At 60.7% G+C, this 110,981-nt stretch carries 97 protein-coding genes and 4 pseudogenes; 41 read left to right on the top strand and 60 right to left on the bottom strand.

Annotated elements, in window-relative coordinates; all coding sequences use genetic code 11:
• From tatC to ubiE, 8 genes are all read right to left on the bottom strand, one after another.
• The coding region (gene tatC, locus CFE47_RS22825) for a twin-arginine translocase subunit TatC (protein ID WP_286840666.1) at positions 1-593 on the bottom strand (593 nt) is incomplete at its 3' end.
• Positions 590-994 (bottom strand): Sec-independent protein translocase protein TatB, encoded by a 405-nt coding sequence (tatB, locus tag CFE47_RS22820; protein ID WP_185704801.1) that lies wholly within the window; start codon positions 992-994, stop codon positions 590-592. The genes tatB and tatC, both read right to left, overlap by 4 nt.
• Positions 995-1,004: 10 nt before the next feature.
• Positions 1,005-1,283, bottom strand: coding sequence for a twin-arginine translocase TatA/TatE family subunit (locus CFE47_RS22815; RefSeq protein WP_105695034.1), 279 nt, complete (start codon positions 1,281-1,283; stop codon positions 1,005-1,007).
• 25 nt (positions 1,284-1,308) lie between these two features.
• Complete coding sequence (locus CFE47_RS22810; protein ID WP_003209299.1) at positions 1,309-1,641, bottom strand: phosphoribosyl-ATP diphosphatase; 333 nt, start codon at positions 1,639-1,641, stop codon at positions 1,309-1,311.
• A gap of 2 nt (positions 1,642-1,643) precedes the next feature.
• The gene (hisI, locus tag CFE47_RS22805) at positions 1,644-2,036 is read right to left on the bottom strand and encodes a phosphoribosyl-AMP cyclohydrolase (protein ID WP_185704803.1); all 393 of its coding nucleotides are present in this window, start codon (positions 2,034-2,036) and stop codon (positions 1,644-1,646) included.
• Between the two features lie 41 nt (positions 2,037-2,077).
• Positions 2,078-3,682 carry a ubiquinone biosynthesis regulatory protein kinase UbiB gene (ubiB, locus tag CFE47_RS22800; protein ID WP_185704805.1) on the bottom strand — a complete coding sequence of 535 codons (1,605 nt, stop codon included), beginning with the start codon at positions 3,680-3,682 and terminating at the stop codon, positions 2,078-2,080.
• Entirely contained in the window at positions 3,679-4,302 is a 624-nt protein-coding gene (locus CFE47_RS22795; protein WP_286840665.1) for a ubiquinone biosynthesis accessory factor UbiJ, read from the bottom strand. The genes ubiB and CFE47_RS22795 overlap by 4 nt, the downstream gene beginning before the upstream one ends.
• Positions 4,302-5,072: a bifunctional demethylmenaquinone methyltransferase/2-methoxy-6-polyprenyl-1,4-benzoquinol methylase UbiE gene (ubiE, locus tag CFE47_RS22790; RefSeq protein WP_286840664.1), complete on the bottom strand. Its 771-nt coding sequence runs from the start codon at positions 5,070-5,072 to the stop codon at positions 4,302-4,304. The genes CFE47_RS22795 and ubiE overlap by 1 nt, the downstream gene beginning before the upstream one ends.
• A gap of 144 nt (positions 5,073-5,216) precedes the next feature.
• Here ubiE and CFE47_RS22785 point away from each other — a divergent pair, with 144 nt between their 5' ends.
• The 3 genes from CFE47_RS22785 to CFE47_RS22775 all read left to right on the top strand — a co-directional run bounded on the left by CFE47_RS22785 (position 5,217) and on the right by CFE47_RS22775 (position 6,977).
• Positions 5,217-5,492: a polyhydroxyalkanoic acid system family protein gene (locus CFE47_RS22785; RefSeq protein WP_286840662.1), complete on the top strand. Its 276-nt coding sequence runs from the start codon at positions 5,217-5,219 to the stop codon at positions 5,490-5,492.
• 105 nt (positions 5,493-5,597) lie between these two features.
• The gene (locus tag CFE47_RS22780; protein ID WP_286840660.1) at positions 5,598-6,020 is read left to right on the top strand and encodes a phasin family protein; all 423 of its coding nucleotides are present in this window, start codon (positions 5,598-5,600) and stop codon (positions 6,018-6,020) included.
• 12 nt (positions 6,021-6,032) lie between these two features.
• Complete coding sequence (locus CFE47_RS22775) at positions 6,033-6,977, top strand: phasin family protein (RefSeq protein WP_286840659.1); 945 nt, start codon at positions 6,033-6,035, stop codon at positions 6,975-6,977.
• A gap of 67 nt (positions 6,978-7,044) precedes the next feature.
• Here the strand turns inward: CFE47_RS22775 and CFE47_RS22770 are convergent, their stop codons facing one another.
• From CFE47_RS22770 to CFE47_RS22735, 8 genes are all read right to left on the bottom strand, one after another.
• Positions 7,045-7,566, bottom strand: coding sequence for a fimbrial protein (locus CFE47_RS22770; protein WP_286840657.1), 522 nt, complete (start codon positions 7,564-7,566; stop codon positions 7,045-7,047).
• 19 nt (positions 7,567-7,585) lie between these two features.
• A complete protein-coding gene (locus CFE47_RS22765; RefSeq protein WP_286840655.1) occupies positions 7,586-8,116 on the bottom strand; it encodes a fimbrial protein in 531 nt (176 codons plus the stop codon).
• Between the two features lie 18 nt (positions 8,117-8,134).
• Positions 8,135-9,064 carry a fimbrial protein gene (locus CFE47_RS22760; RefSeq protein WP_286840653.1) on the bottom strand — a complete coding sequence of 310 codons (930 nt, stop codon included), beginning with the start codon at positions 9,062-9,064 and terminating at the stop codon, positions 8,135-8,137.
• 73 nt (positions 9,065-9,137) lie between these two features.
• The gene (locus CFE47_RS22755; protein WP_286840651.1) at positions 9,138-10,088 is read right to left on the bottom strand and encodes a fimbrial protein; all 951 of its coding nucleotides are present in this window, start codon (positions 10,086-10,088) and stop codon (positions 9,138-9,140) included.
• Between the two features lie 2 nt (positions 10,089-10,090).
• Complete coding sequence (locus tag CFE47_RS22750; protein ID WP_286840648.1) at positions 10,091-12,661, bottom strand: fimbria/pilus outer membrane usher protein; 2,571 nt, start codon at positions 12,659-12,661, stop codon at positions 10,091-10,093.
• 103 nt (positions 12,662-12,764) lie between these two features.
• Positions 12,765-13,529, bottom strand: coding sequence for a fimbrial biogenesis chaperone (locus tag CFE47_RS22745; protein ID WP_376750074.1), 765 nt, complete (start codon positions 13,527-13,529; stop codon positions 12,765-12,767).
• A 7-nt stretch (positions 13,530-13,536) separates the two neighbouring features.
• Positions 13,537-14,313, bottom strand: coding sequence for a fimbrial biogenesis chaperone (locus CFE47_RS22740; protein ID WP_286840646.1), 777 nt, complete (start codon positions 14,311-14,313; stop codon positions 13,537-13,539).
• A gap of 92 nt (positions 14,314-14,405) precedes the next feature.
• Positions 14,406-14,987, bottom strand: a complete 582-nt coding sequence (locus tag CFE47_RS22735) for a fimbrial protein (protein WP_286840644.1) — start codon at positions 14,985-14,987, stop codon at positions 14,406-14,408.
• A gap of 320 nt (positions 14,988-15,307) precedes the next feature.
• On the opposite strand from CFE47_RS22735, the gene CFE47_RS22730 reads away from it, so the two are divergent.
• On the top strand, positions 15,308-16,003 hold the full coding sequence (locus CFE47_RS22730) for a response regulator transcription factor (protein ID WP_286840642.1): 696 nt from the start codon (positions 15,308-15,310) through the stop codon (positions 16,001-16,003).
• Between the two features lie 37 nt (positions 16,004-16,040).
• Here CFE47_RS22730 and CFE47_RS22725 read toward each other — a convergent pair whose 3' ends face one another.
• The 10 genes from CFE47_RS22725 to CFE47_RS22680 form a co-directional block, all read right to left on the bottom strand.
• A complete protein-coding gene (locus CFE47_RS22725; RefSeq protein WP_286840640.1) occupies positions 16,041-16,661 on the bottom strand; it encodes a TetR/AcrR family transcriptional regulator in 621 nt (206 codons plus the stop codon).
• A gap of 27 nt (positions 16,662-16,688) precedes the next feature.
• Positions 16,689-18,371 carry a class II poly(R)-hydroxyalkanoic acid synthase gene (gene phaC, locus CFE47_RS22720; protein WP_286840639.1) on the bottom strand — a complete coding sequence of 561 codons (1,683 nt, stop codon included), beginning with the start codon at positions 18,369-18,371 and terminating at the stop codon, positions 16,689-16,691.
• Positions 18,372-18,460: 89 nt separating this feature from the next.
• Positions 18,461-19,306 (bottom strand): poly(3-hydroxyalkanoate) depolymerase, encoded by an 846-nt coding sequence (phaZ, locus tag CFE47_RS22715; RefSeq protein ID WP_286840637.1) that lies wholly within the window; start codon positions 19,304-19,306, stop codon positions 18,461-18,463.
• Between the two features lie 174 nt (positions 19,307-19,480).
• The gene (phaC, locus tag CFE47_RS22710) at positions 19,481-21,160 is read right to left on the bottom strand and encodes a class II poly(R)-hydroxyalkanoic acid synthase (protein ID WP_286840635.1); all 1,680 of its coding nucleotides are present in this window, start codon (positions 21,158-21,160) and stop codon (positions 19,481-19,483) included.
• Positions 21,161-21,409: 249 nt separating this feature from the next.
• A complete protein-coding gene (locus CFE47_RS22705; protein WP_185704843.1) occupies positions 21,410-21,787 on the bottom strand; it encodes a gamma-butyrobetaine hydroxylase family protein in 378 nt (125 codons plus the stop codon).
• 131 nt (positions 21,788-21,918) lie between these two features.
• Positions 21,919-23,256: an ATP-dependent protease ATPase subunit HslU gene (gene hslU, locus CFE47_RS22700; RefSeq protein ID WP_185704845.1), complete on the bottom strand. Its 1,338-nt coding sequence runs from the start codon at positions 23,254-23,256 to the stop codon at positions 21,919-21,921.
• Between the two features lie 37 nt (positions 23,257-23,293).
• A complete protein-coding gene (hslV, locus tag CFE47_RS22695) occupies positions 23,294-23,824 on the bottom strand; it encodes an ATP-dependent protease subunit HslV (protein ID WP_017738857.1) in 531 nt (176 codons plus the stop codon).
• A 258-nt stretch (positions 23,825-24,082) separates the two neighbouring features.
• Positions 24,083-24,784 carry an SPOR domain-containing protein gene (locus tag CFE47_RS22690; protein WP_286840631.1) on the bottom strand — a complete coding sequence of 234 codons (702 nt, stop codon included), beginning with the start codon at positions 24,782-24,784 and terminating at the stop codon, positions 24,083-24,085.
• Position 24,785: 1 nt separating this feature from the next.
• On the bottom strand, positions 24,786-26,522 hold the full coding sequence (argS, locus tag CFE47_RS22685; protein WP_286840629.1) for an arginine--tRNA ligase: 1,737 nt from the start codon (positions 26,520-26,522) through the stop codon (positions 24,786-24,788).
• Between the two features lie 110 nt (positions 26,523-26,632).
• Complete coding sequence (locus CFE47_RS22680; RefSeq protein ID WP_286840627.1) at positions 26,633-28,852, bottom strand: primosomal protein N'; 2,220 nt, start codon at positions 28,850-28,852, stop codon at positions 26,633-26,635.
• A 214-nt stretch (positions 28,853-29,066) separates the two neighbouring features.
• Here CFE47_RS22680 and rpmE point away from each other — a divergent pair, with 214 nt between their 5' ends.
• The 3 genes from rpmE (at position 29,067) to CFE47_RS22665 (ending at position 31,571) form a co-directional block, all read left to right on the top strand.
• Positions 29,067-29,300 (top strand): 50S ribosomal protein L31, encoded by a 234-nt coding sequence (rpmE, locus tag CFE47_RS22675; protein ID WP_005784030.1) that lies wholly within the window; start codon positions 29,067-29,069, stop codon positions 29,298-29,300.
• A gap of 14 nt (positions 29,301-29,314) precedes the next feature.
• Positions 29,315-30,121: a thermonuclease family protein gene (locus CFE47_RS22670; protein WP_286840625.1), complete on the top strand. Its 807-nt coding sequence runs from the start codon at positions 29,315-29,317 to the stop codon at positions 30,119-30,121.
• A 181-nt stretch (positions 30,122-30,302) separates the two neighbouring features.
• Positions 30,303-31,571 carry a malic enzyme-like NAD(P)-binding protein gene (locus tag CFE47_RS22665; protein WP_185704855.1) on the top strand — a complete coding sequence of 423 codons (1,269 nt, stop codon included), beginning with the start codon at positions 30,303-30,305 and terminating at the stop codon, positions 31,569-31,571.
• Positions 31,572-31,781: 210 nt separating this feature from the next.
• On the opposite strand, the gene CFE47_RS22660 is transcribed toward CFE47_RS22665, so the two are convergent.
• Complete coding sequence (locus CFE47_RS22660; RefSeq protein ID WP_286840624.1) at positions 31,782-34,247, bottom strand: penicillin-binding protein 1A; 2,466 nt, start codon at positions 34,245-34,247, stop codon at positions 31,782-31,784.
• Positions 34,248-34,305: 58 nt separating this feature from the next.
• Here CFE47_RS22660 and CFE47_RS22655 point away from each other — a divergent pair, with 58 nt between their 5' ends.
• The 24 genes and pseudogenes from CFE47_RS22655 to CFE47_RS22540 form a co-directional block, all read left to right on the top strand.
• Positions 34,306-34,440 (top strand): hypothetical protein, encoded by a 135-nt coding sequence (locus tag CFE47_RS22655; RefSeq protein ID WP_269835743.1) that lies wholly within the window; start codon positions 34,306-34,308, stop codon positions 34,438-34,440.
• Positions 34,441-34,463: 23 nt separating this feature from the next.
• Positions 34,464-35,117, top strand: a complete 654-nt coding sequence (pilM, locus tag CFE47_RS22650) for a type IV pilus biogenesis protein PilM (protein WP_286840621.1) — start codon at positions 34,464-34,466, stop codon at positions 35,115-35,117.
• A complete protein-coding gene (locus tag CFE47_RS22645; protein WP_286840619.1) occupies positions 35,114-35,668 on the top strand; it encodes a PilN domain-containing protein in 555 nt (184 codons plus the stop codon). The genes pilM and CFE47_RS22645 overlap by 4 nt, the downstream gene beginning before the upstream one ends.
• Positions 35,665-36,636 (top strand): pilus assembly protein PilP, encoded by a 972-nt coding sequence (locus CFE47_RS22640; RefSeq protein WP_286840618.1) that lies wholly within the window; start codon positions 35,665-35,667, stop codon positions 36,634-36,636. The genes CFE47_RS22645 and CFE47_RS22640 overlap by 4 nt, the downstream gene beginning before the upstream one ends.
• 142 nt (positions 36,637-36,778) lie before the next feature.
• Positions 36,779-38,032 (top strand): annotated as a pseudogene (locus tag CFE47_RS22635) (type IV pilus secretin PilQ); the annotation flags it as partial.
• Positions 38,033-38,036: 4 nt separating this feature from the next.
• Positions 38,037-38,555 (top strand): shikimate kinase AroK, encoded by a 519-nt coding sequence (gene aroK / locus CFE47_RS22630; RefSeq protein WP_185704866.1) that lies wholly within the window; start codon positions 38,037-38,039, stop codon positions 38,553-38,555.
• Positions 38,556-38,680: 125 nt separating this feature from the next.
• Entirely contained in the window at positions 38,681-39,781 is a 1,101-nt protein-coding gene (aroB, locus tag CFE47_RS22625) for a 3-dehydroquinate synthase (protein ID WP_286840616.1), read from the top strand.
• A gap of 10 nt (positions 39,782-39,791) precedes the next feature.
• Positions 39,792-41,348 carry an SPOR domain-containing protein gene (locus CFE47_RS22620; RefSeq protein WP_286840614.1) on the top strand — a complete coding sequence of 519 codons (1,557 nt, stop codon included), beginning with the start codon at positions 39,792-39,794 and terminating at the stop codon, positions 41,346-41,348.
• A gap of 352 nt (positions 41,349-41,700) precedes the next feature.
• On the top strand, positions 41,701-46,146 hold the full coding sequence (gltB, locus tag CFE47_RS22615; protein ID WP_286840613.1) for a glutamate synthase large subunit: 4,446 nt from the start codon (positions 41,701-41,703) through the stop codon (positions 46,144-46,146).
• 32 nt (positions 46,147-46,178) lie between these two features.
• The gene (locus CFE47_RS22610; RefSeq protein ID WP_286840612.1) at positions 46,179-47,597 is read left to right on the top strand and encodes a glutamate synthase small subunit GltD family protein; all 1,419 of its coding nucleotides are present in this window, start codon (positions 46,179-46,181) and stop codon (positions 47,595-47,597) included.
• Between the two features lie 254 nt (positions 47,598-47,851).
• On the top strand, positions 47,852-48,919 hold the full coding sequence (gene hemE, locus CFE47_RS22605) for a uroporphyrinogen decarboxylase (protein ID WP_286840610.1): 1,068 nt from the start codon (positions 47,852-47,854) through the stop codon (positions 48,917-48,919).
• A gap of 265 nt (positions 48,920-49,184) precedes the next feature.
• Entirely contained in the window at positions 49,185-50,654 is a 1,470-nt protein-coding gene (gbpA, locus tag CFE47_RS22600; RefSeq protein ID WP_502695499.1) for an N-acetylglucosamine-binding protein GbpA, read from the top strand.
• A 274-nt stretch (positions 50,655-50,928) separates the two neighbouring features.
• Complete coding sequence (locus tag CFE47_RS22595; protein WP_286840606.1) at positions 50,929-51,432, top strand: type II secretion system protein N; 504 nt, start codon at positions 50,929-50,931, stop codon at positions 51,430-51,432.
• An 8-nt stretch (positions 51,433-51,440) separates the two neighbouring features.
• Complete coding sequence (gene gspD, locus CFE47_RS22590; RefSeq protein WP_502695498.1) at positions 51,441-53,342, top strand: type II secretion system secretin GspD; 1,902 nt, start codon at positions 51,441-51,443, stop codon at positions 53,340-53,342.
• On the top strand, positions 53,339-54,787 hold the full coding sequence (gene gspE, locus CFE47_RS22585; protein WP_286840605.1) for a type II secretion system ATPase GspE: 1,449 nt from the start codon (positions 53,339-53,341) through the stop codon (positions 54,785-54,787). The genes gspD and gspE overlap by 4 nt, the downstream gene beginning before the upstream one ends.
• 2 nt (positions 54,788-54,789) lie before the next feature.
• On the top strand, positions 54,790-55,989 hold the full coding sequence (gene gspF, locus CFE47_RS22580) for a type II secretion system inner membrane protein GspF (RefSeq protein WP_286840604.1): 1,200 nt from the start codon (positions 54,790-54,792) through the stop codon (positions 55,987-55,989).
• Positions 55,990-56,433: a type II secretion system major pseudopilin GspG gene (gspG, locus tag CFE47_RS22575; protein WP_185704886.1), complete on the top strand. Its 444-nt coding sequence runs from the start codon at positions 55,990-55,992 to the stop codon at positions 56,431-56,433. It abuts the gene before it with no gap.
• A 4-nt stretch (positions 56,434-56,437) separates the two neighbouring features.
• Positions 56,438-56,899 (top strand): type II secretion system minor pseudopilin GspH, encoded by a 462-nt coding sequence (gspH, locus tag CFE47_RS22570; RefSeq protein ID WP_286840602.1) that lies wholly within the window; start codon positions 56,438-56,440, stop codon positions 56,897-56,899.
• Positions 56,889-57,284 carry a type II secretion system minor pseudopilin GspI gene (gene gspI, locus CFE47_RS22565; protein ID WP_286840600.1) on the top strand — a complete coding sequence of 132 codons (396 nt, stop codon included), beginning with the start codon at positions 56,889-56,891 and terminating at the stop codon, positions 57,282-57,284. The genes gspH and gspI overlap by 11 nt, the downstream gene beginning before the upstream one ends.
• On the top strand, positions 57,277-57,825 hold the full coding sequence (locus tag CFE47_RS22560; RefSeq protein WP_286840598.1) for a type II secretion system protein GspJ: 549 nt from the start codon (positions 57,277-57,279) through the stop codon (positions 57,823-57,825). The genes gspI and CFE47_RS22560 overlap by 8 nt, the downstream gene beginning before the upstream one ends.
• Positions 57,822-58,670 (top strand): type II secretion system minor pseudopilin, encoded by an 849-nt coding sequence (locus tag CFE47_RS22555; protein ID WP_286840596.1) that lies wholly within the window; start codon positions 57,822-57,824, stop codon positions 58,668-58,670. The genes CFE47_RS22560 and CFE47_RS22555 overlap by 4 nt, the downstream gene beginning before the upstream one ends.
• Positions 58,667-59,767: a type II secretion system protein GspL gene (gene gspL / locus CFE47_RS22550; protein WP_286840594.1), complete on the top strand. Its 1,101-nt coding sequence runs from the start codon at positions 58,667-58,669 to the stop codon at positions 59,765-59,767. The genes CFE47_RS22555 and gspL overlap by 4 nt, the downstream gene beginning before the upstream one ends.
• Positions 59,768-59,775: 8 nt before the next feature.
• On the top strand, positions 59,776-60,210 hold the full coding sequence (locus tag CFE47_RS22545) for a type II secretion system protein M (RefSeq protein ID WP_286840592.1): 435 nt from the start codon (positions 59,776-59,778) through the stop codon (positions 60,208-60,210).
• 174 nt (positions 60,211-60,384) lie between these two features.
• Positions 60,385-60,825, top strand: a pseudogene (locus CFE47_RS22540) (cytochrome b/b6 domain-containing protein); the annotation flags it as partial.
• 95 nt (positions 60,826-60,920) lie between these two features.
• On the opposite strand, the gene CFE47_RS22535 reads toward CFE47_RS22540, so the two are convergent.
• Positions 60,921-62,141: an MFS transporter gene (locus CFE47_RS22535; protein ID WP_376750078.1), complete on the bottom strand. Its 1,221-nt coding sequence runs from the start codon at positions 62,139-62,141 to the stop codon at positions 60,921-60,923.
• A 172-nt stretch (positions 62,142-62,313) separates the two neighbouring features.
• Between CFE47_RS22535 and CFE47_RS22530 the strand changes: the two genes are divergently transcribed.
• Both CFE47_RS22530 and CFE47_RS22525 read left to right on the top strand, forming a co-directional pair.
• The gene (locus CFE47_RS22530; RefSeq protein ID WP_286840589.1) at positions 62,314-63,207 is read left to right on the top strand and encodes a LysR family transcriptional regulator; all 894 of its coding nucleotides are present in this window, start codon (positions 62,314-62,316) and stop codon (positions 63,205-63,207) included.
• An 87-nt stretch (positions 63,208-63,294) separates the two neighbouring features.
• On the top strand, positions 63,295-63,681 hold the full coding sequence (locus CFE47_RS22525) for a type II toxin-antitoxin system PemK/MazF family toxin (protein WP_312490549.1): 387 nt from the start codon (positions 63,295-63,297) through the stop codon (positions 63,679-63,681).
• 241 nt (positions 63,682-63,922) lie between these two features.
• On the opposite strand, the gene CFE47_RS22520 is transcribed toward CFE47_RS22525, so the two are convergent.
• The 20 genes from CFE47_RS22520 to CFE47_RS22425 are packed head-to-tail and all read right to left on the bottom strand — an operon-like array spanning position 63,923 to position 81,294.
• Entirely contained in the window at positions 63,923-64,366 is a 444-nt protein-coding gene (locus CFE47_RS22520) for a hypothetical protein (protein WP_185704908.1), read from the bottom strand.
• 26 nt (positions 64,367-64,392) lie between these two features.
• Complete coding sequence (locus tag CFE47_RS22515) at positions 64,393-65,619, bottom strand: beta-ketoacyl-ACP synthase (protein ID WP_185704910.1); 1,227 nt, start codon at positions 65,617-65,619, stop codon at positions 64,393-64,395.
• Positions 65,619-66,347, bottom strand: coding sequence for a 3-oxoacyl-ACP reductase FabG (fabG, locus tag CFE47_RS22510; RefSeq protein ID WP_286840585.1), 729 nt, complete (start codon positions 66,345-66,347; stop codon positions 65,619-65,621). Before fabG ends, CFE47_RS22515 begins: the two co-directional genes overlap by 1 nt.
• A complete protein-coding gene (locus CFE47_RS22505) occupies positions 66,344-66,805 on the bottom strand; it encodes a hotdog family protein (RefSeq protein WP_286840583.1) in 462 nt (153 codons plus the stop codon). Before CFE47_RS22505 ends, fabG begins: the two co-directional genes overlap by 4 nt.
• Positions 66,802-67,968 (bottom strand): beta-ketoacyl-[acyl-carrier-protein] synthase family protein, encoded by a 1,167-nt coding sequence (locus CFE47_RS22500; protein WP_286840581.1) that lies wholly within the window; start codon positions 67,966-67,968, stop codon positions 66,802-66,804. The genes CFE47_RS22505 and CFE47_RS22500 overlap by 4 nt, the downstream gene beginning before the upstream one ends.
• The gene (locus CFE47_RS22495) at positions 67,965-68,447 is read right to left on the bottom strand and encodes a hypothetical protein (RefSeq protein WP_286840579.1); all 483 of its coding nucleotides are present in this window, start codon (positions 68,445-68,447) and stop codon (positions 67,965-67,967) included. Before CFE47_RS22495 ends, CFE47_RS22500 begins: the two co-directional genes overlap by 4 nt.
• On the bottom strand, positions 68,444-69,178 hold the full coding sequence (locus CFE47_RS22490) for a class I SAM-dependent methyltransferase (protein ID WP_286840577.1): 735 nt from the start codon (positions 69,176-69,178) through the stop codon (positions 68,444-68,446). The genes CFE47_RS22495 and CFE47_RS22490 overlap by 4 nt, the downstream gene beginning before the upstream one ends.
• Complete coding sequence (locus tag CFE47_RS22485) at positions 69,175-70,422, bottom strand: NAD(P)/FAD-dependent oxidoreductase (protein ID WP_286840575.1); 1,248 nt, start codon at positions 70,420-70,422, stop codon at positions 69,175-69,177. The genes CFE47_RS22490 and CFE47_RS22485 overlap by 4 nt, the downstream gene beginning before the upstream one ends.
• Positions 70,423-70,455: 33 nt before the next feature.
• Positions 70,456-72,768 carry an MMPL family transporter gene (locus CFE47_RS22480; protein WP_286840573.1) on the bottom strand — a complete coding sequence of 771 codons (2,313 nt, stop codon included), beginning with the start codon at positions 72,766-72,768 and terminating at the stop codon, positions 70,456-70,458.
• On the bottom strand, positions 72,758-73,468 hold the full coding sequence (locus tag CFE47_RS22475) for an outer membrane lipoprotein carrier protein LolA (RefSeq protein WP_286840571.1): 711 nt from the start codon (positions 73,466-73,468) through the stop codon (positions 72,758-72,760). The genes CFE47_RS22480 and CFE47_RS22475 overlap by 11 nt, the downstream gene beginning before the upstream one ends.
• Complete coding sequence (locus CFE47_RS22470) at positions 73,465-73,890, bottom strand: acyl-CoA thioesterase (protein ID WP_286840570.1); 426 nt, start codon at positions 73,888-73,890, stop codon at positions 73,465-73,467. Before CFE47_RS22470 ends, CFE47_RS22475 begins: the two co-directional genes overlap by 4 nt.
• Complete coding sequence (locus tag CFE47_RS22465; protein ID WP_286840569.1) at positions 73,883-75,424, bottom strand: HAL/PAL/TAL family ammonia-lyase; 1,542 nt, start codon at positions 75,422-75,424, stop codon at positions 73,883-73,885. The genes CFE47_RS22470 and CFE47_RS22465 overlap by 8 nt, the downstream gene beginning before the upstream one ends.
• Positions 75,408-76,343, bottom strand: coding sequence for a lysophospholipid acyltransferase family protein (locus CFE47_RS22460; protein WP_286840567.1), 936 nt, complete (start codon positions 76,341-76,343; stop codon positions 75,408-75,410). Before CFE47_RS22460 ends, CFE47_RS22465 begins: the two co-directional genes overlap by 17 nt.
• Positions 76,340-77,074, bottom strand: coding sequence for a glycosyltransferase family 2 protein (locus CFE47_RS22455; protein WP_286840565.1), 735 nt, complete (start codon positions 77,072-77,074; stop codon positions 76,340-76,342). The genes CFE47_RS22460 and CFE47_RS22455 overlap by 4 nt, the downstream gene beginning before the upstream one ends.
• Positions 77,067-78,737 (bottom strand): acyl-CoA synthetase family protein, encoded by a 1,671-nt coding sequence (locus tag CFE47_RS22450; RefSeq protein ID WP_286840563.1) that lies wholly within the window; start codon positions 78,735-78,737, stop codon positions 77,067-77,069. The genes CFE47_RS22455 and CFE47_RS22450 overlap by 8 nt, the downstream gene beginning before the upstream one ends.
• Positions 78,734-79,279: a COG4648 family protein gene (locus tag CFE47_RS22445; protein WP_185704939.1), complete on the bottom strand. Its 546-nt coding sequence runs from the start codon at positions 79,277-79,279 to the stop codon at positions 78,734-78,736. Before CFE47_RS22445 ends, CFE47_RS22450 begins: the two co-directional genes overlap by 4 nt.
• A complete protein-coding gene (locus CFE47_RS22440) occupies positions 79,276-79,530 on the bottom strand; it encodes an acyl carrier protein (protein ID WP_016979215.1) in 255 nt (84 codons plus the stop codon). Before CFE47_RS22440 ends, CFE47_RS22445 begins: the two co-directional genes overlap by 4 nt.
• Positions 79,531-79,539: 9 nt before the next feature.
• Positions 79,540-79,809 (bottom strand): phosphopantetheine-binding protein, encoded by a 270-nt coding sequence (locus tag CFE47_RS22435; protein ID WP_286840560.1) that lies wholly within the window; start codon positions 79,807-79,809, stop codon positions 79,540-79,542.
• The gene (locus CFE47_RS22430; RefSeq protein ID WP_286840559.1) at positions 79,787-80,599 is read right to left on the bottom strand and encodes a lysophospholipid acyltransferase family protein; all 813 of its coding nucleotides are present in this window, start codon (positions 80,597-80,599) and stop codon (positions 79,787-79,789) included. Before CFE47_RS22430 ends, CFE47_RS22435 begins: the two co-directional genes overlap by 23 nt.
• The gene (locus tag CFE47_RS22425; protein WP_286840557.1) at positions 80,575-81,294 is read right to left on the bottom strand and encodes a beta-ketoacyl synthase chain length factor; all 720 of its coding nucleotides are present in this window, start codon (positions 81,292-81,294) and stop codon (positions 80,575-80,577) included. Before CFE47_RS22425 ends, CFE47_RS22430 begins: the two co-directional genes overlap by 25 nt.
• Before the next feature lie 348 nt (positions 81,295-81,642).
• On the opposite strand from CFE47_RS22425, the gene CFE47_RS22420 reads away from it, so the two are divergent.
• The gene (locus CFE47_RS22420; protein WP_286840555.1) at positions 81,643-82,413 is read left to right on the top strand and encodes a ParA family protein; all 771 of its coding nucleotides are present in this window, start codon (positions 81,643-81,645) and stop codon (positions 82,411-82,413) included.
• Positions 82,414-82,550: 137 nt separating this feature from the next.
• Here the strand turns inward: CFE47_RS22420 and trxC are convergent, their stop codons facing one another.
• The 6 genes and pseudogenes from trxC to CFE47_RS31840 form a co-directional block, all read right to left on the bottom strand.
• The gene (gene trxC / locus CFE47_RS22415; protein WP_286840553.1) at positions 82,551-82,985 is read right to left on the bottom strand and encodes a thioredoxin TrxC; all 435 of its coding nucleotides are present in this window, start codon (positions 82,983-82,985) and stop codon (positions 82,551-82,553) included.
• Positions 82,986-83,189: 204 nt separating this feature from the next.
• Complete coding sequence (gene selO, locus CFE47_RS22410) at positions 83,190-84,653, bottom strand: protein adenylyltransferase SelO (RefSeq protein WP_286840551.1); 1,464 nt, start codon at positions 84,651-84,653, stop codon at positions 83,190-83,192.
• A gap of 48 nt (positions 84,654-84,701) precedes the next feature.
• Positions 84,702-88,040 carry a mechanosensitive channel MscK gene (mscK, locus tag CFE47_RS22405; RefSeq protein WP_286840549.1) on the bottom strand — a complete coding sequence of 1,113 codons (3,339 nt, stop codon included), beginning with the start codon at positions 88,038-88,040 and terminating at the stop codon, positions 84,702-84,704.
• 49 nt (positions 88,041-88,089) lie between these two features.
• Positions 88,090-89,832, bottom strand: a complete 1,743-nt coding sequence (locus CFE47_RS22400) for a potassium/proton antiporter (RefSeq protein WP_058423526.1) — start codon at positions 89,830-89,832, stop codon at positions 88,090-88,092.
• Between the two features lie 229 nt (positions 89,833-90,061).
• A pseudogene (locus CFE47_RS31845) lies at positions 90,062-90,661 on the bottom strand (methyl-accepting chemotaxis protein); the annotation flags it as partial.
• A 303-nt stretch (positions 90,662-90,964) separates the two neighbouring features.
• Positions 90,965-91,621, bottom strand: a pseudogene (locus tag CFE47_RS31840) (MCP four helix bundle domain-containing protein); the annotation flags it as partial.
• A 343-nt stretch (positions 91,622-91,964) separates the two neighbouring features.
• On the opposite strand from CFE47_RS31840, the gene CFE47_RS22390 reads away from it, so the two are divergent.
• Together CFE47_RS22390 and CFE47_RS22385 are read left to right on the top strand one after the other, a co-directional pair.
• Complete coding sequence (locus tag CFE47_RS22390) at positions 91,965-92,195, top strand: hypothetical protein (protein ID WP_038844376.1); 231 nt, start codon at positions 91,965-91,967, stop codon at positions 92,193-92,195.
• On the top strand, positions 92,192-92,485 hold the full coding sequence (locus CFE47_RS22385; protein ID WP_185704963.1) for a cell division protein ZapA: 294 nt from the start codon (positions 92,192-92,194) through the stop codon (positions 92,483-92,485). The genes CFE47_RS22390 and CFE47_RS22385 overlap by 4 nt, the downstream gene beginning before the upstream one ends.
• Here the strand turns inward: CFE47_RS22385 and CFE47_RS22380 are convergent.
• Positions 92,482-94,284, bottom strand: a complete 1,803-nt coding sequence (locus CFE47_RS22380; RefSeq protein ID WP_286840542.1) for an acyl-CoA dehydrogenase — start codon at positions 94,282-94,284, stop codon at positions 92,482-92,484. The two genes, CFE47_RS22385 and CFE47_RS22380, sit on opposite strands and share 4 nt — an antisense overlap.
• Before the next feature lie 231 nt (positions 94,285-94,515).
• Positions 94,516-98,469 carry a trifunctional transcriptional regulator/proline dehydrogenase/L-glutamate gamma-semialdehyde dehydrogenase gene (putA, locus tag CFE47_RS22375; RefSeq protein ID WP_286840540.1) on the bottom strand — a complete coding sequence of 1,318 codons (3,954 nt, stop codon included), beginning with the start codon at positions 98,467-98,469 and terminating at the stop codon, positions 94,516-94,518.
• Between the two features lie 120 nt (positions 98,470-98,589).
• Here putA and CFE47_RS22370 point away from each other — a divergent pair, with 120 nt between their 5' ends.
• The 4 genes from CFE47_RS22370 (at position 98,590) to CFE47_RS22355 (ending at position 103,165) form a co-directional block, all read left to right on the top strand.
• A complete protein-coding gene (locus CFE47_RS22370) occupies positions 98,590-98,808 on the top strand; it encodes a hypothetical protein (RefSeq protein ID WP_286840539.1) in 219 nt (72 codons plus the stop codon).
• Positions 98,809-98,930: 122 nt separating this feature from the next.
• Positions 98,931-100,415: a sodium/proline symporter PutP gene (gene putP, locus CFE47_RS22365; protein ID WP_185704971.1), complete on the top strand. Its 1,485-nt coding sequence runs from the start codon at positions 98,931-98,933 to the stop codon at positions 100,413-100,415.
• A 204-nt stretch (positions 100,416-100,619) separates the two neighbouring features.
• On the top strand, positions 100,620-102,452 hold the full coding sequence (locus tag CFE47_RS22360) for a type VI secretion system Vgr family protein (protein WP_286840538.1): 1,833 nt from the start codon (positions 100,620-100,622) through the stop codon (positions 102,450-102,452).
• A gap of 29 nt (positions 102,453-102,481) precedes the next feature.
• Complete coding sequence (locus tag CFE47_RS22355) at positions 102,482-103,165, top strand: DUF4123 domain-containing protein (protein ID WP_286840537.1); 684 nt, start codon at positions 102,482-102,484, stop codon at positions 103,163-103,165.
• Here the strand turns inward: CFE47_RS22355 and CFE47_RS22350 are convergent.
• Entirely contained in the window at positions 103,151-104,428 is a 1,278-nt protein-coding gene (locus CFE47_RS22350; RefSeq protein ID WP_286840535.1) for an O-acetylhomoserine aminocarboxypropyltransferase/cysteine synthase family protein, read from the bottom strand. The two genes, CFE47_RS22355 and CFE47_RS22350, sit on opposite strands and share 15 nt — an antisense overlap.
• A gap of 174 nt (positions 104,429-104,602) precedes the next feature.
• On the opposite strand from CFE47_RS22350, the gene CFE47_RS22345 reads away from it, so the two are divergent.
• A complete protein-coding gene (locus CFE47_RS22345) occupies positions 104,603-105,439 on the top strand; it encodes a 23S rRNA (adenine(2030)-N(6))-methyltransferase RlmJ (RefSeq protein WP_071482710.1) in 837 nt (278 codons plus the stop codon).
• A gap of 159 nt (positions 105,440-105,598) precedes the next feature.
• Here CFE47_RS22345 and msrA read toward each other — a convergent pair whose 3' ends face one another.
• The 3 genes from msrA to aceF all read right to left on the bottom strand — a co-directional run bounded on the left by msrA (position 105,599) and on the right by aceF (position 110,967).
• Positions 105,599-106,246, bottom strand: a complete 648-nt coding sequence (msrA, locus tag CFE47_RS22340; protein WP_286840532.1) for a peptide-methionine (S)-S-oxide reductase MsrA — start codon at positions 106,244-106,246, stop codon at positions 105,599-105,601.
• A 73-nt stretch (positions 106,247-106,319) separates the two neighbouring features.
• A complete protein-coding gene (locus CFE47_RS22335) occupies positions 106,320-109,013 on the bottom strand; it encodes a putative bifunctional diguanylate cyclase/phosphodiesterase (RefSeq protein ID WP_286840530.1) in 2,694 nt (897 codons plus the stop codon).
• Between the two features lie 316 nt (positions 109,014-109,329).
• Complete coding sequence (aceF, locus tag CFE47_RS22330) at positions 109,330-110,967, bottom strand: dihydrolipoyllysine-residue acetyltransferase (RefSeq protein ID WP_286840528.1); 1,638 nt, start codon at positions 110,965-110,967, stop codon at positions 109,330-109,332.
• Between the last annotated feature and the right edge of the window lie 14 nt (positions 110,968-110,981).

The following is a 110,981-nucleotide window of genomic DNA, read 5'->3' as shown; positions in this document are numbered from 1 at the left end:
CGGATCTTCTTCAGGTACTTCACGTCGACCACGCCGATCCACACCAGCAGTACCACGGCCACCGGAATTTCGAAGGCCACGCCAAAGGCGAAGAACAGCGTCATCACGAAGTCGAGGTAGCTGGTGATGTCGGTCATCATTTCCACGCCGGCCGGGGTAGCAGCGGCGAAGAACTTGAAGATCAGCGGGAACACCAGGAAGTACGCGAACGCCATGCCGGTGTAGAACAGCAAGATGCTCGACACCAACAACGGCACCGCGATGCGCTTTTCATGCTTGTACAGGCCCGGTGCTATAAAGCCCCAGATCTGGTGCAGGATCACCGGGATCGCCAGGAACAGCGAGACCATCATGGTCAGCTTCAACGGCGTGAGGAACGGCGATGACACATCGGTGGCGATCATCGTGGCACCGGCCGGCAGGTACTGGCGCAGGGGTGTCGAGACGAAGGTGTAGATCTGCTGGGTAAAGGCGAACAGCCCGGCAAAGATGATGAAGATGGCCGCTACACAACGCAGCAGGCGGGTGCGCAACTCGGTGAGGTGCGAGACCAGCGGCATATGCTGGTCGTTTTCCGGTTTATCAGCGCTCATGGGGCTCGCGGCGGCAATGTAGGGTCATGGGGGGCGGGCGACGCAACGGGCGCCGGCGCAGGCTCGGTTGGAGCAGGCGGTGCCACGGGGGCGGTGTCAGACGCTGGCGCGATGCTGTTTTCGGGCACAGGTTCCACCGGTTTGGCGGGCTCCTGTACCGGCGACAGAATCTTGCGTGCCTCTTGCTCCAACGACAGGATATGTTCGTTGTGCAATTGCCGACGGATCTCGTCAGCGCCGATTTCCCGTTCAACTTCCTGTTTGATGGCGTTGAAACTGCGTTTCAAGCGCCCGATCCACAGGCCGGCCGTGCGTGCGGCACCGGGCAGGCGTTCCGGCCCCAGCACCAGCAGGGCCACGAGGCCGACGAGCAGCAGTTCAGAGAAGCTGATACCAAACATTAGTCAGTGCTCACGAGTCTTTGCGGGTCGGCTCTTCGACTTTTTCAGCCTGCACGTCGAAGGTGCGACGCTCGGTGATCGGCTGGGCGGCCTGCGGGTGCACCGGCTGCGCTGGCGGAACCGGGTTTGCGACAGGGTCAGCCGGCTTTTCGTCGTCGTTCATGGCCTTGCGAAAGCCCTTGATCGACTCGCCTACATCAGTGCCCAGGTTCTTGAGTTTCTTGGTGCCGAATACCAGTACCACCACCACCAGAATGACGATCCAGTGTTTCCAGTCAAAAATGCCCATGCTGCAATTCCTCTGTGAAAGTTAGTCAGGCGGACGGGCGCGAGGCCTTTTCGGCATGCCCGGACAAACCGAAGCGACGGTCCAGTTCATCCAGCACTGCCTGCGGATGCTGCCCCAGTTGGGCGAGCATGACCAGGCTGTGGAACCACAAATCGGCGGTTTCGTAGATCACGTCGCTGCAGTCGCCGCTGATTTGCGCGTCCTTGGCGGCGATGATCGTCTCGACGGATTCTTCGCCGAGTTTTTCCAAAATCTTGTTCAGGCCCTTGTGGTACAGGCTGGCGACATAGGAGCTGTCGGCGTCCGCGCCTTTGCGGTCTTCCAGCACCTGGGCCACGCGGTTCAGGGTATCGCTCATGTTCAGTGTCCTGCCGAATAGATGGCGTGCGGGTCTTTGAGCACCGGCTCGACGGTCTTCCATTCGCCATTTTCGAAGACGCGATAGAAGCAGCTGTGACGGCCGGTGTGGCAGGCGATGTTGCCGATCTGCTCAACCATCAGGATGACCACGTCGGCGTCGCAGTCGATGCGCATCTCGTGCAGGGTCTGCACGTGCCCGGATTCTTCGCCCTTGCGCCACAGTTTGCCACGCGAGCGTGACCAATAAATGGCGCGCTGCTCAGTGGCAGTGAGGCTCAGGGCCTCGCGGTTCATCCAGGCCATCATCAGCACGCGCCCGGTCTTGTAGTCCTGGGCAATGGCCGGCACCAGGCCGTCACTGTCCCACTTGATTTCGTCCAGCCAGTCTTTCATGTTCGGCTCCGGCAATTTGCGACAGTGTATAACCGGATTGGCTATCGACGCACGATCAGATAAACACCCACAGCGACCATGATGCCCGCCGGCCAGTGGCCCAACTCATTCAGCGGCCCGCCGATGGCGAGAACCACGCCACCGACCAGGTGCGCGGCGCCCAGCAGGCGCAAGAACCAGTCGTCCTTACGCTTTTGCCATGGTGGCGCGGGGTCCTTGGCGTGGGGCTGGGACATGCGCTCCAGCAGGTCACGGGTCATATTGGCCAGGTGCGGCAACTGTTCCATCTGGCTGTGCAGGTTGCCCAGCACGGTTTTCGGACTCATGCGCTCGCGCATCCAGCGCTCGAGGAATGGCTGCGCGGTGTTCCACAGGTCCAGGTCCGGGTACAGCTGACGGCCCAGGCCTTCAATGTTCAGCAGGGTTTTTTGCAGCAGGACCAGCTGCGGCTGCACTTCCATATTGAAGCGGCGCGCGGTCTGGAACAGGCGCATCAGTACCTGGCCGAAGGAAATATCCTTCAGTGGTTTTTCAAAGATCGGCTCGCACACGGTACGAATGGCCGCTTCGAATTCATTGAGCTTGGTTTCTGCTGGCACCCAGCCCGAATCGATGTGCAACTGCGCCACGCGGCGGTAGTCACGCTTGAAGAACGCAAACAGGTTGCGGGCCAGGTAGTCCTGGTCTTCCGGGGTCAGGCTGCCGACGATGCCGCAGTCGATCGCGATGTACTGCGGGCTCCACGGGTTGACGGTGCTGACGAAGATGTTGCCCGGGTGCATGTCGGCGTGGAAGAAGCTGTCGCGGAACACCTGGGTGAAGAAGATCTCTACACCGCGCTCGGCGAGCATCTTCATGTCGGTACGCTGGTCGGCCAGGGTGGCGAGGTCGGTGACCTGCACGCCGTAGATGCGCTCCATCACCAGCACTTTGGGGCGGCACCAGTCCCAATACACTTGCGGCACGTACAGCAGCGGCGAGCCTTCGAAGTTGCGCTTGAGCTGACTGGCGTTGGCCGCTTCACGCAGCAGGTCGAGTTCGTCGTAGATGGTTTTTTCGTAGTCGGCGACCACGTCCACCGGGTGCAGCAGGCGCGCATCGGCGCTGAAACGCTCGGCGGCGCGGGCGAGGATGAACAGCCACGCCAGGTCTTGGCCGATGATCGGCTTGAGGCCGGGGCGAATCACCTTCACCACCACTTCTTCGCCGGTTTTCAACTGTGCCGCGTGTACCTGTGCGACCGAGGCCGAGGCTAGCGGGTCAACGTCGAAACGGCTGAACACGTCGCTGATCTTTTGGCCCAACTGCTCTTCGATGAGCTTCATCGACTGCTGCGAGTCAAACGGCGGCACGCGGTCCTGCAACAGCATCAACTCGTCGGCGATGTCTTCGGGCAGCAGGTCGCGACGGGTCGAGAGGATCTGCCCGAACTTGATGAAGATCGGCCCCAAATCCTGCAACGCCAGGCGCAGGCGTGCGCCACGGCTCAGTTCCAGCTTCTTGCGCGGGAACCAGCGCCACGGCAGCACGTAGCGTACCGCGAGCAGGAACCACGGCAGGGGCAGGGCGAACAGCAGGTCATCGAGCTGGTAGCGGATTACGACGCGCTGGATACGAAACAAACGGCGGACGGCGAGCAGCTTCATGCGTTATCGCTTGGATCAAGGGAACGGCTCAGGCGCTCGAAGCGTGCCTCAAGGCGTTCCAGGTCGATTTTGGCCTTGTCGAGTTCACGAAAGCGCGCTTGCGCCTCCCGCTGCCCGACCAGGGTGCGCGATTCTTCGCTCAGGTATTCGGCGAGGTTCTGGTTGAGGCTGGCGAACCCTTGCTGGTACCAGCGTTTACGGCTGCGCAGGTGCCCGCTGATCAACTGGGTGGGCACCGGGCCGATCCAGCGTGACAGTTCGTATTCCCAATCCAGTTCCAGGTCTTGCAGCACCGCGGCCAGGTCCATCAGCACTGAACTGTCGCCTTCCAGCTCCACTTCGGCGCTGTGCAGGATCGCGGTCTTGTTGCGGCTCAGGGCCAGGTGCAGCAGGCTCGATGCCGGCGCACGCAGGGTACAGTCGGCCTCGGCGGCCCACTCGCTGGCGAGCAGCAGGCCTTCATCGCTGGGCAGGATAAACAGCTGCAGGGTGGGGCTCGTGCAATCCACGGCAATGATCTTGCCGTTCAGGTGAGCGAGCCGCGCCAGGGCGGTGCTGTCCAGGCGAAGTACACGGTTGAGGCCGTGTTCGACGCTTGCGAGAAGACCGGCGAGCAGCATCAGGGCTTGATACCACGGTGCAGGGCGACGATGCCGGACGTCATGTTGTGGTAGGTCACGCGGTCGAAACCGGCTTCCACCATCATCGACTTCAGGGTTTCCTGGTCGGGGTGCATGCGGATCGATTCGGCGAGGTAGCGATAGCTCTCGGCGTCATTGGTGATCAGCTTGCCCATCAATGGCATGAAGGCGAAGGAGTAGGTGTCGTAGACCTTGGACATGATGGCGTTGGTCGGCTTGGAAAATTCCAGCACCAACAGGCGGCCACCCGGCTTGAGTACGCGCAGCATCGAGCGGATCGCGTCTTCCTTGTGGGTGACGTTGCGCAGGCCGAAGGCGATGGTCACGCAGTCGAAATGGTTGTCGGGGAACGGCAGCTTTTCAGCGTCGGCCTGGACGAATTCGATATTGCCGGCCACGCCTTTATCCAGCAGGCGGTCTCGGCCGACCTTGAGCATCGAACCGTTGATGTCCGCCAGCACCACTTGGCCGGTCGGGCCAACGAGCTTGGAGAATTTGGCCGCCAGGTCGCCCGTGCCGCCGGCGATGTCCAGCACGCGGTTGCCGCTACGTACGCCCGACAGCTCGATGGTGAAACGCTTCCACAGGCGGTGCATGCCGCCGGAAAGCACGTCGTTCATCAGGTCGTACTTGGCCGCGACGGAGTGGAACACCTCAGCGACTTTTTCCGCCTTTTGGCTTTCCGGAACGTTCTTGAAGCCGAAGTGAGTGGTGGGTTCGGCATCGCTGCCTTTGCGCTGATCAGTCATATCGCTGTCACCAAAAGAGAATGCGGGACATGATAATCCCCAAGGCTTGCTTTGTCTTGGCAAGGCTGAAGGTAAGATGGGCGGCCACCGAGACCTTTTGCCGCATAGAAGGTATCCAAATAGCTATAAAGAGGAGTCATTGCAATGGCCCGTATAACCGTTGAGCGTGCACATTCCCTGGGTAAAGAAGGCGCGCGGGCGAAGGCCGACAAGTTGGCGCAAAAACTTCAGGAGCAATATGGCCTGGAGCCGTCGTGGTCTGGTGATACCTTGCATCTCAAGCGTTCGGGGGTTAAAGGCACCGTACTAGTGGCCGATGATTCGCTGCGTATTGATGTGGAACTGGGGCTGTTGATGTCAGCCATGAGCGGCACCATCAAGTCTGAAATCGAGAAGGCCCTGGATAAGGCGTTGGCCTGATTAACCTGCTCTTAGGGTGCCGATTCTAATTTTTCCTCCTACTTTGTGCCCAAGCCCTCAACTCCTGTGGGCCGTTCCTCCCCCCTTTTTTGCGTGAGGTGCACCATGGCCAAAGTTATCTTGAAGAAAAAAATCGACGCCCAAACCACTGCTTTGAGCGACGTTAAATCCTACGCCCGCAAGATTTGGCTGGCGGGCCTGGGTGCCTACGCCAAGGTCGGAAGCGAGGGCAGCGAGTACTTCAAAGAGCTGGTTAAAACTGGTCAACATATTGAAAGTAAAGGCAAAAAAGTTGCAGTTGAACAACTTGAGGCCGCCAACAGTCAGATTGACCAAGTCAAGAGTAATGTCTCCTCCGTCAAAGGTCTGGTAGAAGTTCAGCTGGATAAAGTTGAAAAAGCTTTTGATACTCGTGTAGCAAGTGCCTTGAATCGAATCGGCATTGCGTCTAAACATGACGTGGAGACACTCTCTGCTAAGCTCGAAGAGCTGACGGCATTGCTCGAACGTGTCGCGCGTAAACACTAAGGAGACATCGGGATGGCTGTTAAAAAGACTACTCAGAAAGAAGGCAGCTCGTGGGTCGGGGAAGTTGAAAAATATTCCCGTAAGATCTGGCTGGCTGGTTTAGGCGTGTACTCGAAGGTTAGCAGTGATGGCGGCAAGTACTTCGAGACTTTGGTCAAGGACGGCGAAAAGGCCGAGAAGTTGACCAAAAGCACCGTCGGTAAAAAAGTTGAAGCGGCCAAGGCAACTGCCGGCTCCGCCAAGTCGAGCGTTTCTGACGCTTGGGGCAAGTTGGAAGAAACTTTCGACAAGCGCCTGAACAGTGCCATTTCTCGACTGGGCGTACCGAGCAAGGCTGAGTTGAAGACGCTGCACAGCAAGGTCGATACCCTGACCAAGCAAATCGAAAAACTCACCGGCGCCAAAGTGGTTCCGGCGAAAACTGCAGCCGCCAAACCGGCAGCCAAGCCGGCTGCTAAAACTGCCGCTGCGAAACCTGCGGCTAAAGCAGCTGCCAAGCCTCTGGTAAAAGCAGCTGCCAAGCCGGTAGCCAAGGCCGCTGCAAAACCTGCCGCAAAACCAGCGGCCAAAACTGCAGCCGCTAAACCGGCCGCCAAGCCTGCCGTTAAAAAGCCGGTAGCGGCTAAAGCAGCTGCCAAACCAGCGGCTAAGCCTGCTGCCAAGGCTGCGGCAAAACCTGCTGCCAAGCCGGTTGCCAAGCCCGCGGCCAAAACCGCAGCGGCTAAACCGGCTGCTGCTAAACCTGCAGCTAAGCCTGCTGCCGCGAAACCGGCGGCAAAACCGGCCGCCGCCAAGAAACCTGCGGTAGCCAAAAAGCCAGTAGCACCGAAGCCAGCCGTTGCGGCCAAACCTGCGACTGCGCCGACAGCGTCTTCCACCAACTCGGTGTCCGCACCGACGCCCGCCGCTACTCCGTCTGCAACGCCGGTCACTTCGACGCCGTCCAGTCAGTCCTGAGATTAGCGAGATACAAAAATGCCCGGCCATTTAAGGTCGGGCATTTTTTTGTGAGCCAAATCTCTCCTCAGTTGTAAGTGATGGCGACCGTCACCACGCTGACCAAGGTGCCAGATTTGACCAATGTGCCATTTTTAAAATATGACGCGTTCATCGGCAGCACCGCTTTTTGGCCGCTGGTTGCGACCTGGCGCGTGCGCTGAGCAGCCGTGCCGTTGGCAGGAATGTAGGCAACGTTTCGATGGGAAAGCGAAAGTGCCGTCCCGGTAGAGGTGCCCGTATTCGCAAAGAGTGCACCGTTTCCAGTGGCCGGCGTACCCGTGAACAGGAAGGACACCGTACGAATGTCGGATTCGCAATCGGCGGTCAGGTCAAAAGACTGAACCCCCACCTCGTTGGCGGCGTCGAAGTTGGAGACTTTCACCGTTGGCAACGTGATCGTTCGGTTCACATCCCCTGCTGCCAGGTTGCACGTGCCGGCATTTACCTGCCCTCGGAAGGTCAAGGTTCCGGTAGTCGCCGCCTGCACTGAATGGGCCGCCAGGCTCGCGGTTATTGCCAACAATAAAGGCAGGGTTCGTAGGAACATTAGAGACTCCTTTCTGGCATTAGTTGTAGGTGATCGAAACAGTCACCGCGCTGACCAGCGTACCCTGAGTAATTGCTCCTCCAGATTTGTGGTAGGCCGCTGAAAGTGGCAGTACCGCTTTCTTATTGGAGGTTACGACGGTCTTGCTACGCTGTGCGAGAGTGCCGTTGGCAGGGATCACTGTGTTAGTCGTTGCCCGGTGCGACAGCACCAGTGCTGTGCCGCCAGAACTGCCGGTATTGGAAAATAGCGCCGGAGTTCCTGCAGAGGGGGTGCCGGCGAACAGGAAGATCACATTGCTAATGTCTGATTCGCAATCGGCGGAAACCTCGAAATCGAAGTTTCCGGCTGTCCATCCGTTCGAATCAAAATCGGAAATCTTGATAGTAGGCAGCGTGACCGTACGGTTCACATCCCCGGCCGCCAGGTTGCAAGTGCCGGCATTGACCTGCCCTCTGAAATTAAGGGCGCCGTTCGTGGTGGCTTGTGCCGTATTGATAGCCAGGCTTGTGGCGATTGTCAGCAGAAAGGGCAGCGTTCGTATGAACATGGGGTACTCCTCAGGGTTTTAGTTATAGGTGATGTTGACGGTGGCGGTACTGACCAGCGTGCCTTGGCTGACCGTACCGTTCCTGTGATAAGCGGCGCCGAGTGGCAGCACTGCCCGATTGCCTGAAACAGCCAACGTGCGAGTGCCGTTATTGGAGATGGTGGCGGGCGCGCCGTTGATGCGTGAATACATCCACAGTGCGACGCCGCCCGCTGAGCCGGTGTTGGAAAAAAGCAGGGAGTTTCCCGGTGCTGGAGTGCCGGTGATGCGAAAGGTTACGTTGGCGGCATTGCTGCAATTGGCGCTCAAGTCGAAGTTGTGAGCACCTGCAGTGAGCCCGTTGTTAAAATCGTTGACCTTGATCGAGGGAAGAAAGATGGTGCGGCTGACGTCTCCGACGGCCAAGTCACACGTGGCGACGGGTCGGATAAAACGGACCGGGCTGCCGAGTTGCAGGCGAAAAGTGTTTGAAGACTTAGTCCATTTCTGTTCGAAGAAGTAGCCGGCGGGCACTGTCCCGGTGGTGACCGGACCGATTTTGTAGAAGGTCGCCTCTGCCCAGGTGAAGCTCGGGACCGGTCCGGTCGCCGTCGCCGCAGGTATGCTATGAAGGGTAAAAAGTGAGTTGCCCCCACCGTTGAATGTCATCCTTACGGCCACGCCTACGCCTGGCACCTCGGTGGGGTGGACACCCTGGTTGTGGTTGTTCGGGTAGCGCCCGTTGATCCATCGGGTTGCCAGAAAACAGGTTGCCGTCCAGCCGGGAGCCGTCCCTGAAAATGCCTGGCGAGTGATCACACTTCCGATAGGAAGACTGTCAGGCACGGTGAAAGTCGCCGGTAGGTTCAGGGTGAATGTGTCATTTTGGTACCTGCTGCACGTCGCCTGAGCGGCCATTGGCATTCCGAGGGCCAGCAATGCCCACAAAAGTTTGATCCGGTCTTTCATCCCTCACTCCCAACAGTCAGTGTTTGTGTTTAATCCCGCTGTGCTGTACTCAACATCACTCGTCAGGCATTTTTCAGTTGTAAGTAATGTTGACTGTGGCGGAACTGATCAGCGTGCCTTGGCTGACTGTGCCGTTTTTGTGATAGGCGGCGCTGAGCGGCAGCACCGCTCGATTGCCGGAAACCGAGAGGGTGCGAGTGCCGCCATTACTGATAGTGGCGGGTACACCGTTGATACGTGAGTACACCCACAGCGCTACCCCGCTCGCCGAACCGCTGTTGGCAAAGAGCAAGGCGTTGCCGGGTGCGGGTGTGCCTGTCATACGGAAAGTCACGTTGGAGGCGTCGGTGCAATTTGCGGTTAGCTCAAAATTGCTCGTGCCTGCAGTGACGACGTCTTTGAGATCGCTTACTTGTATGGGGGGAAGTGCGATTGTGCGGTTGACATCGCCAGCTGCGAGGTCACAAGTGGCGGCGGGTGTAACAAAGCGTGCCGAATTGCTAAGCCCCAATGAGAAGTGTCCCTCTTGGAATCCCCATCGGTCGTAAAGAAGGTTTCCCGCATAGAGGGTTTCGTTCGTGACGGGGCCGATCTTGTAGAAAATCGCCTCGGCGCTGACATTGCTGTAGTGCGTTGTACCGCCTGGATCTACGCCAGACGTACTGATCAACGAATGAGGATAAACCAGTCCATTGGAGTTTCGGACCATCACCCGTATGCCAACGCCTGGCACGTTGGTGGGATGGGCCGATACTCCCGCTCCTGGCACTTGCACTGACGTCGTGTATCGTCCTGTGAAGGTTCGAGGGGTCGCCGTCGCACAGTAAATGGTGAACGCTGGCGCGGTTTCAGTGAATGCCCGGCGGATAATGATGCCTCCCACGGGAAGGCTCTGCGGCACGGTGATTGTCGCGGGCAATGCCAGGCCAAGCGCCGAGTTGGGGTATCTATCACAAGCTGCCTGTACCGTGATCGGCAAGCTGAGTACCAGCAGTGTCGAAACAAGTTTGATTGAATATTTCATCTTCAGTCCTGCAAACGTAAGTCACTGTCACAACGACCTGCATCCAGAAGGCGCAGGCGCTCGGCGGTTTCAGATGTAGGCTTCTCGCCCACGTCATAGCTCAGCCGGCATGTGGCGCTGGCACCGCCGCCCCACTTGACGGTCAACTCCCCCTGCGGGCGCGCGACGCGTACAAATGCCTTGCCGCCCTGTCCGACAATGCCCACGCTGTTGCCATCTTCATCGAACACATCCGAACCAAACGGCATTAAGTTGCCATCCTCACGCAGTGCTGTGATCAAAAGGGCCTGGCCGCTGACGGTGTCAAATTGCAGCTTCACCACCGAACCTGCGCGAGGTGCGACGTTTTGTGCGGCGGTCTTGAGTTCCACATCGACAGAGAGGTCTTTGGGGTCGAGTTCGACCACGTTCTGGCGATACGGCGAAAGGTAGGGCACGATCGCGTAACCGCTTTTGCCGACTTGGGAACCGTGATTGCCGTTGATCCGCGCACCCTGCGCGTCAGATGCCTGGACGATACCAATCGTGTCGCCGAGTTCGGGGGCGAAGGTCACGCCGCCAGCATGGGCGACGATGCCGCCCGTCATGCCGAGGGACATCGCGCGGTAATCACTGCTCTGCCCATAACCTGCGGACAGTACGCCTTGGCTCGCCTGGTACTTCACATCGGCACTGGCAGAGGTGCCACTGCCGTGCGTGCGACTACCGCCCACGCCATAAGTGAACTCGCTGCGTTCACCCAGGGTGCCACCGAGGTTCACGCGTTCGCCGCTGCTTTGACTGCCGTTATAGGCCGTGGTGGTCAAGGTGGGCGCGCGGGCGCCGCTGCCTAGGGGCAGGCTCACGCTCAGTTCTACCTGTTTATCGACCCGTTCGCTCAGCAAGTCCTTGGTGCGCTGGGCGCTGAGGGTGTAGTGCATGCCCCTCCAGTTGCTGGTGTATCCCGTGGTGAAGGTCAGGTTTCCGCTGTCGCGGTTCCAATAGTTCTGCATGGAGCCGGTGAGGTAAACGGAGCCGCTGCCCAGTGCCTGGTTGAGACTGATGTCCATCCTGTCGCGCAGACGTGAGACGTTATCCAGGCTGAGCCTGTCGATGGCCAGGTCGCGCACTCGCGCAGCGTCGCGCACACTCAGGAAGCCTTCGGTGGAGTAGCGGTAGGCGCCGAGGGCAAAGTGAGTGCCGGACTCGGTGAAGTTCTTGCTGTAGCGCATTTGCAGGCTTTGCCCATCGCGTGAGCCATGTCCCGGCAGGTGTGCGCTCGAACGGGTCAGGTCAAAGGACAGCGCGCCCATTGGCGTGTTGAAGGCCGCTCCCACCAGTTGCGAGTTGTAGTCCTCTCCAACGACCGCCCCTGTGTAGCCCGTTAGCAGGTTGCTCAGGCCGTGCTGGTAGGTGGCTTGCATCATGGTTGGCGGGTGGCGCAATCCAATCTCATCCAACTGGCCGGCACTTAATGAGTAGCGGCTGTAGCCCGGACGCAGCAGGTTGGCGTTGGTGGCAAACGGAACGATGAACTCGCGCTGTCGACCATCGGCCTCGGTGACCGTGACGGTCAGATCGCCGCCGTAGCCGGTGGCAAACAAGTCGTTGAGCACGAATGGCCCCGGGGCAACTGACACCTCATCAAGTAACACGCCGCGCTGGCGCACGGTGACCCGTGCGTTGGTCTCGGCAATGCCGCGTACCACAGGTGCAAAGCCGGTCAGGGAGTCGGGCAGCATACGGTCGTCGGTAAACAGGCTCGCGCCACGCAGGCGTACGCTGTCGAACAGTTCGCCGGAGGTGAAGATCTCGCCCACCATCACTTGGGACTTCAACGAGGTCCAGTCGCGCTGCACGTAAGTGCTGCTGCTTTGGTAGCCCGAGGCGTTATCGGTGACGCTGTAGCTGCCGTTATGACGAAAGTGCCAGTCGCCCAGGTTGAGGCCGGTGTTCAGGCCCAGGTAATTGGAGTTGAACGAACGACCATTTGCCTGGGTGGCAAAGGTATTGGCGTTGTAGCGTACAAAGGCGGCGTCTACACCGCTGTCCCAGTGCTGTGGGTCGACATAGCCGCGCGCTTTACGTGCCAGGTAAATCTGTGGGACCTGCAGGCTGAGGCGGTTTTCACCGGGGTCAAATTGGCTGCTGGCGCTGGGCAGGTAGATGCCGATATCGGCACAGCTTATGAACGGGGCCGGGGTGGTCTCTCTGGCTTCGGCAGACTGTCTTTGCGTTGCGTCCAGATCGATCCCGAGCCGAAGCAGCGCGTCACGCTCCAGGCACATCTGCGCGGAGTCTTGGCCTTCGACGGCAACGAACGATAACGTCTCGCGCCCAACCCACTGGCCATTGAGGTAGACATCGGTGCGGTAGCTGCCGGGCAGCACGATGTTGCCCTGGCTGAATTTTGAAATGTCGACATGCTGGCCACCCGTATCCGGAAAGAACGCCGGGTTGAATTGAACGTTTTCGTTTGCCTGGGCACCCATGGCATGGGCGCCGCTCAGCAGCAACAAGCAACGCGCCAAAAGCGTCAAACGATGACTTTCCAAGGGCCGAAATCTTACGCTGGCTGGCGTGTTCAAACTCATGTTTACCATTCCCAGAAAGAGGTGTTACCCGAATTTGGGCAAAGGAAATCCCTGCCTCGAAAAATGGGCATCAAACGAACGTTGTCATTGAGTCAGTAGGGGGTTAGGGCGAGACCTTAGCGCTGTGTAATATCGCCACTCCAAAATCATCCAGTGTCTGGAACTCGACGGTGGTCGCGCGGCTGTGCGGCGACTTGAGGCTGGGTAGCGAGAAAAGGTTACGTCCCCCAGGCACCACCATGTTCTCAGCGCCTGAAACACTCGCCTCGCGGGCGTGTCGCTGTTTTGCGTCAAGCAGTTCGATCTGATCGAAGGTGACGTGATAAGGGCTCGGGTTATAGACCTCCAGCGCTTGGCCCTGCTCGGTGGATACCCGACGCCATTGCAGTTTTGCAGGCGCGGCCTCGACGTCGTAAGGCAGGTTTGGCGGGCGGAAAAACAGTTTTATCCGGGAGCGAAAGGCAAGCTGCAGTTGGTTGCTTTGTTGGGCGTCCTGGGACTGTGCTGGGACTTCCAACAGGTTGAACCAGAACAGGCTTTCCTGGGTCGACGGCAGGTCTGCACCGGTATACGCCAGGCGTACCACTTGCTGCTTGCCGGGTTCCATGCGGAAGATCGGTGGCGTGGCGATAAACGGGATGGCGGTCGCCTCAGGTGTCGAGTGCTCGTCACCGCTATCCAGCCATGCCTGGATCAGTACAGGCGCCTCGTTTTTGCTTTCCAGCCGGACTGTTACCTCCTTGTCGTTCTGCGGGTAAATAATCCTGGTGTTGTTAATGACAACACTCGCGTGGGCGGTGATGCCGAACAGTGCCAACGTCAATGCCATGAACTTGGCAGAAAGATGTGAAATCGAAAGTAGGTTCATGGGGGGGTCATCTTACGGCTGAAGGAGTGAGGCCAGCCGAATGGCGCACCCGGGCACCGAGGTCGCTGACAGCTGTGAACTCGACTTTGGCTGAGCCGTTGGGGCGATTGCGTAGCGTGGGCAAGGCAAACACTTTTACGTCACCTGCCGGCATTAGCAGGCTGTCATTGGCGTCGACGTTCGGCGCTTTGCTGAACCTTTTCCCTTCGCTGAGCAAATCCACGGCTGTGAGCGAGATATGGTATGGCGTGGGGTTGGTCGCCTGCAGGGCGAAACCCTGGTGATGGGGAATCAGTTCCCAGCGCAGTTTTGAAGGGGCGCTGGCGACCGGATAGGGCAACGACTGTGGCCGCACGAATACACGCAAACGGGTCCGGAACGCCAATTCAATCTGGTTGTTCTGCTCGGATCCGGCGGTCACCGGAGGTACTTCCAATACGTTCAGCCAGTAAAGGCTTTCGCGGTCAGTGGCTGCAGGCTCTCCCAGGTGGCGCAGGCGCAGGGCCTGTTGCTGATTGGGTTCGATCCGGAAGATCGGCGGTGTCAACGTGAACGGTGTCTGCGCCGTTGCCGGTGTTGAACGCAGGTCGCCGGTGTCCAGCCAGGTTTGCACAAGCGCCGGCCGATCGCCCTTGTTCTCCAGACGCACCACGACCTCTTGCTGCTCGGCAGGATAGATCACACGGGTGCCGTAAATGATGACGCCTGCTTGGGCGGTAAGCGCATGCAGCGCCAAGCCACCGACAGCGCAGGTGGCAAGCGCGAGGCGGGCCAGGTTTTTCATTTGTTCGGGGTCTCTTCGAGTCAGGGAGGGGACCTGCGGGATCACCGCAGGTCCGTTGCATGCAAGGTCCGTTGGTACGGGTTGCGTGCCCCTTAGTCTGCGTACACGACCATAAAGCCCACACGAGTCTTGACGGTACCCTCGGTCGCCGCGCCGCTGGCATACATCTGCGCTGCAAGAGGGATGACGGCCTGGTTGTCAGCGATCACTACGCCTTCCGATTTTTCGGTATAAACGTTAATTGGCGAACCGTCGCGATTGGTGACTTCCACTTGGACGTTCTTGGCGTTGGCGGTATCGCTTGGGTCATCGTAGCCGTCGATGTTCAACCGACCGGTCGCCACGTCGATGGCTGGGCTGGTGGGGTCGAATGCAACCATGGCCGTACGGCCGTTGACGCAGGCACCTTCGCCTGGCGCGCCAATGCGAATAGTGAAACCGGTGAGGTTGGCACGATCGCCCGGTTTTGCCAGGCGTACGGCCGAAACACCACCCATGTTCACGTCCTTGACGACTGCACCAGTACCCGGCGCAGCGCCTTCGACAGTGCAGGTCACGTCGCTGACTTGGCCGGTGAAGTTGATGGTGCCGTCATTGGCTGCATACGCGTGCTGCGATACTGCCGCGGCCAGGGCAATAGCGGCTGCAAGGGCGGAGAGAGCGTTGGATTTCATAATGTTCCTATTTTTGAGTTTGTAAGGTCCCGCCGCAGGGCCGTCGGTGACAGGGCCTATTACGAATTGACGGGCAGGGGTAATGTGTCTCCGAACGGGAATAATGAATATAGAGAAGTAGCGAGTTTTATCTCGTGATTGTTCGAAAATTTCTATATTGATTGAAAATAGTTGTATTTACTTTTCCTTGTGCGATGTGGCTGTAAGACTCCGCTGAAAGAGTATTCCTTATTGTCTTATCTGATTGATCCCGGCGTGTGGCTGAGATATACCGCTAAAAGTTAAAAAAAAGAGTTGTAATCACCTATGCGGGTTTCTTGATGCCTACTTCAATTTCCAAGATGTATACGGTCATGCTTCTGGATAATCATGAGATGGTTCGGCAGGGGATCGAGTTGGGTCTGAGCAAGGAGGCAGATCTCGATGTGATCGGATCGTTCGGGACCGGGAGGGAGCTGCTTGATGCGCTTGCCCAACGGCCTGCGGATATCGTGGTCATGGACTTCATCTTGGGGCCGTCTGATCTTGATGGGCTCAGTTTGATCCGTACGCTTAACCGACGATTCAGGACGTGCAAGCCCGTGGTCGTGTCGTCTCACTACACCTCCGCAACGGTTTTGCTGGCCTTGAAAGCGGGAAGCTGGGGTGTTCTGGGTAAGACCCAAAAGCTCACTGAGCTGATCGCAGCGGTCCGGATGATCGCTCAGGGGCGTGTTTACCTGCAGCCTTGCATGTTGCCGGCACTGCAAGGTGTACATCCCATGTTTGATGTGGCCGCGATGAAGTCGAAGATGGACTTTTCTGACCCTGTGCGTTTGAACGCTTGCCTGACCCCCAAAGAACAGGAGGTGCTGCGCTGTTTTCTGGACGGTATGTCCGTGAATTCGATTGCGGCAAAGTTTTCGCGTAGTGCGAGTACGATCAGCACCCAGAAACAATCGGCCTATCGAAAGTTGGGTATAAAATCTGACAGTGAGCTGTTCAAATTCACACAGCAGTTTGGAAATCCGGGGTAGTGCCTTAGTTGTAAGAAATGTTTCTCGTTGGTGTAAGTTAAATGGGGTTATCTAAGTAGCGAGTTGCTAATCGTTCTGTTGCCTGTCGCGCTGGAGGCAAAAGGTGTGGGGCGACCAACATCATAATTTGATAGACCACCACTTGAACTTCGCCTTCGCGGTCGAGTATCCGTTGGTAATCCAGAGAAAACAGCACCGTCATGGTGATTTGCTCCACCAGTTGGCCCAATGCCTGGGTATCACTGACCACCTGTCCTGAGGCCTTGAGCCGCGCCAGTAGCGATGCGAGGGTGCGCTTGAGTGCCGTGAGCAGGCTACGAATTCCCTTGGCCAGCTTCGGCAGACGCCCTGCGAGGTTAGAAAGGTCTTGAAATAAAAAGCGGTAGTGGGCCATGCGCTCGACAATCAGGTGCAGGAACAACCAGTAATCCTGTGCCTCCAGTTGTGCGTCTGCGGGGGGATCGAGCAGCGGCGCCAATTCATTCTGAAAACGCTCGAACAACCCGAGTACCAACGGTTCCTTGCCATGGAAGTGGTAATAGAGGTTGCCGGGGCTGATCCCCATTTCATTGGCCACCTCCATGGTCGACACATTTGGCTCGCCCTTTTGGTTGAACAACTGCAGGGCACATTCAAGGATACGGTCGCGGGTCTTCATCCAGTCTTCTTAATCTGATCGTTGAACTCAGCGCACCCTTACGTAGGTGCCGGGTGCTGCTTCCATCGGTGGGTAATTCTGGTTGCCCAGGGCGGTGAGGGTTTCGCGCTGCGCACCCGAGCGTTGTTGAATCCACTCCAGCCATTGCGGCCACCAACTGCCTTCGACGTGGTTGGCGTCGTAGTACCAGGCACGCGGGTCGCTGCTTAGCTTGGGGTTCTCGACGTAGTTCGCCTTGGGGTTGCCCGGCGGGTTGAGGATGCTCTGGATATGCCCGCTGTTGGACAGCACGAAGCGTTTTTCTCCGCCCAGCAACTGGGTGGAGCGATACACCGCGTCCCACGGTGTGATGTGGTCGTTGATGCCGGCCACGCTGAAGCTGTCCACCGTGACCTTTTGTAAATCGATGGGTGTGCCGCATACCTCAAGGCCACCGGGATGGCTGAGTGGGTTGTGCTTGAAGAAGTCCAACAGGTCGCCGTGCAGCGCGGCGGGTAGGCGTGTGTTGTCGTTGTTCCAGTACAGGATGTCGAAGGCCGGTGGTTCCTTGCCCAGCAGGTAATTGTTGATCCAGTAGTTCCAGATCAGGTCGTTGGGGCGCATCCAGGCGAACACCTTGGCCATGTCACGTCCGTCCAGCACGCCTTGCTGGTAGGAGCGACGCTTGGCGGCTTCCAGGGTTTGTTCGTCGACGAATAGGGTGGCAGGGCTGTCGATCTGGCTGTCCAGCAGGCTCACCAGGTAGCTGGCGCTGGAGATACGCCGCAGCTGGCGCTTGGCTTGCAGGTGGCCTTGCAGCGCGGCAATCGTGAGGCCGCCGGCGCAGGCGCCCATCAGGTTGACCTCGCGGGCACCGGTGATGGCGCGGCAAACGTTGAGTGCTTCTTCCAGCGCGGCAACGTAGGTGGACAAGCCCCATTCGCGGTGACGCACATCCGGGTTGCGCCAGCTGACCATAAAGGTCTGCAGGCCGTTTTTCAGGGCGTACTGCACGAAGCTGTTGGCTGGGCTCAAGTCGAAGATGTAGTACTTGTTGATTTGCGGCGGCACGATCAGCAGCGGCTTGGCGTACTGTTTTTCGCTCATGGGCTTGTACTGGATCAGCTCCAGCAGCTCATTGCGAAACACCACAGAGCCTGGGGTCGTTGCCACCGTCTTGCCGACTTCAAAGGCATGCTTGCTGACTTGGCGTGGCAGGCCATTGTTGTGCAGCAGGTCTTCGAACAGGTTGGTCACTCCGCGCACCACACTGTTGCCGCCCGAGTTGAGCAGCTCCTTGATAGCCAACGGGTTGAGCAGGGTGTTGGAGGGGGAGACAGCATCGTTGATCAGTGAGAAGGCAAAGTGCGCGCGCGCCCGGTCATCGGCACTCAGGGAGCTGTCATCGATCCAGTGACGCGTTTGTTTCTGCCAGCTCAGATAAGCCTGCAGGCTGCGGCGGTACAGCGGATTGAGTGTCCACGTGGCGTCTGTAAAACGACTGTCGTGGGGGTTGGGCTCATGCACCGTCTCGCCTAGCAGGACGCGGCCCAACTGCCCGCTCAAGGCCCACGCGTGACGGGCGGTGTGCACCGGGTTGCGCAAGCCGTGGGCAGCTACGCTACGCAGGGTCGACAGCAAGTCCCGGCCACGCAGGCCGGTGATCGCATTTTGCGCATTGATGAACGCGGCAGGGGTGGGGGCCGGGTTCGTCACGGGTCTTTCTCGCATGAGCCAACACTCCTTCGTCAAGCCATCAAACAGGCACGCCAATTCAGAACCATAGTCGGTTCCTGGCAAGTTGCGCGGCGGTGTAGTCCTTACACTGCCGGTCGCGGATGAATCACCGCACGCATGCGCTCCTCTTGCAGAAACTTCATGATGATCGGAGCCACGGCCTCGGCCCGGGTAATCAGGAACAGGTGGCCGTCATCGATGATGTGCAACTGTGCATTGGGAATGCGCCAGGCCAGCATGCGCATGTTGATCAGCGGAATGAGTGGGTCGTCGTCCCCTGCCAGTACCAGGGTGGGTTGGCGGATCTTGTGCAGCCAGTGGATGCTGGTCCAGCCCAGCCCGGCGAACAGTTGCCAGTAGTAACCGAGCTTGCCCGCCGAGCGCACTTTGCTGGCGTGTTCGGCGGCGAGTTTGGAGTCACGACGGAACGAGCCGCCATAGATCATCGGCGCAATGCGCACCACGTGGGACGGTTGAATGTAGCGTCGTGGGCTGGCCATCAGCCACAACACTTTTGGCTTGCCCGGCACCATCACCGCACCTGCTGCCGTGGCGGCCAGGATCAGCTTCTTGCAACGCTCCGGGTAGTCGTAGGCAAATTGTTGCGCCAGCGCGCCGCCCCAGGACACCCCCACTGCATTCACTTGCCCGTAGTCGAGGTAGTCGAGCATACGCGCCGTGAGCTTGGCCAGCCCAGGAAAGCGGTACGGCCGGTTGGGCGTTGACGAACCGCCGACGCCCGGCACATCAAAGGCGATCACTTCCAGGTCCGGGTCCAGGGCCTGGACGAACGGAAACACCAACTCAAGGTTGGCGCCGATGCCGTTGAAGATCAGCAGCGGGGTCAAATGAGGCTTGCCTGGGCGCACCGCCGTGCGGATGGTCTGGCCATCCAGGTCGATGGTGCGGAAGATGAACGGTTGCGGCATGGGCCTACCCTGCAAAATGGCGCACTAATTCCCTGTAGGAGCTGGGTCGGTGTGGGAGCGGGCTTGCTCGCGAAGGCGGTCTGTCAGCAACAGATGTACTGACTGACCCACCGCATTCGCGAGCAAGCCCGCTCCCACATTTGACCGCATTCCAACTACAAAGCTGTGTTTCGTTTATCGTTCGTGTACATAGGTGCCCGGTGCCGCTTCGGCTGCGGCGTAAGTCTTGTTCCCCAAGCTTGTCGGCGCCTTCTTCAACTTACCCGCCCGCTCCGCTTGCCACGCCTGCCAATGCAGCCACCACGAATCGGTGTGCTTGGTTGCATTTTCCTGCCAGTCCAGCGGCGTCGCCGTCAGGCTGTCGCTGGTCTGGTAGCGCGCCTTGGGGTTGCCCGGCGGGTTAAGGATGCTTTGGATATGCCCGCTGCTGGACAACACGAACTCCACCTTGCCACCAAACAGCTGCGCCGATTTGTAGCAAGACTGCCACGGGGTGATGTGGTCGTTTGTGCCGGCCAGTGAGTAGATGTCGGCGGTGACCTGCTTGAGGTCAATCGGTGTGCCGCACACTTCCAGTGCGTTGGCGCGCACCAATGGGTTGTTCTTGAACAGTTCGATCAGGTCGCCGTGGAACGCCGCTGGCAAGCGGGTGGTGTCGTTGTTCCAGAACAGGATGTCGAACACCGGCGGCTCATTGCCCAGCAGGTAGTTGTTCACCCAGTAGTTCCAGATCAGGTCGTTGGGGCGCATCCACGCGAACACCTTGGCCATGTCACGGCCTTCCAGCACACCGGCCTGGTAGGAGTGGCGCTTGGCCGCCTCCAGGGTCTGCTCGTCGACGAACAGCGCCACCTGGGTGTCCAGGGTGGTGTCCAGCACGCTCACCAGCAGGGTCAGCGCGTTGACCTTCTTCTCACCCAGCGCGGCGTAGTGGCCGAGCAGCGCGGTGCAGGTGATACCGCCGGAGCAGGCGCCGAGCATGTTTATGTCTTTGCTGCCGGTAATCGCGGTGACCACATCCACCGCTTCCTTGAGCGCCTCGATGTAAGTCGACAGGCCCCACTCGCGCTGGGCCTTGGTTGGGTTGCGCCAACTCACAATGAAGATCTGCTGGCCGTTGCGCAGGCAAAAGCGCGCCAGGCTCTTATCCGGGCTCAGGTCGAAGACATAGAATTTGTTGATCTGCGGCGGCACCACCAATAGCGGGCGCTCGTGCACCTGTTCGGTGATCGGCTTGTACTGGATCAGCTCCAGTACGTCATTGCGAAACACCACGGCGCCTTCGGAGGTGCCCAGCGTCTTGCCCACTTCAAAGGCGCCCATGTTGACCTGGCTCGGCATGCCGCCGTTGTGCACCATGTCTTTGGCAAGGTGGGACAGGCCGTCGAGCAGGCTTTTGCCGCCGGTTTCAAAGAAACGCTTGACCGCTGCCGGGTTGGCCGCACTGTTGGTGGGGGCCATGGCTTCGGTCATCAGGTTGATCACGAAGTGACCACGGCTGATGTCCTGTTCCGACAGGTTGCTGTCGCCAATCCAGTCGTGCAGTTCCTTGCGCCACGCCAAGTAGGTTTGCAGGTAGCGTTTGTAGAGCGGGTTCTGGCTCCACGCCGGGTCATGGAAACGACGGTCATCGCTTTCGGGCACCAGCGCAGATTTGCCGAACATCACGTTCTTCAATTCGACGCCAAAGTGGGCGACGTGCTTGACGCTGTGCAGTGGTTGCTTGATGGCTTGGGTCAGCACCATCTTCGCCGAGGCGAGTAAATCCTTTTTACGTAACGCGATGATCGGGTTGAGCCCCAGGGTGTTTTCCGAGGCCTGGCGTTTCAAGTCATCGTTGTTCTTGTTACTCATCTACGACGCTCCATTGTCCGAAAGACGAGTACCGGGTACCGCTGTGCACCCAATTTCGATACACAACACAAGCCTGGTACTGCGACTCGGGTGACCGTTGATACCGCATCGTCAAATGCAGGGAACTTGCCAGTTCCATTGGTTACCCGAGTTTAATTTTTTTCGCAAGCGGGCCAATCGTTGGCCACGCGACAGGGCATTCAAGCAGATGAAATTAGAAAATGCCCTCTAAAGAGCAAGACGCCTGGGCTAGAGCATCAGGCGCACGACCGACTCACTCGGGTCGCGGGTTTTACCGGCAGCTTTCAGCTCGGCCAGATAATCGGCCCACAGCGAATCCTGGCGCACGGCCAGTTGGTAGAGGTAGTCCCAAGTGAACAGTCCGCTGTCATGACCATCGTCGAAGGTCAATTTAAGTGCGTACTGACCGGCCGGTTCTATCTTGGTCAACCGGACATTGAGCTTGCCGAATTGCAGGATGGGTTTGCCATGGCCCTGGACCTCGGCGGAAGGCGAGTGGGTGCGCAGCAGTTCGGCGGGGAGTTGGTACACCTCGTCGGGCCCGTAGGTGAGGCCTAGGGTGTTGGAGGTTTTGTGCAGGTTTACAGCGGTGGGAAATTTGGACATTGGGGATAACCCTGAAGAAACCGGCTTCAAATTGTGGGAGCTGGCTTGCCTGCGATAGCGGTGTTGAATTCACCATAGCTATCGCAGGCAAGCCAGCTCCCACATTAAAGCAAAGCGGCTCTACGTGTGGATCACAGAATGTAGCGCGACAGATCTTCGTTCTGCGCCAATTCGCCCAGGTGGCTGTTGACGTAGTCAGCATCGATCTTGATCACTTCGCCATTCTGCGCACCAGCCAAATCGCCAGCACTGAAGGAAACCTCCTCCAGCAAACGCTCCAGCAACGTGTGCAAACGACGCGCCCCGATGTTCTCGGTCTTCTCGTTGACCTGCCAGGCGATCTCCGCCAGGCGCTTGATGCCGTCCGGCTGGAACTCGATCCCCAGGCCTTCGGTTTTCAGCAGCTCACGGTACTGCTCGGTGAGCGATGCATGCGGCTCGCTGAGGATGCGCTCGAAGTCGCCCGGGGTCAGCGCCTTGAGTTCCACGCGAATCGGCAGGCGGCCTTGCAGCTCCGGTACCAGGTCGCTTGGCTTGCTCAGGTGGAACGCGCCGGAGGCGATAAACAGGATGTGGTCGGTCTTGACCATGCCCAGCTTGGTATTCACCGTGCAGCCTTCGATCAGCGGCAGCAGGTCGCGCTGTACGCCTTCGCGCGACACATCGACGCCGCCGGAATTGCCGCGCTTGGCCACTTTGTCGATCTCGTCGATAAACACAATGCCATGCTGCTCAACGGCTTCCAGGGCCTTGGCCTTGAGTTCTTCCTCATTCACCAGGCGCCCGGCTTCTTCATCGCGCACCAACTTCAGTGCGTCCTTCACCTTGAGCTTGCGGCTTTTCTTCTTGCCCTTGCCCATGTTGGCGAACAGGTTCTGCAACTGGCTGGTCATTTCTTCCATGCCAGGTGGTGCAGAGATATCGACGCCGGAGACTTCAGCGACTTCGATCTCGATTTCCTTGTCATCCAACTGGCCTTCACGCAGGCGCTTGCGGAACAGCTGACGGGTGTTGGAGTCCGAGGCCGGCGCGGCGTCTTCGTTGAAGCCCATGCGTGCCGGTGGCAGCAAGGCGTCGAGGATGCGCTCTTCGGCAGCGTCTTCGGCGCGGTGGCTGACCTTGGTCATTTCCTGTTCGCGCAGCAGCTTCAGCGCAGCGTCGGCCAGGTCACGAATGATCGACTCGACATCGCGGCCCACGTAGCCCACTTCGGTGAACTTGGTGGCTTCGACCTTGATGAACGGTGCGTTGGCCAATTTGGCCAAGCGACGGGCGATCTCGGTTTTACCGACACCGGTAGGACCGATCATCAGGATGTTCTTCGGCGTTACTTCAACGCGCAGTTCTTCGGGCAGTTGCATCCGGCGCCAGCGGTTACGCAGCGCGATGGCAACGGCGCGCTTGGCATCGTCCTGGCCGATGATATGGCGGTTGAGTTCGTGGACGATTTCGCGGGGAGTCATGGACATAGTGTTTGGCGGCCTCAAGCGGGAATAAGCCTACGGCTTACTCCGCGAGGTCCTGCTCCTCAATGGTCAGATTGTGGTTGGTGAACACGCAGATATCGCCAGCGATGCCCAGGGCGGTCTCGACGATTTCACGGGCCGACAGGTCGGTTTTCTTCAACAGCGCGCTGGCCGCAGCTTGGGCATAGCCACCGCCGGAACCCATGGCGATCAGGCCGTTTTCGGGCTCAACCACATCGCCGTTACCGGTGATGATCAGGGAGGCGTCTTTGTTGGCAACGGCCAGCATGGCTTCCAGGCGGCTGAGAGAGCGATCGGTACGCCATTCTTTGGCGAGTTCAACGGCGGCGCGGACGAGGTGGCCCTGGTGTTTTTCCAGCTGGCCTTCGAAGCGCTCAAAGAGGGTGAAGGCGTCGGCGGTGGCGCCGGCAAAGCCCGCGAGAACCTGGCCGTGGTACAGGCGACGCACTTTCTTGGCGTTGCCTTTCATCACGGTGTTGCCAAGGGAAACCTGGCCGTCGCCGCCCATGACGACTTTGCCGTGGCGACGTACTGAAACGATGGTGGTCAAGGGGAGAGTCTCCACGCAGCGGGGCGAAAATGCCCTGATGGAAACTCATATGGGGGTGGCGGGGGGGATTTCAACTGTAGGAGCAGTACGCGGACGAGTGGTGTTTATAGGTCTTACACATTTTTGAAAGCGCCCAAAAACCAAATGTGGGAGCTGGCTTGCCTGCGATTGCGGTGTGCCAGTCACTGAAAATATTGACTGTTCCATCGCTATCGCAGGCAAGCCAGCTCCCACATTGATCCTGCTATGTTCTCGGGTTTAGCGGCTCTGGCGTTGTTGTAACAACAGATTGCTAAAGCCCGCGCCCGCCAACTGCTTCTGCGCCACGTTCAGCTGTTCACGGTTGCTGAACGGCCCCACCAGCACGCGATACCAGGTCGCATCCTTGACCGTGCCGGATTCCACCGTCACCGACTGGCCAAGCAAAATGATCTGCGCGCGCACGCGATCCGCATCCGCCTGTTTCGGGAACGAGCCCGCTTGCAGGAAGAACTTGGTCACCGGTGCCGCCTTGGTCTCGGCAACCGGTGGCGCAGGCGGCGGGGTAATCCCGGCCAGCGCGGCCTGTGCCCGTGCGGTGTCGATCTTCGCGGCTTCCGCAGGGGTGACTGGGGTGGTCGGCACTTGTGGCGTCGGCAGGGTTTTTTCCGGCACGGCGTCAGGCGGCACGATCACTTCCGATTCCGGCAGCAGCGTGTAGAAGTCGTATTTCGGCTTTACCGGTGCGGTCGGGCTCGGCGCAGTCTTGTTGGCTTCGGCCATTTTCGTGGCTTTCTGCTGCTCTTGCTTGACCCGTTTGACGTCGTCGCCTTTACCCGGCTCCAGCTTCATCAGGATGACAACGAATGCACCGACAGCAAGGCCGATGGCCATCCACAACCAGCCCGGGATCGGCTTCTTCGCCGGGGCCTGGTAGCGGCTGGCGCCGCGCTTGGGTGCAGGTTTTTTCTTGGCAGCCAACTTACATACGCTCCAGAGTTTCCAGGCCCAACAGTTCCAGGCCTTGCTTGAGGGTCCGTCCAGCCAGGGCGGCAAGGCGCAGGCGGCTTTGCTTCTGGGCTTCGTCGTCGGCGGTCAGGATAGGGCAGTTCTCGTAGAAGCTGGAGAACAGGCCGGCGACTTCGTACAGGTAGGTGCACAGGATATGCGGTGTGCCTTTCTCGCCGACGCTGTTCAGCACTTCGCCGAACTGTGCCAGTTTGGCCGCCAACTCTTGTTCTTGCGGTGCGTCCAGCACGATGTGGCCTTCGACTTCGCTGAAGTCCTTGCCCAGCTTGCGGAACACGCCAGCCACACGGGTGTAGGCGTACAGCAGGTACGGCGCGGTGTTGCCTTCGAAGTTGAGCATCAGCTCAAAGTTGAAGCTGTAGTCGCTGGTACGGTGCTTGGACAAATCGGCGTATTTCACTGCGCCAATCCCCACCACGCGGGCGATGTTGCGCAGGTCGGCCTCGGCCAGCTCCGGGTTCTTTTCCTTCACCAGGTTGTAGGCACGTTCCTGGGCTTCGTTCAGCAGGTCGATCAGCTTCACGGTGCCGCCGTCGCGGGTCTTGAACGGGCGGCCATCGGCGCCGTTCATGGTGCCGAAACCCATGTGTTCCATGTGCATCGGGTGGGTGATGAAGCCGGCACGACGTGCCACCTCAAACACCTGCTGGAAGTGCAGGGCCTGGCGCTGGTCGACGAAGTACAGCGCGCGATCGGCCTTGAGTACACCACTGCGGTAGCGCACGGCCGCCAAGTCAGTGGTGGCGTACAGGTAGCCGCCATCGGCCTTGACGATGATCACCGGCAGCGGCTCGCCATCGGCAGTCTTGAATTCTTCGAGGAACACGCACTGCGCGCCGTTGCTCTCAACCAGCAGGCCCTTGGCCTTGAGATCGTTGACCACGTTGATCAGGTCATCGTTGTAGGCGCTTTCGCCCATCACGTCGGCCATGGTCAGCTTCACGTTGAGCAGTTCGTAGATTTCCTGGCAGTGGGACAGGGAAATGTCACGGAAGCGGCTCCACAGCTCCAGGCATTCCTTGTCACCGGCTTGCAGCTTGACCACCAGGCCACGGGCGCGGTCGGCGAATTCTTCGGATTCGTCGAAGCGCTTCTTGGCGGCGCGGTAGAAGTTTTCGAGGTCCGACAGCTCGTTGCTGGTGATCGGGTTCTCTTGCAGGTAGGCCATCAGCATGCCGAACTGGGTGCCCCAGTCGCCTACGTGGTTCTGGCGGATCACGGTGTCGCCGAGGAACTCCAGCACGCGCGCCACGCCGTCGCCAATGATGGTCGAGCGCAGGTGGCCTACGTGCATCTCTTTGGCCAGGTTCGGCGCCGACAGGTCGATGGCCACACGTTGCAGCGGGCCGGCCTTGCGTACGCCGATCTTGGCGTCGGCCAAGGCCGCATCCAGGCGGGAAGCCAGGGCCTGGGTGTTTTGGAAGAAGTTGATAAAGCCTGGGCCGGCGATTTCGGCCTTGGTGATGCTCTCGTCGGCAGGCAGGGCGGCGATGATCTTTTCCGCCAGGTCGCGGGGTTTCATGCCAGCCGGCTTGGACAGCATCATCGCGATGTTGCTGGCGAAGTCACCGTGGGTCTTGTCGCGGGTGTTCTCCACCTGGATCGCCGGCGTCAGGCCTTCAGGCAACACACCTTCGTTGACGAGTTGGGTGATGGCTTGTTGGATCAGCTGGCGAATGGTGTCTTTCATGGTGTTCTCTTTCGACCGCAAGCGGCGGCGCGCGATGCGCAGGTGGAAAAACTGGGCATTATCCGTGGCGAGGGCGGGCTTGCCAACCTTCGCAGGACCTATGGCCAGGCTTAATACAAATCTACCGGGTCTACATCCAACGACCATCGCACCTGCCGACCACTGGGCATTTGCTCCAGGGCAAGCAACCAGCTACTTAATAGCCGATGCAGCGGTGCACGAGACGTCGCCTGCAAGAGTAGCTGAGCACGGTAACGGCCGGCGCGACGCTCCATGGGGGCTGGCACCGGGCCGAGCAGCTCGATGCCGGTAAGGCCCTGTTCGCCGAGCAAACGTTCGGCAGCGCTGCAGGCCTCGTCCAGGAACCCTTCGGCCTGCCCTGGTTTGTGCGCTTCGGCCCGTAGCAGTGCTAAATGGGAGAACGGCGGCAGGCCGGCGGCGCGGCGCTCACTCAGTGCCTGTTCTGCGAAGGCAAAGTAGCCTTGTTCTGTCAGCTGAATCAGCAGCGGGTGGTCGGCCAAGTGGGTCTGGATAATCACTTTGCCCGGTTCTTCGGCACGGCCTGCACGGCCTGCGACTTGTACGATCAACTGCGCCATACGCTCGCTTGCGCGGAAGTCACCCGAGAACAGGCCGCCGTCGGCATCCAGGATCGACACCAGGGTTACCCGTGGAAAGTGATGCCCTTTGGCAAGCATCTGCGTGCCGATCAAGATGCATGGCTGGCCTTTTTGGATGGTGGCGAACAGTTGGTTCATCGCGTCTTTGCGCGACGTGCTATCGCGGTCGACCCGCAGCACCGGAAAGTCCGGGAACAGAATCCCCAGGCGTTCCTCGGCGCGCTCGGTGCCCGCGCCGACGGGGCGCAGGTCGACTTTGCCGCACTGCGGGCAGTGGCGCGGTACCCGTTCCACATGGCCGCAATGATGGCAGCGCAGTTCGCCGTAGCGTTGGTGTACGGTCATGCGCGCATCGCAGCGCTCGCATTCGGACATCCAGCCGCAGTCATGGCAGAGCAGTGTTGGCGCAAAACCACGACGGTTGAGGAATACCAAAACCTGTTGGCCGGCGGCCAGGGTCTGGCCGATGGCTTGTTGCATCGGCCCGGAAATGCCGCTGTCCAGTGGGCGGCTTTTTACATCCAGGCGCAGGAAGCGCGGTTGTTTGGCACCGCCGGCGCGCTCATTGAGGCGTAGGAGGCCGTAACGACCGGTGTAGGCGTTGTGCAGGCTCTCCAGGGACGGTGTGGCCGAGCCCAGCACGATCGGGATGTCTTCCTGACGCGCCCGCACCAGCGCCAGATCGCGAGCGTGGTAGCGCAGGCCTTCCTGCTGTTTATAGGAGCCGTCGTGCTCCTCGTCGATGATGATCAGCCCGGGGTTTTTCATCGGAGTGAACAGCGCCGAGCGGGTGCCGATAATAATGTCGGCCTCGCCGTCCCGTGCCGCCAGCCAGGACTCCAGGCGTTCACGGTCGTTGACCGCCGAGTGCACCAGGGCGATGCGCGCATTGAAGCGCTGCTCGAAACGCGCCAGGGTCTGCGGGCCCAGGTTGATCTCGGGGATCAGCACCAGTGCCTGTTTGCCGGCCTGCAGGGTTTCGCGGATCAGTTGCAAATACACTTCGGTCTTGCCGCTGCCCGTAACGCCGGCCAGTAGGAACGCGTGGAAACTGTCGAAGCCAGCGCGTATTGCCTCGTAGGCCGCACGTTGTTCGGGGTTCAGCGGCAGTTCCGGCTGGGCCAACCAGTGTTCGTGGCGCGGGTCGGGGGCGTGCTTGCGGATTTCCACCTGCACCAGGCCTTTGGCGAGCAGCAGGTCGAGACTGTCTTTGCTCAGCATCAGTTTGCTTAGCAACTGATGGGCTACGCCGTGCGGGTGCTGGGCGAGGGTCGCCAAGGCTTCGCGCTGGCGCGGGGCACGAGCGATGCGTGGGTCGTCAAGGCGTGCGCCGGGAACCATCGACCAGAAACGCTCCTGGCGCGCCTCGGCGAGTTCGCCCTGACGCAACAACACTGGCAGCGCCCAGCTCAAGGTATCGCCTAGGCTGTGCTGGTAATACTGGGCAGTCCATAGGCACAGCTTGAACAGCGCGGGTGGCAGCGGTGGCGTGGCATCGAGTATCGCGAGTGCAGGCTTGAGCTTCTCGGCCGGGACTTCGCTGTGGTCAGCAACTTCCACCAAAACCCCGATCATCTCCCTTCGACCAAACGGCACGCGCACGCGCATGCCTGGCTGCAACTGTGCCCGCAGCACGCCGGCCGGGGCCCGGTAATCGAACAGGCGGCGCAGGGGCGAGGGCAGGGCTAGGCGCAAAATGGCGTCGGGCACGCGAGGGGTCTCATATAAGGCAGGCGGTGGCGCAGGGGCGGGAGCCTAGCAGACGAGGGGTGGCTTGGGTATGCCATGGATTTCTGATGAAAGGACGATTCACACCCTCAGCGCCGCTTGCGCGTTTAAAAAGGTCTGGTAGAATCCGCGGCCTAATTACGTGCGGTATTCGACAATAGTGTCGAGTGGCGGCACGCTAGCCCGAGGAAGTGCCATGAAAGCCGATATCCATCCAGCGTACGAAACCATCGAAGTAACCTGCAGCTGCGGCAACAAGTTCGAAACTCGTTCGAACCTGTGCAAGCCACTGGGTACTGACGTATGCAACGAGTGCCACCCGTTCTACACCGGTAAGCAGAAAACTCTGGACACCGGCGGCCGCGTACAGCGCTTCGCAGATCGCTTTGGTGCTTTCGGCAAGAAGCCTGCTGCTACTCCAGCAGAGTAAGGCTCAAAAGCCTTATGGGCTTTTGCAAGCTGTTGAAAAAGGCGTCCCTTGTGGGCGCCTTTTTTGTGCCTGGGATTTGGCTGTCGGCAGTCCAGGCCGAAGTGTTCTGCCCGGCGCCGACCTCCTTGGCCCAGGTAGACGTACAGCGCGTTGTGGACGGCGACACGGTGCGCCTCAAGGACGGTCGCAGCGTACGCATGATAGGCCTCAATGCCCCGGAAACCGGCAAGAAGGGCCGTGCCGACGAGCCTTATGCTGTCGCTGCCCGCCAGCGTTTGCAGGCGTTGGTGCAGGCCAGCGGCGGTCGCGTCGGCCTGGTGGTGGGGCGTGAAAGCAAAGATCGCTATGGCCGAACCCTGGCCCATCTTTATGGTGTGGATGGAGAGAACCTGGAAGCCCGGCTGTTGGCCGAGGGCCTGGGGCTTCAGGTAGGCGTAGCGCCGAATGTCGATCTTGTTGCGTGCCAGCGGGCTGCCGAGAACAGTGCTCGCAAGGCGCGCTTGGGGTTGTGGCGGCAGTCGCCAGTGCAGCGCGTGGCGCAACTCAAACACTCCGGCTTCGCTCTGGTCAGCGGCCAGGTGAGCAAGGTCGAGCGTAATCGCGGTGGTGTCTGGATCGACGTGCAGGGCTCACTGGTATTGCGCATTGCCCCTGCGTTGGCCAGCCAGTTCGACAGCGCCATGCTGAGTGGTCTGCAAGGCAAGACAATCGAGGCGCGTGGTTGGGTGCAGGATCGTGCCAGGCGCGGCAGCTTGAAGCGCGATCAGGCTCGTTGGTTGCTGCCGCTGACCGACCCAAGCATGCTCAATTCGACGAATTAATAAAAAATTGTAGACATTTTTTTATGTGATTGTGAACAGTTGAGCCCTTGTATCCCGTGGCCTTAGACCAAAGTACGGCGGTTTGGGGCCTTGACACCGGTGACTACCCAGTCTTGTAGGGACTTTACGACACGCGTATCCTCGGCGGTCCGTCGACCAACAGTAAAAGCGGAATGCCGATATGTCTGATTTGAAAACTGCCGCTCTCGAATATCATGCCAATCCTCGTCCAGGAAAGCTGAGTGTAGAGCTCACCAAAGCCACCGCCACCGCCCGCGACCTGTCGTTGGCCTACAGCCCTGGCGTGGCCGAGCCCGTACGTGAAATCGCCCGCGACCCTGAGCTGGCGTACAAGTACACCGGTAAGGGCAACCTGGTTGCAGTGATTTCTGATGGCACCGCGATTCTCGGCCTGGGTAACCTCGGCCCATTGGCTTCCAAGCCAGTCATGGAAGGTAAGGGCGTGCTGTTCAAGCGCTTTGCCGGTATCGACGTTTTCGACATCGAAGTCGACTCCGAGAGCCCGCAAGCTTTCATCGACACCGTCAAGCGCATTTCCATCACCTTCGGTGGCATCAACCTGGAAGACATCAAGGCACCTGAGTGCTTCGAGATCGAAAAGGCTCTGATCGAACAGTGCGACATTCCGGTATTCCACGATGACCAGCACGGCACCGCGATCGTTACCGCGGCCGGCATGATCAACGCCTTGGAAATCGCTGGCAAAACCCTGGCTGATGCCAAGATCGTCTGCCTGGGCGCTGGCGCTGCTGCCATCTCCTGCATGAAGCTGATCGTCAGCATGGGCGCCAAGCTGGAAAACATCTACATGGTCGACAGCAAGGGCGTGATCCAGTCCGAGCGTTCCGACCTGAACCAGTACAAGGCGATGTTTGCCCACCCGTCGTCCAAGCGCACTCTGGCTGACGCCCTTGACGGTGCAGACGTGTTCGTCGGCCTGTCCGGCCCGAACCTGCTGAGCGCTGAAGGCCTGAAGTCCATGGCGGCCAACCCAATCGTGTTCGCCTGCTCCAACCCGGACCCAGAGATTTCGCCAGAGCTGGCTCACGCCACCCGTAGCGACGTGATCATGGCCACTGGTCGTTCGGACTACCCGAACCAGGTCAACAACGTGCTGGGCTTCCCGTTCATCTTCCGTGGTGCCCTGGACGTTCGCGCCAAGCGCATCAACGAAGAAATGAAAGTGGCTGCCGCCAACGCCCTGCGTGAACTGGCCAAACTGCCGGTACCTCAGGACGTATGCGACGCCTACGGTGGCGCCAAGCTGGAATTCGGTCGTGAGTACATCATTCCGAAACCAATGGACAAGCGCCTGATCACCCTGATCTCCGATGCCGTGGCCAAAGCTGCCATCGAGACCGGCGTGGCCACCCTGCCGTATCCGAAGAACTACCCGCTGCAAAGCGTGGATGATGTGTTCAACGGCTAAGCCGTTGTAGCGCACCAACAAAAAGCCCCGGCTCGTGAGAGTCGGGGCTTTTTGCTGTGTGGCGATTAACTTGGACTTTGCGCAGAACCAAATGTGGGAGCGGGCTTGCTCGCGAATGCGGTGTGTCAGTCTCTAGATTCGTTGACTGGCACTGCGCATTCGCGAGCATGTCCGCTCCCACAATGGATCTGCATCAAGGGGCAGATCGAGTTAGAACAGGTCGATCGGCGCCGCTTCATCCGCCGGCAACGGGCTACCCGGTGCAACACCGTTACCCAGTTCGTTGACCGACGGCGGCGTGTCTTCGCTCTTGAACAGTTCGAAGTACGCATTCGGCGTGCTTGGCGACGCCGCGCGGCCGCTGACGGGGTCGATCCGCAGGCTGAGAATGCCTTCCGGCTCCGGCTGGGTGTGCAGCGGTTTGTCCTTCAAGGCTGCGCCCATGTAGCTCATCCAGATCGGCAGCGCTACGGTGCCACCGAACTCGCGGCGGCCGAGGCTTTCTGGTTGGTCGTAGCCGGTCCATACGGTGGTCACGTAGTCGCCGTTGTAGCCGGAGAACCAGGCGTCCTTGGAGTCGTTGGTGGTACCGGTCTTGCCCGCGATATCCGCACGGCCCAGTGCCAGTGCACGGCGGCCGGTACCCTTCTTGATCACGTCTTCAAGGATGCTGTTGAGGATGTAAGTGGTGCGGCCATCCACCACGCGTTCAGCAACGGCAGGGGCTTGTGGCTCGACTGGCGCGGTGGTGTTCGCGGCTGGCGCTGCACCTGGGGTCGGCTCGATGGTGATGCCGCCATGGCTCGGCGCGGCCAGGCCATCAGTTGCGGCTACACCATTGACCACATCACCCGGCACGCGTGGCGGGTTGGCGGTGAACAGCGTGTCGCCATTGCGGCTTTCGATTTTGTCGATCAAGTACGGCGATATCTTGTAGCCGCCGTTGGCAAAGGTACTCCAGCCGGTGGCGATTTCCATCGGTGTCAGGGTCGCAGTGCCCAGGGCCAGCGACAGGTTCGGCGGCAGGTCCGACTTGTTGAAGCCAAAGCGGGTGATGTAGTCGATGGTCTTGCCTACGCCCATTGCTTGCAGCAAGCGGATCGACACCAGGTTGCGCGACTTGTACAACGCCTCGCGGATACGGATAGGACCGAGGAAGGTGTTGGTGTCGTTCTTAGGGCGCCAGACCTTGTCCAGGTATTCGTCGACAAACACGATTGGCGCGTCGTTGACCAGGCTCGCGGCGGTGTACCCGTTGTCCAGCGCGGCGCTGTAGATGAACGGCTTGAAGCTGGAACCCGGCTGGCGCTTGGCCTGGGTGGCACGGTTGTAGTTGCTCTGCTCGAAGGCAAAGCCACCGACCAGTGCGCGGATTGCACCGTTCTGTGGGTCCAGGGAAACCAGGGCGCCCTGGGCCAGCGGCACCTGGCTGAATTTGAGGCTGTCGTCCTTCTGGCGTTGCACGCGGATTAAGTCACCCACCTGCGCCACGTCTGACGGCTGCTTGGGCATCGGGCCCATGCTGTTGGTGTTCAGGAACGGTCGCGTCCACTTCATGCTGTCCCAGCTCACGTGCGCTTCGCCGGTACGGGTCAGCACCTGCACGCCGTCTTTTTGCACTTGGGTCACGATGGCCGGTTCCAGCCCGCTGATTGCGCGTTGCTTGCCCAGCTCTGTGGTCCAGGCGCTCAAGGTCTTGCCCGGCAAACGCGATTCTGGGCCTCGGTAGCCGTGACGCTGGTCGTAAGTGATCAGGCCGGAATGCACCGAGTTGTTGGCAAAGTCCTGCAGGTCGCTTGGCACGGTAGTGGTGACGCGAAAGCCCTCGGTGTAGGCCTCGCTGCCATAACGGCCGACCATCTCGGCCCGGGCCATTTCAGCGATATACGGAGCGTTCACTTCCGGCGTTGGTACGTGGTAGCTGGCGTTCAGCGGTTCGGCCACTGCGCTTTCATAGGCGGCTTGGTCGATCTTGCCCAGCTTGTACATGCGTCCGAGGATCCAGTCGCGGCGTTCTTTGCTGCGCGCCGGGTTGGCCAGGGGGTTGAAGCGCGAAGGTGCTTTTGGCAGGCCAGCAATCATGGCCATCTGCGCCAGGCTGGCATCACGAATCGACTTGCCGTAGTAAACCTGCGAAGCCGCCTCGATTCCGTAGGCGCGGTTGCCCAAGTAGATCTTGTTGACGTACAGCTCAAGGATCTCGTCCTTGGTCAGCTGACGCTCGATTTGCAGCGCTAGCAGGATCTCGGTGGCTTTACGCGAGAAGCTGCGCTCGCTGGTGAGGAAGAAGTTCTTCGCCACCTGCATGGTGATGGTGCTGCCACCGGATTGAATGTGTCCGCTTTTTACCAGCTGCGTGGCGGCGCGCACCAGGCTGCTGGGGTCCACGCCATAGTGGTTGGCAAAATTATCGTCTTCGGCCGAGAGCAGGGCGCTGATGAAATTGGGTGGAATGTCGGCAAAACGAATCGGTGTGCGGCGCATTTCGCCGAACTCCGCGATCAGCTTTTCATCGCTGCTGTAGACCCGCAAAGGAATCTGCAACTGGATACTTCTCAGGGCCTCTACGGAGGGTAAACCCGGACTAAGGTAGAGGTAGGCACCGCTGAGTACGAGCAGCAGCCCGCAGACAATCGCGACAATGGAGTACCCGAAAAACTTCAGCAGACGAATCAAGGCTTTTGGATTTCCAGAGAAAAGAATGAGTTAGGCGTCGGGGCATGCATGGCAAACGATGGATCAACCCGAGCTGCAGATAAAGCGGGAAAAAACGCTGGGCATTAAAGCATTTTTCGGCTTGGGGCGTCATTCGCGCCTGTTCAACAAGTCGACCGAATGCATGGCGCCCAGCAGCAATCAGGCGGTATGACAGGCAAAGTTTTAGGGAGTTTTATGAGAAAGGGATTTTTCACGCGAAAAGCCGACGCCCTGCTGGGTGTCGATATCAATGACGCGGCCATTCGGCTGGTTGAGTTGGGCCGTTCTGGCAACGGTTACAGTGTTCAGGGCTATGCCACCCAGGCACTGCCCGCCCGCGCGGTGGTCGACGGTGCACTTTTGGATCTGGAAAGCATAGGACGTGCCTTGCACGCGACGCTGCCTCGGTTGCACACGTCAGCCCGTGGCGCTGCGGTTGCCGTGGCCGGGACTTCGGTGATCACGCGGGTCATCGACATGGCAGCAGGGCTCAGCGACGATGAGATGGCATGGATGATCCAGGCAGAAGCGGACCAGTACATTCCGTACCCGCTGGACGAGGTGGCCATCGACTTTCAGGTCCAGGGGCGCTCGGCCCAGGACCCTGATCGCGTCGAGGTGCTGTTGGCCGCCTGCCTGAAGGAGCATATCGAAGCGCGCGAGGCGGTCTTGGCCCTGGCAGGGCTGGTGCCGAAGGTGATTGATGTCGAAGCGTTTGCATTGGCGCGTGCTTGCAGTCAGGATTTCGCCAGCTTCACGCCGGGCCATCGAGTCGATGGCGCACAATGGGCCGTGGATGCCCACGGGATGGGAATTGCTTGTGGGTTGGCCCTGAGGAGTTTCGCTTGAAGACACGAATCAACCTGTTGCCTTGGCGCCAAGCCTTGGCAGAGCGGCGGCGCAAGTATTTCCTTGCGTTTCTGCTGGCGTTCGCCGGTGTGGCGCTCGCGGCCGTGTGGCTGGCGGACCAAGTGATCGACCGGGCCATTGATCGGCAAGTGACGCGCAATAACCATCTGGATAAAGACGTGGCCGTCCTGGACTCACGCATCAAGACCATCGACGACCTGCAACTGCAAAGCCAGCAATTGGCGGAACGCATGAAGGTTGTGCAGGACTTGCACGATGGGCGTTCGTCCAGTGCCCAGTTGCTGGACCAGTTGGCGCGTGCTGTGCCTGAGGGCGTCCACCTGCATGAGGTGGTGGCGAAGGGTGACACGGTCAGCATCAGCGGCAGTGCCGACTCCAGCCAGGACATCGCCCAATTGATGCGTAGCCTGGAAGCCTCCGAAGGTGCCCACGCCACGCGGCTGCAACATGTGCGCACAGAAGGCGCTCGCGGCAACAATGAATTCCAGCTGATGGTGCGTCAGGGCGAGTCCACCGAGGCCCAGCCTTGAGCCTGCTCTGGCTCAAACTTCGCGCACTCACTCACAACACTGAAAAATGGCCCCTTCCCGGCAAGGCCCTGCTGGGCTGTGCGCTGGCGGGTGCGGTGTGGGTGGTCGGCGACCTTGCTTACTTGAGCCCCTCACGGGGGCGGTTGTATCAAGTCGAGGCGCGGGAAGTGTCCCTGCTGCAGCAAGTTGCGCAAAAAACCGCCCAGTCTGCCAGCCTGGAAGAACACAACCGCCAGCTACTGCTGAGGCAAGGTCGGGTCGACACGCTTCTGCGACAGTTGCCGAGTGAGTCCGAAATGCCTGGGTTGTTGGAGGATATTGCGCGCTTGGCGCAGGCCAATGGCTTGCTGGTCGAAAGCGTCACACCCTTGGATGAACAGCCTCATTCGTTTTATATCGAGCAGCCCGTGCAAATTGGCGTGACGGGCGCGTATCACGACCTGGCGATGTTCGTGAGCGGCCTGGGAGGCCTTGCGCGAATCGCCACCGCGCACGATGTTGCCTTACGACCGGATGGCAGGTTGCTGCGCCTCGATGTGTTGGCCAAGGCCTATTGGCGCACGCAGCAAGGTGCGCGTTCGACTGAGCCTATCGTGCAAGCCCAGTCGTTTACCTATGACTCGGCAGGTCTGCGCGATCCGTTCCAGCCGCTGGCCTTGCAGACCGAGCACGCGCCTGGGCGTCCAACCCCTGCGCCGGATCTGAAAAGGCCGCGAGGGATCCTGGAAAACCTCGCGGTGGAGCAGTGCGAAATGGTCGGCACTTTGTCCCGAGGCATGCATACCTTCGTCCTGCTACGTGCCGCTAACCAGGTATACCGCCTGGCGGTCGGCGACTACCTGGGACCAGACCATGGCCGGATCACGGCTATTCATGATGGCCACGTCGAACTGGTCGAGTTGTTCCCCGATAAACAGGGCGCTTGGCTGGAGCGCTCGCGAACCCTGGTGTTAAACGTCAACTCATAACGGAATCTAACCCATGAAAAGGACTTTCTTGTCCGTCGGTGTGGCGCTATGGATAGCGTTCACGGCACCGATGGCTGCTGCTGTGCCCAAACGCGTCGACCTGATTCATCTGCCGCCTCCTGACAATGCGGTTTCGGGCGTCTACGCCGGCGATAAGCTGAGCCTCAACTTTCAAAATATTCAACTGCGCACGGTATTGCAGCAGATCGCCGATGTGGCAGGCCTCAACCTGGTGGCTGGAGACGATGTGCAAGGATCGATCACCCTGCGACTCAAGGATGTGCCGTGGGACCAGGCGCTGGACCTGGTATTGCAAGCCAAAGGCCTGGATAAACGGGTAAAGGCCGGCGTGTTACTGGTGGCGCCCGCCGAGGAGTTGGCAGCCCGAGAATTGCTGGTATTGGAGTCTCGCAAGCAGATGGCTGAACTGGCGCCATTGCGTCGGGAGTTGTTGCAGGTCAATTACGCCAAGGCGGCAGACCTGGCCAAGCTGTTCCAATCGGTGGCCGGCCTGGAAGGCACCACCGATGAGCGTGGCTCAGTGGCCGTGGATGACCGTACCAACAACATCATTGCCTATCAGACTGGCGAGCGCCTCGAGGAGCTGCGGCGAATCGTGGCGCAATTGGATGTTCCGGTGCGCCAAGTGATGATCGAGGCCCGGATTGTCGAAGCCAATGTCGATTACGACAGAAGCCTCGGCGCGCGCTGGGGCGGGCGGCTCACTCGCGGCAAGTGGGGGGCTGGTGGTGTTGGCAAATCACCGGGCGAGGGTGAAGATCCTCCGGAAAATCCGCCCACCGCACCCTTTGTCGACTTGGGCTCCCTGACCGGCTCGTCGGGCCTGGGTATCGCCTATATCACCGATAATTTGCTGCTGGACCTTGAGCTGACCGCCATGGAGAAAACCGGCAACGGGGAAATCGTCTCCCAGCCCAAGGTGGTGACGTCCGACAAGGAAACCGCGCGGATTCTCAAGGGCACCGAGATCCCGTACCAGGAATCCAGCTCCAGCGGCGCCACCTCGGTGTCGTTCAAGGAGGCCTCGCTCTCCCTGGAAGTCACCCCGCAAATCACTCCCGACGACCATGTGATCATGCAGGTCAAGGTCACCAAGGACGAGCCTGACTACCTGAACAAGCTCAACGATGTACCGCCGATCAAGAAGAACGAAGTCAACGCCAAGGTGCTGGTCAAGGATGGCGAGACCATCGTCATTGGTGGGGTTTTCTCCAATACCCAAAGCAAAGTGGTAGATAAAGTGCCATTTTTGGGCGATGTGCCGTATCTTGGCCGCCTTTTCCGGCGCGATGTGCTGGCGGAGAAAAAATCCGAGCTGCTGGTATTCCTGACTCCGCGTATTATGAATAACCAGGCGATTGCTGTGAGTCGTTGATTCTGTGCGAAATTTGATTCTTGTAGGACCGATGGGGGCTGGAAAAAGCACCATCGGCCGTTTGCTGGCCAAAGAGCTGCGCCTGCCGTTCAAAGATTCCGACAAGGAAATTGAATTGCGCACGGGTGCCAATATCCCATGGATCTTCGATAAGGAAGGCGAGCTGGGCTTTCGTGACCGCGAGCAGGCGATGATCGCCGAGCTGTGCGGCTGCGACGGCGTGGTATTGGCCACCGGCGGTGGCGCAGTCATGCGCGAAGAAAACCGTCGAGCCCTGCATGCCGGTGGTCGGGTGGTCTATTTGCATGCCTCGGTCGAGCAGCAGGTGGGCCGTACCGCCCGCGATCGCAATCGCCCGTTGCTGCGCACGGCTAACCCGGAAAAAACCTTGCGGGACCTGCTGGCGCTACGCGATCCGCTGTATCGGGAGATCGCCGACCTGGTGGTGGAAACCGATGAGCGACCACCCAGGATGGTGGTTCTCGACATTCTTGAGCGCCTGCAACGGCTGCCACCCCGTTAAAGCCGGGCCCGAAATGCGCTATTCTCGGCGGCGCGCCATCCTCTTGTGGAGTGTGGCGTAGAGCCATCAGGCGGCGTCAGATCTTGACGTTGCCGGTCGTCAATACATCTCTAACGCGGGGACACATGCAGACACTTAAGGTCGATCTAGGCGAGCGCAGCTACCCGATCCATATTGGCGAAGGTCTGCTGGACCAGCCCGAGCTGCTCGCGCCGCACATTGCCGGGCGGCAAGTGGCGATCATCTCCAACGAAACGGTCGCGCCGCTGTATCTTGAGCGTCTGAGCCGCAGCCTGGCAGCGTACTCGGTGATCTCCGTGATCCTGCCTGATGGCGAAGCCCACAAGAACTGGGAAACCCTGCAACTGATCTTTGATGGCCTGCTCACCGCTCGCCATGATCGCCGCACCACCGTGATCGCCCTGGGCGGCGGTGTGATCGGTGACATGGCCGGCTTCGCGGCCGCCTGCTACCAGCGTGGCGTGGACTTTATCCAGGTGCCGACCACGTTGCTGTCCCAGGTCGATTCGTCGGTGGGCGGCAAGACCGGTATCAACCATCCGCTGGGCAAGAATATGGTTGGCGCGTTCTACCAGCCACAGGCTGTCCTGATTGATACCGCCACCCTCAATACCCTGCCGCCGCGCGAACTGTCTGCGGGCCTGGCGGAAGTCATCAAGTACGGGCTGATCTGCGACGAGCCGTTCCTGACCTGGCTTGAAGAGCATGTCGATGCCCTGCGCAACCTGGACCAGGTTGCACTCACCGAAGCTATTTCGCGCTCCTGCGCGGCCAAGGCATTGGTCGTGAATGCCGACGAACGGGAGTCCGGCGTGCGGGCCACCTTGAATCTGGGCCACACCTTCGGCCATGCGATCGAAACCCACATGGGCTATGGTGTGTGGCTGCATGGGGAGGCCGTAGCGGCTGGCACAGTGATGGCATTGGAGATGTCGCAACGCCTGGGCTGGATCAGCGCCCAGGAGCGGGATCGTGGTATCCGCCTGTTCCAGCGCGCCGGTTTGCCGGTCATTCCGCCTGAGGAAATGACTGAAGCTGACTTCCTGGAACATATGGCGATAGACAAGAAAGTGATCGACGGTCGACTGCGACTGGTGCTGCTGCGCCACATGGGTGAAGCCGTGGTGACCGACGATTATCCAAAAGAGATTTTACAAGCCACGCTGGGAGCGGATTACCGTGCCCTGGCTCAGCTGAAAGGTTAACCAGATCCCGATGACTAGTTTGCATGCCGACGAGGCGTTCCTCGGCCATTACCAGTTAAGCCACGACCCTTTTGCTCCACGGGTGCCTGGTTTCAAATTTTTCCCGGCCCAGCGCAAGCCGGTGCTTGGGCAGTTGCATCACCTTGCACGCTACAGCCAACTGCTGCTGGTCGTGACGGGGCCGTTGGGCAGCGGCAAGACCCTGCTGCGCCAGGCCCTGGTGGCCAGCACCAACAAGCAATCGGTTCAGAGCGTGGTGGTGTCGGCCCGTGGTGCCGGTGATGCGGCGGGCGTTTTGCGCCAGGTTGCCCAGTCGCTGGACGTGGCCACTGCCGAGCCGAACGCGATTCTAAAGCAGGTTGTGCAACTGGGCCTGACGGGCCAAGAAGTCTACTTGTTGGTGGATGACGCCGAACAGCTTGATGAATCTGCCCTGGAAGCGCTGCTGGCACTGGCAGCGGGTACGCCGGAAGGTCGCCCGCATGTGTTCCTGTTTGGTGAGTCGTCGTTGATCGCCGATCTGGAGCAGATCAGCGGCGATCAAGAGCTGTTCCACGTCATCGAATTGCAGCCTTACGAAGAAGAAGAAACCCGCGAGTACCTGGCTCAACGCCTGGAAGGCGCAGGGGCGGGTATCGAACTTTTCTCCGCTGCGCAGATCTCTGATATTCACGACAGCGCAGGCGGCTGGCCTGGCACCATCAACCAGGTCGCCCGCGATGCGATGATCGAAGCCATGATTGCCAGCCGCTCTGCGGTCAAGCGTCCAAAGATGGGGTTCACCATGCCTAAGAAGCACGTATTGGCTATTTCCGCCGTTGTCGTGGTCGCTGTTGCCGCTGCCTGGTTGATTCCAGGTCGTAGCAAGGCGCCAACCACGGCCGGCGCGCCAACCGAACAGGCGCAATTGCCACTGGGCAAGCCCACGCCAAACGTCGAATTCGCCAATTCCGGGCAACCGACCAACCTGCCCATGGTTGGCCAGCCTGTGATGCGTGGCCCGCTCGCCGAAGAAGCCGGCGGCATCTCCGAAGGCGACGACGGTGTGCCGGTGGAAGGCTCAAGCGCTACACCGCCAACCGTGACCACCACTGCACCACCTGTGGGTGTGCCAGCAGGTCAGCCAGCGGCCAAGCCAACGCCAGCACCGACTGTTGCCACCGCCAAACCGGCACCGGTGACCAAGCCCGTCGCCGCTGCGCCCGTTGCCAAGCCTGCTCCGGCCCCAGCGGCCAAGCCTGCTGAAAAACCTGTCGCCGTCGCTAAAGCCGGCGCGGCTGGCAGCGGCTGGTATGGCAGCCAACCAGCCAGCAATTTCGTCGTGCAGATCCTCGGCACCAGCTCCGAAGCCAACGCCCAGGCGTTCGTGAAAGAGCAGGGCGGCGAGTACCGTTATTTCAAGAAAGTGCTCAACGGCAAGCCTCTCTACGTGATCACCTACGGCAACTTCTCCAGTCGTGCAGCCGCTGATTCTGCGATCAAATCCTTGCCAGCGAAGGTTCAGGCTGGTAAACCTTGGCCTCGCACTGTCGCCAGCGTTCAACAAGAACTGGCAACAACTCGCTGAAGATCCGGCGACCTTACCCAGGTCGCCCTCCCAGCACCTCAAAATAAATCGCATGGCGTGCAGTCCCGCAAGGACCGCGCGCTTTGTGGTGTCTGCGTCACAGTGGCTTTTGAGTCGCGGCAGTCAAAATTAAAAAAGTTTTGACTAGCACAGCGTATCGCTTTAAACCTTTCATAAATGCGACATAGATTTGCGACATTTCGTCGCTAAATTTGTGAGCGTCTGTGTCGGTGTGTACAATGACCTCCCTTTTGCCCCCGCTAAGTCGGCGTACGTTCGACGTGGAAGGTAACCGGTTGAATTGAAAAGAAATTTGCCTCGTTATAAGAGGCAGCCTGGTGAGAAAGTGTCTATGAAAGCAGGTCTGTACCAACCCGACGAATTCAAGGATAACTGTGGTTTCGGCCTGATAGCCCATATGCAGGGCGAGCCCAGTCATACCCTTTTGCAAACGGCCATCGAGGCCCTGACCTGCATGACCCACCGCGGTGGGATCAACGCCGACGGCAAGACCGGTGATGGTTGTGGCTTGCTGATTCAAAAGCCCGACCTGTTCCTGCGCGCTGTCGCCAAAGAGCATTTCGCTGTTGACCTGCCCAAGCAGTACGCCGTGGGCATGGTGTTCTTCAACCAGGACCCGGTCAAAGCCGAAGCCGCTCGCGAAAACATGAACCGCGAGATCCTGGCCGCCGGCTTGCAGCTCGTCGGCTGGCGCAAAGTGCCGATCGACACCAGTGTGCTCGGCCGCCTGGCCCTGGAGCGCCTGCCGCAGATCGAACAAGTGTTCATCGCAGGCGACGGCCTGAGCGACCAGGACATGGCGATCAAGCTGTTCACATCGCGTCGTCGCTCGTCTGTGGCCAACGCCGCCGACACTGACCACTACATCTGCAGCTTTTCCCACAAGACCATCATTTATAAAGGCCTGATGATGCCGGCGGACCTCACCGCCTTCTATCCAGACCTGAGCGATGAGCGCCTGCAAACCGCAATCTGCGTGTTCCACCAGCGCTTCTCCACCAACACCCTGCCGAAATGGCCGCTGGCCCAGCCATTCCGCTTCCTCGCCCACAACGGCGAGATCAACACCATCACCGGCAACCGCAACTGGGCTGTGGCCCGTCGCACCAAGTTCGCCAACGACTTGATGGACCTGGAAGAGCTCGGCCCGCTGGTCAACCGTGTGGGTTCCGACTCCTCCAGCATGGACAACATGCTCGAGCTCATGGTCACCGGCGGCATCGACCTGTTCCGTGGCGTGCGCATGATCATTCCGCCCGCGTGGCAGAACGTCGAAACCATGGATCCGGACCTGCGTGCGTTCTACGAGTACAACTCGATGCACATGGAGCCGTGGGACGGCCCGGCCGGCGTGGTCATGACCGACGGCCGCTACGCCGTGTGCCTGCTCGACCGTAACGGTCTGCGCCCGGCGCGTTGGGTCACCACTACCAACGGTTTCATCACCCTGGCGTCGGAAATCGGCGTGTGGGACTACAAGCCCGAAGACGTCATCGCCAAAGGCCGTGTTGGCCCAGGCCAGATCCTGGCCGTGGACACCGAAACCGGTCAGATCCTCGACACCGACGCCATCGACAACCGCTTGAAGTCCCGTCACCCGTACAAGCAATGGCTGCGCAAGAACGCATTGCGTATCCAGGCGACCATGGAAGACAACGACCACGGTTCGGCTTTCTATGACGTGGACCAGCTCAAGCAGTACATGAAGATGTACCAGGTCACGTTCGAAGAGCGCGACCAGGTGCTGCGTCCGCTCGGCGAGCAAGGTTATGAAGCCGTCGGCTCCATGGGCGATGACACGCCGATGGCCGTGCTGTCCCAGCGCGTGCGTACGCCGTACGACTACTTCCGCCAGCAGTTCGCCCAGGTGACCAACCCACCGATCGACCCGCTACGCGAAGCCATCGTGATGTCGCTGGAAGTGTGCCTCGGTGCCGAACGCAACATCTTCCAGGAATCGCCTGAGCACGCCTCCCGCGTGATCCTCAGTTCGCCTGTGATTTCGCCGGCCAAGTGGCGCTCGTTGATGACCCTGGATCGCCCGGGCTTCGACCGCCAGATCATCGACTTGAACTACGACGAGAGCCTCGGCCTTGAAGCCGCTGTGCGCAACGTCGCTGACCAGGCCGAAGAAGCGGTGCGTGCCGGTCGTACCCAGATCGTGCTGACCGACCGCCACATCGCTCCAGGCAAGTTGCCGATCCACGCTTCCCTCGCCACCGGCGCGGTGCACCACCGCCTGACCGAAAAAGGCCTGCGTTGCGACTCCAACATCCTCGTCGAAACCGCCACCGCTCGTGACCCGCACCACTTCGCGGTGTTGATCGGCTTCGGCGCCTCGGCGGTGTACCCGTTCCTGGCGTACGAAGTGCTGGGTGACCTGATCCGTACCGGTGAAGTGCTGGGCGACCTCTATGAGGTGTTCAAGAACTACCGCAAAGGCATCACCAAAGGCCTGTTGAAGATCCTGTCGAAGATGGGCATCTCTACCGTCACGTCTTATCGCGGTGCTCAACTGTTCGAAGCCATCGGCCTGTCGGAAGAAGTCTGCGAGCTGAGCTTCCGTGGCGTACCGAGCCGCATCAAGGGTGCGCGTTTCGTTGACATCGAAGCCGAACAAAAAGCCCTGGCGGCCGAAGCCTGGAGCGCGCGCAAGCCGATCCAGCAAGGCGGCCTGCTCAAGTTCGTGCACGGTGGCGAATACCACGCGTACAACCCGGACGTGGTCAACACCCTGCAAGCCGCCGTGCAGCAGGGCGACTACGCCAAGTTCAAGGAATACACCTCGCTGGTGGATAACCGCCCGGTGTCGATGATCCGCGACCTGTTCAAGGTGAAGACCCTGGACACGGCATTGGACATCAGCGAGATCGAGCCGCTGGAATCGATCCTCAAGCGCTTTGACTCTGCCGGTATCTCGCTGGGCGCCTTGTCGCCTGAGGCTCACGAAGCCCTGGCCGAAGCCATGAACCGCCTGGGTGCGCGTTCCAACTCCGGCGAAGGCGGCGAAGACCCGGCGCGCTACGGCACCATCAAGAGCTCGAAAATCAAGCAGGTCGCGACCGGCCGTTTCGGTGTAACACCGGAATACCTGGTCAACGCCGAAGTGCTGCAGATCAAAGTCGCCCAGGGTGCCAAGCCCGGTGAAGGCGGCCAGTTGCCAGGCGGCAAGGTCAACGGTCTGATCGCCAAGCTGCGTTATGCAGTGCCGGGCGTGACCCTGATTTCGCCACCGCCGCACCACGACATCTACTCGATCGAAGACTTGTCGCAGCTGATTTTCGACTTGAAACAAGTCAACCCGAAGGCGCTGGTCTCGGTGAAGCTGGTGGCAGAAGCGGGCGTGGGCACCATCGCAGCCGGCGTGGCCAAGGCCTATGCCGACCTGATCACTATCTCCGGCTATGACGGCGGCACTGGTGCTTCGCCGCTGACCTCCATCAAGTACGCTGGCGCACCGTGGGAACTGGGCCTGGCGGAAACCCACCAGACCCTGCGCGGCAACGACCTGCGCGGCAAGGTGCGTGTACAGACCGACGGCGGCCTGAAAACCGGCCTCGACGTGATCAAGGCCGCGATCCTCGGCGCTGAAAGTTTCGGCTTCGGTACTGCGCCAATGATCGCCCTGGGCTGCAAATACCTGCGTATCTGCCACCTGAACAACTGCGCCACCGGCGTCGCCACTCAGAACGAGAAGCTGCGCAAGGATCACTACATCGGCACCGTCGACATGGTGGTGAACTTCTTCACCTACGTCGCCGAAGAGACCCGTGAGTGGCTGGCCAAGCTGGGCGTGCGTTCGCTGGAGGAGCTGATCGGTCGCACCGACCTGCTGGAAATCCTTCAGGGCCAGACCGCCAAGCAACATCACCTGGACCTCACGCCGCTGCTCGGCAGCGATCACATCCCGGCCGACAAACCGCAGTTCTGCGGCGTCGAGCGCAACCCGCCATTCGACAAGGGCCTGCTGGCCGAGAAGATGGTGGAAATCGCAGGTTCGTCGATCAACGACGCCAGCGGTGGCGAATTCGAACTGGATATCTGCAACTGCGACCGTTCCATCGGCGCCCGCATCTCCGGCGAAATCGCGCGCAAGCACGGCAACCAAGGTATGGCGAAAGCGCCAATCACCTTCCGCTTCAAGGGCACTGCTGGGCAGAGCTTTGGTGTGTGGAACGCCGGCGGCCTGCACATGTACCTGGAAGGCGACGCCAACGACTACGTGGGCAAGGGCATGACCGGCGGCAAGCTGGTGATCGTTCCGCCTAAAGGCAGCGTCTACAAGACCCAGGACAGTGCCATCATCGGCAACACCTGCTTGTACGGTGCCACCGGTGGCAAGCTGTTCGCTGCCGGTACGGCCGGTGAGCGTTTTGCCGTGCGTAACTCCGGTGCCCACACCGTGGTGGAAGGCACTGGCGATCACTGCTGCGAGTACATGACCGGGGGCTTTGTCGCGGTACTGGGCAAGACCGGTTACAACTTCGGTTCGGGCATGACCGGCGGTTTCGCCTACGTGCTCGACCAGGACAACACCTTCGTCGACAAGGTCAACCACGAGTTGGTCGAGATCCAGCGGATCAGCGGCGAAGCCATGGAGTCCTACCGGAACCACTTGCAGCACGTGCTGGACGAGTACGTCGAGGAGACCGGCAGCGAATGGGGTCGTAACCTCGCCGAAAACCTCGATGATTACCTGCGTCGTTTCTGGCTGGTCAAGCCCAAGGCTGCCAACCTGAAATCGTTGCTTTCCAGCATCCGTGCCAACCCGCAGTGATATGCGCCTGAAGAGTTTGATGAGGTTTTAACATGGCTGAACGTCTGAATAACGACTTCCAGTTCATCGATGTCGGGCGCAAAGATCCGAAGAAGAAACTGTTGCGTCAACGCAAGAAAGAGTTCGTGGAAATCTACGAACCCTTCAAACCCCAGCACTCGGCCGACCAGGCCCACCGCTGCCTGGGTTGCGGTAACCCGTATTGCGAGTGGAAGTGCCCGGTGCACAACTTCATTCCCAACTGGCTCAAGCTGGTGGCCGAGGGCAATATCCTCGCCGCCGCCGAGCTGTCGCACCAGACCAACACCCTGCCGGAAGTGTGCGGCCGGGTGTGCCCGCAGGACCGTCTGTGCGAGGGTGCGTGCACCCTTAACGACGGCTTCGGCGCGGTGACCATCGGTTCGGTGGAGAAGTACATCACCGACACCGCGTTCGCCATGGGCTGGCGTCCGGACATGTCCAAGGTCAAGCCGACCGGCAAGCGCGTTGCGATCATCGGCGCGGGCCCGGCGGGCCTGGGGTGTGCCGACGTGTTGGTACGCGGCGGCGTGACCCCGGTGGTGTTCGACAAGAACCCGGAAATTGGCGGTCTGCTGACCTTCGGTATTCCCGAGTTCAAGCTGGAAAAAACCGTACTGAGCAACCGTCGTGAAGTGTTCACCGGCATGGGTATCGAGTTCCGTCTCAATACCGAAATCGGCAAAGACATCACCATGGAACAACTGCTCGAAGAATACGATGCCGTGTTCATGGGCATTGGCACCTACACCTACATGAAGGGCGGTTTCGCCGGTGAGGACCTGCCGGGCGTGTACGACGCTTTGGACTTCCTGATCGCCAACGTGAATCGCAACCTGGGCTTTGAAAAGTCGCCGGAAGATTTCGTCGACATGAAGGGCAAGAAGGTCGTGGTGCTGGGCGGTGGCGACACCGCGATGGACTGCAACCGTACGTCGATCCGCCAGGGCGCCAAGTCGGTGACCTGTGCCTATCGTCGTGACGAAGCCAACATGCCCGGCTCGCGCAAAGAGGTGAAGAACGCCAAGGAAGAAGGCGTGAAATTCCTCTACAACCGCCAGCCAATCGCTATCGTCGGTGAAGACCGCGTCGAAGGCGTGAAGGTCGTCGAGACCCGTCTCGGCGAACCGGACGCACGTGGCCGTCGCAGCCCTGAGCCGATCCCGGGTTCCGAAGAGATCATCCCGGCTGACGCCGTGGTCATCGCTTTCGGTTTCCGTCCGAGCCCGGCGCCGTGGTTCGAGCAGTTCCAGATCCAGACCGACAGCCAGGGCCGTGTAGTCGCCCCGGAACAGGGCCAGTACAAGCACCAGACCAGCAACCCGAAAATCTTCGCCGGTGGCGATATGGTGCGCGGTTCTGACCTGGTAGTGACGGCGATCTTCGAAGGCCGCAATGCCGCCGAAGGGATCCTGGATTACCTCGGCGTCTAACCCCAATCCCGAGCTGAAATGGGATCAAAATGTGGGAGCTGGCTTGCCTGCGATAGCATCACCTCGGTGTACCTGATACACCGAGTTGCCTGCATCGCAGGCAAGCCAGCTCCCACACAAGCCTCATTCCACATTGAGGTTTGTGATGCCAGACATTGTCGTAAATCAACGCTATAGACAAAAGGCACGGCGCATTCCGTGCCTTTTGCGTCTGGCTCTGAGAAAATGCCCGCACTTTTTTTGCGGATGCCGACATGACTGCCCTCAAGAACGACCGTTTCCTTCGTGCCCTGCTCAAGCAACCCGTGGACGTCACCCCTGTGTGGATGATGCGCCAGGCCGGTCGCTACCTGCCGGAATACCGCGCCAGTCGCGCCAACGCCGGTGACTTCATGAGCCTGTGCATGAACCCGGAGTTCGCCTGCGAAGTCACGATGCAGCCGCTGGACCGCTATCCACAACTGGACGCGGCCATCCTTTTTTCCGACATCCTGACTATTCCTGATGCCATGGGCCAAGGCCTGTACTTCGAAACCGGCGAAGGCCCGCGTTTCAAGAAAGTCGTCAGCACCCTGGCCGACATCGAAGCCCTGCCGATTCCTGATCCTCACAAGGACCTGGGCTACGTGATGGATGCCGTCAGCACCATCCGCCGCGAGCTCAATGGTCGCGTGCCGCTGATTGGCTTCTCCGGCAGCCCATGGACCTTGGCCACCTACATGGTCGAAGGCGGTTCGTCGAAAGACTTCCGCAAGACCAAGGCCATGCTCTACGACAACCCACAAGCCATGCACCTGTTGCTGGATAAGCTGGCGCAGTCGGTCATTTCCTACCTCAACGGCCAGATCATGGCCGGCGCGCAAGCGGTGCAGATCTTCGACACCTGGGGTGGCAACCTGTCGTCGGCGGCGTACCAGGAGTTTTCCCTGGCCTACATGCGCAAGATCGTCAGCGGCCTGATCCGTGAACACGAAGGGCGTAAAGTGCCCGTGATCATGTTCACCAAGGGCGGCGGCCTCTGGCTGGAAAGCATTGCCGACGCCGGTGCCGACGCGCTGGGCCTGGATTGGACCTGCGACCTGGGCGAAGCCCGTCGGCGCGTGGGTAACCGCGTTGCGCTGCAAGGCAACATGGACCCGACTGTGCTCTACGCCAAGCCGGAAGCGATTCGCAACGAAGTCGGCCGTATCCTGGCCAGCTATGGCAAGGGCACCGGGCATGTGTTCAACCTGGGCCATGGCATCACGCCGGAAGTGAATCCGGAGCATGCCGGCGCGTTCCTGCAGGCCGTGCACGAGTTGTCCGCGCAATACCACCAGTAACATTTCCCGCCTGAAACCCATCACTTCGTTGTACGTGGAGTGGTGGGTTTTTTATTTCCAAAATCAAAGTATTTGTATTTTTAAAGAGCGACTTGTTATTTAACTTGTCGGGGCTTTTTTGTGCCTGACCGTTAACTTCAAGACTTTTCCTACAGCCACTTCCTGAGGCTTTCGCGACCATTGCCGCCGGTTGTCGTTCGATAACTCTTCAAGGCATCGTTCGCGCCATTTGTGTGTGCGCTATTTACCAAGTTTTAATCGTGGGATAAAAATCGTGATCAAAAAAAACATTTCGCAATGGGGCGGCGCGTCTTCGTTGGTCCTTGCAAGTGCGTTGCTACTGCCCGTGCAGAACGCCATCGCGCATGGCTTCTTGAATGACCCGCCTTCCCGGGCGTTCCAGTGCCAGAAAGGCCTGAACAAAGACTGCGGCGGTGCTCAGTACGAGCCGCAAAGCGTGGGTGAAACCTTCAAGGGGTTCCCTGCTGGAGTAGGCGGCGCGCCGTTGCAGGGGCCGGTTGACGGGAAGATCGCCAGTGGCGGTCATGGCCTGTTTTCTGCCGTTGACGCTCAGTCCGCCACGCGTTGGTACAAGACTGAAATCAAGGATCGCACTGTAAAGTTCGATTGGAAGTACACGGCGCCGCACCCGGTGACCAAGCATGAGTACTTCATTACCCGCAATGGCTGGAATCCTAACCAGCCACTCGCACGCGCCTCGTTCGACAGCACCCCGTTCTGTTCGGTCGACGGTGGCAACGTACTGCCGACGCCAGGCGCCAAGCACGAATGTGTCATTCCACAGGACAAAAACGGTTCTCACGTTCTGCTCGGCGTTTGGACGGTCGGCGACACCGATGCCGCCTTTTACAACGTGGTTGACGTGAACATCATTGCCGAAGCGGAGTTGCCAGGTGGCTGGAGCAATGTTGGCAGTATCGCGCCGTCCAACGCACTGCTGCCTGGCGACAAGGTGAAGGCCCGTGCCTTTACTGCTGCGGGTGAGAGCATGCCGCACTCGGTTGAAATCAGCATCGATAACACTGAGGAAGGGAAACCTGAGCACTGGGCGTTCAAGCTGGCAGAAAAAATCAACAAGACCCAAACCTTGATTCAAGCGGGTATCCGCGATGAGCAGGGCAATGTTGCGCCGGTCAAAGGCCAGAACAACCTGTATGCCCAGAAAGACAGTGGCGTGGTTCGTTACGAAGTCGCTTTGGACATGAAGCAAGACGAGAGCGCTCGCATGGTCCTGTCGGCGTTTGCTACCAATTACGTTCTGGACAAAGGCCGCGCAACGGTCAACTTCTCCATGCTCGCCAACCGCGACATGAACGTCGAAGCGACCTTGTTCAACGCTAGTAACAAACCTGTCGGCACTGTGAAAGCCCTGGCGCAGGGTTCCGGCAACTGGCTTGAAATGGACGTGCGCTCTGAGCCGGGTACTCACCACATGACATTGGTGGGCACTACCACAGACGGGCGTACCACGCTTCAGGACACCCAGCCGGTCAACATGACGGGTGAAGGTGGCGCGAAGGACTACCACTTCGTATTCCCGGAAGGCCTGACAACCTATGACGCCGGTACTCGCGTACTGCATCCGCAAACGGGTGAAGTTTATGAGTGCAAGCCGTTCCCAGAGTCGGGCTACTGCAAGCAGTACACAGCAACCGCCACGGGCTTTGAGCCAGGTGTTGGCCACCACTGGCAAACCGCGTGGAACCAACTGTAAGCGTTAGTTGAGAAAGCCCGAGGCAAGTAATTTAAAACTTGCCTTGGGCTTTTTAAGTGGAGTGGATTGGTTATCTGTGGGGGTTCATTACATGAAGCAAGTGAGTAGTTTGGCTTGCTCGGTCATACCAACTTGGGAAGCGAATATTTGTTTGCTCGATACTTTTATTTCTAAGTGTCCACTATTTTTTTAATAGGATTTTGTTCTTGTTTTCAGATGTTTTTTTGTATTCCAACCCCCCTTTTTTTATTGAATGCTCGGCACGCAGATGCGTATGACGATACGCATGTCCTGGGTCCGGGTGCTCATCCTGGCACTGCCTTTGGGCTATGCCCTGATGCTGGCGTGGCAGGAGAGGGCGTTTCACCAAGGGTTACAGGCGCCCTTGCCAACACCAGTCCCTGCCGTGCCAGTAGCGGTACCGGCGCCGCTCAACATTCTGGCGGTGGCGACAGTGCTTGGTTTTTCCTCGCCGGACGCAAGGGTGAGCAGTGCTGAACCCTTGACCTTACTGGCCACGGTGGTCGGCACTGGCGAGTCGCGGGCGTTGCTGGCCGGGCCTGCTGGCGAACGGTTTTACCGTGCCGGCGAGCGGTTGTCGGCAAGCAGTGTGCTGCGGCGCATTGAACCGGCCCACGTTGTGCTGTGGCGTCAGGGCCGCGAGGAATTACTGATGCTACGTCCTGCGGGCGAGAGGTTTCTGCAGGTTGTGGATGCACATCGCAAGGAGGCAAGAAGCCTCCATCTCAAGCCAACCGCCGAACAATCCCGGAAGTGAATAACCCCATGCACAGCATCATCGGGCAGCGCACCTTATGCGGCGTCTTCGGCGCAATGACCTTGTTCGCAGTGTTGTCCACGGGCCACGTGTCGGCTTCGCAAGAGCGCTGGCAGTTGACCATGAACAATGCCGAGCTGCGTGATGTGGTCGAAGAAATATCGAGCATCTTGGGCAAGACGGTGATCCTCGACCCCAAAGTACAGGGGCGCATCACCGTGATGTCCAGCCAGGCGCTGGACCGTGAAGGTGTTCGACGGCTGTTTTACAGCGTGCTCGATACCCATGGTTTCAGTGTGATTGACCAGGGCGATCAGATCCTTGTGGTGCCGGTTGCCCAAGCCAAGTCTCTCTCGGCCGATGCGCAGGAGCCCACGGCAGCCCCCGAGCAGTTCGTGACGCAAGTCATCGCGCTGGGTATCAGCAACGCTTCTGATCTGGCTGGGCTCATCAGGCCCTTGATCTCCACCAATGGCTATGTCGGCCCCTCGGTGTCGGCCAACGCCTTGGTGATTACCGATACAGCGCGCAATGTACGGCGTATCAGCGAGGTCGTGCGGCAGTTGGATTCGGGGGCGAAGAATACCCATGAACTGGTGGAGCTGCGCCATGGCGTCGCGGTGGATATCGCTCGGTTGATGGAGGGTACGCTGGGCAAACAAAATGCGGAAAGTGCCATTTCAGTACTGGCCGATCCGCGCGGCAACCGCCTGGTGATCGTTGGCACGGCAGCCGTGCGCCAGCGCCTGGTGCAGTTGGCCCGCAGCCTGGATACCGCCGCCCCCGAGCGCCTGGACAATGCCCGTGTCATCCGCCTGCGCTACAGCGATGCCAAGCAACTGGCCGAAGTGCTGGACACCATGGGGCAAGGCAGCAAATCGCCGCTGACCGCTTTAGGGCTCAAAGACACCACCACCAACGCGCCTTTTATGGTGCGCGCCGATGAAAGCCAGAATGCCCTCGTGGTGGTGGCAGAACCGGCTCAGTTGGCAACACTCGAAGGCATCGTGCGCGAACTGGACCGGCCGCGTGCGCAGGTGCTGATCCATGCCGCTATTGTCGAGATTTCCGGCGACATCGCCGAAGCGCTCGGTGTGCAGTGGGCGCTCAACGGTAGCGGTGCGTCGGGGCTGATCAACTTTCCCGGCACTGGGTTGCCGATCATCGGCGGCTTGAAGTTCGACGAAAAAAGCGTAGTCCCCGAGGGGGCGTTGCTAAAACTGGGTGGGGACCATTTTGGCGCGCTGATTTCCGCCTTGGCCAGCAACAGTCGCAGCAACCTCTTATCGACGCCGAGCCTGCTGACCCTGGACAACCAGGAGGCGGAAATCATCGTGGGCCAGAACGTGCCGTTCAAGACGGGCTCCTACGCCACCAACAGCAGTGGTGCGGATAACCCCTTTACCACGGTGGAGCGCAAGGACGTCGGCATCAGCCTCAAGATCAAACCCTACATCAACGAAGGCTCGACCCTGCGCCTGGAGGTCGAGCAAGAAGTCTCGGACATCGCCCCGGCCGTGTCGGGCGTGGACTCATCCGACCTGATTACCAACAAGCGTGCGCTGAAGAGCACGATCCTGGCCGACGATGGCGAGATCATCGTGATTGGCGGGTTGATCAAGGACAGTGTGCGTACCCAGCACAGCGGTGTGCCGCTGTTGCGCGACATTCCTTATCTCGGCGCGCTGTTTCGTTGGAGCCGCGACACCCAGGTCAAGAGCAACCTGATGGTGTTCCTGCGCCCAACCATCGTGCGCAGTGGCCAGGACTTGTCCGGGATCAGCCAGCGGCGTTATCAGGACCTGCGTGAGCAGAGCTTGCCGACGTCTGGCCAGCATCGCTCCCTGCAACTGCCCGACGAGGCGGCGCAGCTGTTCGACCTGCGACAGCCTGGAACAGTGACGCAATGAAGCCACTGCCCTTCGGTTTCGCCCGGCGTTTTGGCGTACTGCTCGACGATGGGTACTTAGCCGTTCGCGCGGATACGCCGCTAAGCGCCGTGGGCGAAGCGCGTCGTCTCACGGAGTGCGAACTGCCGTTGCGCATTCTCAGCAGCGACGCCTTCGCCACGCGCCTGGCCGACACCTACAGTGAGGGGCAAAGCGCCGCCGAACAGGTCGCCCAAGGGCTCGATGATGAATTGGACCTGCTCAGCCTGGTCGACCAGGTGCCCCAGACCGCTGACCTGCTGGAGCAACAAGGCGATGCGCCGATCATTCGGCTGATCAACGCATTGCTCAGCGAGGCAGTCCGGGAAAAAGCTTCCGACGTGCATCTGGAGACGTTCGAACACACCCTGACGGTGCGCATGCGCATCGACGGTCAGTTGCGTGAAGTGCTGCGGCCACGGCGCGAGCTGGCGACGCTGCTGGTGTCTCGGATCAAAGTCATGGCACGCCTGGACATCGCCGAAAAGCGTGTGCCCCAGGACGGTCGTATGGCCCTGCGCCTGGCGGGCCATGAAGTGGATGTACGGGTCTCGACCTTGCCTTCTGCCCACGGTGAGCGAGTGGTGTTGCGCTTGCTCGACAAACACGCCGGCCGTCTGGAGCTGACACGCCTGGGCATGGCTCCCAGCACCTTGGCCGACCTGCATTCGCTGCTGGGCAAACCCCATGGGATCTTCCTGGTGACGGGCCCCACCGGCTCGGGCAAAACCACCAGCCTCTATGCCGCGCTGACGCACCTCAATGACCAGACCCGCAATATCCTGACCGTTGAAGACCCGATCGAATATCACCTGCCCGGGATCGGCCAGACACCCGTCAACCCCAAAGTTGCGATGACCTTCGCCCGTGGCTTGCGCGCCATTTTGCGCCAGGACCCGGACGTGGTGATGGTCGGCGAGATCCGCGACGGCGAGACCGCTGAAATCGCCGTCCAGGCATCGCTGACCGGGCACCTGGTGCTATCGACCCTGCACACCAACAGTGCCATCGGCGCGGTCACCCGGCTGGTGGACATGGGCATTGATGCCTACCTGCTCGCGTCATCCCTGGTGGGGGTGCTGGCCCAACGGCTGCTGCGCACGCTTTGCCCGGCTTGCAAAATTCCTGTGGTGGCAGACGCCGATATAGGTCACCGCTTGGGGCTGCCAGGCGAAGTTATCCACGGGCTGTTCAAGGCCGGCGGTTGCGAGCATTGCCAGCAGGGCTATCGCGGGCGTGTCGGTATCTACGAGTTGGTTCGGGTGACCCCCCAACTGGCCGGGATGATTCACCAGGGGGCCGGTGAGCAGGCGTTGCTGGCCGAAGCGCGACGTCACTCGCCAAGCCTGTTTCAGGACGGTCGTCGGCTGGTACTCGAAGGCTTGACCAGCGTGGATGAGCTACTGCGGGTCATCCAGGAGAGTTAGTCGTGCCCACCTTTGACTATCAAGCCCGAGACCGTCAGGGCCGTACGTGCCGGGGTCGGCAAGAGGCCGACAGCCCGCGTCACGCCAGGCAATTGCTGCGTGAACGGGGCCTGCTGCCGAGCCGGGTGCAAGCAGCGAGTGCGCGTAACGGCAGAGGATTGGCGCTGGGGCTGAATGCCGCTGACCTCGCCTTGTTGACCTTGCAACTGTCGACCCTGGTCCAAGCGGGTTTGCCGCTGGAGCAAGCCCTCAAAGCGGTTGCCGAGCAGAGCGAGAAACGTCGTGTATCCCGTCTGCTCGTGCAGGTGCGCGGCCGTGTGATGGAAGGTCATTCACTGGCCGCTGCGCTGGGGGCATTTCCTCGGGCATTTCCAGAATTGTTTTGCGCGACCATCGCGGCCGGCGAGCGCTCGGGGCATCTAGGCCATGTGCTTGAGCAGTTGGCTGCGTATACCGAAGCACGCCAGGCGTCGCGCCAGAAGATCCAACTGGCCTTGGTCTATCCGGCGTTGCTGATGACGGCCTGTGTGGCAATCGTCGGTTTTCTGCTCGGGTACGTCGTGCCGGATGTGGTGAAGATCTTTGTCGACAGTGGCCAGCCGCTGCCCTGGCTGACCCAGGCCATGATCGCTGTAAGCCATGGCCTGCGTGCCTACGGACTGGTGCTGTTGGTGGTACTGGCCGGCATCGTAATAGGGCTGCGTTGGAGCCTGCAGCAAGCGCGCGGGCGTTGGTATTGGCATCGCCTGGCGTTGCGTATTCCTCTGTTGGGCGGCGTTTTGCGCGCAATGGAAGCGGCCCGATTCGCCAGCACCCTGGCGATCCTCGGGAAAAGCGCCGTGCCGTTGGTGGACGCCCTGGAAATCGCTGCTGCCGTGATTGGTAACGTGACCATTCGGGCGCGCATGGCCGATGTCGCCCGTTCTGTACGCGAGGGCGGCACCCTGACCCGCGGGCTTGAAGCGGGCGGCGATATTCCACCGCTGATGCTGCACATGATCGCCAGTGGCGAGAGCGCCGGTGAACTCGACGCCATGCTGGCGCGCGCCGCCGAACAACAAGAAAAAAGCCTCGCCGCACGCATCGCGCTGGTGGTGAGTTTGTTCGAACCGGCAATGCTGGTGGTGATGGGCGGCGTAGTGCTGCTGATCGTCATGGCCATTCTGTTGCCGATTTTAAGCCTTAACCAACTGGTGAACTGAATGCGCAAAATGCCCCAAGGCCAACGCGGTTTTACGCTGATTGAAATCATGGTGGTGGTGGTCATCATCGGCGTGCTCGGCGCCATTGTGGTGCCGCAGTTCATGAGCCGACCCGACCAGGCGAAAGTCACGGCCGCCAAGACGGATATCCAGGCAATTTCCACCAGCCTGGAAATGTATCGCCTCGATAACGCCTATTACCCCTCGACCCAGCAAGGCCTGGAGGCCTTGATCCATCGCCCGACAGGCACACCGGCCGCAAGGAACTGGAACCCTCAGGGCTATCTGAAAAGCCTGCCGGTGGACCCTTGGGGCACGCCCTACCAATACCTCAACCCTGGCGTGCGCGCGGCCAATGGCGGCTATGACCTCTACTCATTGGGCTCCGATGGCGTAACCGGTGGCGAAGGTCACGCGGCAGATATCGGCAACTGGGGAGGCTGATCGGATGCCCAGGCGTAGCCGTGGATTTACCTTGCTGGAACTGATGGTGGTGATCGCCCTGATCGGCATAGTGCTGGGTGTAGTCAGCCTGTCGACCGGCAACAGCCCTGGTCGCGTGGCACGTCAGGAGGCCGGCCAACTGCTGCAATTGGTCCAGCAACTGCGCGAGCAAGCCGTGATCGAGGGGCGTGAATACGGTGTGCGCATACAGCGCGATGAATATCGCGTCGCGCGCCTTGAACACGAGGGCTGGCAACCCGCCGGTGCCGTGCACCGGTTGCCCGAGGGCCTGTACTTGCACCTCGAACAGGAAGGTCAGCAACTGAACCTCGACGGTGCCGTGCCGCAATTGCTGATGCTCAGCAACGATGAACTCAGTGCATTTGTCCTGTACTTCAAGTCGATGGAGCAGACGTGGCTGAGCGTGGTCAGTGACGGCGCGGGAGACCCTTGGATTGAAGGGTAAACACCGGCGCAATCGAAAACGTACCAAGACGGCCAGGGGGTTCACCTTGCTGGAAGTCATGATTGCCCTGACGATTTTCGCCACGTTGGCCGCCGCCGTGATCACGGCCGGCCATTACTCATTGCAGCAGAACAGCCGGCTCAAGGAGCAGATGCAATGCGCCTGGTTGGCGGATAACCAACTCAGCGAATTGCGCTTGCAGGCTGTGTCGCCTGGGCGCCAGCAATTGCTGCGGCACTTTGACCAGAGTGATTGGGTGGTCGAGCAGATCATCACGCCGGATACGGACCCTCGAATGCTCAAGGTCGATATCAGCGTCACGCGCCAAGGCAGCGATCAGCCGGTCTACAGCACCCGCAGTTGGGTGCCTGCCGTGCATGAATAAACAACGTGGTTTTACCCTGCTGGAATTGGTCATTGCCCTGGCTATCTTTGCCTTGTTGGGGCTGGCCAGTTGGCGGCTATTCGACACGACCGTACGCGCACAACAAGGCGTGGCCAGCCACGAACAGTCACTGCGTCGCCTGCAGCGGGTGCTCGGCGTGATTGAGCGGGATGCGTTGCACGTGGCGTCATCGGTCATGGTCCTTGGCCCCACCACCTTGCAGCTGGTGCGCAGCAACTGGCGCAACCCACATGACCTGCCGCGCAGCGGGCGTCAGCATGTGCTCTATCGCCTGGAAAACCGCGTGCTCTGGCGTGAAAGCCGAGGGTTGGATTCATCCACGGTGGAGCGACAGAAACTGCTCGATGATGTGGACGAGTTCACCTGGCGATTGTACGACCCCGAGACCGGTTGGAGTGCCGCTTGGCCAGTGGGGCGCGGCGCAGCGACCACACCGCCGCAAGCACTCGAAGTGGTGCTGTCGAGTGGTCGTTTCGAGCGGATACGCCGCGTGTGGCCATTGCCCCAAGGGCATCCATGAAACGTCGCCAACGCGGTGTCGCGCTGCTGAGCGTGTTGCTGGTCATGAGCCTGGCGTTGTTACTGACGGCGGCCATGCTGCGTAGCCATTTGTTGATGTTGCAAGGCAGCACGCGTCACTTGCACCAGGTACAGCTTCGGCAATTGGCACTGTCGGCGGAAGCCTGGGCAAAGCTTACGCTGGAGGCGACCGAGGATGACAGGCAGAGGGTACATACAGCCCAGCCATGGGCCCATGCCATCTGGCCTTTCGCGACTGACGGCGCGCAGATCAATCTGCATATCGAAGACCTTTCCGGTCGCTTCAACCTCAACGCGCTGTTAAGCGAAGGGCACGTGGATAGGGTGGCAGGACAGCGCTGGACGCGGCTGCTTGGCTCCTTGGGGCTGGGGCCGTTGGAATTGCCGGCAACCGGCGCGGTACAGGAACTGAGCCAGCTGCGCGTGCTGCCGGGTATCGACGGTGCGTTCTTGCGCAGGCTGGAGCCTTGGGTGGCGACCCTGCCAGAGGACGCCGCATTGAACATCAATACTGCTCCGGCGCAGGTGTTGGCAATGTTGGACGGCGTGTCCATGGCGACTGCCCAGGCACTGGTGGCCCAACGACCCGACGACGGTTATGCCAGCGTCCAGGCGTTTACCCATGATCCGCTGATCGCAGGGCTGGGAATCAACAGTCAGGGCTTGGGCATCGGCAGTCGCTGGTTCCGCGTCAGTGTCGAGGTGAGCCTGGGCACCAGCCGATTACGTTTGGTCAGCGAGGTTGAGCGTGAGCGCAAAACCGGGCGCTGGCGCGTGGTGCAGCGACGTTTTCTTCCTCCGATCTCTAGCGAGAACTCTTTATGAAAAACTGGCTTCATTTGAGCGCCGAAGGCCTCGCTGCGCCTTCCGACCAGTGGCCGTGTCTGCTGTGGCGCGCCGCAGGTGACTGCGAGCGGATGCTGTTGGCCGAAGCCGCGCAGCGCCTGGCTGGGCAACCTGTCGATCTGTTGCTGCCAATGGAAATGTGCAGTTTCTTGCGCACAGAACCATGGCCGTCAAAACGTCGACCGGACGCCCAGGCGATCGCCTTCGCCATCGAGGAACAACTGGGTGACGACCTGGAGGGAGTGCACGTGTGTGCCGGGCGCCGTGACCGCCAGGGTCGTTATCCGGTGCTGGTCACGCATAAAGCGCGTTTCAGGGCGTTGCTGCATTTACTGGCGACACTGGGTATTCAGGTCCGTAGCGTGAAGGTGGACGCCAATCTATTACTCGACGACTCCACTGCTGCCGTCGACTGGCTTGACCGTCGCGTAGTCGGCGGCAACCTGCACGTGGCGCTTTCTCCACAGGGCCTCAAGGCCATTGAACCCTTGCTTGTCGAGCCGTTGCAGTGGCTGGACGACACCGACAGCCGGATGTTGATTGAAGCGGCGCTGTGGAGTGGACACGGCCAATCGATCGACCTGTTGCAGGGTGAGTTCGGTCGCGCCCGGCGGGCCTGGCCGTGGGTGACGTTGGCCCTCGCGGCCACCTTGCTGTTCATGGTGGATTGGGGGTTCAAACTGGTGCGTATTCAAACCCTCGAAGGGCAAGCGCAGCAGTTGTATGCGCAAAGCCTGCAACGGTTTCAAGCGCTGTATCCACAGCAAACCCGTGTCGTAGATCTTTCCGCGCAGCTCGATGCATTGCAGAGGCAAGGCGCGACCGCTTCGACCACTGCGCTCGCACCCCTAGTGCGGCTCACCGAACAGGTGATCGGTGGTGGGGATGTGGACGTGCAGCGCATCGATTTTCAGGCAGGTGATGGCTGGAAGGTGCAATTGACGACCTCCAGTTTCAATGAGCTGGAGCAACTGCGTGAGCGTGGGCAGCAGAGCGGGATACCGGTGCGTATCGGCAATGCCAGTAAGAATGGAAACCGAGTACAGGCGGTGTTGATGTGGGAGCAGTCTTTGTGAAGCGCCGGATGGAGTCGACCTTACGCGCCTGGAAAAGTCTGTCGTTGCGCGAGCGCTACTTGCTTATTTGCATGGCACTGCTGCTGCTCTGCGGATTGCTCTACTCATTACTGTGGCAACCCACGCAGCAACGGTTGGCCGGTGCCGAGCGCCTGTACCAACAACAGTGGGTCCTCTCGCGGCGAGTGTTGCTGGCTCAGCCCCAACAAGACACGTCGGTTGCCACCCAACCCTTGCCGGCCCGGCTCAGTGAACGCGCAACGGCGGCAGGCCTGGACCTGCACCAGATGGAAGTGGATGGCGACCAATTGCGCTTGAGCATCAGCGGAGAAGCGCACGCACTGTTGAGCTGGCTTGCTGATGTAGAGCGCGATGGCACGCCTTTGCTCACATTGACGCTGGAAAAGCGGGAGCAGCGGCTAGAAGCACGCGTGGTGCTTTAGGTGTTGGCCCTAAATGTGCCGACCGACGGTATAGCAAACGGCGCTATCAGCATTCTCGCGCTGCCCTTCCGTAGTATTTGGGATTATTCCTACGCCTGGAGGGCAGTCTTTCGTCAAAAATCCGCCGTGAATTCACTCGCCGATGATTGGCATTGATGCAAAGGTGATAACGAAATGAGAACTGCTGAATATTCGATGAGCCAGAAAGTCCTGCACTGGGTTTCTGCCGTCATCATTGTGTGGTCGTTGTTGTCGGGTTTTTATGTGGCCGTATTTAGCGTTCCTGCCGCCATCAAGGCGTGGGTCGGTTTTTTTAACGTGTCGTTGACCACGTTGTATATCCCAGTCTTTGTACTGCGGGTTTATTGCTCTTTCTCCCACGGCCTGGATTTTTCCACCCAGCGCTCGCTGCAGGAGTACATGGCGTTATTCGTCCACAAGGCTATGTACCTGGTGTTGGCGGTGGTATTGGCGACGGGCGTGCTGATGATGGATCGGCCGATCAATGTGTTTAACCTGTTCGCCATTTCCCCGTTCGTCAGTGACCCCGCAACCATCGCCAGGTATACCCAAGTGCATGTGCTGTCGTGCGTAGTGCTGTTGTTGATGCTGGTTCTGCATATTGGCGCGGTGGTACTGCATGAGAAGCGTGGCAAACGGGTGATGGCGCGGATGTCGTTCAAGGTCCGGGGCCTTGAAACGACAGTTCTTCAGGCGCGGGCGAGTGGCGGCAACTTCGCCAACTTCAACGCCACCAGCAACGCACCGATCAACAGTGCAACGATGAACGCACCGATCCCGCTCCACCCTGCAAAGTGCCAGAAGAACCCGCCAGCCGTACCGGCCACGCTGGACCCCGCGTAGTAGCAGAACAGGTACAACGACGACGCCTGCCCCTTGGCCTTCACCGCACGGCGACCGATCCAGCTGCTGGCCACCGAGTGGGCGCCGAAGAAGCCGAAGGTGAAGATCAGCATGCCTGGCACCACCAGCCACAGCGGGGTGAACAGGGTCAGGGCGATGCCGGCGAGCATCAGCACGATGGTGGCCCACAGCACGCGGCGGCGGCCAAGGCGGTCGGCCAGCGAGCCGATTTTTGCCGAGCTGTAGATGCCTGAGAGGTACACCAGCGACAACAGGCCGACCACCGCCTGGCTCAAGTCATACGGATCGGCCAGCAGGCGATAGCCGATGTAGTTGAACATCGTCACGAATGCGCCCATCAGCAGGAAGGCTTCGAGGAACAACCATGGCAAGCCCGCGTCCTTGAAGTGCATGACAAAGCCATCCAGCAGGTTGCGCGGCTTGAGACTGCTGGCGCGGAAGTTGCGCGACTCGGGGAGGATTTTCCAGAACACCGTGGCCGCGATCAGCGCCACGGCGCCGATGATCAGCATTGCGGTGTGCCAACTGACGAAGTCGATCAACACGCCGATGATCAGGCGTCCGCTCATGCCGCCAATGGCATTGCCGCCGATGTAGAGGCCCATGGCCAAGCCAATGTGCTGCGGGTGGATCTCTTCGCTCAGGTAGGTCATCGCCACCGCCGCCAGGCCGCTGAGCGACAGGCCGACCAGCGCACGCATCAACAGGATCCCTTCCCACGTCGGCATCAAGCCGCTGGCAATGGTTGCCAGTGCCGCACAGAACAGCGCGGAGACCATCACCGGTTTGCGTCCCAGCCGGTCGGATATCGGTCCGGTGATCAATAGGCCCAACGCCAGCATTGCCGTGGCCACCGACAGGATCAGGCTACTTTGGGCCGCGTTGATGGAAAACTCGTGGGACAGCGCCGGCATCATCGGCTGCACGCAATACAGCAGGGCGAACGTCGCAAAACCGCCGGAGAACAGCGCCAGCACCGTGCGCATGAACATCGGCGTACCCTTCTCGATGTACGCGTCATTGAGTTGGGCCACCACGTCATCCAGGGCGGTAGGAGGGAGTTCTTGGGCGAGTGGAGCGACAGCAGAATTCACGGGGACCTCGGGGAGGAAGAACGTGCCAGGACCGGCAATGCAAAAAAGAATATAGCTGGCTAATGATTCTTTCCAATATATTGTTCGACCTGTTTGATAGCTTTTACGACCTAATGAGGTTTGCATGGAATTACGCCACCTGCGGTACTTCATCGCCGTCGCCGAAGAACTGCATTTCGGCCGGGCCGCGCAGGTGCTCGGCATCTCGCAACCGCCGTTGAGCCAGCAGATCCAGGCGCTGGAGCAGGAGGTGGGGGCACGCTTATTTGAGCGTACCAATCGTCGGGTCGAGCTGAGCGAGGCGGGCCGCTTGTTCCTGCACGAGGCGCGATTGGTGCTGGCACAGGTCGACAAGGCGTCGGATGTGGCGCGGCGCGCGCAGCTGGGTGAACTGGGGGAGTTGAAGATCGGCTTCACCTCATCGGCACCGTTCAACTCCAGTATCCCCCAGGCGATCTTCGCGTTTCGCCAGGCGTTCCCTTCGGTGCACCTGAACCTGCAGGAAATGAGCAGCACCCAAGTGGCCGAGTCACTGGTGGATGAATCGATCCAGGTCGGGCTGATGCGTCCGTTGCCGTTGCCGGACTCCTTGAGCGTGGTCGAGTTGATGCGCGAGCCGCTGGTGGCCGTGATGAATGCCGGCCACCCGCTGGTCGAGGGCAGTGAGCGTGGCCTGCTTCTGGCGCAGTTGGCACAGGAACCGTTCGTGTTTTTCCCGCGAAGCTACGGCAGTGGTCTTTATGCGCAGTTGATCAACTTGGCACGTGATGCCGGTTTCAGCCCCCACTTCGCCCAGGAGGCAGGGGAGGCGATGACCATCATCGGGTTGGTGGCGGCGGGGTTGGGGGTGTCGGTGCTGCCGGCGTCTTACCAGCGCATCCGCATTGACGGCGTGGTGTACCGCACTTTGCTGGACCCGGAGGCGGTGACGGCGGTGTGGCTGGTGCAGCGCAAGGGCGTGCAAACGCCCATGGCTCAGGCGTTTGTGGAGTTGTTGACGCGTAAAGTGGCGGTGTAGGCAGGGTCACATATCGGGTAACGCATCCACCTTAGTGATTGTCCGGAAAATTGCGCAGAATCGCTTTTTTTCAAGTGAGTGATATGGATAGCACTTCTTTATCAGCCCAAGGAGGGCAGTGTGTTGATTTGTGATTTTCGAGGCTATGAAGTACCGGAAATCATCAAGATCAGGCCCGTTATTGTGATTCGCAAGCACCGAACCAACAAACTGCTGGTGACGGTGGTTCCGTTGAGTACTACCGCTCCACAGACGGTTATGGACCATCATTTGCAACTCGACAGCCATCTTCAAGGAGCGAGTCCGATCTGTTGGGCGAAATGCGACATTGTGGCGACGGTGAGCCTGGGCCGGCTCGATAGAATCAAAAGTAAAGATCGCCATGGCAAACGAACTTACAAAATCGCAGAACTCACCCGCGAACAGTTTCACGCGATAAAAGCAGCGGTGCGCAGTGCGCTTGGACTGCACTGAATTTTGCGATAGACCGGCGGCGCTTTGCCACTGATTGCGGGCAAGGAGTTTTCGGGCATACTGGCCACGTTCCCGTAAGGGGCTTGTGAGACTCTGAGGATCCTGGGCAACCAGCCATCGCAGAGCCAGGCAGGAAGCGGCGATGACAAGCCAACCTGTTTGTGAAGAGGGCGCCGAAAGGCGCCCTTTGTCGTTTCTGTTGAACCCAAATTCGTTTAGTGGCGAGGAAGCGGTACCTGTTTTACTTAGTAGTGCCGGTTTGTTCGAACAACTGCGCCGCCGAGCCCGCCTCGTTTGTACCATTGCTGCGCAACGCCGCCATGATGTCGCGGTCCAGCATGCTCACCCAACGGTTGTAGTTGCGATGGATCTTGCCGTCCTTGTAGCCCAGTTGGCGGCTGTCGCGGTAGGTGATGGCGTAGCTGTTACGGGTGTAGCGGATGTCGATAGCGGCGTAGTACTGGTTACGCACGTTGATCTCGGCCTGCACCAGTTGCGGGCTCAGGCGCTCTACCGTCCAGTCGCGTTTTTGCAGGGCGTTGACGATGATCGTTTTCATCTTTTCTTCGCTGACCTGGTTGTCGACCGGTAGCTCATGCTGGGTGTTGAGGATCGGCTTGTTGGTGCAGCCGGCGGTGGTCAACAGGGCCAGGGTGATCAAGGTAGCGCGTAGCAAGGAAGACATTCCGTATTCTCCAATCGATTAAAAAGTCAGGACCAGCGGCGGAAGATCAGCGACGTGTTCACGCCGCCAAAGGCGAAGTTGTTGTTCATCACGTAGTCGTTGTGCATCTCGCGGAACTCACCTTGCAGGTAATCCAACTCGCCGCATTGTGGGTCGACGGCGTCCAGGTTGAAGGTGTGCACGTACTGGTTGCGGTTCATCATCTCGATGCTGAACCACGACTCCAACGCCCCGCAGGCGCCCAGGGTGTGGCCGAGGAAACTCTTCTGCGAGCTGATGGGCATGCGGCTGCCAAACAGGCTGCTGGTGGCCAGGGTTTCGGCAATGTCGCCCTGGTCGGTGGCAGTGCCATGACCGTTGACGTAGCCGATGGCGTCCGGGGTAAGCCCGGCGTCTTCCAGCGCCAGTTCCATCGCGCGGCGCATGGTTTTCTGCTCCGGACGCGTGGTGTGCTGACCATCGGCATTGCTGCCAAAACCCACCAGCTCCGCGTGGATGTGCGCACCGCGTGCCAGGGCATGTTCCAGCTCTTCGAGCACCAGCATGCCGCCACCTTCACCGATCACCAGGCCATCGCGGCCACTGTCGTAAGGCCGCGGGCTGGTCTGCGGTGCATCGTTTTTCAGGCTGGTGGCGTACAGCGCATCAAACACCATGGCTTCGGTGGGGCACAGCTCTTCGGCGCCACCAGCGAGCATCAACGGCAGGCGGCCGAACTTGATTGCTTCATAGGCATAACCGATGCCCTGGCTGCCGCTGGTGCAGGCACTGGAGGTGGGGATCAGCCGCCCGGTCAGGCCAAAGAAGATGCTGATGTTCGCCGCCGTGGTGTGGGGCATCATGCGCACGTAGGAGTTGGCGTTGAGCCCCTCGGCTACCGAGTTCAGCAGCATGTTGCCGAACGCCTTGATCTCGTCGGTGCTGCCGGTGGACGAGCCACAGGCCACGCCCATGCGCCCGTCCTTGATCGACTCATCGCCGAGCAAGCCGGCGTCCTGCAACGCCTGCTCCGCCGCCCATACCGCCAGGCGCGAGACGCGGCCCATGCTGCGCAGCTGCTTGCGGGTCCAGTGGGCCGGCACGACAAAATCGTCGATCGGTCCGGCCAGGCGCGTGTTCAATTCGGTGAAGCGATCCCACTCATCCATGCGACGGATGCCGCTGCGGTTGGCGCGGAAGTTGGCTGCGATGGTGTCCCAATCGCCGCCCAGGGAGGTCATGCCGGCCATGCCGGTGACTACGACGCGCTTCATCAGCACAGGCCCCCATTCACGGCCAGGACCTGGCGAGTGATATAGCCGGCTTCGGCCGACATCAGGAAATTCACCGCGCCGGCGACTTCTTCCGGGGTGCCCATGCGCTGCGCGGGGATCATCTTCATCAGTTCTTCCACCGGTACGTTTTCATCGAGCATGGCCGTGTCGATCAAACCCGGTGCGACGCAGTTGACGGTGATCTTGCGCTTGCCCAGTTCGATGGCCAGGGCCTTGGCCGCACCGATCAAGCCGGCTTTTGAGGCGCTGTAGTTGACCTGGCCACGGTTGCCAATCAAGCCGGAAACCGAAGTAATGCAAACGATGCGGCCAGCGGCGCGACGACGAATCATCGGCATCATCACCGGGTGCAGCACATTGTAGAAACCGTCGAGGTTGGTGCGCATCACCACGTCCCAATCGTCTTCCGACAAGGCCGGGAACGCGCCGTCACGGGTCAGGCCAGCGTTGAGCACCACGCCGTAATAGGCGCCGTGTCTCTCAACGTCCGCTTCCAGGATTTGCTTGCACACGGCACGATCCGCCACATCGAATTGCAGCACCCGCGCCTTGCGGCCCAGGGCCTCGACCTCGACCTGGACTGCATCGGCTTGCGCACGGCCACTGCGGCAATGCAGCACGATGTCATGGCCGGCCTGCGCCAGGCGCAGGGCAATGGCGCGGCCGATACCACGGCTGGAGCCGGTGACCAGTACGGATTCAGTCATGGCGTTTCGTCCTTCGATTCATCTAAATAGTTGGCCGCCTGGGGCGGTCGAAATACGTTCAAGCGAGCGCTGGCTTGGATGCCTTCACCGGTGAGATGGCATTCGAACACACCCATGCCATTGTCGTCTTCCAGCGAACGCAGGCCGTGGATGGTCAGTTCGGCACCGGCCGGGAAATGCTCCACGTTGCATTCGAACTTACGGGTGCCCAGCAGGAAGCCCAGTTCCACCGCTTCGCCTTTCTGGCGCGCGCGGCAACCGGCGTAGGCGGCGACACTTTGCGCCATCAACTCGATGCCAACCCACGCTGGCAGGCTGCCGTCAGGGCGGTTGAACAGGCCGCCAGGGGTGACGGTGGTGCGGGTATGAATCTGCTCTTCATCGAACGACAACACCTGGTCGATCAGGATCATGTCGCCGGCATGGGGCAGCAGTTCAGCGAGTGGCCAATGGATCATGGGGCCTCTCCGATAATCAGGCTGACGTTGTTGCCGCCGAAGGCAAACGAGTTGCTCATCAGGCAGCGTTTTTTCAAGGGTTCACCGGTACGCGTCCATTGCAAGGCGGGCAATGCCGGGTCGGCCTGGCCGTCCCACACATGCGGCGGCATGACGCCGTGCGCCAGGCTCAGCCAGCAGAACGCCGCTTCCAGCGCTCCGGCGGCGCCCAGGGTGTGGCCGCTCATGGGCTTGGTCGACGAGCAGGCCACGCCGTTGGGGAACAGGCTGGCAACCGCCAGGCTTTCCATCGCGTCGTTGTGTTGGGTGGCGGTGCCGTGCAGGTTCAGGTAACCGATGTGCTCGGGTGCAAGCTTTGCGCTGGCCAGGGCCTTGCGCATCGACTGCAGCGCGCCTTTGCCGCTGGGCTCGGGTGCGGAAATATGGTGCGCATCGCAACTGGCGCCACTGCCCAGCAGGGCGATGGGCGCCGGTTGCCGGGTCATCAGGAACAGCACGGCCGCTTCGCCGATGTTGATGCCGTTGCGGTTCACTGAAAACGGATTGCAGCGCTCGTTCGACACGGCGTCCAGCGAGCTGAAACCGTTGAGGGTCAGCTTGCACAAACTGTCGACGCCACCGCAGATCACCGCATCACATACCCCGAGCGCCAGCAGGCGCTGGGCACTCATCAGCGCACGGGCGCTGGAGGTGCAAGCGGTGGAGATCACATAGGCCGGGCCGCTCAGTTGCAGCCAGTCGGCGAGGAAGTTGGCCGGGGCGCTCAGTTCTTGCTGCTGGTAGTCGTAGTCGGCTGGGAACTGATGTTCCCGCAGGTAATGGGCGATACCGCGACTGGCTTCGTCGATGCCCGACGTGCTGGTGCCCAGCACGATGCCCACGCGCGACGCGCCGTAACGATGGATCGCCTGCCGAATGTCATCCTCGATCTGCAGCGCCGCTTCCAGCAGCAGCTGGTTATTGCGGCTGCTTTGCTGGCCAAGTTCCGGTGGGATGATTGCCAGTTCGCCGTGCACGCCGGCCACCGGCAATACGCGCTCCGGCACCCAGCCGCTTTCGGCGCGCATGCCCGAGCAGTCGCCGGCGAACAGGCTGCGCGCGACCTCGGCCTGGCCACGGCCAAGGGCGCAGATCACGCCGAGCGCATTGAGGTAGGCGGTCATTGGGCAGCCCCAAGTGGCGTGATGCGGTAGCTCAACGGTTGCCCGCTGATATTCACGCTGAACACTTCGGAAGACTGATACACGATCTGCCAATGGCCGGGCAGGGTGCGCGTCAGGTCCATGGCTTGTGCGTTGGGGTACAGCGCGCGCAGGTCATCTGCCGAGGCCAGTGCAAACAGCAGCGCGGCGAACAGCTCGCGCGCCTGGGGATTGGGCGGCAGCAAGCCGTCGGCCTGCCACTGGCCATTGATCAGTTTTTGCCGGGCCTGGGGGATGCCCAGCGGGTCCATCATCGACCAGCGAATGCCGCCGCCTTCGCGCTGGATCACCAACAACCAGTCCTGGCTTTGGCCATCGGCCAGACGTTGCACGTGCAGTTGCATCGGCAAGGCCAAGGCCGGGGTTTTCTCAGGCAGCGGTGGCTGGCTGGCGCAGGCGCTCAGCAGCAACAGGCAGCCGATCAGCAACAGGCGCATCATGGGGTGGCGCTCGCCAGGGGCTTGCGTGCCACGCAGTTCACCAGGGTTTCTTCGCGTTGGCCCACCGGTGGCGCCTTGCGCAGACCCCAGCGTTCCAGCAGGCCGAAATCGCTGGAACGGCTCCACCACAAATACGGGTACGAAACGTTCTGCGCGCCGAACTCAAAACCCTGCTCGCGGATCATCTCCAGGTACTCTTCGGCGCTTTTCTGCACGTGCATCGGGTGGCGGAACAGCCAACGGATCACCCACGTGTCGATGTAGGCTTCAGTGGACTCGGCAAACAGCAGGTAACCGCCCGGCTTGAGCACGCGGTAGAACTCTTTGAGGGCGCGGTGCTGTTCAACCAGGTGGTGGAAGGTCTGGTGGCAGAACAGGATATCGACGCTGGCATCCGGCACATTGAGGGTGGCGCAGTCGCTGCCGATCAACTCGATATCCAGGCCCTGGCGCACGGCTTCGGCCTTGCTCAGCTCCAGGCTGTGAGGGTCGGCATCCAGGCCGATCAGGCGCGCGGGGGCGAACACCTGCTGCAGATACTGGAACGACTTGCCCTGGCCGCAACCGGCGTCCAGCAACACGGGTGCCTGTGGCAACGGGTCGGTAAACAGGCCTCGCAGGTCGTTGATCGCCACGCGCAACACGTGGTGCTGCCAGGTGTGGCTGCGCAGGAACCAGAAGCCGAACTTGGTTTCTTCGACGTAGTTCTTACTTAAGTACTGACTGCTCATACCGGCTCACCCGCACAAATTTCCGACAACATCCGTAACCGCCGCTTGGGTTCGCTGACAAACGGGTTGCGCTCGTCCCACGCGTAACCGGCGAGGATCGAGCAGATCATGCGGCGAATTTCCGGCGAGCTGTCGGGGTGGTAAATCACATCCTGGAAGGTGCCGGCGTACCAGCCTTCGACGTAGCAGCGGAAGGTGTCGACACCGCGTTTGAGCGGTTCGGCAAACTCGGTTTGCCAGTCCACCGCTTCGCCGCTCAGTTGGCGGTGCAGAAGGCCTGCGGCCATGCTCGCCGAACGCATGGCGATGGTCACGCCGGACGAGAACACCGGGTCGAGGAATTCTGCCGCATTGCCCAGCAGCGCAAAGCCCGGGCCATGCAGGGTCTTGACGTTGGCCGCGTAGCCGCCGATGGTGCGCGCCGGGGTATCCCACACGGCGTTTTGCAGCACGCCGGACAGGCTTGGGGTCTCGTCGATTAAACCGCGCAGGCAGGCATCGAGGTCGCTGTCGCGGCCGTCGAAGTGTTCCTTGGCGGCAACCACGCCCACTGAGCAACGGCCGTTGCTGAACGGGATGGTCCAGAACCAGATATCGCGCTGGGTTGGATGGGTGGTCACGAGGATCTTGGTGCGGTCGAAGCCTGGGTGTTCGATACGGTCTTCGACGTGGGTGAACACCGCTTGGCGCACCGGGAAGTCAGACGGCAAGTCCAGCTCCAGCAAGCGCGGCAGCACGCGGCCGTAGCCGCTGGCGTCGAGCACGAACTTGGCCTTGAGGTGGTACTCGCTGCCGTTCTCGCGGCGTACGTGCAGGTAGCGGCAGTCGCCCTTGAAGTCCACGCCGACGATGGTTTCGCCGTAGCGAATGTCGACGCCTTGAAGCGCGGCCTGGTCGGCCAGCAACTTGTCGAACTCGCCACGCTGCACCTGGAAAGTGGTGGGCTTGCCGTTGCTGAACGTATCGCTGAAATCAAACGCGCTGTAGCGCTCGCCCCAGGCGAATGCCGCACCGGTCTTGAGCTGGAAACCAGCGGCCTGCACGGCGTCGAGCATGCCGGCTTCTTCGATGAAGTCGATGCAGTGGGACAGCAGGCTTTCGCCAATCGAGAAACGCGGGAAATGCTGGCGCTCGATGATCAATACATCATGCCCTTTGCGCTTTAACAGCGCGGCGGCGATGGCCCCGGACGGACCGGCACCAATCACCACCACCTGGCGACGTTCCATTTCAACTGTGGGCACGAGGGCTCCTTGCCGCTTTGGCGATAATCACATTCATAAGGCGTGTTTCTGTTGCCCGGCCCAGGGCGCCAGCATAAAGCTGAATGCCAGGCCCAGGCTGACCGATAAGCCGAAATTGCTCACGGCGGGGGTACTGGACACGGCCAGCAGGCCAAACGACAGCCAGGTCGTCAGCGCCGCCAGCAGCGTGCCCAAAAGACTGACCGCAGGGCCGCCGATCTGCTCGCGCATCAGGATCGCGTAGTCGACGCTGATGGCCGTGACCAGCAGCAGGCCGAACAGGCTGAACAGCGTCAGCGGCTGGCCCAACCAACCCAGGCTCGCCAGGCTGCACAGTGCCGCCAGCAACGGCAGGGCAACGATACGCAAGGCACCGCCGAAGCCGAACGGCAGGATCAACAACAGCACGATCAGCACGCACGACATCAACTTCAATTCGGCGGCGCTGATCTGCGTGTCGGCAAATACCCGGTTCAAATCGCCCAGGCGATCCACCAGCTGCACCCCCGGTAAATCCAGCGCCTGCACCCGCAGCAGCGCCGGGTTGTTCAAGCCTTGCAGGCTGACCATCGCCGCCACGCCGCCGTCTACCGGGCCCAGCCACAGCGTGCGCCAAGGTTCGGCCAGTGGGCCTGCCAATGCGGCGTCGATGTCTTGGGTGGGCAGCGCCTGCAGTTGCGCGACCTCGGCTTGCAGGGCGCTGGCAGGGACGCCGAGGTCCAGCAGTGGTTGCCAGTGCTGCGCCAACGCGTTCAATGCGTCGCGTACCTGTTGCTGCTCGGCGGGCAGGCTGACCAATTGATTGAGCGCCAGGTAACCCTGGAGCTTGTCCATGTTCACTAGCTGATCCAGGCGCTGGCCCAGGGCGCTTTCACGCTCCAGCAACTGTTGCTGGTTCTCTGCGCGCACCAGGAAGAACTGGCTGGTGGGTTGGAACCCGGTAATGCGTGCCACGGCTTGCGCTTCTTGCAGCAACTGCGGCGGCGCACCGATCCACTGGCGGATATCGTTCTTGCTGTTCAAGTGCCACAGGCCCCCTGCGCAAAACAGCAGCAGCAACACCAGCAACACTGGGCTTGGCACGCGTTTGAGCAACGACGCACGCACCTGCCACAAACAGTCGGCGATCCGCAGCGGCCATTGCGCTGGGCGCAACTCGACACCCTTGAGCAGCGCCGGCAGCAGGCACACGGCAGACAGGTACGCGCCTACCAGGCCGGCGGCGGAAAACACGGCGATCTGGGTCAGTGCCGGAAACGGCGTCCACGCCAGCGCCAGATAGCCGATGCAACTGGTGGCCAGGCTCAGGCTCAGCCCCGGCAAGGTGATGCGCAACGCCGGCCAACTGCGCCACGGCTGCATACTCCAGCTCTTGGACAGGTAGTGCAGCGGGTAATCCACCGCCACGCCGATCAGGCTGGAGCCCAGCACCAGCGTCATCACATGCATGTGGCCGAACAGTGCCACACAGGCCACCGCGCCAAACAGCATGCCCACCAGCACCGGCACGAATGCCAGCAGCACGCGCCAGCGACGGAATGCGAGCAACAGCAACAGCAGGATGCCGACGGTGGCGCCGCCGCCGACCCAAGTGATTTCACGCGTGGCTTGCTGCTGGCCGTTCGCGGCGTACAGCAGCCCGCTGGCCGCGAGTAATTGCGCACCTCGCCCGCTCGCGTGTTCGCGGCTGGCCTGGAGCAGGTCCGCCACTTGCAACGGCAGTTTCATATCGAAGGCATTGCCGGTGGTGCGCGCACGCAACAGCACCCAGCTCTTGCCGTCGGCATCGGCGATCAACGCACCGCTGCCGATATCCAATTGCACCGAGCCATGTTGCGGCTGGCTGTTCTGGATACGCCCGGTCAGGCCCAGCCAGTCGTCCTGGCTCGGCACCAGGCTGAAGCCAGTGAAGGGGTCGAACAGGGCTTGCACGCGCTGCTGGATAAACGCGTCGGGTTGCTCGATCAGTTGTTCGCGATCCTTGGCCGAGAGCATCGCCAAGCGGCCGCGCAGCAGTTGTTCACGCAGCGCCGGCAAGTCGGCTTGCAGGTTCCATTGCACCTTTTCAAACAGGCCGCTGGCCTGCCAACGCTCGCCCAACTGCTGGGCGACCGCCACTGCTTGCTGGCGGTCGGCATGCCCCACCAGCACCAGCATTTCGCGGTTGAGCGGTTCTTGCATGCGCTGTTCGGCTTGCAGTTCCAGGGCATCCGGCGTGTTGCCCGGCACCAGTTCCATCAGGTTGGCCGACAGCGGGGCACCGTGGCGCCACTGCCAGCCAGCCAGGGCCAGCACGGCCACCAGCAGGATCAGGAACAGGCGCGGTAGCAGGCGCTCACTGGGCAAAGTCGTGTTGCTCCGCTTCGCTCAAGGGTTGGCTGGCCGAACTGTCCTGCATGCGCAGCACCGTGCTGTCGCCTTGGGTCTCCAGTAGTTCGATTTTTTGCACCAGCTCGCCACCGTCGATATTGATCTGGGTGAATACCTGCTTGAGCAGCAGCGAGCGTGGGATCAGGGTCAGCTTCCAGCCGTTGGCTTCGCCTTGCAACTGCAGTTCGAAGTCACGTTGCAGGCCACTGCTGTCGCCCTGGAGCACAGCGAGGAACAGGCGATTCTGTTCTGCGCCGGCGCTCTTGTTTGGCAGCAATTGCCAGCCGTTAGCGTCACGGCGCGCAATGCCTTGGGCGCTGATGCGATAGTCCTGTCGCAGCGGGGTTTTAAGCAGCCACAGCAGGCCGTGGTCCTTGGCCAGCACGAAGGTGCCTTTGCTGATCAGGGGTTGGGGCAGGGCACGCAGGTGTTTTTCCTGGATGAAGCTGCCGTGGATCACGGTGGGTTTTGCAAGCTGGTCGCTGAGTTGCTGCAGGTCGAAGGCATGCGCCATGCCTGAAACGCTCAACAACAGGATTAACGCGGTCCATGTGGGAGCGGCGGTGCGACGATTCGACTTGCTCGCGAAGGACGTTAACGATGACATGGGTTGCCTGACACTATGCAGGGCCCTCAGGATCTTCGCGAGCAAGCCCGCTCCCACAGGGGATCTCATTTCAGGGCTCTCTCGACGGCGTCTGTGAATATTTTTGGGGAGGCCATTTGCATCTCGCGGCTGGCGACTTCCACTGCCACTTGCACGGTGCTGGCACGGGTCAAGCGCTCGCCGCTGGCCAGATCGGTGATCAGGTAATTGACCTTCAAGCGGTTTTCCCACTCCACCAAACTGGCGCGCACATTGATGGTCTGGCCGAACACGGCGCCGCGCACATAGCGCAACTGCATGTCGATCACCGGCCACGCATAGCCCGACTCCAGCATCTGCGTGTAGTTGTGGCCGATCTGGTCGAGTAACGCACAACGCGCCACTTCCAGGTACTTCACGTAATGCCCGTGCCACACGACGTTCATGGTGTCGACGTCAAAAAACGGCACGAGGATTTCGGTGTCGCAATGCAGCACGCCCGGGCTACGCATGCAGCCTCCAGTGTTGCTCGGCGATGCGTTGCAGGCACAGGCGCAGTTCGCCTTCCAGGGCGCGGTCTTCGATCACTGGCGGGAAGTCTTTGCCCAGTTCCTCATGCATCGCGGCCAAGGCTGCAGGCAGCGGGCGAGCGTCTTCGGCCTGGGCGCGCAACCATACGCCTTGGTTGGCGGCGAGCAAGGTGGCGGCGGCTACCTGCTCGGTCAGCTCCAGCACACGGATCGCATCGCGGGCGGCGATGGTGCCCATGCTCACTTTGTCCTGGTTATGGCATTCGGTGGAACGCGAGAACACGCTGGCCGGCATGGTGTTTTTCAGCGCTTCGGCAGTCCAGGCGCTGGTGCCGATCTGCACGGCCTTGAAACCGTGGTTGATCATCGCGCGATCTGCCGGGGCGCCGGACAGGTTGCTTGGCAAACCGTGGTTGTAACGCACGTCCACCAGCAGCGCGAGCTGGCGGTCGAGCAGGTCGGCGACGTTGGCCACCAGAGTCTTGAGGCTGTCCATGGCGAAGGCGATATGCCCGCCGTAGAAGTGCCCGCCGTGCAACACGCGCTCCTCTTCTGCGTCGATGATCGGGTTGTCGTTGGCGCTGTTCAGTTCGATCTCGATGAACGAACGCAGCCAGTTCAGGCTGTCGGCCAGCACGCCAAGGACGTGGGGGGCGCAGCGCAGCGAGTAACGGTCTTGCAGGCGGTGCAGTGGCGCGGTTGGCGCATCGATGGCCAAGTCCTTGCGCAGCCAGGCGGCGACTTGCATCTGCCCCGGGTGCGGCTTGGCGGCGAACAGGCGCTCGTCGAAGTGCTCCGGGTTGCCTTGCAGCGCCACCACGTTCAGCGCGGTGATGCGCGTGGCCAGTTGCAGCAGGTAGTCGGCGCGGGCGAAGGCCAGGCAGGCGAGGCCAGTCATCACGGCGGTGCCGTTCATCAGGGCCAGGGCTTCTTTCGGGCGCAGGACCAACGGGTCCCAGCCCAGCTCGCGGTGTACATCGCTCGCTTGGCGACGCTCGCCGCAGAACATCACTTCGCGTTCGCCGGACAAGGTCGCGGCCACGTAGGACAGCGGTGTCAGATCGCCGCTGGCGCCCACCGAGCCTTCTTCGGGAATCAGTGGCAGCACGTCGTGTTCAAGAAATGCATGCAGGCGCTCCAGCAGCTCTACGCGTACGCCGGACACGCCGTGGCACAGCGACTGCAAACGCGCGGCCAGCACGGCGCGGGTGGCTTGGGCGTCGAGCAATTTGCCCAGGCCGCAACCGTGGAAGGTGTACAGGTGACGCGGCAACGCCTCGACGTGCTGCAACGGCACCGCCACCACGCACGAATCGCCGTAGCCGGTGGTCACGCCATAGATCACGCCTTCCTTGTCCAGCAGCGAGTCGAGGAACTGCGCGCCCTTGGCAATGCGCTGGCGGTACGCAGCATCATCCTGCAATTGGGTAGGCGCCTGACGGTTGGCCAGGGCCAGCACGTCTTCGATGCGCAAAGGGCGTTCGCCAAAGGTTACCGGCTCAAGATGCGTCGTCATCGGTCTTCCAGAAAGGGTAAAAGTTGAACCATTGTTGGGGCGCTTCCAGGCAGAACTGGCCCAGGCGTGCGGCGTAGCGCGCGGTCCACAGGGCTATGACCTGCTCGCGGGTATTACGTTTCCATTCGATCAATTGCGCGAAAGGCTCGATGGTCAGTCGGTAGCGGTTCTTGTGCTTGAGGCACATCAGCAGGTTGACCGGGCATTTGAGCAAACCGGCCAATAGCCAGGGGCCTTGGGGGAACGCGGCGTCGTGGCCGAGAAAGTCCACGCGCACCGTGCGCCCGCCGTGCAGCGGCACGCGGTCGCCGGCGATGGCCAGCCACTCACCATCGTCCAGGCGCTGGCTCAGCAGCAACATGGTGGCCGGGTCTAGCTCGCTGACCTGGATCAGGCGCAAATGGGTCGCGCCGGCTTCGCCCAGCAGACGGTTGAATTGCTCGGCATGCTTGGTGTGCACCAGTACGTTCATGGTGACCTGTTCGCCAATCTCGGCGAGGGCGCGACACACTTCCAGGTTGCCCAGGTGCGCACCTACCAACATCTGCCCGCGCTCGCCACGCAGTTGCCCACGTAGTTGCGCCGGGTCGTTGATCTCGATCTGTTCCAGGCGCAGCTTGCCGTTCCAAACGTCGAGCTTGTCGAGCAGGGAGTCGGCGAAGGCCATGAACTGGCCGAAGACCCTCCGATGAGTAGGGCGCAGTTCATCACGCCCGCTCCAATCCGCCAGGCGCTGTTGGTATTGCCAGGCGCTCTGGCGTGCGGTGCGACCAAACAGGAAAAAGTACAACACGATGCCGTACAGCACCGGGCTCAACAGGCGTCGGCCGAGGACCTTGGCGGCGAAGGCGGTGAGTTTCATCAGCCAGTAGCTGCCGCGCTCCTCGCGGTCGGCCCAGTGCTTGGTACTGTCGCTCATGCCTGCCACCGTCGCCACAGGATCATCGGCGCACGCACCAGCATGCCGAAGAACAACCGGGTATGCATGGCCGAGATGCGCACGTTGTCGCGGAACAAACGGAAGTGCGACAAACCATCGGCGGGGTAATGCACACGCGTCGGCAGCCAACGCATGGGTTGATTGCGCCAGGCCAGGCGCACCAGGATGTCGGAGTCGAAATCCATGCGCGTGCCGATGTAGGCCGAGTCCATCAGCGCCAGCACGGGAGCGAGCGGGTACACGCGAAAGCCGCACATCGAGTCGCGAATTTGCAGCGACAGGGTGTTGATCCACACCCATACGTGGGTCAGGTAGCGCGCATACAAACGACCCTTGGGCACGCTGTCGTCGTATTCGGGGTAGCCGCAGATGATCGCGTTGGGGTGGGTACGCGAGGCATCGAGGAAGCCGATGACGTCGCGCAGGTCGTGCTGGCCGTCCGCATCCACTTGCAGGGCGTGGGTAAAACCCAGGCGAGCGGCTTCGCGAAAACCCGCCATCACGGCGCCGCCCTTGCCCTGGTTGCTTGGCAGGGTGAGCAAGGTGACGTTATCCAGGGTGGCCAATTGCGCCAACACCGCCGCGCAGGCCGCACTGCTGCCGTCGTCTACCAACAGGCAGGGCAGGCCGCTGTTCAACAGGCTCTGGACCACGGCGGGTACGGCGGCTTCGTGGTTGTAGACCGGGATCAGGGCGCAGGGGTTATGCATGCGCGGCCTCCAACAGAATGCGACCGCTGGAGCACGCAGCGACGCCATTGCGATAGGCGAAGTACAGCTTGCCGCGCTCCTGGTCGAAACGCAGGTGCAGTTCGATCCGGTCGCCTGGGCGCACCAACTGCTGGAACTTGAGCACTTCCATGCCGGCAAAGCGGGCTGGCAGGTTGAGCAGTTGCTGGCCGAGGTTGAACGCCCATTCCACCTGCACCACGCCCGGCAGCACCGGTGTTACTGGGAAGTGGCCGCTGAAATAGGACAGGTCCGGCGGGATGCTCAGTTGCAAGGTCCATTCGCCATTGACTTCGGCCTGTTCCAAGACTTCCGGCGCCTTGGGGCGTGACGCCAGCAGCAATGCCTCGACGTGCGCCTGGGGCAGTTTGCCCTGGCTGGTCAGGGGCAATTGGCGCAGCAAACGCCAGCGACGGGGCAGGGCGAGGGCTTCGCAGTGTTGGCTCAGGTGTTGGCGCAGGGTTTGGGTAAGGGTACGTCGGCCCTGATTGCGCAGGGCATGCAGGCCGTCGGCGCTCAGCACCACCAGGGCGCCAAGGGAGGCGCGGTTTTCCTGCACCACGCCCAGGCGTGTTTCGGCGACCCACGGGTGGGCCATCAATGCCTGTTCAAGCATGGGCAGGGAGATACGTTTTTCTTCCAGCTTGACGATTCGGTCCAGCCGGCCAAGCAGTTCGAAGCGTCCATCGGCGTGAATGCGGGCCGCGTCGGCAGTCTGCTCGATGTGCCCGGCAGGCAGGTAGGGCGAGGCGATGCGCAATGCGCCGTCGGCGTCCTGGCTCAGCACCACGTCGGTAAACGGCTGCCACGGCTGTGCGCCCTGACGCCAGGCGATCCCGCCGGTTTCCGAGCTGCCGAGGATTTCCGTCGGCCACTGTTGCAAGCGGTCGTACAGCTCGCCGGCGGCCTCGATGGGCAAGGCGCCGCCGGAGGAAAATACCCGCGACACCTGGCTCAGTGCCGGCCAGTCGAGGTTGTCGCCCATGCGCTTGAGCAGCGCCGGGCTGGCGACCCAGGCGAACTGTGCATGTTCACGGCTGGTGCGTTGCACGTCTTCGGGGAAGGCCAACTGCTTGCGCACAAAGGTGCGACCGGCGCACAGCGGCCACAGCACCCGGAACAACAAACCGTAGATATGCTGGGTGGCGACGCTGCCGATGATGCACGCGTCTTTCAGGTCCGGGCCCCATAAGGTTTCCAGGGCGTCGACTTCGTTGGCCAGTTGGCGCAGGGTTTTGTCGATACGCTTGGGCTCGCCGCTGGAGCCGGAGGTGCACAGGCTCAGCTGGCAGGTGTCCAGATCGAGCGAGGCCGGGCTCAGCGGCGCCTGATACAGCGCGTCGAGGTCGCTGGCTTCGGTCAGCCAGGCGTCAACTGCCCCATCCCAACGTTGGCGGGTTTGGGGTTGCAGGTCCGCTGGCAGCAGCACGCCGACGCCGGCCCGCCAGGCACCGAGCAGGGCGACCGCCAGCAGGCCTGCGTCTTCCAGGTGCACGGCCAGGCGCTGGATGCCGCGCGCTTGCAGGCCCGCCGCAAGGCTGAGGGATTGCTCCCACAGTTGTGCGTGATTCATCGCAGGTTCGGTGGTGACCCAACGCTGTTCCAACGGCTCAAGCAGCAAGTGCTCAAGTTTCAACCCTTTCATACGCGGCCTCGAACCCTTTGTCGTACCAGCCATTCCACGGCAAACAACAGCCCCATCAGCCCGTAGGCGATGAGGCCGTTGTACAACGTCCACCAACTCAGCGGCGCCCATAAGGTGAGGGCAGCGGCGAGCAGGCCATTACAGAGAAAAAACACACTCCACACCACGGTGACCCGGCGGGTATACACAACGGCGTGGGGTGGCAGCACCGGGTCGGTCATGCGTGCCAGGCGCTCTACCATCGGCGGGCCGTATTTGAGGCTCAAGCCGAACAGCGACAACATGAACGCACTGACCAGGCTCGGGTACCAGCGCAGCAAGTGCGGGTTATCGAACCAGGCCAACAGCAGGCAGAACACAATCACCGCCAACGCCATCCAGCGGCTGCCGGGACGGCGAGCGCCGGTGAGCGCGCGCAATAACCACAGGCTGCCGAGCAGCAGGCCGAATTGCCACGGGGCAAAGTGCTCAGTGCCGTAATACACCGCAAAGGGGTACAGCAGCCCCGCCAACAACAGGCCAAGGCCGATCAGCCGACTCATGCGGCAGGCGTGACCAGACGGTACACCGCCTCAACCACGTCGTTCACGGTGCGCACTGCCTTGAATTCCTCGGCGGCGATCTTTTTGCCGGTCTGGCGCTTGATGTGGTCGATCAAGTCGACGGCGTCGATGCTGTCGATTTCCAGGTCCTGGTACAGGTTGGCATCCAGGGTGACGCGTTCCGGCGGCAGTTCAAACAGTTCCACCAAGGCATCGCGCAGGGTGTTGAAAATATCGTCACGAGTTTGCATGGTCCGGTCTCAAGCTGCCTGTCTGGCCGTGACGAACGCCGCAAGGCTGGCCACGTTGGTGAAGTGATTGCGGGTGTCCTTGGCGTCGGCATCGATCTTGATGCCGTATTTTTTCTGGATCGCCAGGCCCAATTCCAGGGCGTCTACCGAGTCCAGGCCAAGGCCTTCGCCAAACAGGGTCTGGTCGCTGCCGATGTCGTCGACACTGATGTCTTCCAGGCCCAGGGCCTCGATGATCAGTGCCTTTATGTCGTGCTCAAGGCGTTGTCTGTCGCTCATCTTCGGCGAGCTCCTTAATAAAATAGTGGTGCAGGTAATCGTTAAGCTTGCGTGAGGCCTGGGGCGCAGGCCCCAGTGTTGCGAACGCCCGTGGTTCTATATCGGCACCCACCCGCAAACTGAAGTGCACGCGGCATTTTGGGATGCGATACCAGGGTTCGGCCTTGGTCAGCGTGGTAGGGCTGACCTTGATCACCACGGGGGTGATGATTGTCGCACCACGCAGTGCAATGGCGGCGCCCCCGCGATGAAAGGCAGGCGCCGCGCCCGGTGTGGTGCGCGTGCCCTCGGGAAAGATGATCAGGGTCTGGCCCGCTTGCAGGGCGCCGGCGGCGGCGTCGAGCATCTCGGCACTGCCGTCGTTGCTGATGTAGCCGGCGTCACGCACCGGCCCACGGGTGAAGGGGTTTTGCCACAGGCTCTGCTTGACCACGCAATTGGCCTGGCGCACCAGGCCGATCAGGAACACCACGTCGATCAGCGACGGGTGGTTGGCGATGATCATCTGGCCAGGGCGTCCGAGGTTTTCGGCGCCTTCAACACTGTAGGTGAGCACGCCTGCGCGTTGCATCAGACGGATAAACAGCCAGAACAGCTTGCTGATGGTGTGGCGGGCGCGGCGACGGTGCTGTTCGGCACTGCCTGGCAGGCAACTGAGCAGCGGGAACACCAGCAAGCGCAGGCACAGGCCGCCGACGCCGAACAGGAAGAAACTGGCGGCGGTGGCGAACAGGCGCCAATAGTAGGCATCCCTTGGCTTGTCGGTTACGGCTTGCGTTGCCAGTTCCATACACGGTTCTTCCAGGCATGTTGGCAGGTGGCCTGCTCGGTAAGCAGGGTGCGCAGCAGGTTCAGGGCGTGGGGCCACTGGGTTTGAGTGGGTTGGACAGTGCCCGCGCTCAGTTCCAGTTGCCACTCGTCGCCCGGTGTCAGCAACAGGCCGAGGGCATAGGGAAATGGCACATCGACGATCCAACTGGCATAGGCCTCGGGCGGCTGTTCCTCGGTGATCACCAGCAAAACCGCTGGAGCACCTTCATCGAGCAGCGCGGCGGCTTCGAGGATGCCGTGTTCCAGGCCGTCACCGGCGGCAGCGAGGGCGGTCATCTCGGCGGTTTCATTGCGCAGGATCGACCACAGGCCGATGACTGCGTTGTGCACTGACAGGCTGAACTGGGTCGGCGACAGTGGCTGGTCATTGGCCAGGTCGCTGAGGATGTCGAGGGTGCGCGGGGTTTCGCCATGCCGGGAGATGAACACCAGTGGCAGGTCCTGCAGGCCTTCGGCCAGCGGCCAACCCACGCTGAACGCCATCCGCGCCAGCCGGCTGAGACGACGACGTTGCATGGCTGGCAGAAATGACACGTCGGGGGCGGCTTCGCTTGCAGGCAGCAACACCGGGTCCTGGCACCAAGCCTGCCAGGCGGCCGCGCTTTCGAGCCCAGGAGCCCATGCGCGCCATTGGGCGATGTTGAAAGTGATCACTGAGAAGTTATCCCGCCCCTGCGGGCTTCCATGTGCGGCTGTTGGCCCCGAATACCGGGACAGGGAGCAATAGCCGAATGGCGCGCATTATCCCGGTGCCGTGGGCTTCTAGCAAACTTTGGTAAAGATTTGTTCAAGGCTGATTACAATTTGGTTGGAAAGATTTACAGATTGTCCTTTACCTGAAGCCGAGTTGGATTGTCGGACTGTTCTGTTTAATTTGTCGGTTGCGTATGACAGCCAAAGCGCCAAAGGCCTTTGATGCAGTAGTGCATGGATGAACGAGGTAGCTAACAGGCGCTTTTGCCCTCTACACTCGGACATTCATTGATACACGGAGGTTTTTCCATGCGGCGTGTGGTGTTCAATCAGAAAGGCGGCGTTGGCAAGTCCAGCATCGCCTGCAACCTGGCGGCGGTCAGTGCCAGCGAAGGCTATCGAACCCTGTTGGTCGACCTCGATGCACAAGCCAATTCAACCCAATACCTCACTGGGTTGACCGGCGATGATATCCCGATGGGTATCGCGGATTTTTTCAAGCAAACCCTGTCTTCCGGGCCGTTTTCCAAGAAGAACAAGGTGGATATCTACGAAACACCGTTCGACAACCTGCATGTCATCACCGCGACCCCAGAGCTGGCGGACCTGCAGCCCAAGCTTGAGGCCAAGCACAAGATCAACAAGCTGCGAAAGCTGCTGGACGATCTGAGCGAAGATTACGACCGTATTTACCTGGATACCCCTCCGGCATTGAATTTTTATGCTGTTTCGGCGTTGATTGCGGCTGATCGTGTGTTGATTCCGTTCGATTGCGACAGTTTCTCGCGCCAGGCGTTGTATGGCCTGCTGGCTGAGATCGAGGAATTGAAGGAGGACCACAACGAAGGCCTCGAAGTGGAAGGTATCGTGGTCAACCAGTTCCAGGCCCGTGCGACGCTGCCGCAGCAGATGCTGGATGAGTTGATTGCAGAGGGCTTGCCGGTGTTGCCGGTGTACTTGGCAAGCTCCGTGCGTATGCGTGAGTCGCACCAGGAGAGCAAACCGCTGATCCACCTGGACCCACGGCACAAGCTGACCTTGCAGTTTGTGGAGCTGCATAACCTGCTGGAAAACGCCTGATCTGACAGGCAACGCTGACCTTAATGTGAAATGCAATCAGTGTGGGAGCTGGCTTGCCTGCGATGGCATCGCCTCGTTGTATCAGGCAGACCGAGTCGCCTGCATCGCAGGCAAGCCAGCTCCCACATTTGACCGAGTTACACGCCCTGGCTGCCCAGCCACGCCATCAACTGCGGCAACGGGAACGCCCCGCTCTGGCGTGCCACTTCACGGCCATTCTTGAACAAGATCAAACTCGGAATCGAACGAATCCCCAACTGCGCCGACAACTGCTGATTCGCTTCGCTGTCCAGCTTGGCCAACCGGCACTTACCTTCCAACTGCCCAGCCGCCTGCTCAAACACCGGCGCAAACGATTTGCACGGTCCGCACCAGTCAGCCCATACATCCACCAGCAATGGCAGGTCGCCCTTGATCTGGCTGGCGTAGTCGCCTTGCTTGAGCTCAAACGGCTTATTCAGCAAAACCGGCTGCTTGCAGCGCCCGCATTTGGGGGCATCGCCCAGGCGCTCGCCGGGGATGCGGTTGAGGCCGTTGCAGTGAGGGCAAGGAATGACGAGAGGGTCGGACATGGTGGGCTCCAGGAATGGCCAATAGATTCTATGTGGAGCCGGGGCAGATAATTATCAAGGTTGTAGTGAGCGGGCTTGCCCCGCGCTGGGTGGCGAAGCCGCCCTAAATCCAGGCAACTCGGTCTTTCTGAAATACCGCGCGTTCCTGTTGGGGCGGCTTCGCCACCCAGCGCGGGGCAAGCCCGCTCACTACAGAGATAGCGCCTATGACGAACAACTGATTTCCAAATGCTTGCCCCAGTCCGGCGGCCGCTGGGCGTACTGGTCCATCCCCGGCTGTTCCTCAAACGGCTTACTTAGCACCTCATGCAGTCGCCGCACTTCGCTGTAATCCCCGGATTCGGCGGCAGTGATGGCGTTTTGTGCCAGGTAATTACGCAGGATGTACAGCGGGTTCACTGCGTGCATCCGCTTGCGGCGTTGTTCCTCAGTGTGATCCCCGTCCCGCACAACGCGGGCCTTGTATTGCTCGGCCCAGTCATCAAACCCGGCCATGTCGACAAAGTCATCCCGCAGCCGTGTCACGGACAACGCTGCCGACTCATCCCCCAACCGTCGGAAGAACAAGGTGTAATCCACGCCGCTGTTCTGCATCAGCTTGAGCAACTGCTCCACTAATTTCTGGTCGTCGTCTTCAGCGGTGGTCAGCCCCAACCGTCGACGCATCAAGTCGAGGTAATTGGCCTGATACAACGGCAGATACAGCCCCAGCGCTTCTTTTAAAGCATCCACGCTGATAAACGGCGTCAGCGCTTGCGCCAATGCACTGAGGTTCCACTGCCCGATCGGCACCTGATTACTGAAGGAGTAACGCCCTTCATGGTCCGAATGGTTGCAGATGAAATGCGCGTCAAAATCATCCAGAAACGCAAACGGCCCGAAGTCGAAGGTGATGCCCAGGATCGACATGTTGTCGGTGTTCATCACACCATGACAGAACCCGTAGGCCTGCCACTTGGCGATGAGCTCGGCGTTGCGCTCGACGATTTCACGGAACATCGCCAGGTACGGTTCGGGTTGTTCACGGCATTCAGGGTAGTGAAGGTTCAGTACGTGCTCGGCCAAAATAGCCTGCTGCTCGGGCTTCTTGGTGTAGTAGAAATATTCGAAATGCCCGAAGCGGATATGACTGGGCGCCATGCGCAGTACCATCGCGCCGCGTTCTTGTTTCTCACGCCATACCGGGGTGTCGGAGCCGATCACGCACAGTGCACGACTGCTGGGGATGCCCAGTGCATGCAGCGCCTCAGACGCCAGAAACTCACGAATTGAAGAGCGCAACACCGCGCGGCCGTCGCCCATGCGCGAGTAAGGTGTCATCCCGGCGCCCTTGAGGTGCAGGTCCCAATGCTCGCCTGCTTTGTTGTAGACCTCGCCCAGCAACAACCCCCGGCCATCACCCAGTTGCGGGGTGTAGCCACCAAACTGATGCCCGGAATAGACCATCGCCCGCGGCTCCGCTTCCGCCCACAGCTTGTGCCCGCCGAACAACTCGGCAAACACCGGTGTTTCGGCCACGGCCGGGTCGAGGTCGAGCAACGCCATGGCGGCATCGCTGGCCACTACCAGGCGCGGTGCGTCGAGGGGTTCGGGCAAAACGTGGGTTGAGAACGCGTCGCCCAAGCGTGCGAAGCGGTTGTCGAAGGTCAGTTCGTCGAGGGCTTTCACCGGCCATCTCCAGCAGAATGTCCGAGCATTCTGCTGGGGATAGCGCGGTTAGTCGAGTTTGCTCGGTGGCGGTTCTTGCACGCCACCGTCGTTGGCGGGTTTGGACGGGCTTTCGACTTCCACCAGTTTGTATTCCTGGCCGTGGAGGTTCTTGAGGTAGACCTCCATCTGGCGGAACGAGATGTTGATGTGGTGGTTCTTGAACTCGCGGTTGATAAAGCGGTTCACCTCGTCGATTACCGGGTTGCGGTCACCGAGGTCGCGCACGTGCATGCGCAGTTCATGGTCGAGGGTGCTTTCGCCGAAGTTGAGGAAGTACACATGAGGCTCGGGTTCCTTCAGCACTCGCGGGTTGTCTCGGGCGGCCTTGAGTAACAGTTCCTTCACCAGGTCCAGGTCGGAGCCGTAGTCCACGCCCAGTTTCAGGGTGACCCGGGTGATGGTGTCGGTCAGCGACCAGTTGATCAGTTGCCCGGTGATGAAGGTCTTGTTCGGGACGATGATGTCCTTGCGGTCAAAGTCGGTGATCGTGGTGGCGCGGATGCGGATCTTGCTCACCGTGCCCGACAGGTTGCCGATGGTGATGGTGTCGCCAATCCGCACCGGGCGCTCGAACAGGATCATGATGCCGGAGATAAAGTTGGCGAAGATCTCCTGCATCCCGAAGCCCAACCCCACCGACAGCGCCGCCACCAGCCATTGCAACTTGTCCCAACTCACGCCGAGGGTGGACAGGGTGGAGACGAAGCCCACGCCAGCAATCACATAGGACAGCAGCGTGGTGGTCGCATACGCGCTGCCCTGGGCCAGGTCGAGTTTCGACAGCACCAACACTTCCAGCAAACCGGGCAAGTTACGCGCCAGGGCAAAGGTGATGCCGACGATGATCGACGCCCCCAGCAAGTCGCCGATGCTGATGGGCACCATGCTGATATTGGCACCGGTGCCGCTGGTGTATTCGTAGAGCGTCACGTTGTCCAGGTACGAGAACACGGTGATCAGGTCCTTCCAGACCCAGTACAACGCCGCGATAAAACCGCCGAGCAAGGCCAGGCGGATCAGGCGCATGGACTGCTCGTTGACCTGTTCGATGTCCAGGGTCGGTTCTTCGATCACCACCTCGCCTTCGCCGGCTTCCTTGGCGGCCTGGCGTTTGGCCAGGGCGCGCGCATAGGCCAGGCGCCGTGCAGCAACGCCCAGGCCACGCACGAAGGTGGCTTCGATCACCAGCCAGAACATCAGCAGGTACAGGGTGTTGATCAAGCGGTCGCTGAGTTTGAGGGCGGTGTAGTAGTAGCCGAAACACACGGCGATAAACAGCGCGATGGGCAGGGCGGTAAACACCAGGCCCACCGCTTTGCGAAACAGCGAAGCCTTTTCGTGGGTGGGGCTATTGAGCAGCAGGCGGCCCAGCAGCCAGGCCATCAGCGCGTAGCACAGCAGCACCACGCCGATGCCCAGTACATCGTCGGCCAACGCCGCCGGTTGATGCTCGGCGATAGCAACCACAGCCACCAGCGCCAGCACCACTAGGCCAAGCTTGCGCACCCAGCCTTGCAGGAACTCGACCTGGGGCTTTTCCCAGCGGAAGTGCAACTCGGCCACGCCGCCCGGCGCGAGGATGCGGTAGGCGGTGTAGAACACCATCCACGCCTGCGCGATCTGTAGCAGCGCGGCACCCAGGTTGGCGTTTTGCCCGCGGGCGTCGATCTGCAGCGCGTAGCCGCACAGCGCCAGGCCCAGCGCGACTGGCATTGCCAGCAGGATATTGATCAGGATGGCCTGGGGCGTATGCCACTGGCTGTCGCGCTTGAAGTGGCCGATGTCCTGGTGGACTTTGTTCAGGCGCTGATACAGGTTCTTACGGCGCCACAGCAGGGCGCCGATCAACAACAGCAACGGCAGGAACAGCAGCGGACGTTGGGTCAGGCCGTCGTACAGTTCGCTGACACTGGAGGCCCACGGCAGGGTGGTGACTTGCTTGCTCAGGTGCGCCGGGACGGTTTCCAGCCATTCGGTGTCCAGCGGCTTATTGCTGGGGATCCAGAACATCTGCTCGTCCAGCGTCGACCGCAGTGTGGTAGCGGTGCTCAGCAGTTGTTTCTGGTTGAGTTGCAAGGTGATGGATTCATTGAGCAGCGCACTCAGCTCGCGGCTCAGGCGCTCCAGCAAGTCGCTGCGGGTAATCGCCAGCTCCAGCAGAGTGCGGCGCAGTTGCGGAGTAACGTCGTCCGGCGGCTGGTTGGCCAGCAGGTTATCCACATAGGTGCTGGGGGAACTGATCAGCTCGCGCTGCTGGTTGACCTCGAACTGGTACAGGCGAATGTTGGCGATGTCGTCTGCCAGGTCGCGGTCCACCGTCAGGCGCGGCAAGGCCTGCTTTTGTTTATAGAGAATCTTGGACAGCAGCAGGCTGCCCTTGAGCACGTTGATCTGCTCGTCCAGCGCGGCGTCGCTTTGGGTCACGGTGTCCAGTTGCTGCTTGGTTTGCAGGTTCTTCTGGGTCAGGTCGTTGAGGCGGTCGGTGCTTTTGAGCAGGTAGTCGGACAGTTTCAGGTTGGCAGCGCTTTCGGTGGCCAGCAGGCTGCTGCCGCCGGCTTTTTGCGCCTCGATGGACTGTTGCGTCACGGTCTGCTGGGACTGGGCCAGGCGTTTCTGGTTGATCAGGGTTTGCAGGTCCTGGATCTCTTGCTCCAGGCGCGCGGTTTTTTCCAGCACCAGGTCGTGCTGGCTGTTGCCCAGGTCTTGCAGTTGGCTGTTGCCGGCCAGTTCCTGGCGGCGCAGCGGGATCAGTGCGTTAAGGGCAGCGAGTTCGGCGTTCAGTTGGTTGCGCTGGTCGCTGCTGAGGGTTTTGCCATTGTCCTTGCCGTTCTTGAGGATCGAATTGATCTGCAGGATGCGCGTCTGGCTGCTGCTGATCTCGGTCTGGGCGCGCTCGGGGCGGGTTTGCGCGGCAATGGTCAAGCTGTTGGCATCGGCCAAATCTTTTTGCAGGTCGCCTTGCTGGGTGGTGCGCTGCACCAGCAGTTGCTCAAGCTGCGGCACCGGCAGGGTGGCGTAGCGTTGGGCCACCGGGATGACTTTGGTGGCCTTGAGCCGCGCCAGTTCGCGTTGGTTTTCGACGGTTTGGCGCGGCGCGTCTTCCAGCTGGCGTTTGAGGTCGACCAGGCGCTGCTCGTAATCCTGCTTGTTGCCCAGGTACGTTAGGGTCTGCTGCAGGATGGTTTGCAGCGCCTTCATGTCGGCGTCGGGCAGTTTGCGGTCGGGCAGCTTGTCCAGGGATTGCTGGATGGCGTCGGCGCTGGGCGGGTCGGCCGCGTGTACGGTGCCGACACAAAGGGTCAGGCCCAGCAGGGCAGTGGCGAGGAGCGTGCGCAGGATTGGCATAGAGACCGGTCGAGCAAGGTGAAGAATCGGGGCGTTGTCGCCCCGCAGTTTAGAGGAAGAGTCCGGGGCCCGGGCGACTTCCTTCGGGGAATCTGACGCCCACTTTGCCGATCTTGTTCCCGTCCATGACCGCGACGGTCCAGATGGTGTTGTTCCATTCCACCTGGTCGCCGACGATAGGTGCGCCACCGACTTTCTGGGTAATGAAGCTGCTCAGCGGCATGTCCGGGTCGATACCTTCCAGCTTCAGGCCATACAGGGCCGAGACCGCGCCCAGCTGGGCGTCGCCTTCGAGTACGAAGTCGCCGAAGAAGCGCAAATCCAGTCCGCGCTGTGGCGCCTGGCTGAACAGCTTGCCCAGGGCCGGCAGGTTGTGTTCGTGGCCGATCACACAGAGCAGATCGCCGACTTCGAGCACCGTACTACCCGACGGATGGAGCAGTTGCTGGCCTCGGAACAGCGCGGCGATCCGCGTGCCTTCGGGCATTTTCAGCTCGCGCAGGGCGGCGCCGATGCACCACTTTTCGGCGCCCAGGCGGTAGACGAACAGCTCCCACTCGCTGGTGACGTGCACTTCCAGGGCCGCGCGGGAGATGGGCGCAGGGTCCGGCGGTACGGTCACCTTGAGCAATTTGGCCACCCACGGCAGGCTCGTGCCCTGTACCAGCAGCGAGACCAGCACGATAAAGAACGCCAGGTTGAAGTAGAGCTGCGCATGGGGCAGGCCGGCCATCAGTGGGAACACCGCCAGGATGATCGGTACGGCGCCGCGCAAGCCAACCCAGGCGATAAAAGCTTTTTCGCGCCCGTGGAAAGCCTTGAACGGTAGCAGGCCGACCATCACCGACAGCGGTCGCGCAAACAGGATCATCCACAGCGCCAGGCCCAGGGCCGGCAGGGCAATCGGCAGCAAGTCGTGGGGCGTGACCAGCAGGCCCAGCACCAGGAACATGCCGATCTGCGCCAGCCAGGCCATGCCGTCGAGCATGTGCAAAATGCCATGACGGCTGCGCACCGGGCGGTTGCCGATTACCAGGCCGCACAGGTACACGGCGAGGAAGCCGCTGCCGTGCAGGGCGTTGGTTACGGCGAAGACGAACAGGCCGCCGGCGATCACCAGGATCGGGTACAAGCCGGTGGCCAGGTTGATGCGGTTGACCATCTGCAGCATCAGCCAGCCGCCGCCCAGGCCGACGATGCCGCCGATGCCGAACTCGCGCACCAGGTGCGTCAGCAGGCTCCAATGCAGGCCGGTCTGGCCGCTGGCGAGCATGTCGATCAGGGTTACGGTGAGGAACACCGCCATCGGGTCGTTGCTGCCGGATTCGATTTCCAGGCTGGCGGTGACCCGTTCGTTCAGGCCTTTGCCGCCGAGCAGCGAGAACACCGCAGCGGCGTCCGTGGAGCCGACGATGGCGCCGATCAGCAAACCTTGGATGATATTGAGGTCAAACAGCCAGGCGGCGGCCATGCCGGTGAGGCCGGTGGTAATCAACACCCCCACCGTGGCCAGCGACAACGCCGGCCAGAGTGCCACGCGGAAACTCGCCACCCGGGTGCGCAAGCCGCCGTCCAGCAGGATCACCGCCAGCGCGAGGTTGCCCACCAGGTAGGCGGTCGGGTAGTTATCGAAGATGATGCCGCCGCCATCGACGCCGGCGACCATGCCCACGGCCAGGATGATCACCAGGATCGGGATCCCCAGGCGGGACGAAAGAGAACTCACCAGAATGCTCGCACTCACCAGCAACGCGCCGATCAAGAACAGGCTGTTGATGGTCGTCGCATTCAAAGGCAGTACTCCATGAGTAAACAAGACGGGGCGCAAACTGACCATGCAGTCTGCGTGCCAGCGATTCTAACCTGTTGAATTGCTGCGCTGTCAAAAAGCTTTGCGGGTGTATATCAATCCAATGTGGGAGCTGGCTTGCCTGCGATATCGGTGTATCAGCAACAAATAGGCACGCTGACCCACCGCCATCGCAGGCAAGCCAGCTCCCACAAGGGTGCAACGTTGTCAGTTAGAGGCGGAAGCGCCCGACCATCCCGTTCAAATCCACCGCCAAGCGCGACAACTCACTGCTCGCCGCACTCGTCTGGCTGGCCCCTGTCGCCGATTGCACCGACAGATCCCGGATATTCACCAGGTTACGGTCCACTTCCCGCGCCACCTGCGCCTGTTCTTCCGCCGCGCTGGCGATGACCAGGTTGCGCTCGTTGATCTCCACAATCGCGGTATTGATGGTGTCCAGCGAAATCCCCGCGCCTTTGGCGATATTCAATGTCGATTCTGCCCGTTCGGTGCTGTTGCGCATCGAATCCACTGCGTGCTCGGTGCCGGCCTGGATACTGCCGATCATCCGCTCGATCTCGCTGGTGGATTGCTGGGTACGATGGGCCAGGGCCCGCACTTCATCGGCCACCACGGCGAAACCACGCCCGGCTTCACCCGCACGCGCCGCTTCAATAGCGGCGTTCAAGGCCAGCAAGTTGGTCTGGTCGGCCAGGCCACGAATCACATCCAGCACTTTGCCGATATCGCGTGATTCATTCGCCAGGTCGCCAATCAAGGTCGCGGTGGCTTGCACATCGCCGCTCATACGCTCGATGGCGCTGACGGTTTCCTGCACCAGGTCCCGCCCGTCGCCGGCGGAGGTGGTGGCATTGCGCGAAGCTTCGGAAGTGCTCACCGCGTTACGTGCGACTTCTTCCACCGCGCTGGTCATCTCGTTGACGGCGGTAGCGGCCTGTTCGATTTCGTTGTTTTGCTGGGTCAGGCCACGGGCGCTTTCGTCGGTGACGGCGTTCAGTTCTTCCGCCGCAGACGCAAGCTGGGTGGCGGAGCCGGCGATGCGTTGCAGCGTGTCGCGCAGTTTGTCCTGCATCTTGGCCATGGCCGCCAGCAGGCGCCCGGCTTCGTCGTTGCCGTCGATCTTGATCGGTCGCGTCAGGTTGCCTTCGGCAACTTCTTCGGCCGCTTCCAGGGCCTGGGCGATGGGCACGGTGATGCTGCGGGTCAGCAGCCAGGCGAACAGCACGGTCAGTGCCGTGGCGAGCGCCAACAGTCCAACCACCAGGTTGAAGGCCAAGTCATATTGGTCTTTGGCTTGTTGGTTGGTGACCAATGCCATCTGGTTGTTGATCTCCAGCAGGCGCGCCAATACCGCGTTGACCTTCTCGGAATTGCTCAGCAGTTCGGTGTTGATCAGTGTGCGCAGGTCTTCCACTTGGTTGGCCCGCGACAGGCTCTTCATACGTGCTTCGATCTGGCGGTACTGGCCGAGCAGGTTGACGTATTCGTCATAGGTGGCGCGTTCTTCGCGGGTATCGATGAGTTTTTCGTAGATGCCCTGGGCGGCGCGGATTTGCTGGTCGCGCAGTTCAAAGGTTTCCAGGGTCTTTTGCTGCACATCCGGCTCGCGGTTGGTCAGCAAACGGTAGGACAGCACGCGCAGGCGCAGGGTCAGTTGGGTGAACTCGTCGAGGGCACGAATGCTTGGCACGCTGGACAGCGTGATCTCTTCAGCGGCGCCGCGAATTTTGCTCATCTGGTTCAAGGCGAACACACCGAGAAACAACATGAGCGCGCCGATGAATGCGAAGCCTAGAAAGGCGCGCGGCGCGATATTCATATTACGAAGGGACATCTTGGAATCCTGGGGAGAAGCGCGATCCGTGCGGCCGTGATACGGGGTATGCATCGCGTATCGGCCATACGACTAAAGTCTTAAAGGGGCGTGCGCTTTTGTCGCATCTGACGAGGGGTTTGGCCGATTCAGGAACCAGATCGGCGAATTGCAGTCACTAAGGCTCGAAAGTGCGGCCCGGCCCTTAAAATTCGGGCTGCGCGCCGGGGATAACCCTGGCATCCGAGGTGAATTTTCTTTATCGTCACCGCCCTTTGAAAAAGCCCGAGAAATCAAAATGTTAGAAGCATCCCTCAGCCAACTGGAACAACTGGTCAGCGACCTGGTACAGCAGAATCAGGACCTACTGGGCAGCAACGAATCCCTCAAGGCCGAACTGGCCCGCGCCAAGGATGAGAACGACAGCCTGCAACTGAACCTGATGGAGCAGGAAGAAAAGCACGGCGCCACCGCCGCCCGTATTCAAGCGCTGGTTGAGCGTGTGAGCGCAGGTCCTGTCGGCGCATGAATGAAGGGATAAAGGTCGTTTCAATTCTCGGAGAGGATTACTCGATCAAGGCGCCAGCCGGGGAAGACAAAACCCTGATGCACGCCGTGACCATGCTCAAGGCCTCCCTGGCCACCACCAAGAAAAAGTACCCGACGCTGATTGGGGACAAGTTACTGGTGCTGGCGGCGCTGAACCTGTGCGCCGAGCAAATCGAATTGCAGCAGGCGCATCAAGAAGAACTCGACCGTTACCAAGAGCAAGTCAGCGCCACGGTTGATGTGATTTCCAAGGCGATCGGACAGCCTTAGAACCACTCGTCCTGCATCGCGAGGCACGTATCATCGCGTGCTTCCAGAATCGCCAGTTCATGATGGCAGCCCGGTATTTCCCAGGTCAGGAAGTAGCGGGCGGCCTGGAGCTTGCCTTTATAGAAGGCCACATCGGCCGCATTGCCCTTGGCCAAGCCCTCTTCTGCGCGAATCGCTTGTTCCAGCCAGCGCCAGCCGATCACCGTATGCCCAAACACCTTTAGGTACAGCGCCGAGTTCGCGAGGCTGCTATTGACCTTGCCCTGGGCGAGGTCCGTCAGCAGGCCGAGGGTGACGCTTTGCAGACGGTTGACCAGTTGTTCCAGGGGTTCGCGCAGCGCAGTCAGTGACGGGTATTCCTGAGCCCGCGCGCCGGTTTCGGCGATCAGTCTTATCAATTGTTTCAAGCCCGCGCCGCCGTTCTGCGCGAGCTTGCGCCCCAGCAGATCCAGGGACTGGATGCCATGGGTGCCCTCATGAATCGGGTTCAGGCGGTTGTCGCGATAGTACTGTTCTACCGGGTATTCGCGGGTGTAGCCGTGGCCGCCAAGGATCTGGATTGCCAGTTCGTTGGCCTTGAGGCAGAACTCTGACGGCCAGGATTTGACGATGGGGGTGAGCAGGTCCAGCAGTTCGTGGGCGTGCTTGCGCTCAGCTTCGGTTGCCAGGGTCGTGGTGTCGTCGAACAGGCGCGCTGCGTATAAGCCAAGGTCGAAAGCGCCCTCTACGTAGGATTTTTGGGTGAGCAGCATGCGCTTGATGTCTGCGTGCTGGATGATCGAGACCGGTGCGGTCGTAGGATCCTTGCTATCCGGCAGGCGGCCTTGCGGGCGTTCGCGAGCGTAGTCCAGGGAATAAAGATAACCGGCATACCCAAGCATCACCGCGCCCATGCCGACGCCGATCCGCGCCTCGTTCATCATCTGGAACATGCAACTCAAACCTTGGTGCGGCTTGCCCACCAGATAGCCGACACAGTTCCCGTTATCCCCGAAGTTCAGCGCTGTGGACGTGGTGCCGCGCCACCCCATCTTGTGAAACAGCCCAGCCAGCAGCACATCGTTGCGCTCGCCCAGGCTGCCGTCATCGTTGACCAGGAACTTGGGCACGATAAACAGCGAAATGCCCTTCACCCCAGCGGGCGCGTCCGGCAACTTGGCCAACACCATGTGCACGATATTTTCCGACAAGGGGTGGTCACCGCCGGAGATGAAGATCTTGTTGCCCTTGAGTCTGTAAGTGCCGTCGGCCGATGGTTCTGCGCGTGTACGAATATCCGACAGTGACGAGCCGGCATGGGGCTCGGTCAGGGCCATGGTGCCGAAGAAACGACCGTCGATCATGGGTTGCAGGAAGCGTTGTTTTTGTTCCTCGGTGCCGAAGCTTTCTATCAGGTTGGCGGCGCCCATGGTCAGGAACGGGTAGGACGTGGACGCCGCGTTCGCTGACTGGAAATGTGCGAAACAGGCTTGGGACAGCAGCGTCGGCAACTGCATGCCGCCCGCTTCGAAACTGCGTGCCGCGTTGAGGAAGCCCGCTTCAAGGAAAGCGTCCACGGCGGGTTTCACTTCCGGGATCAGAATCGCCTTACCGTTCTCAAAGCGCGGTTCGTTTTCGTCGTTCTTGCGGTTGTGGGGGGCGAAGTACTTTTCCGCGATGTTGCGCGCCGTACTGATGGCGGCATCGAAGGTTTCCCGATTGTGCTCGGCAAACCGCTCGCGCTGGGTCAGGCCCTCGGCATCGAGGACTTCGTACAGCTCGAAAGCCAGATTGCGGGAACTGAGCAGCGTCTCGGACATGGCGGCTTACCTTTAGAGGAATTGGCCTGAGTCTAAGTGTGCGAATGGAGGCTGGATAGCAAGATTGATCTGGGTGATGGAGCTGTAAAACGCGGATGGGGGAGAGGAACGCGGTCCAAATGTGGGAGCGGGCTTGCTCGCGAATGCAGAGTGTCAGTCACTGAATTAGTTGACTGACCCACCGCTTTCGCGAGCAAGCCCGCTCCCACGTTTCTGACCGCGTTGTGTCAGTTAACCGATAGTCATCAGGCTGGCATTACCACCCGCCGCAGCAGTGTTAACGCTCAATGCCCGCTCAATCACCAGGCGCTCCAGCGCAATCGCCGTTTCACCTTGCGACAAACCATGCACCCCAACAATCGCCCCGCCACGTTGCGCCACTTGCTGGCACACCGCACGCAACTGGTCGGAATCGCCGTGGTGCAGGACTGCATCAAACACCACCTCTTCTTTGGTCCAGTCGGCCACACGCTTGATCTTCGCCTGAATCTCTTTAGGCAGGCGTGGGAACAACGCTTTGGTCAGGTCAGTTTCCGGCCATACCGCCGAGCCGCCTACCGCCAACACAGCCGCCAGTTGAGTCAGCAGATCGCCCTCTACTTCCGCCAGGCACAACACGTGCTCGCGGGGCAGGATAGCGTAGCTGTTGCGCTCGCCGGTCGGGCCGGCCAATTGGCGGGTGACACCGCTTTGGGATTGCGCGGCGAACTGGCTGCACAGGGCGCTCAGGTCGGTGAGCTTATGGCTGTCTGCCCAGGTTTTAAGGGCGATCAGCGGCTGGCTCATGGCGTCACGCAGGCGAACATCCGGTGCGGCCAACTTGTCGTTCCGTGCGAAGGATTGCTCGATGGCATCCGTAGGACGCGTCGACAGCAGGCGGTACAGGTAAAGCGGGCCACCGGCTTTCGGACCAGTACCCGACAGGCCTTCGCCGCCGAACGGCTGCACGCCGACTACCGCGCCGACGATGTTGCGGTTTACGTAGACGTTACCGGCGTTGACGTTGTCGATCACCTTGGCGATGGTCTCGTCGATGCGGGTGTGCACGCCCAGCGTTAGGCCGTAGCCGGAAGCGTTGATCTGGCCGATAAGCTGGTCGATTTCTTTACGCTTGTAGCGCACCACGTGCAGCACCGGGCCGAAGATCTCCCGTTGCAGTTCGTCGAAGCTTTCGAGTTCGATCAGGGTTGGCATCACGAAGGTGCCGCGCTTGATTTCTTCGCCGTCAGCGATCGCCACTTGGTACACGTTGCGGCCTTTGTCGCGCATCGCCTGGATGTGCTTTTCGATGCCGGCCTTGGCTTCGGCGTCGATCACCGGGCCGATGTCCACCGACAAGCGCTCCGGGTTGCCCAGGCGGCATTCCGCCATGGCGCCCTTGAGCATTTCGATGACGCGGTCTGCCGAATCTTCCTGCAAGCACAGTACGCGCAGGGCCGAGCAGCGTTGGCCGGCACTGTCGAATGCCGAGGACACCACGTCGATCACTACTTGTTCGGTGAGTGCCGAGGAGTCGACGATCATCGCGTTCTGGCCACCGGTTTCGGCGATCAGCGGGATCGGGCGGCCCTGGGCATCCAGGCGACCGGCGACGTTGCGTTGCAGCAGGCGCGCTACTTCGGTGGAACCGGTGAACATCACGCCTTTGACGCGATCATCGCCCACCAGGCGGGCACCGACGGTTTCGCCCTGGCCTGGCAGCAGTTGCAGCACGCCTTCCGGAATACCGGCTTCCAGCAGGATGCGCACAGCTTGGGCGGCGACCAGCGGAGTTTGCTCGGCAGGCTTGGCCAGTACTGGGTTGCCGGCGGCCAATGCAGCAGCGACTTGGCCGCTGAAAATGGCCAGCGGGAAGTTCCACGGGCTGATGCACACCACTGGGCCCAACGGGCGGTGGGCGTCATTGGTGAAGTCGTTGCGTGCCTGCACAGCGTAGTAACGCAGGAAGTCCACGGCTTCCCGCACTTCGGCGATGGCGTTGGCGAAGGTCTTGCCAGCTTCGCGGGCCAGCAGGCCCATCAGCGGCTGGATCTCGCTTTCCATCAGGTCGGCAGCGCGTTCCAGGATCGCGGCGCGCTCGGCGGGCGGAGTGGCCTGCCAGATTGGGCCGGCGCTGATGGCACATTGGATGGCGTTGTCGACGTCTTGAACGGTGGCTTCTTGCACATGGCCAACTACGTCACGCAAGTCGGACGGGTTCAGCACCGGCGCTGCTGGCTGTTCGCTGGAGGCGCAACCGAGCATTGGCGCAGCTTTCCAGTTGTTGTGGGCGGTGGCCAGCAGGGCGCAGGACAGCGACGCCAGGCGGTGTTCGTTGGCCAGGTCGATGCCGGCCGAGTTGGCGCGCTCGCTGCCGTACAGGTCGCGCGGCAATGGAATGCGCGGGTGCGGCAGGCCGAAGCCGCCTTCCAGGGTGGCCATTTGCTCGATGCTGGCCACTGGATCAGCCACCAGTTCCTGAATCGAGATGGACTGGTCGGCAATACGGTTGACGAACGAGGTGTTGGCGCCGTTTTCCAGCAGGCGACGTACCAGGTAAGCCAGCAGTGTTTCGTGGGTGCCAACCGGTGCGTACACACGGCACGGACGGTTCAGCTTGCCATCGGAGACCTTGCCTACAACTTGCTCGTACAGCGGCTCACCCATGCCGTGCAGGCATTGGAACTCGTACTGGCCGGGGTAATAGTTCTGACCGGCGATATGGTAGATGGCCGACAGAGTGTGGGCGTTGTGCGTGGCGAACTGCGGGTAGATGACTTCCGGTACCGACAGCAGTTTGCGTGCACAGGCGATATAGGAAACGTCGGTGTACACCTTGCGGGTGTACACCGGGTAGCCTTCCAGGCCTTCGACCTGGGCGCGCTTGATCTCGCTGTCCCAGTACGCGCCTTTTACCAGGCGAATCATCAGGCGATGGCGGCTGCGGCGCGCCAGGTCGATGACGTAGTCGATCACATACGGGCAACGCTTCTGGTAGGCCTGGATCACGAAACCGATGCCGTTCCAGCCAGTCAGTTGCGGCTCGAAGCACAGGCGTTCGAGCAGGTCCAGCGACAGCTCCAGGCGGTCGGCTTCCTCGGCATCGATGTTCAGGCCGATGTCGTATTGCTTGGCCAGCAGGGTCAGGGACAGCAGGCGCGGGTACAGCTCATCCATCACACGCTCGTACTGCGCACGGCTGTAACGCGGGTGCAGGGCCGAGAGCTTGATGGAGATGCCTGGGCCTTCATAGATCCCACGGCCATGAGACGCCTTGCCGATGGAGTGAATGGCTTGTTCGTACGAGGCCAGGTATTTCTGCGCATCGTGTTCGGTGAGTGCGGCTTCACCGAGCATGTCGTAGGAATAACGGAAGCCCTTGGCTTCGAATTTGCTCGCGTTGGCCAGGGCTTCGGCGATGGTTTCGCCGGTCACGAACTGCTCGCCCATCAGGCGCATGGCCATGTCGACGCCCTTGCGGATCATCGGCTCGCCGCTTTTGCCGATGATGCGGCTCAGGGACGAAGTCAGGCCTGCTTCGTTGTGGGTAGCGACCAGTTTGCCGGTCAGCAGCAGGCCCCAGGTGGCGGCGTTGACGAACAGCGACGGGCTGTTGCCCAGGTGCGGCTGCCAGTTACCAGTGCTGATCTTGTCGCGGATTAGTGCGTCGCGGGTGCCCTTGTCCGGGATGCGCAGCAGCGCTTCGGCCAGGCACATCAGCGCCACGCCTTCCTGGGACGACAGGGAAAATTCTTGCAGCAGGCCCTGAACAATACCGGCACGGCCGCCAGCACTCTTCTGGTTACGCAGTTTTTCGGCAATCGAAGCGGCCAGCTTGTTGGTGGCTTCGGCCATTGGCGCCGGCAAGCGGGCCTGTTCGATCAGCATCGGTACCACTTCCGGCTCTGGGCGACGGTAAGCGGCGGTGATCGAGGCGCGCAGCACGGATTGCGGCAGGATGCTCTCGGCGAACTCCAGGAAGCACTGGTGAGCGTGGTCGGCCTGGACCTCGCCTGCGTCGTCAGCGTCCTTGGTGCTCAAGCCATTGAGCTCATTCAGGGTTGCACCACCCTCCAGTTTCTCCAGGTAATTGAAAATCGCCTGCTTGATCAGCCAGTGCGGCGTGCGATCAATGGAGGTCGCGGCCGCCTTCAGGCGTTCACGGGTCGGGTCGTCGAGTTTGACCCCAAGGGTGGTCGTAGCCATTTTCTTATCCTCATGGGTGCCACTACCGAGTGGCATCAGCTGGCGGCAAGATTAGCTTTGCCCATGAAGAGGTGCAACCGGGTGCAACCCTTTTTATCCATGAAATTTTCAGAGGGGTGCATGAAAAAAACGAAGCCTCAGCAGAATCTGCTTTGCGGTGGTGCGTTTGCTTATGAGTTCGGCTGTTCTTGCTCCGAAAAGGAGCAAAAACGCGGTGTTTTCTGCAATTCACATCAAGGTGCAACTTATTCTCAAGAAACTGGTTGCACCCTATTTGCTTTGTTGAATAGCATTCGCGCCCAAGGTGCAACCACCTCAACGAGTCGGTTCATCGGCTGACGGCTTTCCTGGGGAAACGTCAGTCATAAATGCGCGGCACGCAATTACGTCTACCTACTTCACAGTGGGTGGCCGTATGACAGACCGCTGCTACATAAAAACAAAGCCAGGGCGTCACTCTTATGAGCGTTAGCAATCCAACCCTGATCACGTTTGTGATCTACATCGCAGCAATGGTGCTGATCGGCTTCATGGCCTATCGCTCCACCAACAACCTTTCCGATTACATCCTCGGCGGTCGCAGCCTCGGTAGCGTGGTCACAGCCTTGTCGGCTGGTGCTTCCGACATGAGCGGCTGGTTGTTGATGGGCCTGCCAGGTGCCATCTACATGTCCGGCTTGTCGGAAAGCTGGATCGCCATCGGCCTGATCGTCGGTGCCTACCTCAACTGGCTGTTCGTGGCCGGTCGCCTGCGGGTCCAGACCGAACACAACGGCGATGCCCTGACCCTGCCGGATTACTTCTCCAGCCGTTTCGAAGATAAAAGCGGCCTGCTGCGGATCATCTCCGCCGTCGTGATCCTGGTGTTCTTCACCATCTACTGCGCTTCCGGCATTGTGGCCGGTGCCCGCCTGTTCGAAAGCACCTTCGGCATGTCCTACGAGACTGCGCTGTGGGCCGGTGCTGCGGCGACCATTGCCTACACCTTCGTTGGTGGTTTCCTGGCAGTAAGCTGGACCGATACCGTACAAGCCACCCTGATGATCTTTGCGTTGATCCTCACGCCGATCATCGTGCTGCTGGCCACCGGCGGCGTCGACACCACGTTCCTGGCCATCGAAGCCAAGAACCCCGACAACTTCAACATGCTGAAAAACACCACCTTCATCGGCATCATTTCGCTGATGGGCTGGGGCTTGGGTTACTTCGGCCAGCCGCATATCCTGGCGCGCTTCATGGCGGCGGATTCGGTGAAGTCGATTGCCAACGCGCGTCGCATCTCCATGACCTGGATGATCCTGTGCCTGGGCGGCACCGTGGCGGTGGGCTTTTTCGGTATCGCCTACTTCTCGGCGCACCCGGAAGTCGCGGGCCCTGTCAACGAGAACCACGAGCGTGTGTTCATCGAACTGGCCAAGCTGCTGTTCAACCCGTGGATCGCTGGCGTGCTGCTGTCGGCCATCCTGGCGGCGGTGATGAGCACCCTGAGCTGCCAATTGCTGGTGTGCTCCAGCGCCCTGACCGAAGACTTCTACAAGACCTTCCTGCGCAAAAACGCCTCCCAGCTTGAACTGGTGTGGGTCGGCCGCGCCATGGTGCTGGTGGTTGCCCTGATCGCCATCGCCATGGCCGCCAACCCGAACAACCGCGTGTTGGGCCTGGTGAGCTACGCCTGGGCTGGTTTCGGTGCTGCATTTGGGCCTGTGGTGCTGATCTCGGTGATCTGGAAAGGCATGACCCGTAACGGCGCACTGGCCGGCATCCTGGTGGGTGCGATCACGGTGATCGTGTGGAAACACTTCGAACTGCTGGGTCTGTACGAAATCATCCCGGGCTTTATCTTCGCCAGCCTGGCGATCTACTTCGTGAGCAAGATGGGCGCACCGACTGCGGGTATGGTCGAGCGCTTTGATGCAGCGGAGAAGGACTACAACCTCAACAAGTAATTCGCCGGGCGTTTGGCGCTCAATGAATTGAAAAAGAGGCCCGCATCCTACGGATTGCGGGCCTTTTTTTGTGTTTGATTTGAGCCGCTTCGAAGAAGATTCAGACGCCACGGCGTAGGGCTTTACTGATTTGTCTGGGGTGTGTTCAGCAGGGGGTAGCCGTGATGCAGAATCCCTCACCCACCCCTCGCAGAGAAACACCGGATGTTCGCTCCTGCCAATCAAAGTGCTTTCAACCTGACCCTGGATGGGGTTGCCAGTGATCTCAAGGTCTACAGCTTCAAGGGGGCCGAGGCGCTCAGCCAGCCTTACTGCTTCGACCTTGAACTGGTCGGCGAACAGCCCGATCTTGACTTGGAAAGCCTGCTGCACCGCCCGGTGTATTTAGGCTTCGATGATCAGGATCGGGGCGTGCACGGCCTGGTTCATCGTGTGGCGCAAGGTGATTCCGGGCGGCGCCTGACGCGCTACCAGATCAGCCTTGTGCCGCAGTTGGCCTATCTGAAGCACAGCAGCCACCAGCGTATTTTTCAGCATCTGACGGTGTCGCAGATCGTTGCGCAGGTATTGGTGGGGCAGGGTATCCAGAGCGATTGCTTTGAGTTCCGCCTCAGTGGCGCTTATCCCGAGCGCGAGTATTGCGTGCAATTTGGTGAGACCGACCTGGCGTTCATTCAGCGGCTGTGTGCCGAGTTGGGGATCCACTATCACTTCCAGCACTCGACCGAGCGGCACCTGCTGGTGTTTGGGGATGACCAGACGGTGTTCGCTCAGGCGGAGCAGCCCACCCCTTACTCGCCGGGTTCCGGAATGGTTGCGGACACGCCTGCGATCAAGCGCTTTACGGTGCAACTGGAAACCCGCACGACAGCCGTGAACTTGCGCGATTACGACTTGCGCAAGCCGCGCTTGGCACTGGAAAGTACGGTGTCTGACGAGCATGTGCCACGTCTGGAAGAGCAGGGTTACCCGGGTTGTTTCAGCGACCGGGCCCATGGCAAATACCTTGCGCAGCGGGGGTTGGAGCGCCATCGCAGCGATTATCGAATCGCCCATGGCAGCGGTGACGAGACGGCTTTGCTCAGTGGTCGCTTTCTTCAATTGTCGGGTCATCCTCGTGAAGACTGGAATGACTTGTGGCTGGTGACGCACATCACTCATGAGGGCCAGCAACCCCAGGTGTTGGAAGAGGCCGTGACCGAGTCCGCCGGAGGGGATTTGCGCCAGGGTTACCGCAACGAATTCCGTGCTGCACCGTGGGATGTGATTTTCCGCCCGGCCATGCCGCCACCGTCACGGCGGAGCATTGCGGGCTATCAGAATGCAGTGGTCACCGGCCCCGAAGGCAGTGAAATTCACTGTGATGAGTACGGCCGGGTCAAGGTGCAAATGGCCTGGGACCGCAACGGCGCACACAACGACCATTCCAGTTGTTGGCTGCGGGTGACGAGCGGGTGGGCCCACGACCGCTATGGCGCGGTGCTGATCCCGCGTGTCGGCATGGAAGTGTTAGTGGGCTTCGTCAACGGCGATATGGACATGCCGGTGGTGGTGGGCTGTCTGCCCAACGCGGCAACGCCCGTGCCGCTGGACCTACCGGCAGACAAGACCCGCAGTATCTTCCGCAGCCAGAGCAGCCCCGGCGGCGGTGGCTACAACGAGCTGCGTATCGAAGACCGCCAGGGTGCCGAGGAGATCTACCTGCGCGCTCAGCGGGATTGGACCCAGGAGGTGTTGCATGACCATCGGGTGAACGCCGGGCGAGCCATTCAGATGGGGGCGGGACAAAGCGTGGTGATCGACGCTGGCGCCAGCGTAACGATCCAGGCCGGAGGCCACTCGATTTCCATTTCTGCGGCCGGCATTTTCAGCAGCACACCGATCAAACTCGCCGGCGCAGCTGTGCCCTTGATGGCTGGACCGTCGCAGACGTTGCTTGCACCGTTGAGTCGCGTGCAAGTGAGTTCTTTCAAACGCAGTGCACCGTTTTGCGAAGAGTGCGAACGCTGCAGGAATGGCCAGTGCGAGATCGCCTGATCTTTTTACTTTAAAAGGACGTTATGTCGATGCTGCAACCTTTGATTGCTGGTGAACAGATCTTTGCTGTGCTGGGCGCCGCCAGTGACGCTAAGCCATTGGAGGCTTGGCAGGCGATGGCGGCCGGCGCGCCGCTGCATCCTCTGTGGGCGGGCACGGCTTACGCGGCGTGGGATGAGGTGATGCCCTATGTGGGCATCGTCGAACCGGGAAGCCCCTTCCTGGATTGGGCGCTGTCCACGCAAGCGTTGGATTGGGGTTGGCTGGCCGTCTCTTCCTGCCCGCTGGAAACCGTGGTTGGGCATCTGCAAGGCCTGACCAAGGTGTACCTGCCCGATGGCAAGCAGGTGTTCCTGCGCTTCTGGGACGGTGCGCAGTTTCTACCGATCCTTCAGCAGGCGGGGGGTGAGGTATTGCCGGTGTTCCGGCACTACCTGATCAATGGCCAGCCGTTGAGCGTTACGAGCGGCCCAGTCACCGCCGCCAAAGCCAGCCTCTGGTGGCGAGTCCCTGCAGCGTTACTGGAGCACCTGGCCGGGCAATCCCCACACACGCTCATCGACAACCTGATGCAAGGGCTGGAAGAACAACGCCCCGACCTGCACGCTGCCTTCACGCCGACGACCTTGCAGCACAAGGTCGCCTACTTCGTGCGCAACTCGGCTATCAGCCATGAAGCGCTGGCTGATTACCTGGCCTCAGAGTTGAGTTGAACCCAACGCCTGCTGCAGGTCTTCGATCAGGTCTTCAATCGCCTCGATGCCCACTGACAGGCGGATCATTTCCGGCTTCACGCCGGCCTTGGCTTGTTCCTGCTCGTTCATCTGCCGATGGGTGGTAGATGCCGGGTGGCAGGCCAGGGACTTGGCGTCGCCGATGTTCACCAGGCGCTTGAAGATTTGTAGCGCGTCATAGAAACGCACACCGGCTTCGTAGCCGCCCTTCAAGCCGAACGACAGGATCGCTGATGGCTTGCCTTGCAGGTACTTCTGCGCCAGTTCGTGGTGCGGGTGATCCGGCAGACCGGCATAGCTGACCCACTCCACATCGGCATGGCCTTGCAGGAATTGCGCAACGTTCAAGGCGTTCTCGGTATGGCGCTCCATGCGCAGCGCCAGGGTTTCCAGGCCTTGCAGCAGCAGGAACGCGTTCATCGGTGCCAGTGCCGCGCCGGTATTGCGCAATGGTACGGTGCGGGCGCGGGCAATGAAGGCGGCAGGGCCGAATTTTTCGGTGTAGACCACGCCGTGATAGGCAGGCTCAGGATTATTGAGACCGGGGAATTTCTCCGGGTAATCGGTCCATGGGAAGGTGCCGCTGTCGACGATCACACCGCCCAGAGAGTTGCCGTGGCCGCCGATGTATTTGGTCACCGAATGCACCACGATATCGGCCCCGAACTGGATCGGCTTGCACAGGATCGGGGTAGCCACGGTGTTGTCCACCATCAATGGCACGCCACGGGCATGCGCAACGTTGGCCAACGCCTCCAGGTCGACGATATTGCCCGCCGGGTTGCCGATGCTTTCGCAGTACACCAGCTTGGTGTTGTCGTCGATCAATTCGGCGATGGCCTCGGCGCTATCGTCGCGGGCAAAGCGCACATCTACACCGAAGCTCGGCAGCAAATGGGCGAACAGGGTGTAGGTGCCGCCGTAAAGCTGCGGCGTGGTGACGATATTGTCACCGGCTCGGGTGAGGGTCTGGATCGCGTAATGGATCGCTGCGCTGCCCGCCGAGACGGCAAGCGCCGCGATACCGCCTTCAAGGGCGGCTATGCGCTGCTCCAGCACGTCGTTGGTGGGGTTCATGATGCGCGTGTAGATATTGCCGGGCACGTCCAGGTTGAACAGGTCGGCACCGTGCTGGGCGTTATCGAATTCGAAGGCGACGTTCTGATAGATCGGCACGGCGACGGCTTTTGTAGTCGGGTCCGACTTGAAGCCGTGGTGCAATGCGATGGTGGCGTCTTTCATGATTGTTGTAGACCTCCCTGGATAGTGGATCGCCACAATAAATCTGCTCCAACCCCGGCATTTAGATTTTTTTCAGCCTTCATCCGACATTTTCGACATAAGCACCGCCCGGCACGCCGCACTGCACCTAAGCCTGCGTAAAAGGTAAACTTCGCCCCCTGCGCAGGAGCAACCATGAATTATCGTCACGCCTTTCACGCCGGCAACCACGCCGATGTCTTCAAACACCTGACCTTGACCCGCCTCATCGCCCTGATGTCGCGCAAGGAGCAGCCGTTCGCCTACCTCGACACCCACGCCGGTATCGGTCTGTACGACCTGCAGGGCGACCAGGCCAACCGCACCGGTGAATACCTGGAAGGCATCGCCCGCCTGTGGGGCGAGAACGACCTGCCGCCATTGACCGCCGACTACATGCGCGTGCTGCACGAGATGAACCCGGACGGCCAGTTGCGTTACTACCCTGGCTCGCCGGAGCTGGCGCGACGTCTCACTCGGCCTCAGGATCGTGTGCTGCTCAATGAAAAACACCCGGAAGACGGCGTGCTACTCAAGGACAACATGAAAGGTGATCGCCGCGTCAAAGTGCACCTGGGCGAAGGCTGGCATGTGCCGCGTGCCTTGCTGCCGGTGCCGGAGAAGCGCGCGCTGATGTTGATCGACCCGCCGTTCGAGAAGCTCGACGAGATGCAGCGCTGCGCCGCGTCCCTCAAAGAGGCTGTCAGCCGCATGCGTCAGACGGTCGCCGCCATCTGGTACCCGGTGAAGGACCAGCGCATGTTGCGCCGCTTCTACCAGGACCTGGCCGGCACCGGCGCGCCGAAGCTGTTGCGGGTGGAATTGCTGGTGCATCCGCTGGACACGCCGAACACATTGACCGGCTCGGGCCTGGCGATTGCCAACCCGCCATGGGGCCTGGAAGAGGAATTGCGTGAGCTGCTGCCGTGGTTGTCCAAGAAGCTTGGGCAAACCCAGGGTGGGTGGCAGATGGATTGGCTCATCGCCGAGTAATCAGCTCGACGGGAAATGGTGTAGTGAGCGGGCTTGCCCCGCGCTGGGTGGCGAAGCCGCCCTAAACTCAGGCACCGCGGTTTTACTGAAATACCGTAGGGACCTTATTGGGGCGGTTTCGCCACCCAGCGCGGGGCAAGCCCGCTCACTACAAGCGGGTTAGATCGGGCAGGTCACGCCCGTGCCGCCGATACCGCAGTAGCCCTGCGGATTCTTCGCCAGGTACTGCTGGTGATACGCCTCGGCAAAGAACACCGTTGGTGCTTCGTCGATTTCCGTTGTGATCGTGCCCAGGCCCGCCTTGGTCAACTCGCCCTGATAGGCATCGGCACTGGCCTGCGCCGCGGCCAATTGCTCCGGCGTGGTTGCATAGATTACCGAACGGTACTGGCTGCCGATGTCATTGCCCTGGCGCATGCCCTGGGTTGGGTTGTGCAGCTCCCAGAACATCTTCAGCAGGTCTTCGTATTTCACCTTGGCTTGGTCGTACACCACCAGCACCACTTCGCTGTGGCCGGTCAGGCCCGAGCAGACTTCTTCATAGGTCGGGTTCGGCGTGAAGCCGCCGGCGTAGCCGACCACGGTGCTGACCACGCCATCACGCTGCCAGAATTTGCGCTCGGCGCCCCAGAAGCAACCCAGGCCAAAGATCGCAAAGCCGACGTCATCGAGGAAGGGGCCCAGCAGCGGGTTGCCGTTGACGAAGTGAGTCTCCGGCAGCGCCATCGGGGTTTCACGGCCAGGCAAAGCTTGTTCTTGAGTAGGCAGCACGTTTTTGTTCACCAGAATTTCCGAGCGCAAGACCATGATCAGTCCTCTCGTCAGGTTGAGTTAGCGGTAAAGATTCAGACAGCCAGTGTGCCCGAGTGTTACAGCGCTGTCAGGCGATTGGCCCGCGCGGATAACGTTTGAGCATCGCCAGCAGCTCTGCTCCGGGGATTGGCCGGTCAAACAGGTAACCCTGGCCCACATCGCAACGGTGCCGGCGCAGGAACGCCAGTTGCTCGGCGGTCTCAATGCCTTCGGCGACCACCTTGAGCTTGAGGTTGTGAGCCATCGCGATCACCGCCGAGGTGATTTCCATGTCGTCCTGGTTATCCGGGATTTCGTGGATAAAGCTGCGATCGATCTTAATGATGTCGATGGGGAATTTTTTCAAGTAGCTCAGCGACGAGTAGCCGGTGCCGAAGTCGTCCATGGCCAGGGTCAGGCCAAAGCTTTTCAGTTGATCCAGTTGCAGGCGGGTGTCTTCGGTGGCTTCCAGCAGCAAGCCCTCGGTCAGCTCCAGTTCCAGCAGGTTGGCCGGTAGGTCTTCTTCCTTGAGGATGGTGGCAATCGAGGCCACCAGGTCCGGGTCGGAGAACTGCTTGGGTGACAAGTTGATCGCCACCTGCAGGTTGCCCATGCCGCCGGCGCTCAATTGCTTGCTCATGCGGCACGCCTGGCGTGCGATCCACTTGCCGATGGGGATGATCAGCCCGGTCTCTTCAGCCACGCTGATGAACTGGTCGGGACGGATCATGCCCTTTTCCGGGTGGTTCCAGCGCAACAGCGCTTCCATGCCCAGCAGGCGACCGCTGCGCAGGCAGAGCTTGGGCTGGTAGAACACGTCCAGCTCATTTTGGGTGAGGGCGCGGCGCAGGTTGTTTTCCACGAACAGCTTGTAGCTGGCTTCGGCGTTCAGCGCTTCGGTAAACACCTGCACCTGGTGTTTGCCGTTGGCCTTGGCCTTGTGCAGCGCCAAACCGGCATTGCGCATCAGCGTCTGCGGGTCACGCCCATGCAGTGGCGCACAGGCCAGGCCGACCGAGCCGGTGACGCTGATCAATTGGTTGTCGACGAACATCGGCTTGTCGAGGGTCGCCAACAGCTGGCTGGCGACCTGTTGGCCGCTTTCCAGGTCGGTGTCGTCGAGCAGCACCGCAAATTCGTTACTGGCAAACCGCGCCAGGCTCCCGCCGGCACTCAAGCTGTTGCGCAGGCGCCGCGCCAGGCTGATCAGCAACTTGTCGCCGGTCTGGTGGCCGAGGCTGTCGTTGATCCGCTTGAAGTTGTCGATGTCCACCAGCAGCAGGCTGATCGGGCTGTCGCTGTCGCGGGCAAAGCGTTCGTCGAGGTTGCGGATGAACGCCGGACGGTTGCCCAGGTTGGTCAGGTTGTCGGTGTACGCCAAACGCTCGATGCGTTGCTGAGCCAGTTTGGTCTGGGTGATGTCTTCGTAGATACCGATGTAGTGGGTCAACTCGCGGTTGTCGCCATACACCTTGGAAATCGACAGCTGGCCCCAGTAGGGTTCCAGGTTCTTGCGGCGACTCTTGAATTCACCCTGCCAGCTGTTGCTCTTGGCTAGGCTCGATGGCGCATCGAACAGCAACTCGCTGAGGTTCTCAAGGGCCGGTAGTTGGGCCAGGCGATGGCCGTGGACTTCCTCGGCGCTGTACTGGGTGATCGCGGTAAAGCTGGGGTTGACGTACTCCACCACGCCGTCGCAATTGACCAGCAGAAAGGCGTTGGCACTTTGCTCCACGGCACGTTGGAACAGGTGCAAGGCGCTGGTCGCCGTGCGGCGGTTGTGGTTGTTGATGACCTGCGCAAACTGGTCCGCCAGTTCACCGGCAAAGGCGATCTCGTCAGCCTGCCATGCCCGTGAGCTGCCGCCCTGTTCCAGGCACAGTACGCCCACTACCTGGCCATCGACGCGGATGCTGGCGTCCAGCATGGCGTGGATGTCTTTGGCGCGCAGGTTGTCGGCCATTTCCCGGGTGCGCGGGTCGCGCATGGCGTTGGTGGCGTCGATGGCCCGACTGCTGTGCAAGGCTTCCAGGTAGTCCGGGAAGCAACTGGCATCGATGGGCTCGGGCAAGTGGTGCTGCTGGTCGTCGCGGTGGTAGGCCGAGATCGGCACCAGGCGCTGGCCTTCGAGGTTCCAGATGCTGGCGCAGTCGATCTGGTAGATATCGCACGCGCTACGGGTGATCAGCTCGGCGGCTTCTTGCAGCGAGTTGTGGGTGGTGTAGCGCTGGCGGGCCAGGAGCAGGATCAGCTCTTGCTGGGCGCGCACCCGTTCCAGGTGCTGCAGCTGTTCCTGTTGTGCGCGCTGGTTGAGCTCCAGGGCGATCTGCAGGCGGCTGTTCTGGCTCTCCAGGTCCGCCGTCGGGGCGGGTGCGGGAATTTCGCTGAACAGGCCGTCGACCACCATGAGGTAGCCGCGCAGCAGGTGACGATTGTGTTGTTTGTAGGCTTCGCCCATTTCCAGCAGGCTCAGCGGGCCGTCGCTGGTGTGCAGGGTGTAGCGCACCAGGTAGTGAGGGCTCTGCGTCAGTTGCTGCTGGATGGTGTCGTGCAATTGATAGCGCGCCTGGGGCTCCATCAGGCTAGCGTAGGGAGTGCCGAGCAGGGCACACAGCTCGACCGCCGGCAGGCCGAATTGGCGCTCGCAATTGGGGTCGAGGTAGAGCAGGGCCCAGCTCGCCTCATTAAGCCGCTCGAAACGCAGCATACCGAGGCGCGAAGGCACCGGTAATTGCGTCACTACCTCGGCCGCCATACGGGCGACATCGGGTTGGCTTTTCATGGGGGGAACTCACTTGAAATAACGCGCACGGCGCCGGGCTCACGCCCTCTTTTCTGTTGCCTGCGGCAAGGTTGCATCATGCGGCGCGGGCTGACAAGAGAGGATGAAGGCTAAGTGCTATAAGGGTGTTATCGGCTGCGCGAGGGATTTCTACAGTCGAGGTGATGGAAGGTGTACAAACCTGTTTTACCTGTCCAATTTCCTGTCCGAAAAGCGCGCAAAAAAAGCCCCGCCAAGTGGCGGGGTTGAGGTACGAGCGTGGCGCTCGGAAATCGGTGCAACAGGGCCGCCTCGGTGAAAAGGCGGCCCGTGAGACTTACAGCAAGATGGTGCGGATGTCGTTCAGCAGTTGGCTCAGACGCTGCGTGAAGCGTGCAGCGGCAGCGCCGTTGATCACACGGTGATCGTAGGACAACGACAGCGGCAGCATCAGCTTCGGCTGGAACGCTTTACCGTCCCACACTGGCTGGATAGTGGCCTTGGACACACCCAGGATCGCCACTTCCGGCGCGTTGACGATTGGCGTGAAGCCAGTGCCGCCAATGTGACCGAGGCTGGAGATGGTGAAGCACGCGCCCTGCATGTCGTCCGGGGTGAGCTTCTTGTCGCGGGCCTTGGCAGCCAGCGCAGCGGCTTCGGCAGCCAGTTGCAGCAGGCTCTTCTGGTCGACGTTCTTGATGACCGGTACCAGCAGGCCGTCAGGGGTGTCTACCGCGAAGCCGACGTTCACGTACTTCTTGCGAATGATCGCCTTGCCGCTGGGTGCCAGCGAACTGTTGAAGTCCGGCAGTTCCTTGAGCAGGTGAGCACAGGCTTTAAGCAGCAGTGGCAGCACGGTCAGTTTCACGCCGGCTTTCTCGGCCACGGCTTTCTGCGCAACGCGGAAAGCTTCCAGGTCGGTGATGTCGGCCTGGTCGAACTGGGTCACGTGCGGGATGTTCAGCCAGCTGGCGTGCAGACCTGCCGCGCCGATTTGCATCAGGCGGGTCATCGGCACTTCTTCGGTCTCGCCGAAGCGGCTGAAGTCCACGGTGCGGATCGGCGGAATGCCCGAACCACCGGTAGCGCCGCCGGCAGCCGGAGCTTCCTTGGCCTTCTGCATCATGTTCTTGACGTAAACCTGCACGTCTTCCTTCAGCACACGGCCGTGAGGACCGCTGGCTGCGACGGCGCTCAGCTCAACGCCGAACTCACGGGCCAACTGACGCACGGCAGGGCCGGCATGAACCTTGGCACCGCTTGGCGCTGGTGCGGCAGCGGCAGGGGCCGGAGCGGCCTCAGCTTTAGCAGGCGCAGGAGCGGCAGCAGGAGCAGCTTCAGCCTTGGCAGCCGGAGCAGCAGCCGGAGCTTGCGCAGCAGCAGGCGCAGCGCCTTGTACTTTCAGCTTGAGGATGAAATCGCCAGTGCCGACTTCGTCTTCCAGCTTGACCGCGATGCTTTCCACCACGCCGGCAGCCGGCGAAGGGATTTCCATGGAGGCCTTGTCGGACTCCAGGGTGATCAGCGACTGGTCGGCTTCGACGGTGTCGCCGACTTTAACCAGCAGCTCGATGATCTTGGCCTTGCCCGACGAGCCGATATCCGGGACGTGAATGTCCTGAACAGAGGCCGCAGCAGGAGCAGCAGCCGGGGCCGCAGGGGCCTCGGCTGGCTTCTCGGCAGCAGCGGGTGCAGCAGCGGCAGCCGGAGCAGCCGCTGGCGCAGGGGCCGCATCAGCGGCACCTTCGATTTCCAGTTCCAGCAGTTCGTCGCCTTCTTTCAGGCGGTCGCCCAGCTTCACTTTCAGGCTCTTGACCACGCCGGCCTTGGGAGCAGGAATTTCCATGCTCGCCTTGTCCGATTCCAGGGTCAGGATGCTCTGGTCGGCTTCGACTTTGTCGCCGACCTTCACAAACAGCTCGATTACTTCACCTTCACCGCTGCCGATGTCAGGTACGCGAATGAGTTCGCTCACAAAAAATCTCCTCA

This window comes from Pseudomonas sp. PGPPP1, assembly GCF_002255865.1.
GTDB classification, from domain to species: domain Bacteria; phylum Pseudomonadota; class Gammaproteobacteria; order Pseudomonadales; family Pseudomonadaceae; genus Aquipseudomonas; species Aquipseudomonas cremoris.
Note: the sequence above shows the minus strand (reverse complement) of the source record. Positions and strands in the feature narration are given on the sequence as shown.

Coding starts and splice junctions, on each gene's coding strand:
- tatB (WP_185704801.1), bottom strand. CDS start 994: ATGTTTGGTATCAGCTTCTCTGAACTGCTGCTCGTCGGCCTCGTGGCC.
- CFE47_RS22815 (WP_105695034.1), bottom strand. CDS start 1,283: ATGGGCATTTTTGACTGGAAACACTGGATCGTCATTCTGGTGGTGGTG.
- CFE47_RS22810 (WP_003209299.1), bottom strand. CDS start 1,641: ATGAGCGATACCCTGAACCGCGTGGCCCAGGTGCTGGAAGACCGCAAA.
- hisI (WP_185704803.1), bottom strand. CDS start 2,036: ATGAAAGACTGGCTGGACGAAATCAAGTGGGACAGTGACGGCCTGGTG.
- ubiB (WP_185704805.1), bottom strand. CDS start 3,682: ATGAAGCTGCTCGCCGTCCGCCGTTTGTTTCGTATCCAGCGCGTCGTA.
- CFE47_RS22795 (WP_286840665.1), bottom strand. CDS start 4,302: ATGCTGCTCGCCGGTCTTCTCGCAAGCGTCGAACACGGCCTCAACCGT.
- ubiE (WP_286840664.1), bottom strand. CDS start 5,072: ATGACTGATCAGCGCAAAGGCAGCGATGCCGAACCCACCACTCACTTC.
- CFE47_RS22785 (WP_286840662.1), top strand. CDS start 5,217: ATGGCCCGTATAACCGTTGAGCGTGCACATTCCCTGGGTAAAGAAGGC.
- CFE47_RS22780 (WP_286840660.1), top strand. CDS start 5,598: ATGGCCAAAGTTATCTTGAAGAAAAAAATCGACGCCCAAACCACTGCT.
- CFE47_RS22775 (WP_286840659.1), top strand. CDS start 6,033: ATGGCTGTTAAAAAGACTACTCAGAAAGAAGGCAGCTCGTGGGTCGGG.
- CFE47_RS22770 (WP_286840657.1), bottom strand. CDS start 7,566: ATGTTCCTACGAACCCTGCCTTTATTGTTGGCAATAACCGCGAGCCTG.
- CFE47_RS22765 (WP_286840655.1), bottom strand. CDS start 8,116: ATGTTCATACGAACGCTGCCCTTTCTGCTGACAATCGCCACAAGCCTG.
- CFE47_RS22760 (WP_286840653.1), bottom strand. CDS start 9,064: ATGAAAGACCGGATCAAACTTTTGTGGGCATTGCTGGCCCTCGGAATG.
- CFE47_RS22755 (WP_286840651.1), bottom strand. CDS start 10,088: ATGAAATATTCAATCAAACTTGTTTCGACACTGCTGGTACTCAGCTTG.
- CFE47_RS22750 (WP_286840648.1), bottom strand. CDS start 12,661: ATGAGTTTGAACACGCCAGCCAGCGTAAGATTTCGGCCCTTGGAAAGT.
- CFE47_RS22745 (WP_376750074.1), bottom strand. CDS start 13,529: ATGAACCTACTTTCGATTTCACATCTTTCTGCCAAGTTCATGGCATTG.
- CFE47_RS22740 (WP_286840646.1), bottom strand. CDS start 14,313: ATGAAAAACCTGGCCCGCCTCGCGCTTGCCACCTGCGCTGTCGGTGGC.
- CFE47_RS22735 (WP_286840644.1), bottom strand. CDS start 14,987: ATGAAATCCAACGCTCTCTCCGCCCTTGCAGCCGCTATTGCCCTGGCC.
- CFE47_RS22730 (WP_286840642.1), top strand. CDS start 15,308: ATGCCTACTTCAATTTCCAAGATGTATACGGTCATGCTTCTGGATAAT.
- CFE47_RS22725 (WP_286840640.1), bottom strand. CDS start 16,661: ATGAAGACCCGCGACCGTATCCTTGAATGTGCCCTGCAGTTGTTCAAC.
- phaC (WP_286840639.1), bottom strand. CDS start 18,371: ATGCGAGAAAGACCCGTGACGAACCCGGCCCCCACCCCTGCCGCGTTC.
- phaZ (WP_286840637.1), bottom strand. CDS start 19,306: ATGCCGCAACCGTTCATCTTCCGCACCATCGACCTGGATGGCCAGACC.
- phaC (WP_286840635.1), bottom strand. CDS start 21,160: ATGAGTAACAAGAACAACGATGACTTGAAACGCCAGGCCTCGGAAAAC.
- CFE47_RS22705 (WP_185704843.1), bottom strand. CDS start 21,787: ATGTCCAAATTTCCCACCGCTGTAAACCTGCACAAAACCTCCAACACC.
- hslU (WP_185704845.1), bottom strand. CDS start 23,256: ATGTCCATGACTCCCCGCGAAATCGTCCACGAACTCAACCGCCATATC.
- argS (WP_286840629.1), bottom strand. CDS start 26,522: ATGAAAGACACCATTCGCCAGCTGATCCAACAAGCCATCACCCAACTC.
- rpmE (WP_005784030.1), top strand. CDS start 29,067: ATGAAAGCCGATATCCATCCAGCGTACGAAACCATCGAAGTAACCTGC.
- CFE47_RS22670 (WP_286840625.1), top strand. CDS start 29,315: ATGGGCTTTTGCAAGCTGTTGAAAAAGGCGTCCCTTGTGGGCGCCTTT.
- CFE47_RS22665 (WP_185704855.1), top strand. CDS start 30,303: ATGTCTGATTTGAAAACTGCCGCTCTCGAATATCATGCCAATCCTCGT.
- CFE47_RS22655 (WP_269835743.1), top strand. CDS start 34,306: ATGGATCAACCCGAGCTGCAGATAAAGCGGGAAAAAACGCTGGGCATT.
- pilM (WP_286840621.1), top strand. CDS start 34,464: ATGAGAAAGGGATTTTTCACGCGAAAAGCCGACGCCCTGCTGGGTGTC.
- aroB (WP_286840616.1), top strand. CDS start 38,681: ATGCAGACACTTAAGGTCGATCTAGGCGAGCGCAGCTACCCGATCCAT.
- CFE47_RS22620 (WP_286840614.1), top strand. CDS start 39,792: ATGACTAGTTTGCATGCCGACGAGGCGTTCCTCGGCCATTACCAGTTA.
- gltB (WP_286840613.1), top strand. CDS start 41,701: ATGAAAGCAGGTCTGTACCAACCCGACGAATTCAAGGATAACTGTGGT.
- CFE47_RS22610 (WP_286840612.1), top strand. CDS start 46,179: ATGGCTGAACGTCTGAATAACGACTTCCAGTTCATCGATGTCGGGCGC.
- hemE (WP_286840610.1), top strand. CDS start 47,852: ATGACTGCCCTCAAGAACGACCGTTTCCTTCGTGCCCTGCTCAAGCAA.
- CFE47_RS22595 (WP_286840606.1), top strand. CDS start 50,929: ATGACGATACGCATGTCCTGGGTCCGGGTGCTCATCCTGGCACTGCCT.
- gspD (WP_502695498.1), top strand. CDS start 51,441: ATGCACAGCATCATCGGGCAGCGCACCTTATGCGGCGTCTTCGGCGCA.
- gspE (WP_286840605.1), top strand. CDS start 53,339: ATGAAGCCACTGCCCTTCGGTTTCGCCCGGCGTTTTGGCGTACTGCTC.
- gspG (WP_185704886.1), top strand. CDS start 55,990: ATGCGCAAAATGCCCCAAGGCCAACGCGGTTTTACGCTGATTGAAATC.
- gspH (WP_286840602.1), top strand. CDS start 56,438: ATGCCCAGGCGTAGCCGTGGATTTACCTTGCTGGAACTGATGGTGGTG.
- CFE47_RS22560 (WP_286840598.1), top strand. CDS start 57,277: ATGAATAAACAACGTGGTTTTACCCTGCTGGAATTGGTCATTGCCCTG.
- CFE47_RS22555 (WP_286840596.1), top strand. CDS start 57,822: ATGAAACGTCGCCAACGCGGTGTCGCGCTGCTGAGCGTGTTGCTGGTC.
- gspL (WP_286840594.1), top strand. CDS start 58,667: ATGAAAAACTGGCTTCATTTGAGCGCCGAAGGCCTCGCTGCGCCTTCC.
- CFE47_RS22545 (WP_286840592.1), top strand. CDS start 59,776: ATGGAGTCGACCTTACGCGCCTGGAAAAGTCTGTCGTTGCGCGAGCGC.
- CFE47_RS22530 (WP_286840589.1), top strand. CDS start 62,314: ATGGAATTACGCCACCTGCGGTACTTCATCGCCGTCGCCGAAGAACTG.
- CFE47_RS22520 (WP_185704908.1), bottom strand. CDS start 64,366: ATGTCTTCCTTGCTACGCGCTACCTTGATCACCCTGGCCCTGTTGACC.
- CFE47_RS22515 (WP_185704910.1), bottom strand. CDS start 65,619: ATGAAGCGCGTCGTAGTCACCGGCATGGCCGGCATGACCTCCCTGGGC.
- fabG (WP_286840585.1), bottom strand. CDS start 66,347: ATGACTGAATCCGTACTGGTCACCGGCTCCAGCCGTGGTATCGGCCGC.
- CFE47_RS22505 (WP_286840583.1), bottom strand. CDS start 66,805: ATGATCCATTGGCCACTCGCTGAACTGCTGCCCCATGCCGGCGACATG.
- CFE47_RS22500 (WP_286840581.1), bottom strand. CDS start 67,968: ATGACCGCCTACCTCAATGCGCTCGGCGTGATCTGCGCCCTTGGCCGT.
- CFE47_RS22495 (WP_286840579.1), bottom strand. CDS start 68,447: ATGATGCGCCTGTTGCTGATCGGCTGCCTGTTGCTGCTGAGCGCCTGC.
- CFE47_RS22490 (WP_286840577.1), bottom strand. CDS start 69,178: ATGAGCAGTCAGTACTTAAGTAAGAACTACGTCGAAGAAACCAAGTTC.
- CFE47_RS22475 (WP_286840571.1), bottom strand. CDS start 73,468: ATGAGATCCCCTGTGGGAGCGGGCTTGCTCGCGAAGATCCTGAGGGCC.
- CFE47_RS22470 (WP_286840570.1), bottom strand. CDS start 73,890: ATGCGTAGCCCGGGCGTGCTGCATTGCGACACCGAAATCCTCGTGCCG.
- CFE47_RS22465 (WP_286840569.1), bottom strand. CDS start 75,424: ATGACGACGCATCTTGAGCCGGTAACCTTTGGCGAACGCCCTTTGCGC.
- CFE47_RS22460 (WP_286840567.1), bottom strand. CDS start 76,343: ATGAGCGACAGTACCAAGCACTGGGCCGACCGCGAGGAGCGCGGCAGC.
- CFE47_RS22455 (WP_286840565.1), bottom strand. CDS start 77,074: ATGCATAACCCCTGCGCCCTGATCCCGGTCTACAACCACGAAGCCGCC.
- CFE47_RS22450 (WP_286840563.1), bottom strand. CDS start 78,737: ATGAAAGGGTTGAAACTTGAGCACTTGCTGCTTGAGCCGTTGGAACAG.
- CFE47_RS22445 (WP_185704939.1), bottom strand. CDS start 79,279: ATGAGTCGGCTGATCGGCCTTGGCCTGTTGTTGGCGGGGCTGCTGTAC.
- CFE47_RS22440 (WP_016979215.1), bottom strand. CDS start 79,530: ATGCAAACTCGTGACGATATTTTCAACACCCTGCGCGATGCCTTGGTG.
- CFE47_RS22435 (WP_286840560.1), bottom strand. CDS start 79,809: ATGAGCGACAGACAACGCCTTGAGCACGACATAAAGGCACTGATCATC.
- CFE47_RS22430 (WP_286840559.1), bottom strand. CDS start 80,599: ATGGAACTGGCAACGCAAGCCGTAACCGACAAGCCAAGGGATGCCTAC.
- CFE47_RS22420 (WP_286840555.1), top strand. CDS start 81,643: ATGCGGCGTGTGGTGTTCAATCAGAAAGGCGGCGTTGGCAAGTCCAGC.
- trxC (WP_286840553.1), bottom strand. CDS start 82,985: ATGTCCGACCCTCTCGTCATTCCTTGCCCTCACTGCAACGGCCTCAAC.
- mscK (WP_286840549.1), bottom strand. CDS start 88,040: ATGCCAATCCTGCGCACGCTCCTCGCCACTGCCCTGCTGGGCCTGACC.
- CFE47_RS22390 (WP_038844376.1), top strand. CDS start 91,965: ATGTTAGAAGCATCCCTCAGCCAACTGGAACAACTGGTCAGCGACCTG.
- CFE47_RS22385 (WP_185704963.1), top strand. CDS start 92,192: ATGAATGAAGGGATAAAGGTCGTTTCAATTCTCGGAGAGGATTACTCG.
- CFE47_RS22380 (WP_286840542.1), bottom strand. CDS start 94,284: ATGTCCGAGACGCTGCTCAGTTCCCGCAATCTGGCTTTCGAGCTGTAC.
- putA (WP_286840540.1), bottom strand. CDS start 98,469: ATGGCTACGACCACCCTTGGGGTCAAACTCGACGACCCGACCCGTGAA.
- CFE47_RS22370 (WP_286840539.1), top strand. CDS start 98,590: ATGAAAAAAACGAAGCCTCAGCAGAATCTGCTTTGCGGTGGTGCGTTT.
- putP (WP_185704971.1), top strand. CDS start 98,931: ATGAGCGTTAGCAATCCAACCCTGATCACGTTTGTGATCTACATCGCA.
- CFE47_RS22360 (WP_286840538.1), top strand. CDS start 100,620: ATGTTCGCTCCTGCCAATCAAAGTGCTTTCAACCTGACCCTGGATGGG.
- CFE47_RS22355 (WP_286840537.1), top strand. CDS start 102,482: ATGCTGCAACCTTTGATTGCTGGTGAACAGATCTTTGCTGTGCTGGGC.
- CFE47_RS22350 (WP_286840535.1), bottom strand. CDS start 104,428: ATGAAAGACGCCACCATCGCATTGCACCACGGCTTCAAGTCGGACCCG.
- CFE47_RS22345 (WP_071482710.1), top strand. CDS start 104,603: ATGAATTATCGTCACGCCTTTCACGCCGGCAACCACGCCGATGTCTTC.
- msrA (WP_286840532.1), bottom strand. CDS start 106,246: ATGGTCTTGCGCTCGGAAATTCTGGTGAACAAAAACGTGCTGCCTACT.
- CFE47_RS22335 (WP_286840530.1), bottom strand. CDS start 109,013: ATGAAAAGCCAACCCGATGTCGCCCGTATGGCGGCCGAGGTAGTGACG.